General features: G+C 62.9%; 84 protein-coding genes and 1 pseudogene (1 of these 85 running past the window's edge). 22 read left to right on the plus strand and 63 right to left on the minus strand.

What is annotated here, in order from left to right; all coding sequences use genetic code 11:
• The 11 genes and pseudogenes from KO538_RS19175 to KO538_RS19220 form a co-directional block, all read right to left on the minus strand.
• On the minus strand, positions 1-60 hold the start of the coding sequence (locus tag KO538_RS19175) for a zinc ribbon domain-containing protein (protein WP_219329331.1). It extends 1,017 nt beyond the left edge of the window; the window shows 60 of its 1,077 coding nt (coding positions 1-60); its start codon is at positions 58-60; its stop codon lies beyond the left edge, outside the window.
• Positions 61-68: 8 nt separating this feature from the next.
• On the minus strand, positions 69-1,184 hold the full coding sequence (locus KO538_RS19180) for a zinc ribbon domain-containing protein (RefSeq protein WP_219329332.1): 1,116 nt from the start codon (positions 1,182-1,184) through the stop codon (positions 69-71).
• A gap of 65 nt (positions 1,185-1,249) precedes the next feature.
• A complete protein-coding gene (locus KO538_RS19185; RefSeq protein ID WP_219329333.1) occupies positions 1,250-1,975 on the minus strand; it encodes a hypothetical protein in 726 nt (241 codons plus the stop codon).
• Positions 1,976-2,022: 47 nt separating this feature from the next.
• On the minus strand, positions 2,023-2,577 hold the full coding sequence (locus tag KO538_RS29440; RefSeq protein ID WP_257620450.1) for a hypothetical protein: 555 nt from the start codon (positions 2,575-2,577) through the stop codon (positions 2,023-2,025).
• A 363-nt stretch (positions 2,578-2,940) separates the two neighbouring features.
• Positions 2,941-3,048: pseudogene (locus tag KO538_RS29770) on the minus strand (zinc-ribbon domain-containing protein); the annotation flags it as partial.
• 280 nt (positions 3,049-3,328) lie between these two features.
• Positions 3,329-5,590, minus strand: coding sequence for a YgiQ family radical SAM protein (locus KO538_RS19195; RefSeq protein WP_219329375.1), 2,262 nt, complete (start codon positions 5,588-5,590; stop codon positions 3,329-3,331).
• A 244-nt stretch (positions 5,591-5,834) separates the two neighbouring features.
• Positions 5,835-6,113 (minus strand): DUF4404 family protein, encoded by a 279-nt coding sequence (locus tag KO538_RS19200; protein WP_034753883.1) that lies wholly within the window; start codon positions 6,111-6,113, stop codon positions 5,835-5,837.
• An 11-nt stretch (positions 6,114-6,124) separates the two neighbouring features.
• Positions 6,125-6,337 (minus strand): VF530 family DNA-binding protein, encoded by a 213-nt coding sequence (locus tag KO538_RS19205; RefSeq protein WP_070219603.1) that lies wholly within the window; start codon positions 6,335-6,337, stop codon positions 6,125-6,127.
• A 109-nt stretch (positions 6,338-6,446) separates the two neighbouring features.
• Positions 6,447-8,600, minus strand: coding sequence for a M3 family metallopeptidase (locus KO538_RS19210; RefSeq protein ID WP_219329335.1), 2,154 nt, complete (start codon positions 8,598-8,600; stop codon positions 6,447-6,449).
• A gap of 229 nt (positions 8,601-8,829) precedes the next feature.
• Positions 8,830-10,989 (minus strand): M3 family metallopeptidase, encoded by a 2,160-nt coding sequence (locus KO538_RS19215; RefSeq protein WP_257620451.1) that lies wholly within the window; start codon positions 10,987-10,989, stop codon positions 8,830-8,832.
• Positions 10,990-11,143: 154 nt separating this feature from the next.
• Positions 11,144-11,362, minus strand: a complete 219-nt coding sequence (locus KO538_RS19220) for a SlyX family protein (protein WP_034753936.1) — start codon at positions 11,360-11,362, stop codon at positions 11,144-11,146.
• Positions 11,363-11,522: 160 nt separating this feature from the next.
• Between KO538_RS19220 and KO538_RS19225 the strand changes: the two genes are divergently transcribed.
• Positions 11,523-11,909 carry a type II toxin-antitoxin system RelE/ParE family toxin gene (locus tag KO538_RS19225; protein ID WP_219329336.1) on the plus strand — a complete coding sequence of 129 codons (387 nt, stop codon included), beginning with the start codon at positions 11,523-11,525 and terminating at the stop codon, positions 11,907-11,909.
• Complete coding sequence (locus KO538_RS19230; RefSeq protein ID WP_219329337.1) at positions 11,906-12,262, plus strand: addiction module antidote protein; 357 nt, start codon at positions 11,906-11,908, stop codon at positions 12,260-12,262. The genes KO538_RS19225 and KO538_RS19230 overlap by 4 nt, the downstream gene beginning before the upstream one ends.
• Before the next feature lie 7 nt (positions 12,263-12,269).
• Here the strand turns inward: KO538_RS19230 and KO538_RS19235 are convergent, their stop codons facing one another.
• Positions 12,270-14,330: a UvrD-helicase domain-containing protein gene (locus KO538_RS19235; RefSeq protein ID WP_051991465.1), complete on the minus strand. Its 2,061-nt coding sequence runs from the start codon at positions 14,328-14,330 to the stop codon at positions 12,270-12,272.
• A gap of 209 nt (positions 14,331-14,539) precedes the next feature.
• Between KO538_RS19235 and KO538_RS19240 the strand changes: the two genes are divergently transcribed.
• A complete protein-coding gene (locus KO538_RS19240) occupies positions 14,540-15,025 on the plus strand; it encodes an SRPBCC family protein (protein ID WP_046683204.1) in 486 nt (161 codons plus the stop codon).
• A 1-nt stretch (position 15,026) separates the two neighbouring features.
• On the opposite strand, the gene KO538_RS19245 is transcribed toward KO538_RS19240, so the two are convergent.
• Positions 15,027-16,148: an HD-GYP domain-containing protein gene (locus KO538_RS19245; RefSeq protein ID WP_374106863.1), complete on the minus strand. Its 1,122-nt coding sequence runs from the start codon at positions 16,146-16,148 to the stop codon at positions 15,027-15,029.
• Between the two features lie 166 nt (positions 16,149-16,314).
• On the minus strand, positions 16,315-17,763 hold the full coding sequence (locus KO538_RS19250) for a dihydrolipoyl dehydrogenase (protein WP_219329338.1): 1,449 nt from the start codon (positions 17,761-17,763) through the stop codon (positions 16,315-16,317).
• A 128-nt stretch (positions 17,764-17,891) separates the two neighbouring features.
• On the opposite strand from KO538_RS19250, the gene KO538_RS19255 reads away from it, so the two are divergent.
• The gene (locus KO538_RS19255) at positions 17,892-18,782 is read left to right on the plus strand and encodes an ArgP/LysG family DNA-binding transcriptional regulator (protein WP_219329339.1); all 891 of its coding nucleotides are present in this window, start codon (positions 17,892-17,894) and stop codon (positions 18,780-18,782) included.
• Position 18,783: 1 nt separating this feature from the next.
• Here the strand turns inward: KO538_RS19255 and KO538_RS19260 are convergent, their stop codons facing one another.
• Positions 18,784-20,841 (minus strand): primosomal protein N', encoded by a 2,058-nt coding sequence (locus KO538_RS19260; protein ID WP_219329340.1) that lies wholly within the window; start codon positions 20,839-20,841, stop codon positions 18,784-18,786.
• 842 nt (positions 20,842-21,683) lie between these two features.
• Positions 21,684-22,769, minus strand: coding sequence for a uroporphyrinogen decarboxylase (gene hemE / locus KO538_RS19265; RefSeq protein WP_072457493.1), 1,086 nt, complete (start codon positions 22,767-22,769; stop codon positions 21,684-21,686).
• Between the two features lie 198 nt (positions 22,770-22,967).
• Between hemE and KO538_RS19270 the strand changes: the two genes are divergently transcribed.
• The 5 genes from KO538_RS19270 (at position 22,968) to KO538_RS19290 (ending at position 32,308) form a co-directional block, all read left to right on the plus strand.
• Positions 22,968-24,911 carry a S9 family peptidase gene (locus tag KO538_RS19270; RefSeq protein ID WP_219329341.1) on the plus strand — a complete coding sequence of 648 codons (1,944 nt, stop codon included), beginning with the start codon at positions 22,968-22,970 and terminating at the stop codon, positions 24,909-24,911.
• Complete coding sequence (locus tag KO538_RS19275) at positions 24,908-29,077, plus strand: DEAD/DEAH box helicase (RefSeq protein WP_219329342.1); 4,170 nt, start codon at positions 24,908-24,910, stop codon at positions 29,075-29,077. The genes KO538_RS19270 and KO538_RS19275 overlap by 4 nt, the downstream gene beginning before the upstream one ends.
• Positions 29,078-29,146: 69 nt before the next feature.
• Positions 29,147-29,635: a hypothetical protein gene (locus tag KO538_RS19280; RefSeq protein WP_070303742.1), complete on the plus strand. Its 489-nt coding sequence runs from the start codon at positions 29,147-29,149 to the stop codon at positions 29,633-29,635.
• A gap of 141 nt (positions 29,636-29,776) precedes the next feature.
• Positions 29,777-31,636 (plus strand): DUF885 domain-containing protein, encoded by a 1,860-nt coding sequence (locus KO538_RS19285; RefSeq protein WP_139092056.1) that lies wholly within the window; start codon positions 29,777-29,779, stop codon positions 31,634-31,636.
• Between the two features lie 171 nt (positions 31,637-31,807).
• Positions 31,808-32,308 (plus strand): hypothetical protein, encoded by a 501-nt coding sequence (locus tag KO538_RS19290; protein WP_219329343.1) that lies wholly within the window; start codon positions 31,808-31,810, stop codon positions 32,306-32,308.
• An 84-nt stretch (positions 32,309-32,392) separates the two neighbouring features.
• Here KO538_RS19290 and tatC read toward each other — a convergent pair whose 3' ends face one another.
• The 41 genes from tatC to KO538_RS19495 form a co-directional block, all read right to left on the minus strand.
• Positions 32,393-33,148, minus strand: coding sequence for a twin-arginine translocase subunit TatC (tatC, locus tag KO538_RS19295; RefSeq protein WP_219329344.1), 756 nt, complete (start codon positions 33,146-33,148; stop codon positions 32,393-32,395).
• Positions 33,145-33,678, minus strand: a complete 534-nt coding sequence (gene tatB / locus KO538_RS19300; protein WP_034753856.1) for a Sec-independent protein translocase protein TatB — start codon at positions 33,676-33,678, stop codon at positions 33,145-33,147. The genes tatC and tatB overlap by 4 nt, the downstream gene beginning before the upstream one ends.
• 48 nt (positions 33,679-33,726) lie before the next feature.
• Positions 33,727-33,963, minus strand: a complete 237-nt coding sequence (tatA, locus tag KO538_RS19305; RefSeq protein ID WP_034753854.1) for a Sec-independent protein translocase subunit TatA — start codon at positions 33,961-33,963, stop codon at positions 33,727-33,729.
• 80 nt (positions 33,964-34,043) lie between these two features.
• Entirely contained in the window at positions 34,044-34,415 is a 372-nt protein-coding gene (locus KO538_RS19310) for a histidine triad nucleotide-binding protein (RefSeq protein WP_034753851.1), read from the minus strand.
• A 15-nt stretch (positions 34,416-34,430) separates the two neighbouring features.
• A complete protein-coding gene (locus KO538_RS19315; RefSeq protein WP_034753849.1) occupies positions 34,431-34,802 on the minus strand; it encodes a phosphoribosyl-ATP diphosphatase in 372 nt (123 codons plus the stop codon).
• Positions 34,799-35,236: a phosphoribosyl-AMP cyclohydrolase gene (gene hisI / locus KO538_RS19320; RefSeq protein WP_034753847.1), complete on the minus strand. Its 438-nt coding sequence runs from the start codon at positions 35,234-35,236 to the stop codon at positions 34,799-34,801. Before hisI ends, KO538_RS19315 begins: the two co-directional genes overlap by 4 nt.
• A gap of 33 nt (positions 35,237-35,269) precedes the next feature.
• Positions 35,270-36,031, minus strand: coding sequence for an imidazole glycerol phosphate synthase subunit HisF (gene hisF / locus KO538_RS19325; protein ID WP_034753845.1), 762 nt, complete (start codon positions 36,029-36,031; stop codon positions 35,270-35,272).
• Positions 36,032-36,092: 61 nt separating this feature from the next.
• A complete protein-coding gene (hisA, locus tag KO538_RS19330) occupies positions 36,093-36,866 on the minus strand; it encodes a 1-(5-phosphoribosyl)-5-[(5-phosphoribosylamino)methylideneamino]imidazole-4-carboxamide isomerase (RefSeq protein WP_034753842.1) in 774 nt (257 codons plus the stop codon).
• Positions 36,867-36,921: 55 nt separating this feature from the next.
• Positions 36,922-37,560: an imidazole glycerol phosphate synthase subunit HisH gene (hisH, locus tag KO538_RS19335; RefSeq protein ID WP_219329345.1), complete on the minus strand. Its 639-nt coding sequence runs from the start codon at positions 37,558-37,560 to the stop codon at positions 36,922-36,924.
• A gap of 35 nt (positions 37,561-37,595) precedes the next feature.
• Entirely contained in the window at positions 37,596-38,186 is a 591-nt protein-coding gene (gene hisB / locus KO538_RS19340; protein WP_010402123.1) for an imidazoleglycerol-phosphate dehydratase HisB, read from the minus strand.
• Positions 38,187-38,205: 19 nt separating this feature from the next.
• On the minus strand, positions 38,206-39,300 hold the full coding sequence (gene hisC, locus KO538_RS19345; RefSeq protein WP_219329346.1) for a histidinol-phosphate transaminase: 1,095 nt from the start codon (positions 39,298-39,300) through the stop codon (positions 38,206-38,208).
• A gap of 22 nt (positions 39,301-39,322) precedes the next feature.
• The gene (locus KO538_RS19350) at positions 39,323-40,255 is read right to left on the minus strand and encodes a site-specific DNA-methyltransferase (protein ID WP_219329347.1); all 933 of its coding nucleotides are present in this window, start codon (positions 40,253-40,255) and stop codon (positions 39,323-39,325) included.
• Positions 40,252-41,577 carry a histidinol dehydrogenase gene (gene hisD, locus KO538_RS19355; RefSeq protein WP_219329348.1) on the minus strand — a complete coding sequence of 442 codons (1,326 nt, stop codon included), beginning with the start codon at positions 41,575-41,577 and terminating at the stop codon, positions 40,252-40,254. Before hisD ends, KO538_RS19350 begins: the two co-directional genes overlap by 4 nt.
• A 26-nt stretch (positions 41,578-41,603) precedes the next feature.
• Positions 41,604-42,272, minus strand: coding sequence for an ATP phosphoribosyltransferase (hisG, locus tag KO538_RS19360; protein ID WP_034753828.1), 669 nt, complete (start codon positions 42,270-42,272; stop codon positions 41,604-41,606).
• Positions 42,273-42,284: 12 nt separating this feature from the next.
• The gene (gene murA / locus KO538_RS19365) at positions 42,285-43,535 is read right to left on the minus strand and encodes a UDP-N-acetylglucosamine 1-carboxyvinyltransferase (RefSeq protein ID WP_034753826.1); all 1,251 of its coding nucleotides are present in this window, start codon (positions 43,533-43,535) and stop codon (positions 42,285-42,287) included.
• A gap of 4 nt (positions 43,536-43,539) precedes the next feature.
• Positions 43,540-43,776, minus strand: a complete 237-nt coding sequence (locus tag KO538_RS19370; protein WP_034753824.1) for a BolA family protein — start codon at positions 43,774-43,776, stop codon at positions 43,540-43,542.
• 58 nt (positions 43,777-43,834) lie between these two features.
• Positions 43,835-44,596: an ABC transporter permease gene (locus KO538_RS19375; RefSeq protein ID WP_034753822.1), complete on the minus strand. Its 762-nt coding sequence runs from the start codon at positions 44,594-44,596 to the stop codon at positions 43,835-43,837.
• On the minus strand, positions 44,593-45,510 hold the full coding sequence (locus KO538_RS19380) for an ABC transporter ATP-binding protein (protein WP_070303724.1): 918 nt from the start codon (positions 45,508-45,510) through the stop codon (positions 44,593-44,595). Before KO538_RS19380 ends, KO538_RS19375 begins: the two co-directional genes overlap by 4 nt.
• Positions 45,511-45,721: 211 nt before the next feature.
• Entirely contained in the window at positions 45,722-46,069 is a 348-nt protein-coding gene (locus tag KO538_RS19385; RefSeq protein WP_034753819.1) for a lipid asymmetry maintenance protein MlaB, read from the minus strand.
• 52 nt (positions 46,070-46,121) lie between these two features.
• Positions 46,122-46,757 (minus strand): phospholipid-binding protein MlaC, encoded by a 636-nt coding sequence (locus KO538_RS19390; RefSeq protein WP_034753816.1) that lies wholly within the window; start codon positions 46,755-46,757, stop codon positions 46,122-46,124.
• A gap of 71 nt (positions 46,758-46,828) precedes the next feature.
• Complete coding sequence (locus KO538_RS19395) at positions 46,829-47,710, minus strand: VacJ family lipoprotein (protein ID WP_070303723.1); 882 nt, start codon at positions 47,708-47,710, stop codon at positions 46,829-46,831.
• On the minus strand, positions 47,707-48,177 hold the full coding sequence (mlaD, locus tag KO538_RS19400) for an outer membrane lipid asymmetry maintenance protein MlaD (RefSeq protein ID WP_034753810.1): 471 nt from the start codon (positions 48,175-48,177) through the stop codon (positions 47,707-47,709). Before mlaD ends, KO538_RS19395 begins: the two co-directional genes overlap by 4 nt.
• 80 nt (positions 48,178-48,257) lie before the next feature.
• The gene (gene mlaE / locus KO538_RS19405; RefSeq protein ID WP_034753807.1) at positions 48,258-49,040 is read right to left on the minus strand and encodes a lipid asymmetry maintenance ABC transporter permease subunit MlaE; all 783 of its coding nucleotides are present in this window, start codon (positions 49,038-49,040) and stop codon (positions 48,258-48,260) included.
• Positions 49,037-49,846, minus strand: a complete 810-nt coding sequence (locus KO538_RS19410; RefSeq protein WP_034753922.1) for an ABC transporter ATP-binding protein — start codon at positions 49,844-49,846, stop codon at positions 49,037-49,039. The genes mlaE and KO538_RS19410 overlap by 4 nt, the downstream gene beginning before the upstream one ends.
• Positions 49,847-50,105: 259 nt before the next feature.
• Positions 50,106-51,569 (minus strand): glutamate synthase subunit beta, encoded by a 1,464-nt coding sequence (locus KO538_RS19415; RefSeq protein WP_072457449.1) that lies wholly within the window; start codon positions 51,567-51,569, stop codon positions 50,106-50,108.
• Between the two features lie 79 nt (positions 51,570-51,648).
• The gene (locus tag KO538_RS19420) at positions 51,649-56,349 is read right to left on the minus strand and encodes a glutamate synthase-related protein (RefSeq protein ID WP_219329349.1); all 4,701 of its coding nucleotides are present in this window, start codon (positions 56,347-56,349) and stop codon (positions 51,649-51,651) included.
• Between the two features lie 177 nt (positions 56,350-56,526).
• Positions 56,527-57,249, minus strand: a complete 723-nt coding sequence (locus KO538_RS19425; RefSeq protein WP_219329350.1) for a transposase — start codon at positions 57,247-57,249, stop codon at positions 56,527-56,529.
• A 154-nt stretch (positions 57,250-57,403) separates the two neighbouring features.
• A complete protein-coding gene (locus KO538_RS19430) occupies positions 57,404-58,084 on the minus strand; it encodes a response regulator transcription factor (RefSeq protein ID WP_034753797.1) in 681 nt (226 codons plus the stop codon).
• 136 nt (positions 58,085-58,220) lie between these two features.
• Positions 58,221-59,348 carry an ATP-binding protein gene (locus tag KO538_RS19435; RefSeq protein WP_219329351.1) on the minus strand — a complete coding sequence of 376 codons (1,128 nt, stop codon included), beginning with the start codon at positions 59,346-59,348 and terminating at the stop codon, positions 58,221-58,223.
• 49 nt (positions 59,349-59,397) lie between these two features.
• The gene (locus KO538_RS19440; RefSeq protein WP_219329352.1) at positions 59,398-62,502 is read right to left on the minus strand and encodes a DEAD/DEAH box helicase; all 3,105 of its coding nucleotides are present in this window, start codon (positions 62,500-62,502) and stop codon (positions 59,398-59,400) included.
• A 207-nt stretch (positions 62,503-62,709) separates the two neighbouring features.
• The gene (locus KO538_RS19445) at positions 62,710-63,198 is read right to left on the minus strand and encodes a YbjN domain-containing protein (RefSeq protein ID WP_257620453.1); all 489 of its coding nucleotides are present in this window, start codon (positions 63,196-63,198) and stop codon (positions 62,710-62,712) included.
• 25 nt (positions 63,199-63,223) lie between these two features.
• The gene (locus KO538_RS19450; RefSeq protein WP_219329354.1) at positions 63,224-63,901 is read right to left on the minus strand and encodes a hypothetical protein; all 678 of its coding nucleotides are present in this window, start codon (positions 63,899-63,901) and stop codon (positions 63,224-63,226) included.
• Positions 63,902-63,907: 6 nt separating this feature from the next.
• Positions 63,908-65,611, minus strand: coding sequence for a putative porin (locus KO538_RS19455; RefSeq protein WP_257620454.1), 1,704 nt, complete (start codon positions 65,609-65,611; stop codon positions 63,908-63,910).
• 68 nt (positions 65,612-65,679) lie between these two features.
• Complete coding sequence (locus KO538_RS19460) at positions 65,680-66,396, minus strand: energy transducer TonB (protein WP_235194266.1); 717 nt, start codon at positions 66,394-66,396, stop codon at positions 65,680-65,682.
• Between the two features lie 10 nt (positions 66,397-66,406).
• On the minus strand, positions 66,407-66,817 hold the full coding sequence (locus KO538_RS19465) for a biopolymer transporter ExbD (RefSeq protein WP_034753784.1): 411 nt from the start codon (positions 66,815-66,817) through the stop codon (positions 66,407-66,409).
• Between the two features lie 13 nt (positions 66,818-66,830).
• Positions 66,831-68,612, minus strand: coding sequence for a DUF2341 domain-containing protein (locus KO538_RS19470; protein WP_072457461.1), 1,782 nt, complete (start codon positions 68,610-68,612; stop codon positions 66,831-66,833).
• Between the two features lie 56 nt (positions 68,613-68,668).
• Positions 68,669-70,306, minus strand: a complete 1,638-nt coding sequence (locus KO538_RS19475) for a ShlB/FhaC/HecB family hemolysin secretion/activation protein (RefSeq protein ID WP_219329356.1) — start codon at positions 70,304-70,306, stop codon at positions 68,669-68,671.
• A 139-nt stretch (positions 70,307-70,445) separates the two neighbouring features.
• Positions 70,446-84,107: a filamentous haemagglutinin family protein gene (locus KO538_RS19480; protein ID WP_219329357.1), complete on the minus strand. Its 13,662-nt coding sequence runs from the start codon at positions 84,105-84,107 to the stop codon at positions 70,446-70,448.
• A gap of 173 nt (positions 84,108-84,280) precedes the next feature.
• Positions 84,281-85,228, minus strand: a complete 948-nt coding sequence (locus KO538_RS19485) for a FecR domain-containing protein (protein ID WP_219329358.1) — start codon at positions 85,226-85,228, stop codon at positions 84,281-84,283.
• Positions 85,221-85,778 carry an RNA polymerase sigma factor gene (locus tag KO538_RS19490; RefSeq protein WP_034753775.1) on the minus strand — a complete coding sequence of 186 codons (558 nt, stop codon included), beginning with the start codon at positions 85,776-85,778 and terminating at the stop codon, positions 85,221-85,223. Before KO538_RS19490 ends, KO538_RS19485 begins: the two co-directional genes overlap by 8 nt.
• A 2-nt stretch (positions 85,779-85,780) precedes the next feature.
• Positions 85,781-86,443 (minus strand): secretin and TonB N-terminal domain-containing protein, encoded by a 663-nt coding sequence (locus KO538_RS19495; RefSeq protein ID WP_219329359.1) that lies wholly within the window; start codon positions 86,441-86,443, stop codon positions 85,781-85,783.
• 260 nt (positions 86,444-86,703) lie between these two features.
• On the opposite strand from KO538_RS19495, the gene KO538_RS19500 reads away from it, so the two are divergent.
• The 5 genes from KO538_RS19500 to KO538_RS19520 all read left to right on the plus strand — a co-directional run bounded on the left by KO538_RS19500 (position 86,704) and on the right by KO538_RS19520 (position 91,023).
• Positions 86,704-87,081: a hypothetical protein gene (locus KO538_RS19500; RefSeq protein WP_219329360.1), complete on the plus strand. Its 378-nt coding sequence runs from the start codon at positions 86,704-86,706 to the stop codon at positions 87,079-87,081.
• Between the two features lie 94 nt (positions 87,082-87,175).
• Complete coding sequence (locus KO538_RS19505; RefSeq protein WP_046683175.1) at positions 87,176-89,524, plus strand: Tex family protein; 2,349 nt, start codon at positions 87,176-87,178, stop codon at positions 89,522-89,524.
• Positions 89,525-89,528: 4 nt separating this feature from the next.
• Positions 89,529-89,999: a GNAT family N-acetyltransferase gene (locus KO538_RS19510; RefSeq protein WP_034753769.1), complete on the plus strand. Its 471-nt coding sequence runs from the start codon at positions 89,529-89,531 to the stop codon at positions 89,997-89,999.
• Positions 90,000-90,104: 105 nt separating this feature from the next.
• Positions 90,105-90,416 carry a Grx4 family monothiol glutaredoxin gene (grxD, locus tag KO538_RS19515; protein ID WP_034753766.1) on the plus strand — a complete coding sequence of 104 codons (312 nt, stop codon included), beginning with the start codon at positions 90,105-90,107 and terminating at the stop codon, positions 90,414-90,416.
• Positions 90,409-91,023, plus strand: coding sequence for a UbiX family flavin prenyltransferase (locus KO538_RS19520; protein WP_219329361.1), 615 nt, complete (start codon positions 90,409-90,411; stop codon positions 91,021-91,023). The genes grxD and KO538_RS19520 overlap by 8 nt, the downstream gene beginning before the upstream one ends.
• Before the next feature lie 155 nt (positions 91,024-91,178).
• On the opposite strand, the gene KO538_RS19525 is transcribed toward KO538_RS19520, so the two are convergent.
• Complete coding sequence (locus KO538_RS19525; RefSeq protein ID WP_034753759.1) at positions 91,179-91,505, minus strand: hypothetical protein; 327 nt, start codon at positions 91,503-91,505, stop codon at positions 91,179-91,181.
• Positions 91,506-91,594: 89 nt separating this feature from the next.
• Positions 91,595-92,002: a hypothetical protein gene (locus KO538_RS19530; RefSeq protein ID WP_034753756.1), complete on the minus strand. Its 408-nt coding sequence runs from the start codon at positions 92,000-92,002 to the stop codon at positions 91,595-91,597.
• Between the two features lie 722 nt (positions 92,003-92,724).
• Between KO538_RS19530 and KO538_RS19535 the strand changes: the two genes are divergently transcribed.
• From KO538_RS19535 to KO538_RS19560, 6 genes are all read left to right on the plus strand, one after another.
• Complete coding sequence (locus KO538_RS19535) at positions 92,725-93,129, plus strand: MerR family DNA-binding transcriptional regulator (protein ID WP_034753754.1); 405 nt, start codon at positions 92,725-92,727, stop codon at positions 93,127-93,129.
• A 137-nt stretch (positions 93,130-93,266) separates the two neighbouring features.
• Positions 93,267-94,451 carry an isovaleryl-CoA dehydrogenase gene (locus KO538_RS19540; RefSeq protein ID WP_219329362.1) on the plus strand — a complete coding sequence of 395 codons (1,185 nt, stop codon included), beginning with the start codon at positions 93,267-93,269 and terminating at the stop codon, positions 94,449-94,451.
• Positions 94,452-94,504: 53 nt separating this feature from the next.
• Positions 94,505-96,304, plus strand: a complete 1,800-nt coding sequence (gene aceK / locus KO538_RS19545) for a bifunctional isocitrate dehydrogenase kinase/phosphatase (RefSeq protein ID WP_219329363.1) — start codon at positions 94,505-94,507, stop codon at positions 96,302-96,304.
• Entirely contained in the window at positions 96,301-97,497 is a 1,197-nt protein-coding gene (locus tag KO538_RS19550) for an acetyl-CoA C-acyltransferase (protein ID WP_219329364.1), read from the plus strand. Before aceK ends, KO538_RS19550 begins: the two co-directional genes overlap by 4 nt.
• A gap of 80 nt (positions 97,498-97,577) precedes the next feature.
• Positions 97,578-98,246, plus strand: a complete 669-nt coding sequence (locus KO538_RS19555; RefSeq protein ID WP_219329365.1) for an SDR family oxidoreductase — start codon at positions 97,578-97,580, stop codon at positions 98,244-98,246.
• A 39-nt stretch (positions 98,247-98,285) separates the two neighbouring features.
• Positions 98,286-99,413, plus strand: coding sequence for an acyl-CoA dehydrogenase family protein (locus KO538_RS19560; protein ID WP_219329366.1), 1,128 nt, complete (start codon positions 98,286-98,288; stop codon positions 99,411-99,413).
• 394 nt (positions 99,414-99,807) lie between these two features.
• On the opposite strand, the gene KO538_RS19565 is transcribed toward KO538_RS19560, so the two are convergent.
• The 4 genes from KO538_RS19565 to KO538_RS19580 all read right to left on the minus strand — a co-directional run bounded on the left by KO538_RS19565 (position 99,808) and on the right by KO538_RS19580 (position 106,732).
• Positions 99,808-100,701: a YihY/virulence factor BrkB family protein gene (locus tag KO538_RS19565; RefSeq protein WP_034753736.1), complete on the minus strand. Its 894-nt coding sequence runs from the start codon at positions 100,699-100,701 to the stop codon at positions 99,808-99,810.
• 87 nt (positions 100,702-100,788) lie between these two features.
• Entirely contained in the window at positions 100,789-101,868 is a 1,080-nt protein-coding gene (locus KO538_RS19570) for an LD-carboxypeptidase (RefSeq protein ID WP_219329367.1), read from the minus strand.
• 88 nt (positions 101,869-101,956) lie between these two features.
• The gene (locus KO538_RS19575) at positions 101,957-104,710 is read right to left on the minus strand and encodes a TonB-dependent receptor (protein WP_034753730.1); all 2,754 of its coding nucleotides are present in this window, start codon (positions 104,708-104,710) and stop codon (positions 101,957-101,959) included.
• A 216-nt stretch (positions 104,711-104,926) separates the two neighbouring features.
• Entirely contained in the window at positions 104,927-106,732 is a 1,806-nt protein-coding gene (locus tag KO538_RS19580) for an ABC transporter substrate-binding protein (protein WP_034753728.1), read from the minus strand.
• Between the two features lie 214 nt (positions 106,733-106,946).
• On the opposite strand from KO538_RS19580, the gene KO538_RS19585 reads away from it, so the two are divergent.
• On the plus strand, positions 106,947-108,185 hold the full coding sequence (locus KO538_RS19585; RefSeq protein WP_034753725.1) for a nucleoside recognition domain-containing protein: 1,239 nt from the start codon (positions 106,947-106,949) through the stop codon (positions 108,183-108,185).
• 8 nt (positions 108,186-108,193) lie between these two features.
• Positions 108,194-109,696 (plus strand): D-alanyl-D-alanine carboxypeptidase/D-alanyl-D-alanine-endopeptidase, encoded by a 1,503-nt coding sequence (gene dacB, locus KO538_RS19590; RefSeq protein WP_219329368.1) that lies wholly within the window; start codon positions 108,194-108,196, stop codon positions 109,694-109,696.
• Positions 109,697-109,945: the final 249 nt, after the last annotated feature.

Genomic DNA, 109,945 nt, shown 5'->3' on the forward strand with positions numbered 1-109,945 from the left:
ATCGCAGAAGCGCGCGCCGGGGACATGGGCGGTGCCACATTTGGTGCAGAAGTGAGCCATGGTGTGCCTTACTTGAGTTTATGCGCGCATTCGCCGCAGAACACGTCATCGGACGCGACCGGTGCCTTGCAGCTTGGGCAATGCAGGCTGTCAACGGGCGCGGCAGCCGGCGTGGCCGGTGCGGCCGGTGCAGCCGCCTGTTCGGCCAGGGCACGCGCGCGTTCACGCGCTTCCTCGGCCTTCTTCTTGACCGTGGCCAGGCCGTCGTTCAGGCTCGCTTCCGAGGCGCTGAAATCGACATTGCGCGTAGCGTTCAGGTAGATGATGCACACGCCCTTGGTGAAGATCAGGCCCGGTACCACGGCCGCGGCCGCCAGCAGCAAGCCGCCGCCCAGGCCCGCTGCGATGATGTAGCCGGAACCGCCATTCAGACCCGAAGCGAGGGTATACATATTCATCTGGCCGCCCAGGCCCAGGATGCCGGCCGACATGCCGCTGGTCAGCGACACGCCGGTCCCGACCACGCCAAAGATCAGCAGCGCCACAAACGTCGTGATCAGGAACAGCAGCACTTCCAGCAAGATCACGGACACCAGCTTGGTGCGCACGATCAGGTTCAGGCGGGCAATGATCTGGAACACGGTGGCGCCCGACCAAGCGGCAGGGCCGGCCAGCGGCAGCATCACGTAGAACAGCGCAAACACCAGCACGCCCAGCACGATGGCCGACAGCGGGAAGACGACCGTGTACAGCACGGGGCCGAGCACGGGAATCTTGCAGACAAACAAGATGATGGCGATGGTGATCATGGCCGCCAGCACGATCAAAAATTCAAGGAAGACGACCGCGATCAGGCGGTGGCTCGTGTACAGCGAAACGAGCATGGCATCAACCAGGCTCATGCCAGGCTGGCCTTGCGCGTCGCGCATCAGCATGATGCCGACGGCGTTGGAGCCGTAAAACATCACAAGGAAAGCCATCAGGCCAGCGACAAAGACCAGCAGCGGACTGCTCATGCCGCCGGCAAGCATCGTCAGCACGCCACCGACGAGCACGGCGCTGATGAAGGTCAGGGCCAGCAGCGCAATCGCGCGAAAGTTTCTGATGGCGTCGGTCGCTTCGATCAGCGAACCCACGGCGGAGGAAAAGGGAAGAGGTTGATGTGTTTGTGTGGAAATGGTCATGTCTGGCCTGGAAGGGGTGAATCGGGAGGGGACGGCCTGCCTGGCCGTCCCATGGTCATGCTGTGTCAGTAGGCGAGCGCCAGTTGCAGCTCGCTCGCAGGCGCCTGGCGCTGGACGATCTGCAGCTTGACGTCCTGGCCACCGACGCGCTTGCTATTCAGGTACAGGGCCGTGCGTACCGGGTAAATGCCCTGCGGCACACCTTCAGGCATGGGAATCGAGAAGCCGCCCTTGTAGGCGCCGCTGCCGTTATTGCTGCTGACCACCTTGCGCACGGTTTTGATCAGCTCGCCATTGGGCTTGTACAGGCTCAATTCTTCTTCCACCAGCGGGTTCGGATCGCGCGTGCCGGCCGCCACTTCGATGTACGAATTGGTCTGCGCCTTCTGGCCCGGACGCACGGACGACGGCGTAAAGCCCGTCTCGTATTTCACCAGGGTCGACTGCTCGGGCAGCTTGCCCTTGTTGGCCACCTTGTAATCGGCCTGCACCTGCTGCGACGTCTTGACTTGCTGGCTTTGATAATTCAAGGCCACGCAGGCGAGCGCGCCCAGGCTGGCGCCCAGGGCCGCACCGCGCACGGTGTTGTTGCCGCCGCCCAGCAAGCCGCCGACGACGGCGCCGATGCCGGCCAGCATGGCCGTATTGCATTCGCCACTGGCCGCTTCCGTGCCTGCGGTGGTGGTATTGCCCGTGGCGCCAGGGCCGCCCGGCGCGGCGCAGCCGGCCAGCATCGACGACACGACCAGCATCGCCACCAGGGGCTTGGCCATTTGTTTCAAGTTTTTCACGTTATTCTCCGAAAGAATCAAAATAGGAATGGGAGGCAAGCTAGGGCTTACTCGATCTGGATTTGCGACAGCGCCTTGTCTTGCGCTTCCTTCGCCTTGCGCTTGATGTCCTGCGCATGGCGGTTGCCCTTGTCCATGCGCAACACGGCATTCGCATTGGCAATGGCACAGTCGTATTTGCGCTGGCTCATGCAGTGGCTCGCTTCCGACAGGCTGTCCGTGATCACGCTTTCCAGGCCCGTCGTCTGTTTGACAGGCGCCGGTGGCGGGGTCACCTTGACGGGCTTGGCCGGTTTTTCCACGACAGGGGCCGGGGGCGCTGCTGGAGCCGGCTCGGGTGCCGGAGCAGGCGCTGCCGCTGGCTCAGGCTCAGGCTCAGGCTCGGCAGCAGGTGTCGCGGCAAGGTCGCCCGCCGTGCCGCCATCGAGCGCAGCGTCATCGATGGCCAGCGGCTGCTCGGCGGCCGGCGCAGGGTCTTCCTGCACCGGCAAGGCTGCCTCCGGTTCAGGCACGGAGACAGGCGGCTTGCCTGACAAGAAATAGTAAGCGCCCGCACCGCCCAGCAGCACCACCGCTGCGACGGCCGCGGCGATCAGTTTCATGCGCTTGCCAGCCGGTGGGCTGTCAGCCGGCGTGTCGGGAACGCTGTCTGTCACTGCTGCGGGAGCGGTTTCTGGTTCCCGTGCAGGGGCGGGCGCAGGGACCGGATCGGCACGGCGCTTTTCCAGCACGGGCGGTGGCGCAGGTGGCGCGACCGGTTCCGCCACCGGTGCCGGGGCAGGCTCAGGCACGGACACGGGTTCAATGACGGGTTCAATGACGGGCGCAATCTCCGGCGCGATGACCGGCTCTGGCAGCGGCGGCGGCATCGCTGCGGCCACCGGCGCCACGGCAAAGCTGAACGCGCACTTGGGACAGAACCGGGCGTCCGGCTTGCAGTCATGGCCGCACTGGCCACAGGATTTTCCCGGCACCGGGGCGGCAACGGTCGTGGCAACGGCAAACGTCGTGCCGCAGGAAGAACAGAATTTGGCGCCCGGCTTATTCTCGGCCTGGCAGGAAAGGCATTTCAATTGGCATCTCTTTTCATATCAACGCTGGGAGCCGCGTACGCCGGCGCTTGCCAGAATGGCAGTATTGTTGACGTACGGCTAAATGTTCAACGAGTATATTTTCAAATACCAAGTTGCCACAAGGGAAAATTGCCTTTTGCTCTATTCAATTTTTAAATATTGGTAAAAATCCTGCCAGCATGGCGTGCTGCGCCCCATGTTGGTGCGCAGATGGCAAAAAACCCGGCAACGCTGTATGCGTTGCCGGGTTTCAGCCGATGCCGGGGGCCGTGACGCTGGCTTACTTGCGTCCGCCCCGTGCCGGTGCGGCATGGCCGCCCTTGGCTGGCGGCTTGCCGCCACGGCCCATCGGCACGGCGGCCGGCTTGGCCTTGGTCTTGATGGTCGACAAGATCGATGGACGCACTTTCGATTCGACGGCTGTCGCCTTCGGCGCGGCGGCCGTGCCGCCCAGGGCGATGCGGTTCTTGCCCGGCGTGACCTTGAACTTGTCCGGCGTGCCGGCGCCATGCGTCTGGCGGCTGCGTTCGCCTGCGGCCAGTCCGCCCGACTCGGACGAGGTCCAGGCCGGAATCAGATGCTTGTCGCCATTGCCGATCAAGTCGCCCCGGCCCATGTTGACCAGCGCTTCGCGCAGGATCGGCCAGTTGGCCGGATCCTGATAGCGCAGGAAGGCCTTGTGCGTGCGGCGGATCTTGCCGCTGCGGGCCGTTTCCACCACTTCCGAATCCGCCGTGACCTTGCGCAAGGGATTCTTGCGCGTGTGATACATCGTCGTGGCCATGGCCATCGGCGTGGGCATGAAGGTTTGCACCTGGTCCAGCTTGAAATTATTTTTCTTCAACCACAGGGCCAGGTTCAGCATGTCCACGTCCGTCGTGCCCGGATGGGCGGCGATGAAATACGGGATCAGATACTGCTTCTTGCCTGCTTCCAGCGAGAAACGGTCGAACATTTCCTTGAACTCGTCATACGCGCCGATGCCGGGCTTCATCATCTTCGACAAAGTCCCCTCTTCCGTGTGCTCAGGGGCAATCTTCAGCAAGCCGCCGACGTGGTGCGTGACCAGTTCCTTGACGTATTCAGGCGAACGTACGGCCAGGTCGTAGCGCAGACCTGAGCTGATCAGCACTTTCTTGATGCCGGGAATGGCGCGCGCCTTGCGGTACAGGGAAATAAGCTTGCTGTGGTCCGTGCCCAGGTTCACGCAGATGGAAGGGTACACGCACGACAGGCGGCGGCACGACACTTCGATCTCTTTTTCCTTGCAGGCCAGGCGGTACATATTCGCCGTCGGGCCACCCATATCGGAAATGGTGCCCGTAAAGCCTTTGGTTTTATCGCGGATATGCTCGATTTCACGCAGGATCGATGGCTCCGAACGGCTCTGGATGATGCGGCCTTCATGCTCGGTAATCGAGCAGAAGGTGCAGCCGCCGAAGCAGCCGCGCATGATGTTGACGGAAAAGCGGATCATTTCCCAGGCCGGGATATGCGCCTTGCCATAGCTCGGGTGGGGCGCACGCGCGTAGTTCATGTCGTACACGCCATCCATCTCGTCCATGGCCAGGGGCAGCGGCGGCGGGTTGAGCCACACGTCGCGTTCGCCATGCGCCTGCACCATGGCACGGGCATTGCCGGGATTCGATTCCAGGTGGAACACGCGCGACGCGTGCGCATACATGACGGGGTCATCCTTGACGACGTCGTAGGCGGGCAGGCGCACGACCGTCTTGTCGTGCTTTTCCTTGGCCATGGCCAGGCGCTCTTCGCGGCTCATGATGCGGATCGGCTTGATGACTTCGGCCGATTTCGACGCATTTTCCGTGGCGCAGGCGGTCTTGTCTTCCTGCACCATCTCATACGGGCTGTAGTGCGGATCGATCTTGCCGGGCACGTCGACGCGGGTGGAGTTGTGCACGCCCCAGTCGTCGCCGGGCAGCCAGCCGGATGGCACCATGAAGGCCGTGCCGCGCAAGTTGCGGATATCCTTGATCGATTCGCCAGCGGACAGACGGTGCGTCAGGTCGACCAGCGCCCGCTCGGCATTGCCGAAGATTAGCAGATCGGCCTTGGAATCGGGCAAGACGGAACGGCGGACCTTGTCCGACCAGTAATCGTAATGGGCGATGCGGCGCAACGATGCTTCGATGCTGCCGATGACGATGGGCACGTCGGGATACGCTTCGCGCGCGCGCTGCGCGTACACGGTGACGGCGCGGTCCGGGCGCTTGTTCGGTTCCGCATTCGCCGTGTAGGCATCGTCGGAGCGGATCTTGCGGTCGGCCGTATACTGGTTGACCATGGAATCCATGTTGCCGGCGGTAATGCCGTAGTACAAACGCGGCTTGCCGAGGATGCGGAACGCGTCGGCCGACAGCCAGTCCGGCTGGCTGATGATGCCGACGCGGTAGCCTTGCGCTTCGAGCAGGCGGCCAACGAGGGCCATGCCGAAACTCGGATGGTCGATGTAGGCGTCGCCCGTGACGAGGATGACGTCGCACTGGTCCCAGCCCAGCGCGTCCATCTCGGCACGCGACATCGGCAGGAAAGGCGCCACGGCAGCGCGGGCAGACCGCTTGGGAACGGTCGCAAATAAATTGGTAGGGGAGCTCATAGGGTACGGATTGTACCGGAATTGGCCATTTCCAACCTGATGGCCTGCTTTTTACTGTTGGATTTCAGTACAAAAAACGTTTATTTTTCAATCACTTGGGGTCAGACCCGTTGGGTCTGACCCCAGAATTTTTGACTGCTGGGGTACGACCCGGCGGGTCGGACCCCGATCAAATCCCCATATTCGCCAGAATCTCACCAAGTTCCCGCAACGCCGGCTCCAATTTCGGGTGCTTGACGGCAAACTTGGCCGACAATTCCTGGCTGCGCTCGGCCAGGCCATAGGTGGTCGACTCTTCTTCCTGCTCTTGCGCGGCGCGCTTTTCCATCAGCAACTTGATGTCGACATCGAGTTTTTGCAGCAAACCATGCAGTTCTTCATCGACGGGGCCGCTGGTTTCCAGTGTCGAATGCAGTTGTTGCAGCGATTCCTTGAGTTTGCTATCCATGTTTTTTCCTGTCAGTCAGTAAATTGCGTGTCCAGGAACAATTGTTCCACCTTGCTCCTGGCCCACGGGGTCTTGCGCAAAAACTTCAGGCTCGACTTGATGCTGGGATCGCTGATGAAGCAATTGATATCGATGTGCTTGGCCAGGCCGTCCCAACCGTAGTGGGCGTGCAGGCGCGTCACGATACCTTCCAGGGTGATGCCATTCAAATCTTGCTGACTCATATACTCTTTCGACTGCCTTCTTGTTTACATCTTACTCAATTCTACGCCGCCGGCACGGAAAGCTTGCGTGCGCCATGTCAACGCAACGCAAGCTTCTGACGAGGACGTCTTACTTCGCGTTCAAGCCGCGGCGTTCCAGCAGCGGTTCCACGGTGGCATCGCGGCCGCGGAAGTCACGGAACAGTTGCAGCGCATCGACGCTGCCGCCGCGCGACAGCAATTTGCTGCGGAACCAGTCGCCATTCTTGCGCGTCAGGCCGCCGTTTTCCTTGAACCAGTTAACCGATTCCGCATCCAGCTTTTCCGACCACAGGTAGGCGTAATACGCGGCCGAATAGCCGCCCGAGAAGCTGTGCGAGAAGTAGCTGGTGCGGTAGCGCGGCGGCACGGGCGCGTAATCGACGCCAGCGTCTTTCAGCGACGCCGCTTCAAAGGCCAGCACGTCGGTCGGGATCTGGCTCGGCGCCAGCTGGTGCCAGCGCTGGTCCAGCAACGCTGCCGACAGGTATTCCGTCGTCATGAAACCCTGGTTGAATTTCTTCGCCGCCGTCACCTTGTCGAGCAATTCCTGCGGCATGGCCGCGCCGCTCTGGTAGTGCTTGGCATAGTTTTGCAGCACTTCCGGCCAGACGGCCCACATTTCATTGACTTGCGATGGATATTCGACGAAGTCGCTCGGCACGCTGGTGCCGGCAAAGCGCGGATATTTCACGTTCGAAAACATGCCGTGCAACGCATGGCCGAATTCGTGGAACATGGTCGTCACTTCATCGAACGTCAAGAGCGTCGGCTGGCCGGCCGGCGGCTTCGGAATGTTCAATTGGTTGGCCACCACTGGATGCGTACCCATCAGCATTGACTGCGACACGTATTCATTCATCCACGCGCCGCCATGCTTGTTGCCGCGTGCATAAAAGTCGGCGATGAACAGGGCCAGCGGCTTGCCGTTGGCGTCCGTCACATCGTAGACGCGCACGTCCGGGTTGTACACCGGTAGATCAGTGCGTTGCTTGAAGCTGATGCCGTACAGTTTATTGGCGGCAAAGAAGACGCCGTTGTTCAGCACGCTGTTCAATTCCAGGTACGGTTTCAGCTCGTTTTCATCGAAGTTGAAACGCTGCTTGCGCAGCTTGTCCGTGTAGATGGCCCAGTCGGCCGCCGCCACCTGGAAACCGCCTTTTTCCGCATCGACCACTTGCTGCAGGTCGGCCGCTTCGCGGCGCGCGTTGGCGACGGCCGGTTTCGCCAGTTCCGACAGCAGCGTGTTGACGGCCGTCGTGGTCTTGGCCGTCTGGTCTTCCAGCGAGTACGCGGCGTAGTTGGCGTAACCGAGCAAGGTGGCCCGTTCGGCGCGCAGTTTCGCCAGTTTCAAGACGATGGCGCGGTTGTCGAACTCGCCGCCCTGGCTGCCGCGGTTCAGCGACGCATCCATCAGGCGCTGGCGCGTCTTGCGATCCGTCAATACGGCCAATGGCGGCTGGCCGCTGGTGTTGACCAGGGCGATGAGGAACTTGCCGCTCAAGCCCCGCTCCTTGGCGGCTGCGGCGGCCGTATCGATATCGCTGTCCGTCATGCCGGCCAGCTCAAGACGCGTGTCGACGACGATGCTCTTGGCATTCGTTTCCTTCAGCACGTTTTGCGCGAAGGCCGTTTCCAGGCCAGCCTGCTCGGCGTTGTAGGCTTTCAATTTTTCCTTGTCCGCATCGGACAGCTTGGCGCCGGCGCGCACGAAGTCCGTGTGATAGCGTTCCAGCAAGCGCAAGGATTCGGCATCGAGGCCCAGCTTGTCGCGCTTGGCGTACAGGGTGTCGATGCGGATAAACAGTTTTGGATTCAGGGTAATCGCATCGCCATGCGCGGCCAGTTTCGGCGACACGTCCACTTCCACCGCTTCCAGCACGCTGTTCGTGTTGGTCGACGTCATGTTGCTGAAGATGCTTTGCACGCGGTGCAGCAGCTGCCCCGTGCGCTCGAGGGCCACGATGGTGTTCTCGAACGTAGGCGCCTGGCGGTTGTTGGCAATCGCGTTCACTTCGGCCAACTGGCGTTTCATGCCTTCGGCAAACGCCGGCGCGTAATGCGCATCCTTGATCAGGCCGAACTGCGGCATCTGGAATGGCAGCGGGCTCGCTTTCAGCAGAGGGTTCTGGGCGCTGACGGCGGCGGCGGGCGCGGATTTTGCAGTGGCGGCAGCCATGGCGGATGGGGCGGCGTGGGCCAGCATGACGCTGGCGGCGATGACGAGCAGTTGTGGACGGATCATGACATCTTTCTGAAAGCGCGGGGAAGAGCCGCGATCGCGTCGCGGGCCAGTGACAGATCATAGCAGCCTGTCACACAGGCGTCATCCAACATGGGCAATCCTGTGGTGCATCGCGCCAACTGCGCGGTTTACCACGGTTTGCGTGGCGATTCGCCAAATAAAAATGGCCGCCCATTGCATGGCGGCCACTGATGTTCATCACCGGCCAGGCCGGTGACGGGTACGAGGATTACTTGCCGTTCAAGCCACGGCGTTGCAGCAGCGGCTCGATCTTCGCATCGCGGCCGCGGAAGTTGCGGTAGATATCGAGCGCATCGGCACTGCCGCCGCGCGACAACAGTTTGTTACGGAACCAGTCGCCGTTCTTGCGCGTCAGGCCGCCATTTTCCTTGAACCACTCGACCGTGTCGGCGTCGAGCTTTTCCGACCACAGATAGGCGTAGTAGCCGGCCGAGTAGCCGCCCGCGAACGCGTGCGAAAAATACGTGGTGCGGTAGCGCGGCGGCGCCGGGGCGAAATCGACGCCGGCGTCGCTCAAGGCAGTTTTTTCAAAGGCCAGCACGTCGGTCGGGATTTGCGCCGGGGTCAGCTGGTGCCAGCGCTGGTCCAGCAGGGCCGACGCCAGGTATTCCGTGGTTTTATAACCCTGGTTGAAATTGTCGGCCGCCGTCACTTTCGCCAGCAGCTCGGCTGGAATCGCCGCGCCCGTCTGGTAGTGCTTGGCATAGTTTTGCAGCACTTCCGGCCACAGCGCCCACATTTCATTGACTTGCGACGGGTATTCGACGAAGTCGCGCGGCACGCTGGTGCCGGCAAAGCGCGGGTATGTCACGTTCGAAAACATGCCGTGCAGCGCATGGCCGAATTCGTGGAACATGGTGTTGACTTCGTCAAACGTCATCAGCGTCGGCTGGCCCGCTTCCGGCTTCGGAATGTTCAGGTTATTCGCGATCACCGGCTTGCGGCCCAGCAAGGTCGATTGGCCCACGTAGGCATTCGCCCAGGCGCCGCCGCGCTTGTTGCTGCGCGCGTAAGGATCCAGAGTAAAGATGGCCAGCTGCGTACCGTCTTCATTGAAGACGTCGTAGACCAGCATGTCGGACGTGTAGACGGGCAAGTCGGTGCGCTGCTTGAAGGTCAAGCCGTACAACTTGCCGGCGGCAAAGAACACGCCCTTGGTCAGCACGCTGTGCATTTCAAAGTACGGTTTCAACTGCGTTTCATCGAAGTTGTAGCGTTCGGCGCGCACCTTGTCGCTATAGAAGGCCCAGTCGGCGGCGCCCACCTTGAAGCCGCCTTTTCCTGCATCGATGACTTTCTGGATATCGTCCGCTTCACGGCGCGCATTGACGACGGCCGGCTTCGCCAGCTCGCCCAGCAGGGCGTTCACGGCGGTCGTGTCGTGCGCCGTCTGGTCTTCCAGCGAATATGCCGCGTAGTTCGGGTAGCCCATCAGCGCGGCACGTTCGGCGCGCAGTTTCGCCAGTTCCAGCACTTCCTGGGTATTGTCGAACTCGCCGCCACGGCTGCCGCGCGCTTGCGAGGCGGCCATGATGCGTTCGCGCAAGGCACGGTTGGTCAGCAGCGACAGCGGCGCCTGGCCCGTCGTGTTGACGAGGGCGATCACGTATTTGCCGTCCAGGCCGCGCTTCTTGGCCAGGCCGGCAGCCACTTCGATGGCGGCCGGCGACAGGCCGTCCAGTTCCTCGCGCGTGTCGACGACGACGGCCGACGCGTTCAATTCCTTCAGCACGTTCTGCGCGAACTTGGTCGACAGGGCAGCGAGCTGGCCGTTGTAGGCGCGCAGCTTTTCCTTGTCAGCCGCCGACAGCTTGGCGCCGGCGCGCACAAAGTCCGTGTGATAGCGCTCGAGCAAGCGTTTCGATTCGGCATCGAGGCCCAGCTTGTCGCGCTTGGCGTACAAGGTATCGATGCGCTTGAACAATTTGTCATTGAGCATGATCGCATCGCTATGGGCCGCCATTTTCGGCGCCAGTTCGCGTTCCAGGCCCTGGATCGTGTCATTCGTATTCGAGCCGGACATCACGGAAAACACGGTGCGTACACGGCTCAGCAACTGGCCCGAGCGCTCCATGGCCACGATGGTGTTGTCGAACGTGGCTGGTTTCTTGTTGTTCGCAATCGCACTGATTTCCGCAAGGTTGGCGGCCATGCCTGCCGTAAAGGCGGGCGCGTAGTCGGCGTCCTGCACCTTGTCGAACGGCGGATAGTTGAATGGCAGGCTGCTCGCTTGCGCAAACGGGTTAGAGGCAGGCAAGGCTACCGCCGCGGTAGCGGTGGTGGTTGGCGCCGCGGTGGCGGCAAAAACAGCGGCGGCTGGCGCCAGCATCAGGCTGGCGGCGATGACGAGCATTGTTGGACGGGTCATGTCTTCTTTCAAGAAACGCAAGAGAGCCGCGATTGTGTCGCGGGCCAGCCTGAAATAATAACAGCCTGAAACACTTGCGTCACCAGCAACTACCGATGGTAACGCGCCCGCCTTTGATGAACGGTTTTCATGTGTCCCGCGTCACGATGCTGATTTAATAATGCGGCGGGCGTTCGTTGACCAGTCCGCCATTTGCCTGCTGCGCGCCGTCGCGCACGTGTTCGCCCAGCTTGTGCAGCATCGCCTCGAGCTGGTCGATGCGCTTGCCCTGCTGGTACACCATCTGGTTCAGCGATTCGACCAGGTCTTCCTGCTGCGCCAGCTTGATTTCGATATCGACGAAACGTACTTCCATCTGTTCTGCATTGTCCATGGTGCTCACGATCATTTCTCACTGAAAGCGGCATTCTACCGCCGTCACGGCGTGAGCCAGGACAAACAAGCGGCATTCTTCCTGTAGCGGTGCCGATTTCTGCCTATTCTCCCCGTATGGCTGAATCAAACCGCTTGACGAATGAGAACAAACGATTACAATGGACGTATCCACTTTGCCTGACCTGATCGATACGCGCAAGACGGCTGAATACCGGCGCTGGGAAGACTCCCTGCACGACGTGGCTGCCGCAGCCATCGATGCACGCATCAAGCATTTGCAGCACGGAAAAAAGGGCGACTGGCGGCCCGTGGGCGAAGGCGTGTGCGAGCTGCGTTTTTTACAGACGGGGCCCGGCTGGCGCGTGTATTTTCACGAAACCAACCTGGGCACCCTGATCTTGCTGCTGCTCGGTGGCGACAAGTCGAGCCAGCGGCGCGACATCAAGCACGCGCAAGCGATACTGCAAACATTGAAGGCCCAACAGGCGGCCATCCGGAAACAAAAAGCGGTGGCCAGCCCATCGACAGGAGCACGAAAAAAATGAACGACCATACTGACGCTGACGGCTTTGACCTCGACGACCTGGACGCATTAGACCTGAGCAAATTTGATCCCACGCAACACCTGACCAGCAAGGAAGCCGTGGCTGCCTACATGAGCGAAATCGTCGCCACCGGCAACGCCGAACTATTCCAGTCCGCCATGAACGACGTGGTGCGCGCCTACGGTATGGGCAAGGTGGCGGCCAGGGCCGACATCACGCGTGAAGGCGCGTATAAAGCCTTGCGCGAAGGCAGCAAGCCGCGCTTTGAAACCATTTTAAAGATGCTCGATGCGCTGGGCATGCAACTGGCCATCGTGCCGAAAACCACGCCAGACGGCGCCGTGGAAGCGTGAACGCCGCTTAGCCCTTCGGCGCGGCCAGCAAGGCCTTCATGCGCGCCAACCGCTCCTTGGGCGAAATCACTTCCGCCTCCGTCGGCACGGCGTCGCCCACGTCGAGTTCCATTTCCTTGATGAAGCGCGACGGGTCGCAATGGACTTGCTCGCCAGCCCGCTTGCGCTTCTTGCACCACGTGATGTGCAAGGTGCGCTGGGCCCGCGTGATGCCCACGTACATCAGCCGCCGCTCTTCCTGGATGCGCGCGGCGATGGTTTCGGCCGGCGCGTCAGGGTCGCCCTTGTGCGGCAAGATGCCCTCTTCCACGCCCACCAGAAACACGTGCGGAAACTCGAGACCTTTCGACGCGTGCAGGGTCGACATGCGCACGGCGTCCTGCTCCTCGTCCTTGCCTTCGAGCATGGTCATCAGGGCCACCATCTGCGTCAGTTCCAGCACGTTCTTTTCTTCGCCGTCGCGGTCCTTGCCACCCCGGCCCCGTTCCTTGAGCCAGTTGACGAATTCCAGCACGTTCTGCCATTTGCTTTGCGCTTGGCGTTCCTCGAAAGCATCGTACAGATACGATTCGTAGTGGATTTCCTTCATCATGTCGTCCAGCACTTCGGCCGCGTTGTCGCCGCTGCCGGCCGCGCCGGGACGGCTGGCGCGCGATTCGAGGTCGTTGATGAAGTTGCAGAAGTCGCGCAGCGGCCCCAGCTGGCGGTCCGTCAGCTTGGCCTCGATGCCGCCTTTGAACACGGCCTGGAACAGCGAGCACTGCCACTGCCCCGAAAATGCGCCCAGCACCTCCAGCGTCGATTGCCCCACGCCACGGCGCGGCGTCGTCACGGCGCGGATGAAAGCCGGATCGTCATCTTCGTTGGCCAGCAAACGCAGATAGCTGATGATGTCCTTGATCTCGGCCTTGTCGAAGAAACTCTGGCCGCCCGAAATCGTGTACGGGATGCGTTCCTTGCGCAAGCATTGCTCGATGATGCGCGCCTGGTGGTTGCCCCGGTACAAAATCGCGTAGTCGGAAAATTTGTTCTTGCGCTCGAAATGGTCGGCCGAAATCATGATGGCGACCTGCTCCGCCTCCTGCTCGTCCGTCTGCATGCCCAGCACCTTGATCGGTTCGCCCAGGCCGTGCTCGGACCACAGCGACTTTTCAAACAGTTTCGGGTTGTTGCCGATGACGGCATTGGCCGCGTTGAGCACGCGCATGGTGGAGCGGTAATTCTGCTCGAGCTTGATCACGCGCAGATCGGGAAAATCCGTTTCCAGGGTCTTCAGGTTTTCCACGGTGGCGCCACGCCACGCGTAAATTGCCTGGTCGTCGTCGCCCACGGCCGTAAACATCGGCTTCTTGCCGATGCCCGTCACCATCAGTTTCACCAGCTCGTACTGGCAAGTGTTCGTATCCTGGTATTCGTCGACGAGCAGGTAGCGCAGGCGACGCTGCCACTTGTCGCGCACGGGGCCGTTGTTGCGGAACAGTTCCACCGGCAAGCGGATCAGATCGTCGAAATCGACGGCCTGGTAGGCGGACAAAGTCGCGACATAGCTGCGGTAGATGCGCGCCGCGTTGGCTTCGTCCTCATCCTTGGCTTGCGCCAGCGCCATGTCCGGATCGATCAGGCCATTTTTCCACAGGGACATGGCATTCTGGATGCCGCGAATGACCTGTTTATCGGTGGTAATGGCGAGGTCTTGCACGAGTGAAAAACAATCGTCGCTGTCCATGATGGAAAAGCGGTCCTTCAAGCCCACGCCATTGGCTTCCTGGCGCAGGATTTTCACGCCCAGCGAGTGGAAGGTCGACACTGTCAACTGCTTGGCCTGGCGCGGCTGTTTCAACAGCTTGGCGATGCGTTCCTGCATTTCCAGCGCCGCCTTGTTGGTGAAGGTCAGCGCGGCGATGGTGCGCGGGTCATAGCCCCGGTCTTCGATCAGGTGGGCGATCTTTTGCGTGATCACGCGCGTCTTGCCCGAACCGGCGCCCGCCAGCACGAGGCAAGGGCCGTCGAGGTAGGTAACCGCTTCACTTTGGGGCGCATTCAGACCGAACTGTGGTGCTTTGGACATCAGGGTATTTCCGCAGGGAACAGCAGCCCATTGTAACAGCGTCGCATGGGCTATTTGCATGGCGGACCCTGCCTGAAAAACAGGCATAGTCATTGATATATCGCCATATGCCGCCATCTTGGCCGATTCAATGCGTGCGGCGATGCCACGCCTGGAGTACCATTCCGCCTATATCGCCCGTGCGCGCCCACTTACCGAATGGCAGTCCCATGAAATTTGAACACCTGATTGAAATCAACGATCCCTTGAACCCGCTGATCGACACCTTGACTCTGGAACAGGTGTGGCGCGGCCTGGTCTTGCGCGCCGAGTCGCCGAAGCTGTTCGTGCCGCACCTCGACGAATGCCAGATCAGCGAACGCAGCGACGCCGGTTTCGCGCGCAGCCTGCGCTATGGCGAGCTGGTCATCAACGACAAGGTGGTGCTGATACCGCAACTGCAGGTGCGCTACGAAGTGCCGGCGCAACAGGATATCAGCGCGTCCTCGCTGGTGATGACCATCGAAATGCCCGACGAAGCGAGCATGTGGGTGCGCTTCCAGTACGACGACGGCCACGACGCGGCCACCGACGCGGCCAATGCCCTGTACGACGACTTCCGCCGCTCGGCCTACAAGGAGTCCGACATCGACACGGTGCGCATCATGCGCGAACTGGCGCTTGAAGGACGGCTCGATGCGGGCTTGCTGAACTAAATCAAATTCGCGCGCTGCGGCCCCACAACTGATCGGGGCGAAACTGGAGTCCCGCCTGCTCGGCGCTCAGCACTTCGCGAATCGCATGCAAGTCCACGCGCGTATCGCGCCGCAGCGGCACTTCCAGGCGCGCGCCGCGGGGGCCGACCAGCGACTGCACATGGGGCGTGGTGGCATTCAGCCCCTTGCGCGTGACGACGCCGACTTCCCCATTCAACAGTTTGACGAAGGTGCCGACCGGGTAGATGCCCAGCTCGCGCACCAGCAGCGAGGCCAGCGGCGCATCGAGGGTGGCCTTGTCGGCCATCAGCATTTCGCGCAGGGCCACGTTCGGCAGCAAAGGCTGGCGGTAGCTGCGCTTCGATACGCGCGCGCAATAGCGGTCGGCCAGCATGATCAGGCGCGCGCCGATGCCGATCGCCTCGCCTTGCGTGCCCAGCGGATAACCGCTGCCATCGATATTTTCATGGTGCTGCAGCACGGCTTGCAGCCAGACGGCATCCGTCACGCCAGCCGCGCGCAGCAAATCGACACCGGCTTGCGGATGGGCGCGCAAATAGGCGCGTTCCTGCGCGTCCAGCGGCCCCGCCTTGTGCTGGAAATCCGCATGGCGTTCCAGCATGCCCACATTCATGCTCAGCGCGGCCAGCAGCACGCTGCGGATCACGCCATCATCGAGTTTCAGGGCGCGCGCCAGCAAGGCCGTGATGACTGCCGTATCGACGCTGTGGCGCACGGCAAAGTCGCCCGCGCCCTGGTTGTGCAGGATGCAGGCCAGCGCCACGTCGGCATCCAGAACAACAGCCTCTTCCACCAGCTGCGCCAGCGGCGCGAGGGATGCATGGCTGCCCGCCTGCCCGGCGGCAATGGCCGGCAAGACGAGGGCCAGGCCCGCCGTGACGAGGTTGAGCATGCGCAGGGCCGACGGTGCTTCTGTGGCCGTGCGCGGCACGTCCGCGCTGGTATCGGCGATGACGCCGTGCGCCAGCAGCAATGCGATCTGGTTCTCGCTGCTGATGACATGGCCCAGCCTGGCCAGCAAGCTGCCCGTTTCGCCGTGCACGTCCCAGGGCAGGGCCACGCCCAGGGCGAGTTCTCCCGCGTAAATGCGCCGAATTTTCACATCGTCTCCGTGTCATCGCCAGCCGCCACCCTTTTTACCATTGCGGCATGGGCGGCATGTGCCAATTGAAATGTTTTTTGCTTTTAATCAATATTTCAATGTGGCAGCGATGATCGCGCAATCATGTGAGCTTGTCTACAAAATTATGTAAATCATAAAGTTGCCTTCAAGGTCCCGGTGTGCAGTCGGCGCAGCCGGGCGCGTGTTCCGGGTCTTTTTCCAGGTGCAGCGCCAGCTCGCGCAAGGCCGTGCGCACGCCTTCTTCGATGACGGGGTGGTAGAACGGCATGTCGAGCATGGCCGGCACCGTCAGCTGGGATTGGCATGCCCAGGCCAGCAGATGGCCCAGGTGTTCCGCCCGTGGGCCGATCAGCTCGGCGCCGAGAAAACGCTTGCTGCCGAACTCCGCATATACGCGCAGCAAGCCCTGGTTTTGCAGCATCACGCGGCTGCGGCCCTGGTTGCCGAACGACACGGCGCCGACGGCGAAGCGGCCCGCGTGGCTCACGCACAATTGCTGGTACGTCGCGCCCACAGTGGCGATCTGCGGTTCCGTGAAGGCGATCGTCAACGGCGTACGGCGCAAGCCCGGTTTGACGTCAGGAAAGCGCGCCGCGTTGTCGCCCGCGATGCGGCCCTCGTCGGCCGCTTCGGGCAGCAGCGGTAACTCGTTGTCGGCGTCGCCGGCGATGAAGATGGCGCTCTTGCCGCACTGCATGGTGTGCGGATCGTACAAGGGAATACCGTGACGGTCGAGCTCGATTTGCGCCGTTTCCAGGCCGATCTTGTCCACGTTCGGCGCGCGGCCGATGGCGGCCAGCACATACTCGAACTGCTCGGTTTTTTCCACGCCGGCGTCATCGCGGCTGGTCAGCACGATACCGCTGCCGTCCGGCGCTTTTGCCATGTGCGCGACCTTGGTCATGAAACGGATATCGAGTTCGCGCGCCAGCACGGCGTCCGCCTCGCGCAGCACCAGCGGATCCGTCAGCTGCGCGACTTTATTGCCGCGCGCAAACAGGGTCACGCGCACGCCCAGCCGTGCCAGCGCCTGGCCCAGCTCCAGGCCGATGACGCCGCTGCCAACCACGGCCACCGAGCTGGGCAAATCCGTCCACTCGAACACGGCGTCGCTGGTGATGACTCTTTCTCCCGCCGCCTGCCACTCGGGCGGCACGATGGGCGTGGAACCGGTGGCGATCACCACGCTGGTGGCCTCGACGATCGTATGCTCATCCACCTGCAGCTTGCCAGGGGCGATGAAGCGTGCATGGCCGCGCAGTTTTTCGTCGTCGGGAATGGCATTGACGCCGTCGAGCACGAAGCCGACAAAGCGGTCGCGTTCGCTCCGTACCCTGGCCATCACTTGCCGGCCATCGATGCGCACAGGCCCCGGATGCACGCCGAAAGCGGGCGCGGCAGCCACCGCATGGGCCGCCTCGGCCGCCGCGATCAGGAGTTTGCTGGGCATGCAGCCCACCCTGGCGCAGGTCGTGCCGTACGGTCCGCTTTCTATCATCAGCACACGCTTGTCATGCATGCGCGCCGCCCTGTGCGCCGTCATGCCGGCCGTGCCGCTGCCGATCACGGCCACATCCACTTGTATCGTCTTCATGGTGCTATCCATCCACTGAGGTTGCTCACAGCGTTCGATACTACCCGTTTGCCGAAAATAAGGTTTTACTTTGCAGCAATACATGCATTAGTATAACTAATAATTTTCAAAATTTATAAGCTGAGCTAATGGGATCACTCGATTATCGCGCGCTGGCCGTGCTGGACGCCGTGGCCAGCCATGGCAGTTTCGACAAGGCCGCCCTGGCGCTGGGCATCACCCAGTCGGCCGTCTCGCAGCGGATCAAGGCGCTGGAAGACGCCAGCGGGCGATTGCTGATCATCCGTGGCCAGCCAGCCGTGCCGACGGGCCTGGGCCAGCGCCTGATCGTGCATCACCGCAACGTCAAGCTGATGGAAGCATCGCTCGACATCGACCTGGGCAACAGCGTCAGCATGCCGGAAATCGCCATCGCCATCGATGCCGACAGCCTGGCCACGTGGTTCCCCGACACCTTGTCCGCCCTGCTGGCACCGCCGCGCTGCCAGCTCGACGTACGCCTGGCCGACAGCGACAGCGCCCTGCAAATGGTGCGCGACGGCTCCGTGTTTGGCTGCGTGGCGGCCGGGTCCGGCACAGCGATCGACGCGGCGGCGGCCACCAGCGTCACGCCGCTGGGCACCTTGCGCTATGTCTGCGTGGCAACACCCGTGTTTGCGGGCCATTGGTTTGGCGACGGTTTTATTGCCGAAGCGGTGCAACTGGCACCAGCTGTCGTAGGCCAGCACAGCTTGCTGGCGCGTTTCCTCGCTGAACAATTGAGCATGCGTGAACCATTCCCCCACCACACCTTGCCGGTGGAAGCGGCGCGCCGCGGCTGCGTCCAGGATGGCCTCGCCTACGGCCTGATGCCGCAGCGCCTGGCCGCGCCAGCGCTGGCGGCGGACCGTCTCGTGGATCTGATGCCGGGCAGCACCCTGGACGTGCCGCTGAGCTGGCATGCCTGGACCCTGGACACGCCGTTTACCAAGCTGCTGTCGGAACAGATCGTCAAGTCGGCACGCGATTACCTGCAGTAATTCAGATATCGAGCGGGTCCACTTCCAGCGACCATTTCACGCGCGTCTTCATGGCGCGCAGCTCCGCTAACCATTCCTTCAGGAACGCTTGCAGCGCGGGCCGCGAGGGCGATTCCAGCAGCAGCTGGGCGCGGTCCACGTTGTACACACGCGTCATGCTCATGGGAATCGGGTCATTGATGGTCACCTGCGGGTGTTCCATGCACTCTTTCGCCGCCTGCAGGAATTCGATGGCCGTCGCCAGCTCGGGCGCCTCGGCGCGCAGCAGGGCCTGGAACAGGTAGGGCGGCAGCGCCGCCTGGGCCCGCTCTTCCAGCAAGGTGGTGGCGAAGTGGTCGTAATCGTGGTTGACGACGGCGTCGTACAGCGGATGGCGCGCATAGCGCGTCTGGATCAGCACTTCACTGACGCTGCCCCCTTCCGTCTGCGCGGCACGCCCGGCGCGGCCCGCCACCTGCATCAATTGCGCGAACAGCCGTTCGCTGGCCCGGTAATCCTGCGAAAACAGGGCCGTGTCCGGATTCAAGATGCCGACCAGGGTCAGTTTTTTGAAATCGTGGCCCTTGGCCACCATCTGCGTGCCGATCAGAATATCGACTTCGCCCCGGTGCACAGTGTCGAACGCTTCCTGCGCGCTGCCTTTCTTGCGCGTGGAATCGGCGTCGATGCGCAAAATCCGCGCCTCGGGAAACAATTGCTGCAAGCCCTCTTCCACCCTTTGCGTGCCGCGTCCCAGCGGCTGCAAGTCGACGTTGCCGCACGTGGGGCAATGGCGGGGGATGCGCAGTTCCAGGCTGCAATGGTGGCAACGCAAGCGGTGTTCTGGCTTGTGCAGCACCATGAACGAGGTGCAACGCGTGCAATTGCTGATCCAGCCGCACGATTCGCAGCAGATGACGGGCGAATAGCCGCGCCGGTTCAGGAACAGCAGCGACTGCTCACCGCGCTCCATGCGCAGTTTCAAGGCGGCTACCAGATGCGAAGTCAGGCCATCTTTCGGCTTGTCGCGCTCCATGTCCAGGATCTTGACGCGCGGCAACACCGCATTCCTGACGGCCCGTTCGCGCAATTCCAGCTTGCGATAGCGCCCCGTCTGTGCGTGGTGCCAGCTTTCCAGCGAGGGCGTGGCCGAACCGAGTACGATGGGAATTCGCAATTGCCAGGCGCGCCACACGGCCAGGTCGCGCGCCGAATAGCGCAAGCCTTCCTGCTGCTTGTAGGAAGGATCGTGTTCTTCGTCGATGACGATCAGTTTGAGCTTAGGCAACGACGCCAGGATGGCCAGCCGCGTGCCGAGCACGATGCGCGCCTGGCCCTGGTGGCCAGCCAGCCAGTGCAGCATGCGCTCGCCCTCGGACAGGCTGCTGTGCAAGGTCGCCAGCATGACGCCGGGAAAGCGCGCACGGATATTGCCTTCCAGCTGGGGCGTGAGGTTGATTTCTGGCACCAGAATCAGGATTTGCGCATCGTCCTCGCGCGCCAGCACCTGGGCGCAGGCTTGCAGATACACTTCCGTCTTGCCGCTGCCCGTCACGCCGTACAGCAGGGTGGGCTTGAAACCCTGGGCGCCGCCGATGGCGTCCGCCGCTTCCTGCTGCGCCGGGTTGAGCGCCGGCATGTTCAGCGGCGTGCCGTCGTGCGCGTCGGCCAGCTTGCCCAGCTTCTTGATGGCGCGGTCCAGCGCCACGGTGGTGAGCACGCGCAAATTCTTCGGCAAACCGGGCAGCGCCACTTCACCGAGCGGGCGCTGGTAGTAATCGGCGGCAAAGGCGGCCAGCGCCAGCCACTGTTCCGACAGCGGCGCCAGCTGGCTGCGCACGGCCAGCACGTCCTTCAATTTCGCGGCGGGCACGTCGGTGCTGTCGGAGACGCCGACGATCAGCCCCATCACTTCGCGCCGGCCGAACGGCACCAGCGCCAACTGTCCCACTTGCGGCTGCGGTGCGGCAGCGTCCGCACCGGCATCGGCCGCCGCGTTCCAGCGGTAGTCGAACAGGGCGTTCAAGGGCGTGTCGAGCGCGATTTTCAGGATGCACGACGTCAAAATGCACTGCGACATGGGAGGTGGGCCTATCTCAATAAAAAAGCGCGCCGCAGGGTCGGTGGCGCGCGGGATGTCCGGCATCAAGCCAGCGGGCCATGATACTTGTTTCGCCCATCAAACACCTAACGGCAGGCAGGACAGCGTGTCATCGTGCCTGAAGAAAATTCTGTGGATAACTTTGTGGACAAAGCAAAATTAACTTTCAGAAAAATGTGGACAGAAAATTTCGATCGCCGTCAAGAGCGGCACGCAAGAAAAATTACCCTTTTAAAATCAATGGCTTAAAAATTGATGCCCGGGAAGCCATAAATCCACAGGGCATTTCCGCCGCTGTGCATAACTGAACCATTTGTAATGTATTTATACAGAAATCAGCACCGTTTTGATGCATGCGATCCGCAAAAATACGGGAGGAATGAAGCAAAGTTGACAATTGCCGGGCAAGCGTTCGTTTTTAGCTGACGAGCGGCGAAACATTGTTCAATTATCATGCACTGCAACATGCACTTCAGGTGAAACCTGAACATCGGCGCTAAGTATCGGTTAACAAAATACTTTTCAATTTTATCCACAGAATCTGTTGATAACTTTGTGGACAATGAAGGAATAAGGCAAGCGAACGAAAGAATAACCTTATCAATAGCAACAAAGTCCGCCGAACAATGGATTTTTTATGTCTTAATAATCAAGCACTTGCAGAGCATCCCCGGGCATGGCTTTTAGGGTGCCTCTTATTTCCGCAGCAAAAAAAATTGTGCATAAGTCGGTATTTCTTGCTAGGGCGCAGCAAAGAAAAAGGCAGGCTTCCGCTGGAAAGCCTGCCTTTTCTTGTCCCTGAACCAGGGGGAAGCGAATACTTACTGGCCGCTGCGCATGGCGCGGCTCATGCTGTGCACGGCTTCCACCATGGCTTCCACGGATTCCGGCGGCGTGAACTGGGAAATACCATGGCCCAGGTTGAATACGTGACCCGTGCCGGCCGATGGCGCGCCAAAGGCGTTGAGCACTTTCGCCACTTCGGCGCGGATCTGCTCGGGGCTGGCGAACAGGATGGCCGGGTCGAGATTGCCCTGCAAGCCCACTTTATGACCGACCAGCTGGCGCGCGCGCGTCAGGTTGACGGTCCAGTCCAGGCCCACGGCATCGGCGCCGATGTCGGCGATCTGCTCGATCCACTGGCCGCCGCCCTTGGTAAACACGATGGCGGGAATCTTGACGCCATCCTTGTCGCGTTTCAGCTGTGCCACCACTTGCTGCATGTAGGCCAGCGAGAATTCCTGGTAGGCGCCGTCGGCCAGCGCACCGCCCCAGGAATCGAAAATCATCACGGCTTGCGCGCCGGCATCGATTTGCGCATTCAGGTATTGCGCCACGGAGGTGGCGTTGATGGCCAGGATGTGGTGCATCAGGTCCGGGCGGTTGTACAGCATCTTCTTGATGGTGTGGAATTCTTTCGAGCCGCCGCCTTCCACCATGTAGCACGCCAGGGTCCACGGGCTGCCGGAAAAACCGATCAGCGGCACGCGGCCATTGAGTTCCGTGCGGATTTGCGTGACGGCCTTGAAAACATAGTCGAGCGACTCCAGGTCCGGCACTTGCAGCGCCTTCACGTCCTGCTCCGTGCGCAGCGGACGCTCGAACTTCGGCCCTTCGCCATCGGCAAAATACAGGCCCAGGCCCATGGCGTCGGGCACCGTCAGGATGTCGGAAAACAGAATGGCCGCATCGAGCGGGAAGCGCTCCAGCGGCTGCAAGGTCACTTCCGTGGCGTAATCGGGATTCTTTGCCAGGCCCAGGAAGGAGCCGGCCCGCTCGCGCGTGGCGCGGTATTCGGGCAAATAGCGGCCCGCCTGGCGCATCAGCCAGACAGGGGTGTGCTCGGTTGGCTGGCGCAGCAGGGCACGCAGGAAAGTATCATTCTGGAGCGGAGCAAATTGTGGCATGGCAGGCAATCGAGCTTGAAGAAGCGGTATTATCGCATCCAATCGCCGCCAAATCATTGATTCCGGTGCCGCTTTGCAGCATTTGCCACGCACACCGATGACTTTCGTTGTGCCAGCCCTTCCATTATGATGATGCACGCCGCCGCGCGCCCTGACCCTGCCTGGCGACCCTTGATCCCCTCACTACACGGAGCCCGCATGACCTCGACCGCATCCAGCACCCCTTATGGCATCTGGCCATCGCCGATCAGCGCGGCCATCGTCGCCGCCGGCGCCTCGCCGCTGACGCAGCTGGCCCTGGGCGGTGCGGATGGGGCCGACGTGTTCTGGCTGGCCGGGCGCGCCAGCGAGGCGGGCCGCAATACCCTGCTGCGCCAGCGCGGCGCGCGTGTCGATGAACTGACGCCGGCGCCGTTCAATGTGCGCACCCGCGTGCATGAATACGGCGGCGGCGCGTATGCCGTGGCCGGCGATACCGTGTATTTTTCGCATTTCGCCGACAATTGCCTGTACCGCGTGAGCGGCGACGGCGCGCCTGAAGCGTTCACCACGGGCGGCAACACGCGCCATGCGGACTTCGTCGTCGATGCGGCCCGTTCCCGCTTGATCGCCGTGCGCGAACAGCACCCGGCGGAAGGCCATGCGCATCCGGAAAACAGCCTGGCGGCCGTCGGCTTCGACGGGCGTGAAACGGTGCTGGCGCGCGGTCACGATTTTTATGCGGCGCCGCGTTTGTCGCCGGACGGCAGCCAGCTGGCCTGGATCAGCTGGGATCACCCGCGCCTGCCGTGGCAAGGCACGGAACTGTGGCTGGCCGACGTGCAGGCGGACGGCAGCCTCGGGTCGCCACGCCTGATCGCCGGCGGCGCGCGCGAGTCGATTTGCCAGCCGGAATGGTCGCCGAACGGCTTGCTGCACTTCGTTTCCGACAGCAGCGGCTGGTGGAATTTGTACCGTCTGCACGGCGCCGACATCGAGGCGCTGTGCCCGATGGAAGCGGAATTTGCCACGCCGCACTGGACCTTCGGCGGCAGCATGTACGGTTTCCTTTCCGACGACGAGATCGTCTGCACGTATATCCAGGCCGGCGTCAGCTACCTGGCGCAATTGAACGTGGCGGCGGCCAAGCTCGAGCCGATACCGCACCCATACCAGGAAATCCGCGAACTGCGCGTGGGCCCCGGCTTCGTCGCGCTGCTGGGCGGCAGCCCGACCATCGCGCTGGAACTGGCGCGCATCGATTTGTCCAACCATGAGCTGGAAGTGCTGGCGCAATCGATCGCACACTTGCCCGCGCTTGAGTATTTGTCCGTGCCGCGCAGCTTGAGTTTCCCTAGTAGCAATGGCCGCACGGCCTACGCCTTCTTCTATGCGCCGCACAACACCGACGTGCAGGCGCCGGCGGGAACCTTGCCGCCCGTCATTGTCATCAGCCACGGCGGACCCACCAGCATGGCCAGCAATACATTAAAGCTGGCGACGCAGTACTGGACCAGCCGCGGCATCGGCGTGCTCGACGTCAACTATGGCGGCAGCAGCGGCTTCGGCCGCGAATACCGCGACGCGCTGCGCGGCCAGTGGGGTATCGTCGACGTGGAAGACTGCATCGCCGGCGCGCGCTACCTGGCCGCCAACGGCCTGGCCGACCCGGAACGCCTGATCATCCGCGGCGGCAGCGCGGGCGGCCTGACGACCCTGTGCGCACTGACGTTCCACGACGTCTTCAAGGCGGGCGCCAGCTACTATGGCGTGTCCGACCTGAAGGGCCTGGATGACGATTCGCACAAGTTCGAATCGCGCTACACCGATTACCTGATCGCTTCGCAGCCGCAAGCCGAGGCGCTGTACCTTGAGCGCTCGCCCATCCACCACACGGATAAACTGTCGCGCCCGATGATCTTCTTCCAGGGCCTCGACGACAAGGTGGTGCCGCCGCAGCAGTCGCAGCTGATGGTCGACGCCCTGCAGGCGCGCGGCGTGCCTGTCGCGTATGTGCCGCTCGAAGGCGAGGGCCACGGCTTCCGCAAGGCGGAAAACATCGTGCGCACCCTGGACGCGGAACTGTATTTCTACCAGCGCGTGTTCGGCCTGCCAGTGGCGGCCGGCACAGCCCCTGTCCACATCGCCAATTTGCCCGCATGACAGACCAGCTCTTGCTTGACGAATTTGCCGCACTGGAGCAGCACGAACAGATGATCCTGGCCCTGCTGGCCATCGCGGGCGAACCGGTGGGCAAGCATGCCGTGTATGAACACTTGCAGCGCGCCAATGTCGTCGAGCCGGATGGCACGCCGTTCGCCCTGCTCACCGTCACGAACATGCTGCAGCATTTGACGCGGCACGCGCTGGCGTCCGAAGTGGTGGGACGGGGCTTTGCCTGCGAAGCGAAATTGCGCTGGCCCGCCATGCGCGCCGCCATCGAGCACCTGGTGTTTCGCGACCTGTGCCAGGCCATCGAGCTGATCAACCCCGTGCGCCGCAACTGGGATGGCTATGTGGAATTGCGCAGCTACCGGCAAGGCGTGGCGCGCTTGCGCATCGCCCTGCTGCGCAACGACGAGGTGCGCCACGTGGCCGCCATCCTGGCCGCCTGCATGGCCTGCTATGAAGCGCAGCAGCTGCATCCGCTGATCGAGATTTTCGGCCGCCCGTTCGAACCGGAAATGCTGTCTTTCGTCATGCCGCAGCTGCAGGACGACATCCTCGCCGTGCTGCTGGGCAACGCTCCGCGCGAACCGGCCACGGCGCACGCCATCCGCACGTATGCGCGCGCCCACCATGCGCGCCAGGCGGCCGCCGGCGACCATATCGGCGCCGCCCTGCCGTTGGCCCTGGCAGAAGACGCCCTGCTGTGCGGCGAACTCGACGCGACCGCCCGTTACCTGGCGGGCCAGCAGGGGCCGCAGGCGCTGTTTGTCGACAGCAGCATCGCCCTGTTGCGCGGCGAACATGCGCACGCCGTGGCCGGCTTTGAAACGGCCTTGAAAGGGCTGCGCAAGGAGGCGGGCAAGCGCAAGCTGTGCTTCACCGGCATCGGCGGCCATTTGTACGTGCTGGCGCTATTGCGCGGCAACGATGCCAAGCTGCTGAAAAACGCGGAAACCTATCTCGATATCGCGCTGCACGCGCAGCCGAACCACGACAGCATCGTCTACCAGCAACTGAACACCTTGCGCCTCGTGCGCGCCGGCGTGCAGCAGGCGGAAAGCATTTCCACGCGCAGTTGGGAAACGGGACTGCAGCCGCAGCTGTTCCAGGCCTTGCTGTACTACTGGCTGGCGCTACCACAACTGGCCGAACGCAAGGACCAGTTGCGAGCCCTGGTGCAGCAAGCGGACGCCGCCGGCTACGATTTGATCGCCGCGCAGGCGGCCGGCTTGCTGGGCTTGATGGGCGAGCCGCAGCAGGAGCGCTATGCCACGGCCAAGCGGGCGCAACATGGATTGACGGACATGGCGCCGTGGTTCGAACGCCAGGAAGCGTGGCAGCGCCAGCTGAGTGCGCTCATCAACCTGCAGCAGAACGCGCCCGCCGAAGCGCTGGGCGGCGTGTCGCGGCTCGTATGGCTGGTGGCGTTCGATCCTCGCTTTGGTCTCACTGCAGTGGAAGTGCGCGAGCAGAAACGCGACGCACGCGGCGGCTGGAGCAAGGGCCGCGCCATGGGCCTGAAACGCCTGGCCGAGGAAGCGGGCGACATCGATTTCCTCACGCCGCAAGACGCGCGCGCGGCCGGCAGCATCGCGCCGTTCAAACAATACTATTCATCGGCGCCGCGCTATGAAGTCGAGCTCGACAAGGCCGCCGTCCTGCTCGTCGGCCACCCGCTCGTGTTCTGGCTCGATAATCCCGACACGAGAGTGGAACTGATCGCCGGCGCGCCGGAGCTGCTGATCAAGTCGCACGAGGGGCAGCTGTGGCTGGGCATGCAACCACCACTGCCCGACAGCGGCAGCAATGTCGTGGTGCAAAGGGAAACGCCGACGCGCCTGCGCGTGGTGCACATCCTCGACGAGCACCGGCGCATCGGCGCCATCGTGGGCCTGGGCCTGTCCGTGCCCCTGCATGCGGAAAAACAAGTGATGCAGGCGATCGGCGCCATCTCGTCCATGGTCACCGTGCAATCGGACATCGGCGGCGGCGCCGGCGACGCGGAAGCGATCACGGCCGACCACCGCCTGCACGTGCATTTGCTGCCCTACCAGCAGGGCCTGAAAATGCAGATTTTAGTCCGCCCACTGCTCGACAACGGCGCCTACTATGCGCCCGGCAGCGGCGCCGAAAGCGTGTTTGCCGATGTGGCAGGCCGTGCCGTGCAAGCGCGGCGCGACCTGAACGCGGAACGCGAAGCGCAGCGCCAGCTGATCGGGAAATGCCTGGTGCTGGAAGAGGCGGAAGAAGAGCATGGCGAGTGGCTGCTGGGCCAGCCAGCGCTGGGCCTGCAATTGCTGGTCGAGCTGCAAGCGCTCGACCCGAATGGCATGGTATTGGCGTGGCCCGAGGGCGAAACCATGCGCGTGTCGAAACGCATCGACAGCGGCCAGATGCGCCTGAATATCAAGAGTGAAAAAGATTGGTTTGCCGCCAGCGGCGAGGTGCAGATCGATGAAGACAAGGTGATGGATTTGCGCGCCCTGCTCGACTTGATGCAGAACAATAAAAGCCGCTTCGTGGCCTTGGGCGACAACCAGTTCCTGGCCCTCAGCGACGAGCTGCACCGGCGCCTGTCGGAACTGGCCGCGTATGGCGAGGCGCATGCCGACGGCGTGCACATCCACCCGCTGGCCGCGTTTGCGCTGGAAGAGCTGGCCAACGATGCGGGCGGCGTGAACGCCGACAAATTGTGGCGCGAACACTTGCTGCGCCTGCGCGCCCTCGACGACTATCAACCGCAACTGCCCAGCACACTGCAGGCGGACTTGCGCGACTATCAGCTGGCCGGCTACGAATGGCTGGCGCGCCTGGCGCACTGGGGCGTGGGCGCCTGCCTGGCCGACGACATGGGACTCGGCAAGACGTTACAAGCGCTGGCGCTGATCCTGGCGCGCGCGCCGAACGGCCCCACCCTCGTCGTCGCCCCCACGTCCGTGTGCATGAACTGGATCAGCGAAGCGCAGCGCTTCGCGCCCACCTTGAACATCAAACTGTTCGGCAGCGGCGACCGCGCCGACATGCTGGAAACATTGCAGCCGTTCGACGTGGTGGTGGCCAGCTATGGCTTGCTGCAGCAGGAAGCGGCCATGTTTGCCGGCGTGCACTGGCATACGATCGTGCTCGACGAAGCGCAGGCGATCAAGAATGGCGCGACCAAGCGCTCGCAAGCCGTGATGGCCCTGCAAGGCGACTTCCGCATGGTGGCCAGCGGCACGCCGCTGGAAAACCACCTGGGCGAATTGTGGAACCTGTTCCGCTTCATCAACCCCGGCTTGCTGGGCACCCTCGACCAGTTCAACCTGCGCTTCGCCGGGCCGATCGAGAAGGATCAGGACAAGCGGGCGGCGGCCGGTGCGCGCTTGCGGCTGCGCCGTTTGATCGCGCCGTTCATCCTGCGCCGGACAAAGACGCAAGTGCTGTCGGAATTGCCGTCGCGCACGGAAATCGTGCTGGAAGTGGAATTGTCGCCGCAGGAAACGGCGCTGTACGAATCGTTGCGCCGCGAAGCGCTGGAAAAGCTGGCCATGGTGGAAGGGCCGGCATCCAAGAAAGCCATCCAGATCCTGGCCGAGATCATGAGGCTGCGCCGCGCCTGCTGCAATCCGCAACTGGTGGCGCCGGAATTGGGCCTGGCCAGCAGCAAGCTGGCGGCGTTCGCCCAACTGCTGTCGGGCTTGCTAGAAAACCGCCACAAGGTGCTCGTCTTCAGCCAGTTCGTCGACCATTTGACCCTGATCCGCCAGCATCTGGAACAGCATGGCGTGCGCTACCAGTATCTCGACGGCAGTACGCCGATGCAGGAGCGCAAGCGCCGCGTCGACGCCTTCCAGGCGGGCGACGGCGATGTTTTCCTCATCAGCCTGAAGGCGGGCGGCATGGGCATCAATTTGACGGCGGCCGATTACGTGATCCACATGGATCCGTGGTGGAACCCGGCCGTGGAAGACCAGGCCTCGGACCGCGCCCACCGCATGGGGCAATTGCGCCCCGTCACCATCTACCGCCTGGTGGCGAAACATACGATCGAGGAAGGCATCGTCGAATTGCACCAGCACAAGCGCGACCTGGCCGACAGTCTGTTGGAAGGCAGCGATGCGGCCGCGCGCATGTCGGCCAATGACATGCTGGGCATGCTGCAGGAAGGGTTGAAGCGATGAGATTGAAAAAATGAGCGGGGCCACCGCGTTCCATGCGATGATCCATTTTCCCTGTTGCCCTCCCACGCCATGACCGACTACATCGCCACCAGCGCCGGCCAGCGCGCCACCTTTTTGTGCGGCAAATCCTGGACCGCCTATGTCAGCACCTTCCTCATTGCCGTGCTGCTATTTTTTGCCGCCCTGCCGCTGGCCTTCAAGTACAACACGCGCGCCGCCTTCATCGTGCTGGTCGGCTCGGCCCTGATCGTCGGCTACCGCCTGCTGACGATACGCAGCTACCAGCTGTACTACGATGAGGCGGGCGTGTGGCTGGCATCCGGCATCTTGCCGTGGAAAAAGAAACTCACGGGCGTCAAATGGCGCGACATGGATGAAGCCGTCTATGAAACGAACTTCTGGAGCTGGCTGTTCCAGTCCTACACGGTGCGCGTCAGCCAGCGCTACACGCAGGAAACGGAAATCCACGCCACCGGCATGGCGCGCGGCAAGGATGCCGTGGCGGCCATCAATGCGCGCCACCAGGAACTGCTGCACGGCAGCGCCATCGTCGTCTAGCGCCGCAGGGGCAATTAGTGCTAATCTTTGGGCCGCCCAGGCAAGCAAGGCCAACCTTTCAATAGTTGTTTGTTACTTATATTATCAGTTTATTATTTCCTGATGATGGCAAACGACAAAATATTCAAGAGATAAACTATGCTGATAAAAAATAAAGTTGCGCTCGCCGCATTGATGATGGCCTTTACCCTGACACCGGCCAGCGCCGCCAAGAAGCCGCAGAAAAACGGCAAGGCCAGCACCAGCAGCAGCAAGAAGAAAACCGTCGCCAAGAAAGCGGCCGTCGTCACGGCGGCCACGGCAGCCACGGTCGCGGCCGTCGCCAGCGAGAACAGCAGCGACCGCTCAATGAATAACCTGAGCGGCCAGTTCCTCACGGCCCTGTGGCGCCTGGACCCGGAAAGCGCGATTTCCGTCGGCAAGTACGATGGTGCCGCCAACCTGAGCATTCCCGACGCGGCCAGCCGCCAGAAGCAACTGGCCTTCATCGAAGAATGGCTGGGCAAGTTCGGCAAGCTCAATGCCGGCAAAATGTCGGACAAGCAACGTACTGACCTGGCCTTGCTGACCAATAAACTGCAATCGGACCGCTGGTATCTGACCACCTTCCGCGAATTCGAATGGAATCCCGCCCAGTACAACGTGGCCGGTTCCATCGACTTCATCCTGAACACGGAATACGCGGCCCAGCCGCAGCGCCTGCGCACCTTGCTCAAGCGCATCGCCACCGTGCCGCAATACTATGCGGCCGCGCGCGCCAGCATCGTCAATCCCACGCGCGAACACACGCAGCTGGCCATTGCCCAGAGCGCAGGCGTGCTCAGCGTGCTTGACGACCTGAACAAGACGGCACAGGGTTCCATCCTGACGCCGGCGGAAAAGCAGCTGTACAACGCGCGCATCGCTGCGGCCCGCACGGCCGTGCAAGGCTATGCGGCCTGGCTGACGGAACAGGATGCGGCGCTGGCGCAGAACGGCAATGCGCGCTCCTTCCGCATCGGCAAGGATTTGTACGAACAGAAATTCGCCTACGATATCCAGGCCAGCGTAAGCGCCGAGCAGATGTACCAGAAAGCCCTGGCCGCGCGCGAAAAGCTGCTCGAGCACATGGATAGCCTGTCCGACGAGCTGTGGGTGAAAACCATGGGCGCCACGGCCAAGCCGGCGGACCGCACGGCAAAGATCGGCATGGTGATCGACAAGCTGTCGAGCAACCACGTGGCGGCCGCCGATTTCGTGCCGGAAATCCGCCGCCAGATCCCGGAATTGCAGGAATGGGTGACCAGCCACAACCTGCTGACGATGGACCCGAAAAAGCCCCTCGTCGTGCGTGAAACGCCCGCTTACCAGCGCGGCGTGGCCGGCGCCAGCATCGAGGCGCCCGGCCCGTACCGCCCGCAAGACCGTACCTATTACAACGTGACGCCGCTCGATGGCGAAACGCCGGAACAGGCGGAAAGCAGCTTGCGCGAATACAACCACTGGATCTTGCAGATCCTGAACATCCATGAAGCCATCCCCGGCCATTACACGCAGCTCGTGTATGCCAACAAATCGCCGTCCCTGGTCAAGTCCATCTTCGGCAACGGCGCCATGATCGAAGGCTGGGCCGTGTATGGCGAGCGCATGATGCTCGAATCGGGTTATGGCAACAACGCGCCGGAAATGTGGCTGATGTATTCGAAGTGGAACTTGCGCAGCGTCACCAACACCATCCTCGACTACAGCGTGCACGTGCTGGGCATGACGGAAGCGCAAGCGCTCGACCTGCTGACGCGCCAGGCTTTCCAGACCCAGCGTGAAGCGAAGGAAAAATGGCGCCGTGTGCAGCTGAGCTCGGTGCAACTGACCAGCTATTTCAGCGGCTACAGCGAAATCATGGACTTGCGCGAACAGCGCAAGCAAGCGCTGGGCAGCAAATTCGTGCTGAAGGATTTCCACGAGCAATTCCTCAGCTACGGCAGCGCGCCCGTGAAAGTCATCAAGGAACTGATGAATTAACTTGTACGCATCCTCTCCTTGCAAAGGGCGCCCCGGCGCCCTTTTTGCATGCGTTTGCGCCACCGCAAACCGCCGGCGTGCCTGTCCATTACGCTGACGGGAAGGCAGGCGCCACCGCACTCCTCACTGGCAATTGCCGATTTTCCTGCTAGGCTGGATACAGGAGCGTCCATGCATATGCCCATCCAGTTCGACACCCTCGATTACGCCAAACGCCTTGCCTCGGCCGGCGTGCCCACGCAGCAGGCGGAAGCCCATGCGACGGCGCTGGGCGACGTACTGGGTTCGGCCGTCGTCGTGCATGGCGAACTGGCGGCGCTCGAGCGCAATCTGCTGGGGGAAATCAAGCTGGTGTCGCACAACGTCGATACCAAGGTGGGCGCGCTGGAGTTGAAGATCGATGCACTGGAGCTCAGACTCGATACCCGGATCGATGCACTGGACCTGAAACTCGATACGAGGATCGATGCGCTGGAGCACAAAGTCGATACCAAATTAGACGCCTTGGAACACAAATTCGACGCCAAATTTGACGCATTCGAGCACAAATTCGACGCCCGCCTGGAACGCCTGGACTTGCGCCATGGCGCGGACATGAAACACGTGTACTGGATGATGAGCACCCTGATCCTGCTCAATCTGGGCATCCTCAGCAAACTGATGCTGCAGTAAGCACCCACCAACTTTCCGGACGATAAAAAAGCCGCTGCTCCCGAAGGAGGTCAGCGGCTTTTGCCTGTACGTGTAGTCAATCGTCTAGGACACTTCTTCCGGCGCTTGCGTGGCCTTGACGAAGATGGGCGCTACCAGCAGGCCCAGCTCGAACAGCAGGCACATCGGGATGGCCAGCGAGAACTGGCTGACGACGTCCGGCGGCGTGACGATGGCGGCAATCACGAAGGCGCCGACGATGATGTAGGGACGCACTTCCTTGAGTTTCGCGATGCTAACCAGCCCCATGCGCACGAGGATCACCACCACCACGGGCACTTCGAACGTGGCGCCAAAGGCCAGGCACATCGACATGACGAAATCGAGGTAATTTTCGATATCGGGCGTCACCGCGATCGACGATGGCGAAAAGTCGCTGATGAAGTGGAAGACGCGGCCAAACACAAAGAAATAACAGAAGGCCACGCCGGCCATGAACAGCAGGGAAGACGAGATGACCAGCGGTGCGATCAGGCGCTTTTCATGCGTGTACAGGCCGGGGGCGATAAACGCCCACATCTGGTACAGCACCCAGGGCAAGGCGACGATGAAGGCGATCACCAGGGTCACTTTCATCGGTACGAGGAACGGTGAAATGACGCCGGTGGCGATCATTTTCGAGCCGGCCGGCAGCGAGGCGATCATCGGCGCCGCGATAAAATCGTAGATCTGCGAGGGGCCGGGCCAATAGAACAGCACGGCGCAGACGACGGCGATGCCGATCGACGCCTTGACCAGGCGGTTGCGCAGCTCGACCAGATGCGAGATAAAAGTTTCTTCCACCGGGGATTTGCTACTCATGAGTAAAAGGAGGAGGAACTGGTGCGCGGACGGAAGCGCGCCACGCGAGCGGCGGCCGACTGCACGTGCAGCTTGCCGCCATGGCGCTGCTTGTACCAGCCAGGGATGGCGGAATTGCGCACCAGCTTCTTGCGACGGAATTCGCGCGCCTTGCGAGCCAGGTCTTCATTGGTGGCGCGCAGCATGGCTTCATGGGCATCGTGATGCTCATCATACGAACTCGAATCGCCACGCCAGGCGTTTTCCACCTCGGCCAGGTTGCCGGAGATCGAATTTTCCACGCCATGCATGGATTTCTCCACGCTTTGCTTGACGGAATGGGCCGCATCCTGCACTTCCTTCTGCAGGTTTTTCAGCTCTTCCATTTCAATTTCGCGCGAGACTTCGGATTTCACCTGGTTCAGGTAGCGTTGCGCGCGGCCATACAGGGTACCGGCCATGCGCGCCACTCTCGGCAACTTTTCAGGGCCGATAACTATCAACGCAACCACGCCGATGATGGCGATTTTAGAGAGACCGAGATCGATCATAAGCGGACAAGGGCCGTTACCGGACGAGGCAAGCGCCCCGCCACGCTATCAGGACTTGCTTTTCTCTTTCGTCTCGACGTCGATGGTGCTTTTGTCGGCCACTTGCGATGGCGCAGCAGGAGGGGTATTGGCTGCCGGGGCGTCATCTTCGCCCTTGACGCCATCCTTGAAGCCTTTGACGGCCTTGCCGATATCACCGCCGATATTGCCCAGTTTCTTGGTGCCGAAGACCAGCATCACAATGACCAGAACGATCACCCAGTGCCAAATACTCAATGAACCCATCACATTCTCCTTGCGGGACGGTGCCCGAATAGCGTCAACCAATGCCGGTAGTATACACGTGAACCCGGCGCGCAGCGAAATCAGTGTTGACCGCGCCAGGGACGGGGACCGCCGTACACATGCATGTGCAGGTGATACACCTCTTGCCCGCCGTTCGGGCCGCTGTTGATCATGGTCTTGAAGCCGCCGGCGGGCGCGCCATCGGCTTCATACGTGACGGCGCAACCGAACTCGGCAGCAAGTTTCGGCGCCAGGCGCAGCAGCTTGCCCAGCATGTCCGTATGGCTGTCGTCGCAATCGGACAGGCTGGCCACGTGGCGCTTCGGGATCAGCAGCAGATGCACGGGGGCGGCCGGATTGATATCCTTGAAGGCCAGCAAGTCCTCGTCTTCATACACGATGCTCGAGGGAATTTGTTTTGCGGCAATCTTGCAGAAAATACAGTTATCCACGCATGCTCCAGTAGGTCAGTGTTTGTCTGTTTCGCCGGCGTCGCGCAGCTCATCCTTGCGTGCCGCCTTTTCTTCCAGGCCGGACAGGCCTTCGCGGCGCGCCAGCTCGTCGAGTACCTGCTGCGGCGTCAGGTCGAACTGCGCCAGCATCACCAGCGAGTGGAACCACAGGTCGGCGCATTCATACAGCACCTTCGACGGGTCGTTGTCGCGGCGCGCATCTTTGGCGGCCATCACGGTTTCCGTGGCCTCTTCGCCGATTTTTTTCAAAATCGCGTCATCGCCCTTGGCAAACAGGCGCGCGACATACGACGTGGCCGGGTCGCCGCCATTGGCCAGCTTGCGCGATTCGATCACGGCGGCCAGGCGCTTCAGGGTTTCGCTCATTTGCTCTTGCTTTCCGCGTAAATCGTCTCAGGGTCTTTCAGGACGGGGTCGGTGACTTGCCATTCGCCCGTTTTTTCGTCGCCTTCGAATTTCTGGAAGAAACACGAATGGCGGCCCGTATGGCAGGCGATGCCGCCCGCCTGCTCGATTTTCAGCAAGACCACGTCTTCGTCGCAATCGAGGCGGATTTCCAGCACCTTTTGCGTGTGGCCCGACTCTTCGCCCTTGTGCCACAGTTTCTTGCGCGAACGGCTCCAGTATACGGCTTCGCCCAGCTCCACCGTGCGCGCCAGCGCATCGCGGTTCATCCAGGCGAACATCAGCACGTCGTTGCTGCCCGCTTCCTGCGCGATCACGGGCACGAGGCCGTGCTCGTCCCATTTGACCTTTTTCAGCCACTTGGCATTGCTTGCTACGATGGTTCCGTTTTGCATGTTCTTCTATCCTGCTGATTTTATTGCTTGTATTTACGCCAGGCGCATGGGGATGCCCTGCTGCGCCATGAAACGCTTGGCTTCCTGCACCGTGTGCTGGCCATAGTGGAAGATGCTGGCGGCCAGCACGGCGTCCGCGCGGCCCACCTTGATGCCGTCGACCAGGTCCTGCAAGCCGCCCACGCCGCCCGAGGCGATGACGGGGATGCTGACGGCGTCGGACACGCCGCGCGTCAGGCCCAGGTCGAAGCCGACTTTGGTGCCGTCGCGGTCCATGCTGGTGAGCAAGATTTCACCGGCGCCCAAGCTTTCCATTTTACGCGCCCATTCGAACGCGTCCAGGCCCGTGGCAGTGCGCCCGCCATGGGTAAACACTTCCCACTTGCCGGGCGACACCTGCTTGGCGTCGATGGCGACGACGATGCATTGCGAACCGTGCTTTTGCGAGGCCTCGTACACGAGCTGGGGATTCGTCACGGCCGAGGTGTTGATGCTGACCTTGTCGGCGCCCGCATTGAGCAGCCGGCGCACGTCTTCCACCACGCGCACGCCGCCGCCCACCGTCAGCGGAATGAACACTTGCGACGCCACGGCTTCGATGATGTCGAAGATCAGGCCGCGGTTGTCGCTGGACGCGGTAATGTCGAGGAAAGTGATTTCATCGGCGCCCTGCTCGTCATAGCGGCGGGCGATTTCCACCGGATCGCCGGCGTCGCGCAATTCCGTGAAATTGACGCCTTTGACGACGCGGCCATTGGTCACGTCGAGGCAGGGGATGATACGTTTTGCAAGCATGATGGTATCCAGATTGTCGCCAGGCCAGGGCGTGCGCAGGCACGCTCCCGGCCGGGCAGGCTTAAACGGCGGCGTCGGTCAGTTCGTCGGCGCGTTCTTGCGCCTGCGCCAGGTCGATCGTGCCTTCATAGATGGAACGGCCGCAGATCACGCCTTCGATGCCTTCGGCCTGAACCGCGCACAGCGCTTCCACGTCGCCGATATTGTGCAGGCCGCCCGAGGCGATGACGGGGATCTTGACGGCTTGCGCCAGCTTGACGGTGGCGTCGATATTGATGCCGCCCATCATGCCGTCGCGGCCGATGTCCGTGTAGATGATCGATTCGACGCCGTAGGCTTCGAATTTTTTCGCCAGGTCGATCACTTCGTGGCCCGACATCTTGCTCCAGCCATCCGTTGCCACTTTACCATCCTTGGCATCGAGGCCGACGATGATGTGGCCGGGGAAAGCGCTGCAGGCGTCATGCAGGAAGCCGGGGCTTTTCACGGCCGCCGTGCCGATGATGATGTAGGTGATGCCGGCGTCGAGGTAGCGCTCGATGGTGTCGAGGTCGCGGATGCCGCCGCCCAGCTGCACGGGGATTTCCTCGATGTCGTTTTCCACGGCGAAATCTTGCACGGCCTTCAGGATGGCTTTGACGGCGCCCTCGTTCTTCGGCTTACCGGCAAAGGCGCCGTTCAGGTCGACCAGGTGCAGCCGGCGCGCGCCTTGCATCAGCCAATGGCGGGCCATGTCGGCCGGGTCTTCGGAAAATACGGTGGCAAGTTCCATATCGCCTTGTTTCAGGCGTACGCAGTGACCGTCTTTCAGGTCGATGGCGGGAATGAGCAGCATGGTCAGTGTGATTTAAAAGTGAGTGAGAGGCGGAAAAAAAGCCGGAGAGCTAACGTTAAGGTTGCCAGTGAACGAAGTTCTTGTACAGCTGCAAGCCAGCGGCAGCACTTTTTTCAGGGTGGAACTGTGTGGCGAAAATATTATCACGGGCGACGGCGCAAGCGAACGGCGCACCATAGACAGTCTCGCCCACCGTGTGCAACGCCTCTTGAGGTTGAGCAAAATAGCTGTGCACAAAGTAAAAATAGGCGTTGTCGGCGATACCATCCCACATGACATGGGACGCCGTTTGCCGCACTTGGTTCCAGCCCATTTGCGGCACCTTGAAGCGCGAGCCATCTTCCTGCATTTGGCCGTCGAGCTGGAAACGCACGACTTTGCCGGGCAGCAAGCCCAGACCGGCCGCGTCGCCCTCTTCGCTGCCGTCGAACAGCATTTGCTCGCCGATGCACACGCCCAGCACGGGCTTGCTATCGGCGGCGCGCAGCAGCGCTTCGAGCACGCCCGATTCGCGCAGGCTGCGCATGCAGTCGGGCATGGCGCCCTGGCCCGGCAAGACGATGCGGTCGGCGCTGTCGATGTCTTGCGCCAATCCGGAAATGCGCACATCGGCTTCGGGCGCCACGGCACGCAGCGCTTGCGCCACCGAGCGCAAATTGCCCATGCCGTAATCCACCACCACAATTTTATTCATGTTTGATCTCGGAATCTACAGTGGTTCGCGGGCGCTTACAGGCTACCCTTGGTCGATGGAATGATGCCGGCCGCGCGCTCGTCGAGCTCGGCAGCCATGCGCAGCGCGCGGCCAAAGGCCTTGAACACGGTTTCGCATTGATGGTGGGCATTCGTACCGCGCAGGTTGTCGATATGCAAGGTCACGCCCGCATGGTTGACGAAGCCGCGGAAAAATTCCAGGGTCAGGTCGACATCGAAGCCGGCGATCATGGCGCGCGTAAACGGGATGTGGTATTCGATGCCAGGGCGGCCCGAGAAATCGAGCACCACGCGCGACAGCGCCTCGTCCAGCGGCACGTACGCATGGCCGTAGCGGCGGATACCCTTCTTGTCGCCAATGGCCTTGGCCACGGCCATGCCCAAGGTGATGCCAACGTCTTCCACCGTATGGTGGTTGTCGATATGCACGTCGCCCGTCGCTTCGATATCGAGGTCGATCAAGCCGTGGCGGGCGATCTGATCCAGCATATGGTCGAGGAAGGGCACGCCAGTGTTCAGCTTTTGCTGGCCGGTGCCATCGAGGTTGAGGGCGACGCGAACTTGCGTCTCATTGGTGTTGCGCGTGATTTCTGCGGTGCGGTTCATGGGAGGCTCTGGCGGTAGGCTAAACGAGGGATGCCTTGAAGGCATCGTAAAAAAGGGAATTTTCTTCCGGGGTGCTGACGCTGATGCGCAGGCAATTGGCCAACGCAGCATGCATTTTACTCATATTTTTAATTAAAACCCGGCGGGCAAGCAGTTTTGCGCAAACATCGTCGGAATCAGCCACACGAATCAGAAGAAAATTTGCCTTCGAGGGAAATACCGTCACGCCGGGCAGCTGCGCCAGGCGCAGTGCCAGGTCGTCGCGCGCGCTGTTGAGCAGGGCCGCCTGGGCATTGAGCACGTCGAGGTGATCGAGCGCGAATTCGGCCGCCGCCTGCGTCAGCACGTTCACATTGTACGGCGGGCGCACTTTCTCGAATTGCGCCAGCAGGGCCGGCGCGGCCGACATGTAGCCGAGGCGGATGCCGGCCAGGCCCAGTTTCGACACGGTGCGCATCACCACCAGGTTCTCGAACTCGGGCAAACGGCCCATGAAGCTGTGCTGCGCGAACGGTTCATACGCTTCGTCGACGACGGCGATGCCCGTGTCGCCGAGCGCCGCGAGGATGCGCTCGATGTCGGCGCTGGCAAACAGGTTGCCCGTCGGGTTGTTCGGATAGGCGAGGAAGACCAGCGCCGGGCGGTGTTCTTCGATGGCCGCCAGCATGGCCGGCATGTCCAGGCTGAAATCGGCCTGCAAAGGCACGCCGACGAAATCCATGCCGGCAAACTGCGCCGAGCGTGCATACATGACGAAGGCGGGAACGGGCGCCAGCAGCACGGCGCGCTTGCCCGGCTCCTGATGCGCGCACGCCATGGCCAGGATGGAAATCAGTTCATCGGAGCCGTTGCCCAGCATGACGTCGTAGCCGGCGGGCACGCCGAGCTTGGCGCAGATAGCCGCTTGCAGGCTGGCGTACGACGGCGGATAGCGGTTCAATACCACGCCGGCCAGGCGCGCGCCCAGTTCCTCGCGCAGATGCGGCGGCAGCGGATACGGGTTTTCCATCGCATCGAGTTTGATGTAACCGCTGGCATCGGCTACCTGGTAGCTTTTGACGGCCCGCACATCGGCGCGCACGGTGTTGCTGATTAACTGATCGAGGAAAGACATGCTGCAAACACTCCTGATGGAATTAAATGGATACGTCTTCCGGCACGGCGGCGCTGCGCGCCTTGCGGGCCGGCGCTTTTTTCACGGCGGGCGGTTTCTTCACGGCGGCCGGCTTTTTGGCCGCCGCCGGTTTCTTCGCTGCCGCCTTGGCGGGCTTGGTCGCGGGCGGTGCTGCCAGCTCCTGCGTCAGCGCCGCCAATCGCTGTTCGATGATGGCGCAGTAGTCGGGATTCAATTCGAAGCCGACGAAATCGCGCCCGCAGCGCTTCGCCGCCAGGGCCGTGGTGCCGCTGCCCATGAACAGGTCGAGCACCACGCCGCCGGGCGGGCACGACGCCTTGACCATGCGCTCGATGATTTCGAGCGGCTTTTGCGTCGGGTGGTCGGCCCGTTCCGGGTGTTCCTTGTGCAGGCGCGATACGCTCCACAAGTCTTTCGGGTTGTAGCCCACTTCCAGCCATTTGGCGCCGATGAAGATCGAGCGCGAACGGGCTTTCTTGGTGGCCGCGTCGTAGGCGATGCGCACCGCGTCAAGGTCGAAGTAGTAATCCTTGCGCTTGACGAAGAAGCCGATGGTGTCGTGCACCGATGAAAAGCTGCGCACGCTGCCGCCCATGGACGGCACGCGGCGGTCCCAGATGATTTCATTCATCATCGCCATGCGCTGTTTCAGCATGACGAAGATCTCCGGCGAATAGCGCCAGGTGAGGAAGATATACAGGCTGCCGTTGGCTTTCAGCTTGGGCAGCGCCGCATCGATCCACTGTTCCGTCCAGCGCAGGTAGTCGGCCACCGACTGCTGGTCCGAGGCATTGCCGTAATCCTTGCCCAGGTTGTACGGCGGATCCGTCAGGATCAGGTCCACCGAGCCATCGGGAATGCGCGCCAGCCCCGCCAGCGCATCTTCGCAATAGACCCGGTTGACCCAGTCCGGCTGCTCCGCCAACTTCGTCATGGCTGCGGCTTCAGGCGCAGTTCGGCGCTGCGCGCGTGCGCCTGCAAGCCTTCGCCATACGCCAGGGTGGCGGCGACACGGCCCAGGGTTTGCGCGCCCGCTTCACTGACGTGAATGATGGACGAGCGCTTCTGGAAGTCGTACACGCCCAGCGGCGACGAAAAGCGCGCCGTGCGCGACGTCGGCAGCACGTGATTGGGACCGCAGCAATAGTCGCCCAGCGATTCGGACGAGAAGCGGCCGAGGAACATGGCGCCCGCGTGGCGGATCTGCTCGGCCCACTGCTGCGGGTTTTCCGCCGAGATTTCCAGGTGTTCCGCGGCGATGGCATTGGCTATTTCACAGGCCTCTGCCATGCTGCGCACCTTGATCAGCGCGCCGCGGTCCGCCAGCGAGGTGCTGATGGTGGCCTGGCGCGGCATCGTCGGCAGCAGCTTGGCGATGCTCTCTTCGACTTGCGCGATGTAAGCGGCGTCCGGGCACAGCAGAATCGCCTGCGCCAGTTCGTCGTGCTCGGCCTGGGAAAACAGGTCCATGGCCACCCAGTCCGGGTCCGTCGTGCCATCGCATAGCACGAGGATTTCGGAAGGCCCGGCGATCATGTCGATGCCGACGATGCCGAATACGCGGCGCTTGGCGGCGGCCACGTAGGCGTTGCCGGGGCCGACGATTTTATCGACGGCGGTGATGCTCTGTGTTCCATACGCCAGCGCGCCGACGGCTTGCGCACCGCCGATGGTGATCACGCGCGTCACGCCGGCGATCGCGGCGGCGGCCAGCACCATCTGGTTCTTCACGCCATCAGGCGTCGGCACCACCATGATGATTTCGCCCACGCCCGCCACGTGCGCGGGAATGGCGTTCATCAGCACGGACGACGGATACGCGGCCTTGCCGCCCGGGACGTAGATGCCGACCCGGTCCAGCGGCGTGATTTTCTGCCCCAGCACCGTGCCATCAGGCTCGGTGTAGGTAAAGCCGCGCAGTTCTTCGCGCTGGCGTTCGTGGAAGGCGCGGATGCGCTGGGCGGCGATCTGCAGCGCTTCGCGCTGCGCCGACGGCAAGCCGTTCAGGGCCGCCTGCAATTCGGCTTGCGAAATATCGAAGGCCGCCATTTCCGCCGCGCCGCCATGCGGGATGCGGTCGAAACGGTTCGTGTATTCCAGTACGGCGGCGTCGCCGCGCGTTTTCACGTCGGCCAGGATTTTTGCGACCGACGTTTCAATCGCTGCATCGGTACCCGCCTCGAACGCCAGCAAGGTGTCGAGCGATTGTTGGAAACCATCCTGGCTTGAATCGAGCTTGCGTATCTGTATCGGCATAATCGGCTTTCTGCTACTGAATAAGTCTAGGCTTGCGAGGCGCGTTCAAACGCCTCGATAATCGGCTGCAAGCGCTCGCGCTTGAGCTTGAGCGCAGCCTGGTTGACCACCAGGCGCGACGAAATTTCCATGATGTGCTCGACTTCGACGAGGTTGTTCGCGCGCAGGGTGCTGCCCGTGCTGACCAGGTCGACGATGGCGTCGGACAAACCGACCAAAGGCGCCAGCTCCATCGAGCCATACAGCTTGATCAGGTCGACGTGCACGCCCTTGGCGGCGAAGTGCTCGCGCGCCGTGTGCACGAACTTGGTGGCCACGCGCAATCGCGCGCCCTGGTGCACGGCCTTTTCGTAGTCAAAACCGGCCTGCACCGCCACCGACATGCGGCAGGCGGCGATATTCAGGTCGATCGGCTGGTACAGGCCTTCGCCGCCATGTTCGAGCAAGACATCCTTGCCCGCCACGCCGAAATCGGCCGCGCCGTACTGCACGTAGGTCGGCACGTCGCTGGCGCGCACGATGATGACGCGCACGTTCGGATCGTTGGTGGCCAAGATCAGCTTGCGCGAGGTCTCCGGGTTTTCCAGCACCTTGATGCCGGCCGCTTCCAGCAGCGGCATGGTGTCCTCAAAAATGCGGCCTTTCGACAGCGCCAGGATCAGCTGGGAGCTGTCACCGTTGTTCGATCCGTTCATGCTCGTTCCTTGTTATTTGATGCGTACGATATTCGCGCCGACGGCCGACAGCTTCACTTCCATGCGGTCGTAACCGCGGTCGAGGTGATAGATGCGGTCGATCAGCGTTTCGCCATCGGCGGCCAGGGCCGCGATCACCAGCGACGCCGACGCGCGCAGGTCGGTCGCCATCACGGGCGCGCCGCGCAGCTGCTTGACGCCCGCGATGATGGCCGTGTTGCCTTCGATGGTGATGTCGGCGCCCAAACGGTTCATTTCCTGCACGTGCATGAAGCGGTTCTCGAAGATCGTCTCGGTGACGCGGCTGGCGCCGTTCGCGATCGTGTTCACGGCCATGAACTGCGCCTGCATGTCGGTCGGGAAGCCCGGGTATTCCGTCGTGCGGAAGCTGACGGGATTCGGGCGGGCCGACATCTCGGCGCGGATCCAGTCGGCGCCGAAGGTCATCGTCAGGCCCATGGCGCGCAGCTTGTCGAGCGCCGAGTCGAGGATATCGGTGCGCACGTTGCGCAGGGTGATATCGCCGCCGGTGGCCGCCACGGCGCACAGGAAGGTACCCGTTTCGATACGGTCGGCGATCACCGCGTGCGAGGCGCCGTGCAGGGCGTCCACGCCCTGGATCACCAGGCGGCTGGTGCCGATGCCGTCGATCTTCGCGCCCATGGCCACCAGCAGGTGGGCCAGGTCGGTCACTTCCGGTTCGCAGGCAGCGTTTTCCAGGATGGTCTCGCCTTCGGCCAGGGTCGCGGCCATCAGCAAATTCTCGGTGCCGGTGACGGTGATCATGTCGGTGACGATGCGCGCGCCTTTGAGCTTGGCGCACTTGGCGTAGATGTAGCCCGCCTCGATGCGGATCTCGGCGCCCAGCGCTTCCAGGCCCTTGATGTGCTGGTCGACGGGGCGCGAACCGATGGCGCAGCCGCCCGGCAGCGACACCTTGGCTTCGCCGAAGCGCGCCAGCATGGGACCGAGCACGAGGATCGAGGCGCGCATGGTTTTCACCAGTTCATACGGCGCTTCCAGGGTGTCGATAGCGCTGCCGTTGAGCACCACGCGGTCGCCGTCCTGCCGCACTTTCAGGCCCGTCTGGCCCAGCAGTTTCAACATCGTGGCCACGTCGTGCAGGTGCGGCACGTTGGTCAGGTCCAGGTCGCCCGCGGTCAGGAGACCCGCGCACAGGATGGGCAGGGCGGCGTTTTTCGCGCCGGAGATGGCGATGTCGCCGTTCAGGCGGTTGCCGCCGTTGATGAGGAGCTTGTCCATGTGCTTATCCTTGGAATTCTTCAGGTGTCAGGGTTTTCATCGACAGCGCGTGGATTTCCTCGCGCATGCGGTCGCCCAGCGCCGCGTAGACGATCTGGTGGCGCTGGATCAGACGCTTGCCGGCAAACGCGGGCGAGACGATCACGGCCTGGAAGTGCTGGCCATCGCCCTCCACTTCGAGGTGCGTGCATTCGAGGCCGGCCGACAGATAGCCGTGGATCAGTTCTGGAGTGGTGGTCACGATAAGTCCTTGATATTGAATAATGTAGTGATGTGATATGCCGCAATCAACGGCGCAATTAGTGTCGCAGTCGGTAGCCGCTTTTCAGCAGGCGGATCGACGCCAGCGCCAGGATCACGAGGAAGCCGGCGACGATGGAAAGACTGAGCCACGGGCTGACGTCGGACACGCCGAAGAAGCCGTAGCGGAAGCCGTCGATCATGTAGAAGAAGGGGTTCAAATGCGATACCGTCTGCCAGAAGGCGGGCAGCGAGTGGATCGAATAGAACACGCCCGACAAGAAGGTGGCCGGCATGATCAGGAAGTTCTGGAAGGCGGCCAGCTGGTCGAATTTCTCGGCCCAGATGCCGGCGATCAGGCCCATGGTGCCCAGCATGGCGGCGCCGAGGAACGCGAAGACGACGATCCACAGCGGCGCGACGAACGACAGGTCGGCGAACCAGCACGTGATGGCGAACACGCCAAAGCCCACGGCCAGGCCGCGCGCGACGGAAGCGAGTACATACGCCGAGAAGATTTCCCAGTGCGACAGGGGAGTGAGCAGCACGAACACCAGGTTGCCCGTGATCTTGGACTGGATCAGCGAGGACGAGGAATTGGCGAACGCGTTTTGCAGCACGCTCATCATCACCAGGCCGGGAATCAGAAAGGCCGTGTAGCTGACGCCGGGACTCGGCTCGACGCGGCCGTCGAGCACATGGCCGAACACCAGCAGGTACAGCATCGACGTGAGCACGGGCGCGGCCACGGTTTGCGTCGCCACTTTCCAGAAGCGCAGCGTCTCTTTGTAGACGAGGGTGCGAAATCCTGTCGAAATCATACGGTACCTTTATCCATGATCTGCAAGAAGATATCTTCCAGGTCGGCTTGTTGCAATTGCATTTCATCGATCTCGGCGCCCGCTTCGCGCAGGCGGGCGAGGATTTTTTCAACTTCGCTGTATTCGTTGACGCGCAGGCTGAACTTGTTCGGCGCCTGCTGTTCTTCCGCATGCAGCACCAGGTGCCGCAGGTCGTCCGGCAGGCTGCCGTTTTTGAGGTGCAGCTGCAGCTGCGAGCCGGCGATGCGGCGGATCAGGGCCGACATGGTGTCGAGCGCCACCACCTTGCCCGTCTTCAGCATGGCCACGCGCTGGCACATGGCTTGCGCCTCTTCCAGGTAGTGGGTGGTCAAGACGACCGTGTGGCCGCCTTCGCGGTTCAGGCGCGAGATGAACTTCCACAAGGTCTGGCGCAGTTCCACGTCGACGCCGGCCGTCGGCTCGTCGAGCACGATGACGGGCGGCTTGTGCACCAGCGCCTGCGCCACGAGCACGCGGCGCTTCATGCCGCCGGACAGCGCGCGCATATTCGTGTCGGCCTTGCCGGTCAGGTCGAGGTTTTCCATGACCTCATCGATCCACTTGTCGTTGTTCGGCAGGCCGAAATAGCCGGACTGCAGGCGCAGGGTTTCGCGCACGGTGAAAAACGGATCGAACACCAGTTCCTGCGGCACCACGCCCAGGTTGCGGCGCGCGTTGCGGAAGTCCTTGACCACGTCGTGGCCATGGATCTTGACGGTGCCCGCGTCGGGGCGTATCAGGCCGGCGATGATGGAAATGAGGGTGGTCTTGCCGGCGCCGTTGGGACCGAGCAGGCCGAAAAACTCGCCTTCTTCGATGGCCAGCGACACGCCGCCCAGCGCCTTGAGCGATTTATAGCTCTTTTCTACATTCGTTATTTGAATTGCGGTCATGTGCTTGTTTCAAGTGTAATGCGTCTGGTGTGATGCGCCAGTTGCCGGAGACATCGAGGCCGGCAGGCCGGTGCAGGGCGCCACCTTCAGGCGAGGACGGCGCAACAGTCAATTATAGTTGGAAAATTCGTGGAACACTTGGAGATCAATCCGGCGGCGCTGCTGGCCTGCCGGCTTGAAAGCTACTGCTGATGCGGGGAGTGGGACAGGATCAATGATGATGCAGGTCGGACGGGCTGCGTTCGGCGTGGCCGCCGGCGCTGGCGCAGTCGTCAGCCGTCAACGTGCTCGAGACGAGCGAGCAGACGCCATACAGCTTGGTGAGGTTTTTCAGGTTGTTCGGCAGATTTTTCAGCTCCAGCACGGCGCCGGCATCCTGCGCGGCGCGCTGCCACGTCAGCATGACGGAAACGGCGGCCGAATCGACAGCCTTGACGTTGCGCAAGTCGAACTTCGTCTGACCCGAGCGGATGGCGTCCAGACCCTGCTCCAATGCCGAAGTGGCATTGTGCACGGTCAGGGAAGTCAGGGACTGCAAGGTGTCGAGAGAGTCGGGCATGGCGTCGGGCTGCGCTGGTCTGGAGCTGGGTCAGGAGCTATATGATAGCCGATTATTTGGCTTTGGCAGCGGGACGGCTGGCCAGGGCCTTGTTTTTTGCCTGCAAGGTCTTGATCAGGCCATCGATGCCGCCCTTGCTGATCTCGCTGGCAAAGCTGCTTTTGTACGTTTCCACCAGCCACGCGCCCAGCACGTTGATGTCATAGATCTTCCAGCCGGACGGGGTTTTCGCCACGCGGTAGTTCAGGGGCACGGGTTCGCCGCGCGCCACGTTCACTTGCGAACGTACTTCCACTTCCGTGTCGGCCGGGTCGGCGCGCAGCGGCTTGAATTCCACGGTTTCGTTCTTGATCTGCGACAGGGCGCCCGAGTACGTGTAGATCAGCAAGGTGCGGAATTCCGCGGCCAGCTGCTTTTGCTGGTCGGGCGTGGCGTCGCGCCAGTGGCGGCCGGCGGCCAGCGACGTCATGCGCTGGAAATCCACGTACGGCAGGATCTTGCTTTCCACCAATTCGGTGACGCGCTTGATATCGCCAGCCTGGATGGCCTTGTCGGCCTTGGCCGTGTCGATCACGTCCTGGCTGATGCGTTTGACGAGGACGTCCGGCGCTTCGACAGCGGGGGCGGCCTGGGCGGCGGTGGCAAAGGCGATGGTGGCCATCGCCAGCAGTTGTTTCATCAATTTCATGGTTTTACCTTTCATGGTGTTGCTATGCACCGGCTGGCGTTGATCGCAGCCGTGGTGTTCTTGCGTCCAGTTTACTCCTGCGGCCTGGCCTGGGAAGCAACGGTATTGCTACCAGATGTTACGAGGTCCGCTGGCGCCACATCGGCGGCGGCCGTGGCCGCAGGCGCGTCATTGGCAGGCTGCGGCTTTGCCTCGTACTCCGGCTCGTAATCGCTGGTGTCGTTTTTTGGCACTTTGCGGTCGCGGCGGTCCGTATCGCCATCGAACACCTTGCTTTCGCGCGCCTGCAGGAAGCCGTCGCGGATGAACTCATAACGGTCCAGCGCGGCCGCTTCCATCAGGTTGGTCGCGTCGAGCAGCGCGGCGCGCTTGTCAACCACGCGCGTCACCGTGCCGATATTGCGCACATAAGCCGGATCCTTGTAGCGCCATGGGTCGCCCGCGATATCGAGCGGCAGGGCCGCCGTGTCGCGCACGGTCGATGGGCCCAGCAGCGGCAGCATCACGTACGGACCGGACTGGACGCCATACCAGCCCAGGGTCTGGCCAAAGTCTTCGTTATGCTTGGGAATGCCTGCCTGCGAGGCGATGTCGATCAGGCCGAAGATACCGAAAGTCGAGTTCATGCTGACGCGCACGACGTCTTGCAAGCCCGCTTCGCCCTTGCCTTGCAGCAAGTTGTTCATGGCGCTCCACACATCGGACAAGTTGCCGAAGAAGTTGCCCACGCCCGTTTGCACGAACGATGGCGTGACCTTCTTGTAGGCCGTGGCGACCGGCTTCAGGGCTACCTGGTCGACCGTGTCGTTGAACTTGAACATGGCGCGGTTGTACCCTTCCAGCGGGTCGCGCGGATTGGTGCCGGTGGCGCACGCGCTCACGCTGGCGGCGATGGCCAGGGCCAGGCCGATACGCGCCAGGCTGCCTTGGGATTGTTTGGTCGACTCGCTCATTTGCTGTCCTTTCCTTCCGCTGCCTTGCTGTAGATGAACTGATTGATCAGGTCTTCCAGCACTGTGGCCGATTGAGTACGGGCGATCTTGTCGCCCTCCGCCAGGTTCGCCAGATCGCCGCCTGCTTCCAGGCCGATATATTGCTCACCCAGCAAACCGGCCGTCAAAATCTTGGCCGAGCTGTCTTTCGGAAATTTGTAGCCATCTTCGATGTCGAGTTTCACCAGCGCCTGGTAGGTCTTGTCGTCAAAGACGATTTCCGAGACCCGGCCCACCACCACGCCAGCGCCCTTGACGGGCGCCTGCGGCTTGAGGCCGCCAATATTGTCGAACTTCGCACTAATGGTATACGTCTTGCTGAAAGACAGCGAGCTCATATTGCCGGCCTTGAGCGCCAGAAACATCAATGCCGCCACACCGAGCAAGACGAACAAGCCGACCCAGACATCCAAAGATTTACGTTGCATAAACAATCCTAAATAATTTTTACTTGCCGCCACCTGCGCAGAACACTGCCCAGGCCGATAATTTTGTCGCCTATCGGCAATTACTTGCTAAACATCAAAGCCGTCATCATGAAATCGAGCCACCACACCATCAACGACGAAATAACCACCGTGCGCGTGGTGGCGCCGGACACGTCTTCCGGCGTCGGCTGTGCCTGGTAACCCTGGAACAGCGCGATGAAGGTCACCGCGATGCCGAACACCAGGCTCTTGATGGTGCCATTGCCCACTTCTTTCCACACATCCACGCCGCCTTGCATCTGCGACCAGAACGAACCTTCATCGACGCCGATCAGCACCACGCCGACCAGGTAGCTGCCGATGATGCCGACGGCCGTGAAGATGGCGCCCAGGATCGGCATGGCGATCACACCGGCCCAGAAACGGGGCGCCAGCACGCGCTGGATCGGGTTGACGGCCATCATTTCCATGGCCGACAGTTGCTCGCCCGCCTTCATCAGGCCGATTTCCGCCGTCAGCGACGTGCCGGCGCGGCCGGCGAACAGCAGCGCTGTCACGACGGGGCCCAGTTCGCGCGTCAGGGACAGCGCCACCAGCAAGCCCAGCGACTGCTCGGCGCCATACGTGGTCAAGGTGTAATAGCCTTGCAAACCCAGCACCATGCCGACAAACAGGCCGGAAACGGCGGTAATCACCAGCGAGCGGTTACCGATAAAAAACAGTTGCTCAATCACCAGGCGCGGACGGCGCCACAGGCCGCCCGACGAGGCGATGATGATGAAAAACGACCGCACGGCAAAGCCGAGGTCTTGTACCGAACGACGCAACCACGCTCCGATCGCCGCCAGGAAACGCGCGATCATCGGCCGCCCCCCGCCTGCAGACCCAGGTCGTCGGCCAGCGACTTGCCCGGATAATGGAACGGGACGGGGCCATCGGCCTCGGCATTGACGAACTGCTTGACGTACGGATGCGTCGACACGGCCATCTCGGCCGGCGTGCCGTGCGCCACGATCTTGCCCGATGACAGAAAATAGACGTAATCAGCGATGGCGAAACACTCCTTCACATCGTGCGATACCAGGATAGACGTGGAACCCAGCGCATCGTTCAGATTGCGGATCAAATTGGCCGTCACGCCCATGGAAATCGGATCCAGGCCGGCGAACGGCTCGTCGTACATGATCAGTTCGGGGTCGAGCGCGATGGCGCGCGCCAGCGCGACGCGGCGGCCCATGCCGCCCGAGATCTCGGCCGGCTTCAATTGCGCCGCATTGCGCAGTCCCACGGCGTGCAGCTTCATCAGCACCAGGGTGCGGATCAGCTCTTCATTCAAGTCCGTGTGTTCGCGCAGCGGGAACGCCACATTCTCGAACGCCGTCAAGTCGGTAAACAGCGCGCCGTGCTGGAACAGCATGCCCATCTTGCGGCGCAGCTGGTATAACTCGTCGGTTCCCAGCGTATGCACGATCTGGCCGTCCACATTCACGGAACCGGAACTGGGGCGCAGCTGTCCGCCGATCAGGCGCAGTACGGTCGTCTTGCCACTGCCGGAGCCACCCATGACGGCCACAACTTTTCCACGTGGGAAATCCATTTGAAGGCCCGATAAAATCGAACGTTCTCCATAGGCAAAGTGTAAATCACGGATCTCAACAAGATTTGGCACGACGAAGCTCACTATTTTAATGGCGTATTGTAGTGCAGAAACGCCAACCTCTGCTGAGACACCCCTGCTTACAGCCCGGGACAGGGGAAGAATACAACACTAATGAATCGAAAGTCAGATATTGTAGTGGAAATTCAGCCGCCACATCGCGTCCCTGCCCGATGACGTTCACGCCTGTTGACTTGACCAGTAAAAATAACAAAAGCCACGTCGCGATCCGCGCCGTGGCCCTGGCAAAAAACGAACAATTGCTCGTTTTTTAGCGCGGCAGCAGCGATGCCCCCATCAGGAACTCATCGACGGCGCGCGCGCACTGGCGCCCTTCGCGGATGGCCCACACCACCAGCGACTGGCCACGGCGCATGTCGCCGGCCGCAAAGACTTTCGGCACCGAGGTCTGGTAGCAACCGGCGCCATCCGTTGTCGCCTTGACATTGCCGCGCGCGTCCGTATCGACGCCGAACGCTTCCAGCACTTGTTGTACTGGTGAAACAAAACCCATGGCCAGGAAGACCAGGTCGGCCTTCATCTCGAATTCCGAGTTCGGCACTTCGCTCATCTTGCCGTCTTTCCACTCGACTCGGCAGGCGATCAGCTTTTCCACCTTGCCGCCCTTGCCTTCGAAACGCTTGGTGGCCACGGCCCAGTCGCGCTCGCAGCCTTCCTCGTGCGAGGACGAGGTACGCAGCTTGGTCGGCCAGTACGGCCAGACGAGCGGCTTGTTTTCCTGTTCCGGCGGCTGCGGCATCAGTTCGAACTGGGCCACCGAGGCGGCGCCATGGCGGTTCGACGTGCCGACGCAGTCGGAACCCGTGTCGCCGCCGCCGATCACCACCACGTGCTTGCCCGTCGCCTTGATCTGGTCCTTGAGCTTGTCGCCCGCGTTGACCTTGTTTTGCAGCGGCAGGAAATCCATGGCGAAATGCACGCCTTTCAGTTCGCGGCCCGGTACGGGCAAGTCGCGCGGCTGCTCGGCGCCGCCGGCCATGATGACGGCGTCAAATTCTTTTTCCAGGTCTTCGGGGAAAATGGTTTCCTTGGCCCAGTTATTCACGTGGGCAGGGAAATCCTTGCCCACCAGCACACTGGTACGGAAGACGACACCTTCGGCTTCCATCTGTTTCACGCGCAGGTCGATGTGCGACTTTTCCATCTTGAAGTCGGGGATGCCGTAACGCAGCAAGCCACCGACCCGGTCGCTCTTTTCAAACACGGTGACGGCATGGCCGGCGCGCGCCAGCTGCTGCGCGGCCGCCAGGCCGGCAGGACCGGAACCGACGATGGCCACTTTCTTGCCCGTGCTGAATCCCGCCGGCTGCGGCGTGACCCAGCCGTGCTCCCAGCCCATGTCGATGATTTTATGCTCGATCGACTTGATGCCGACCGGATCTTCGTGGATGCCCAGGGTACAGGCCGATTCGCACGGCGCCGGGCAGATGCGGCCCGTAAATTCCGGGAAGTTATTCGTCGAATGCAAGACGTCGAGCGCTTCGCGGTAGTTACCGCGGTACACGAGGTCATTCCAGTCGGGAATGATGTTATTCACGGGGCAGCCCGTGGTGCAGAAGGGAATGCCGCAATCCATGCAGCGCGCGCCCTGCACCGTCGCTTGCGCGTCCGACAGGTGCAGCACGAATTCCTTGTAGTTCTTCAGGCGCGCGGCAGGCTCCAGATAGTGTTCGTCCTGGCGCTTGAATTCCATGAAGCCGGTAATTTTACCCACGATAGTTCCTTTGTATTTGGCTGGCGGGGAGCGGCCGGGCCGCTCCCTGGTCATTCATTCGGCAATGAGCTTGGCTGGCTCAGGCGGCGACGGCTTGGACTTCCATGGCGGCGTCGGCTGCCATTTCAATCAGCGCGCGCTTGTATTCGTTCGGGAAGACTTTCACGAACTTGCCGCGCGCCGCGGCCCAGTCGTCGAGCAAGACGCGGGCGCGGGTGCTGCCCGTGTGCTTGAAGTGACGCTCGATCAGGCGCTTGAGGATCACCTCGTCCGCTTCCGGCACACCATCGCGGTGCTGGGTATGCCAGGCATCGCGGTCGACATGCTGTTCCGCTGCCGACACGACCTTGTCCAGGCTGACCATGGCCGTGTTGCACTTGCTGGCAAAGTCGCCGGCCGGGTCATACACATAGGCGATGCCGCCCGACATGCCGGCCGCGAAGTTGCGTCCCGTGTTGCCCAGCACCACCACCGTGCCGCCCGTCATGTATTCGCAGCCATGGTCGCCCAGGCCCTCGACCACCGTGGTGGCGCCCGAGTTGCGCACGGCAAAGCGTTCGCCTGCCACGCCATTGAAGAACGCTTCGCCGGCGATGGCGCCGTACAGCACCGTGTTGCCGATGATGATGTTGTCCACGGCCCAGCCGCGGAACTCGGTATTGGGCCGCACGATGATGCGTCCGCCCGACAAGCCTTTACCGACGTAATCGTTGCCTTCACCCACCAGGTCGATGGTGATGCCGTGCGCCAGGAAGGCGCAGGCCGACTGGCCCGCCGTGCCTTGCAGCTGGATGTGGATGGTGTCGTCCGGCAAGCCGGCGTGGCCATATTTCTTCGCCACTTCGCCGGACAGCATGGTGCCCACCGTGCGGTTCAGGTTGCGTACGGGCGAGATGAACGAGACGCGCTCGCCCTTTTCCAGCGCCGCGCGCGCTTGCGCGATCAGCTTGTGGTCGAGCGCCTTTTCCAGCGCATGGTCCTGGAACTCCACGTGCCGGCAAGCTTGGCCATCTGGCGTTTCCGGCTTGTGGAAGATGGCCGAGAAGTCCAGGCCCTGCGCCTTCCAGTGCGAGATCGCCTTCGATTTATCGAGCAGATCGACACGGCCGATCAGTTCGTCATACGTACGGATGCCCAGCTGCGCCATCAATTGACGGGCTTCTTCGGCAACGAAGAAGAAGTAATTGACGACATACTCGGGCTTGCCCGAGAACTTGGCGCGCAGCACCGGATCTTGCGTGGCCACGCCCACCGGACAGGTATTCAAGTGGCATTTGCGCATCATGATGCAGCCTTCGACCACCAGCGGCGCCGTGGCGAAACCGATCTCGTCGGCACCCAGCAGGGCGGCGATGACCACGTCGCGGCCCGTTTTCATCTGGCCGTCGGCCTGTACGCGGATGCGGCTGCGCAAGCCGTTCAAGACCAGCGTTTGTTGCGTTTCAGCCAGACCCAGCTCCCATGGCGTGCCCGCATGTTTCACGGACGACAATGGCGACGCGCCCGTGCCGCCGTCATGGCCGGCAACGACCACATGGTCGGCTTTCGCCTTGGTCACGCCGGCGGCGACCGTGCCGATACCCACTTCCGACACCAGCTTCACGGAAATCGACGCGCGCGGATTGGCGTTCTTCAAGTCATGGATCAGCTGCGCCAGATCCTCGATCGAATAGATGTCATGGTGCGGCGGCGGCGAAATCAGGCCCACGCCCGGCACGGAGAAGCGCAGGCTGGCGATGTATTCCGACACTTTATGCCCTGGCAACTGGCCACCTTCGCCCGGTTTCGCGCCCTGCGCCATCTTGATCTGGATCTGGTCGGCCGAGTTCAGGTAGGCGGCCGTGACGCCGAAACGTCCGGACGCCACCTGCTTGATGCGCGAACGCATGGAATCGCCTTCCTGCAGCGGAATATCGACGACGATCTGCTCGGCGCCCACGATGGACGCCATGGTGTCGCCCTGGCGGATCGGGATGCCCTTCAATTCCTGCGTGTAGCGGTTCGGATCTTCGCCGCCCTCGCCCGTGTTCGACTTGCCGCCGATACGGTTCATGGCGACCGCAAGCGTTGCGTGCGCTTCCGTGCTGATGGAACCGAGCGACATGGCGCCCGTGGCGAAACGCTTGACGATTTCCTTGGCCGGTTCCACTTCATCGAGCGGGATCGCCTTGGTCGGGTCGAGCTTGAACTCGAACAGGCCACGCAGGGTCAGGTGGCGACGGCTCTGGTCGTTGATGATTTGCGCGTACTCTTTATAGCTGGAGAAATTGTTGCTGCGCGTGGAATGCTGCAGCTTGGCAATCGCGTCCGGCGTCCACATATGGTCTTCGCCGCGCACGCGGAACGCGTACTCGCCGCCCGCGTCGAGCTTGTCGGACAGTACGGGATCGTTGCCGAAGGCCAGCGCGTGCAGGCGCAGCGCTTCTTCCGCCACTTCAAACACGCCGATGCCTTCCACGTTCGAGGCCGTGCCCTTGAAGTATTTGTCGACCAGCGACTTGTTCAAGCCGATGGCTTCGAAGATTTGCGCGCCGCAGTAGGACATGTAGGTCGAAATGCCCATCTTCGACATGACCTTCATCAAGCCTTTACCCACCGCCTTGGTGTAGTTATAGATGGCTTTATCGCCCGACAAATCGCCCGGCAAGCCATGCGCCATGTCGGCCAGGGTTTCCATGGCCAGGTACGGGTGGACGGCTTCCGCGCCGTAGCCGGCCAGCAAGGCGAAGTGGTGGGTTTCGCGGGCCGAGCCCGTTTCCACGACGAGGCCCGTGGAGGCGCGCAAGCCCTTGCTCACCAGGTGCTGGTGCACGGTGGACGTGGCCAAGAGCGCAGGGATCGCCACCTGGTCGGCGCAAATGGCGCGGTCCGAGACGATCAGGATGTTGTGGCCGGATTTCACGGCGTCGACGGCTTCCGCGCACAGCGAGGCCAGGCATGCTTCCACGCCTTCCTTGCCCCAGGCCAGCGGGTAGCAGATGTCCAGTTCATACGACTTGAACTTGCCGCCCGTGTGGGCGCTGATGTTGCGCAGACGGGCCATGTCGTCAAAGCCCAGCACGGGCTGCGCCACTTCCAGGCGCATCGGCGGGTTGACGTTGTTCGTATCGAGCAAGTTCGGTTTCGGGCCGATGAAGGACACGAGCGACATCACCATCGCTTCGCGGATCGGGTCGATCGGCGGATTCGTCACTTGCGCGAACAGCTGCTTGAAGTAGTTATACAAAGGCTTCAGTTTGTTCGACATGACGGCCAGCGGCGAGTCATTGCCCATCGAGCCCGTCGCCTCTTCGCCGGCCACGGCCATCGGCGCCATGAGGAACTTCAAATCTTCCTGCGTATAGCCGAACGCCTGCTGGCGGTCGAGCAAGGACGGCTGGGCTTTTTCGCCCTGCGCGCGGTCCAGCTTTGCCTGGCCTTCGGCCAGCTTGATCTCGTCGAGCTTGATGCGCACCGAGTTGATCCACGCTTTATAGGGCTTGGCGTTGGCGTAGGTGTTTTTCAATTCCTGGTCGTCGATGATGCGGCCCGCTTCCAGGTCGATCAGGAACATTTTGCCAGGCTGCAAGCGCCATTTCTGGATGATTTTCGACTCGGGAATCGGCAGCACGCCCGATTCCGACGCCATCACCACCAGGTCGTCATCCGTGACGATGTAGCGGGCTGGACGCAAGCCGTTGCGGTCCAGGGTGCCGCCGATGTGGCGGCCGTCCGTAAACGCCATGGCAGCCGGGCCGTCCCACGGTTCCATCATGGCGGCGTGGTATTCATAGAAGGCGCGGCGGTTGTCATCCATCGTCGTGTGGTTTTCCCACGCTTCCGGAATCATCATCATCATCGCCTGGGCGATCGGATAGCCGGCCATCAGCAGCAATTCGAGCGCATTGTCGAAACACGCCGTGTCGGACTGGCCTTCATAGATCAGGGGGAACAGCTTTTGCAGGTCGTCGCCCAGCACGGCCGACTTCATCACGCCTTCGCGCGCGCGCATCCAGTTGAAGTTGCCTTTGACGGTGTTGATCTCGCCGTTGTGCGCGATCAAGCGGTACGGGTGGGCCAGCGGCCATTCCGGGAAGGTATTCGTCGAGAAACGCTGGTGCACGAGGGCCAGGGCCGAGATGCAGCGCGCGTCCTGCAAGTCCTTGTAGTACACGCCCACCTGGTCGGCCAGCAGCAAGCCTTTATAGACGATGGTGCGCGCCGACATCGACGGCACGAAGAATTCCTTGCCGTGCAGCAGTTTCAAGGCCTGGATGGCGTGGCCCGACGATTTGCGGATCACATACAGTTTGCGCTCGAGCGCGTCGGTGACCATGATGTCCGGGCCGCGGCCGATGAAGATCTGGCGAATGACGGGCTCTTTGGCGCGCACGGTGGGCGACATCGGCATGTCCGTATCGATGGGCACGTTACGCCAGCCCAGTACGACTTGCCCCTCGATACGCACGGCGCGTTCGATTTCCTGTTCGCAAGCGATGCGCGATGCGTGTTCCTTCGGCAGGAAGACCATGCCCACGCCGTATTCGCCAGGCGGCGGCAATTCCACGCCCTGCTTGGCCATTTCTTCGCGGTAGTACTGGTCGGGAATCTGGATCAGGATGCCGGCACCATCGCCCATCAGCGCATCGGCGCCCACGGCGCCCCGGTGATCGAGGTTTTTCAGTATCAGCAAACCCTGTTCGACGATCGAATGGGTCTTGTTGCCCTTGATATGGGCGACGAAACCGACGCCGCAGGCATCGTGTTCATTGGCTGGGTCGTACAGGCCTTGCGCTTTCATGGGCTTCTCCGCTGCATATGACTATCGAAAAACTAGAGTAGTGCAACGCAACAAAAAACTCAACCAGAACAATTAGGGTCGGAGTCGAATTAAATCTGATTCTGTCTCCCCGAAAATTTAATAGGGACATAGTCAAGGGCATTTCAATAAAACGTCAGAAAGGAATCATTTTTTGTTTTAAATGCGAATGTGTTTCACGGCGTCCGCTTCGGCCACGATTTTGCGGGGACGGCCGCGCTTGGCAGGCAGCACTTGCCGCTGCATTTTCTGCTCCAGCGCCTGCTTGAAAGCGTCGGACCCGAGCGGCCAGCCCTTCAATACAGCCTGTTCCAGGGTTTTGACCTGGCTGCTACCGAGGCCTTGCTCGAACAAGCGCAGATACGCCGCCTCGCGGTCGAACGGCGTGTTGCCCAGCGCCCAGTACAGCGCGTGGTCGGTGATGACGGGATCGGGTCGCACACCGGCATGGTGGGCATAGCTCGACCACGTATGGTCGAGGGCATGTGCCACCAGCCCCGTTTGCACGGGCACGCATTCGAGGTAGCGGCAGCACAGGAGGAAGAAATTGTCGGGATCGATGACGGAAGTTTTGTAGCGTCCCTGCCACAATGCCCCTACACGGTCGTATTTTTGGTTGAAATAGGGCACGTAATAGCGTCCCAGCCACTGCATCAGCTGCCCCAGACCCGTCGCATCGCCGGGAGTGGCCAGTAAATGTAGCTGATCAGGCAATAAAACGTAGGCGTGGATGGCCACCTTGAACATTTTCGCGCCTGTTTTCAGCCAGGAGAGGAATTGCGCGTAATCTGCCGCGTCCTCGAACACGGGCTGGCGGTTGCTGCCGCGCTGGATCACGTAATGGGGCAGTGCTGGAATGATAAGGCGGGGCAAACGGGCCATGGCAAGAGTCGGCAAAGATAGGCTAAGGCCTTGATTTTACACACTTGCGAGCACAAGACGTGACTCTGACCCTGTTTTATTTGACATGCTGAAAAAAACGGATGACTCTGTCCCTTTTATGCCGCCACCTCGTGCGGGCGGCTGGCATCAGGTGTCAGGAAAGGTTGAAACTGGCCGACAGGCTGTAGCCCTCGCCATACGCGCTGCGCAGCGGCAAGTCCTGGCCCAGACCTGTCTTGGCTTTCTTGCGCAGGCGGTACACGAGCATGTCGACCCGGCGCCCCGCGTCGGGATCTTCGCCGCCCATGCCGGCCACGATGACATCGCGCGGCACGGGGCGGGTATTGATGGTCAACAGGTGCAGGAAGTTGAATTCCTTTTCCGTCAGGGCGATGACGGCCCCCATCAGCTCAAGTTGGCGAGCGCTTACTTTCAAGGTCCACTTGCCCGGCTCGGGCACGGGATCTTGCGGACCGACGCGGCGGTCGAGCGCCTCGATGTGGGCGGCCAGTTCGGGGAATTTGATCGGCTTGGTCAGATAGTGGTCGGCACCCAGGCGCAAGCCGAGGATGCGGCTGTCGAAAGCGACGCGCCCCGTCAGCACCAGCACGCCGATTTGCGGATACAGCTGGCGCATGCGGGGGATGACGTTGAAGCCATCCTCATCGGGCAAGCCCAGGTCCAGCACGACCACGCCAACATTGCCATGGCTCAACGCCGTCCACATCCCGCCAGCAGAGCTGGTGATATGAACTTCGTGTTCGAGCTCAACGAGAAACTCCGCCATGTCCTCGGCGTAGTCCAGATTGTCTTCGACGATCAGTATTTTCGTCATTGCAACGCCATTCTTCCGTTAGTGAGCTACCGTGGGCAAACCATGCCATTCACTTCTACACCATGATGGACGGCACAATAGGTTTACGTCAAGGAATTATCACGGTTGCCTTCAGCGGAAGCAACTTTTTTCTAGTCTAGCCAGGAAGCGGCAGCCAAATCCGGAAAAGTGCCCCGCCTTCGGGCAGATTATGCCCCTGCAAACTCCCGCCATGCACGTCGACGACGGCGCGCGCCATGTACAGGCCCAGGCCCGCGCCCGGATGCGTGGCATCGCTTCCACGGCTTCCTTTGTCGAACAGCTGCGCCAGCTCTTCTTCCCGCAAGCCGGGCCCCGCATCGCGCACGCACAGCGCCACGCCGCCTTCGGGCACCAGCCTGGCCGACAAGGTGATGCTGCTGCCCGGCGGACTGAACTTGACGGCGTTATCTAACAAGATTTTCAGGCACAGGGCCATGCCGGGCACGTCGCAGCGCAGCCGGGCCGGCAAGTCTTCGTCGAGTTCCAGCTGCACCGGGTGGCTGGCAGGCACGGTGGCGGCCGCCTGCTGCAGCAAGGCCAGCGGCGCGATGCCGTCGGCGGCCCGCTCGCGGCCGATGGCCGCCATGCGTTCGGGCGACAGATAGTCGTCGATCATGGCCAGCAGGCGGTCGACGGCCGTCTGGATTTTTACGTAGCGCTTGCGCGTGGCCTCGTCGGCATCTTTCGATGTCGAGACGAGGCGCTGGATGGCGCCGTCGATGGTGGCCAGCGGCGTACGGAATTCATGCGACAGCATCGAGGCGAAGCGCTTTTGCTCCTTTTCCCGTTCCGCTTCCTGCGCCTGGAGCTCGCTGACGTCGCGCACCGTGCCCGCCAAGGTCACGCCCTTCCCTGCCGCCGCGGGCACGATGGTCGAACTGATTTCCAGCGCCAGCAGGTGGCCGTCTGCGTGCGGCAATTCCACTTCGCGCAGCAGGGTCAAACGGCTGGTGTCGCCATCGCGCCAGCGCTGCAGACGGGCCGGCACATCGGCCGCCAAACGCGCCGCATGCTCGCGCAAGGCAGGCATGTCATGGCCCGTCAGGCGCTGCGCGGCGGGGCTGATGTAGAGCAATTCCAGGGTAGTGGCGTCGAGCAGGAAGGCCGCGTCGCGCCCGTGCTCGGCCAGCAGGCGGAACTGCGCTTCGCCCGCCCGCGCGCGCAGCAGGGCGCGGCGCAACTGGACGAAACGCAGCGCCATGAGGATGGCGCCGGCAAGCAGCAGTAAGAAAATGGGCAGCATGCGTTATACCTGGCAAGAAAGAATCGCCAAGTATAAGCGTGCGGCAGCGTTAATCTTCCAGCGGGGCGAAAATCTGCTGCAAGTCTTCCTGCGTGAGGGCCATCTTCTGCGATTCGCCTTCGGCCAGGATCGATTGCGCCAGTTCCGATTTCTTTTGCTGCAGCAGCTGGATTTTCTCTTCCAGCGTGCCCTTCGCGATCAGCTTGTAGACGAACACGGGCTTGTCCTGACCGATGCGCCAGGCGCGGTCCGTGGCCTGGTTTTCCGCCGCCGGATTCCACCACGGATCGTAGTGGATGACCGTGTCGGCCGCCGTCAGGTTCAGGCCCACGCCACCCGCTTTCAGGCTGATCAGGAAAATCGGCACGGCGCCCTGCTGGAAGGCCGCCACTTGCGCACCCCGGTCCTTCGTTTCGCCTGTTAAAAGCGCATAAGGGATGTCGCGCGATTCGAGCTCTTCCTCGATCAATTCCAGCATGCTGGTAAATTGCGAGAAGACAAGAATCTTACGCCCTTCGTCGAGCAAGTCTTCCACCATCTGCATCAGGTCGAGCAGCTTGGCCGAACCGGCAGATTGCTTCTTCGCCGGCAGGGATTTCACCAGGCGCGGGTCGCAGCACACTTGCCGCAGTTTCAGCAGCGCTTCGAGGATGACGATCTGGCTGCGCGCCACGCCCTTCTTGTCGATTTCTTCGCGCACTTTTTGATCCATCGCCAGACGCACGGTTTCATACAGGTCGCGCTGCGGCCCCGTCAATTCCACCTTGCGCACCATTTCCGTTTTCGGTGGCAGCTCCTTGGCCACATTGTCCTTCGTGCGGCGCAGCAGGAAGGGCTTGATGCGGCGGTTTAGCAGCATGCGACGCAGCGGGTCGTCCTGGCGTTCGATCGGATGGCGGAACTGGGTGTTGAACGTCTTCTCGTCGCCCAGCAAGCCCGGCAACAGGAAGTGGAATTGCGACCACAGTTCGCCCAGATGGTTTTCCAGCGGCGTGCCGGACAAGCACAGGCGGTGGCGCGCGCGCAGCAGGCCCGCGCTTTGCGCCGCCTTGCTGCGCGTATTCTTGATGTAGTGCGATTCGTCGAGGATGACCAGGTGGAAATCATGCTCGCGCAAGGTTTCCTCGTCGCGCGGCAACAGCGCGTAGGTCGTCAGCACCAGGTCGCATTGGTCGATCTGGTCGAACTGCTGGGCGCGGTCTTTGCCTTGCAGCAGCAGCACTTTCAGGGAAGGCGCGAACTTGGCCGCCTCATCCTGCCAGTTGCCCATCAAACTTGTCGGTGCAATCACCAGGGCCGGATGCGTGAGACGGCCCGCTTCCTTTTCCACCAGGATATGCGCCAGGGTTTGCACGGTTTTACCTAAGCCCATGTCATCGGCCAGGATGCCCGCCAGGTCGTGGTCGCGCAGGAATTGCATCCACGCCAGGCCATCGGCCTGGTAATCGCGCAAGGTCGCCTGCAAGCCGGTTGGCGCCGCCACTTTTTGCACGGAACCGAACTGGCTCAGCTTGCGGCCCATGGCGCGCAGCTGCTCGCCGCCCGTCCATTGCATATCCAGGCCCCGTGCCAGCTCTTCCAGGCGCGCCGCGTCCAGGGTCGACATGCGCACGGCATGTTTGATCTTGTCGCTGAAATACAGTTCGCCCAGGGTGTTCAGGATGGGGCGCACGCGGCCCCACGGTAGGGCCACGCGCGTGCCGTCCGGCAAGGTCGCCAGCATCTGGTCATCGTCCGCGTGCGCTTCGATGACTTTCGGATTGAAATCGTTGGGCGCGTTGCGGATCAGCTGCACCAGCACGGGCAGCAGCGGCACGCGCTCGTGGTTGACGACGATGCCCAGTTCCAGCTCGAACCAGGCGTTGCCGCTGTCCGGGTCCTGGTCGTCGATTTCCGCGTACCAGTCGCCCACGTCGCTCACGTCGTAGCGGTACTTGGCCGTCTTTTCCACGATCCAGCCCTGCTCCAGCAAGGCGTCGATGCCGGACTCGGCAAAACGCAGCCATTCCGCCTGGGAAGGCAGTTGCAAGGCACCCTTCAAGCCGCTCAAGGGGGCCGAGCCCGGCTTCTTGAATTGCAGCTCGGCCAGGGTGGCCAGCGCGCGCGCTTCGTCGACCGTGTTTCTCTGGATGATTTCCGTCACGTCGCCCACTTGCCGCACCACGCGCTGCGACGGGTCGAACGAGACGCGCTCGCCATCGTAGTCGTAGGACAACACGGCAAAATCGCTCCAGCGCTGGATGCTGCCATCGGCCAGCATGGCGCTATCGAGCAGCAAGACCGGTTGCGCCGGCACGTCCTTGCGCAAGCGCTGCGGCAACGGCTGCGGCAGCGGCATCAAATGCTGCAAGCCCTGCGCCAGCAACAGTTGCGACACGCGCACCTTGTCGTTCGCGTTCAGGGGCGGCGCCTGCGCCACCAATGCCTGCAAGTCGGCCAGGGAAATGTCGGAGCCGCCCTGGTTCAGTTCCAGCACGCCGCACGACAGGTTGTCGATGTACCACGGCGGATCGGTGGGCAGCATGTAGTCGATCTGGTCGGCGCCATGGTGCTTCGCGCCTTCCGGCGGATCCACTTGCCAGCCCAGGCGCATGGTTTTTCCCTCGTCGCGCCAGAACAGGCGGGCGGGACGCACGGGACCTTCCTTCAACGGGTACACGAGGCCATTGCCGACGTCGGCCCAGGAATTGGCCCACAACAGTTTATCCTGCTCGGCCAGCATTTTCAGCAGGGCCGCGCCCACCTTGCCCTTTGGCTCCGTGGCGCTGCCCGTCTGCGAATTCTGTCCGCTGCGCATGGCCACGAAGAAACGCACGAGGTCTTCATCGGCCGGCGTCAAAAACGTGGGGGGCGCCGACAGCAGCGAGAAGATTTCGCTGATGGGCGACGCCGCCGCCACGTCGCCATTCGGCCGCAGCCGCGCCTTGTACAGGCACAGGGCCACGTGGCGGCCACCGCTGGTGGGTGCCAGCACGTAGATCAATCGGTGCTGGTTGAGTTTGGGATCAGGCTCGGCAATCGTCAGCACGGCCTTCGGATGGGCGGCAGCCTCCACCCGCTGCAGCCAGGTGGCGACGGCATACGGCAAAGGCGCTCCCGGCGCGCTGGCCGGGGCAACTGGGGTTTCACTGGTTTCGTCGCGGGTAAAATCCATGGGGCGCATTTTTGTGTAAAGGTCGTATCCAAATCGGCAACAGGCAATATTATCCGCCATACAGCCGTTGCTGGCTTGATTCACACACGCTCTTTGAGCAGTTTTAATGCGCGATGCCTAAAAAATAAGTATTTAATACGACACTTGAGGCCCGCAGACGGCAAAAATGGCCCGTCGCGGGCCATTTTTCCTCCACTGGACGGCTTATCAGGCCGGCACAGTTTCTTCTTCTGCCACGCTGGCGGCCTCGACTATCGGTGCCGTGCTCGTATCGGCCGGCGTAAAGTTGCGTAAAAACAAGAAGAACTGGCCCATCATCTGCGTCCACAGTTGCAGATTGATATTCAGGTACTCCGTGCTGACGCCACCGGCAACCAGCACATCCATCTCCAGCACGACGAAATCGCCATGCTGGGCCACGCGGGCGAAGCGCTTGCTGCGGTGCCATTCGGCCAGCAAGCCGGCAGGCAAGTCACCGCCCTGCACGCGCAGCGGGCAGCTCAGGGTCAGATCCGCGTACTGGCCAGGCGCGGCTTCATTGCCCCACAGCACCTGAAAGCCGATGCCATGGCTGGCGCTGTGCAGGCGCACGACGCCGTCGTGTTCGATACTGGTCACGGCGCAGCCGGCCGCCTTGATGGCGTTGGCCGTTTGTTCCGCATTCAGGGTAGTCAGCAAGTTGTTGGTGTTTTCCATCGTCATTCCATTCATTTCAAAAAAATTATTGGGGGGCCGGCGTTTCTGTTTGACGTGCATCAAAGCGGCCCTGGTACAGCTGGTCGCCGTACTGCTGCGCGATTTGCTCGAGTTTCACCCGGCTTTGTGCGGCGAACGGCTGGCGCGCCTTCATGACGTCCAGCACGCCGAGACCTTCATACGCTTGCAGGATGTCCTGCCCGGCCGCATACAGCTGGGCATTCTTGCTTTCGCAGCGCGCCAGGGCGCCCCGCTGGGCCGTCACTTCGCCGTCCAGGCGCGCACGCTCCGCCTCCAGCCGCTTGCCCGTGGCAGTCAATTTCTCGCTGGCCTGGCGGTACTGCGCCAGGCTGGCGGCCGCCTCTTGCGCGGCGGCCGTGCTGCGCTGTTGCTGCTCGCCCAGCTTTTCCCGCTGCGCGCGCTCGTGCGCCAGTTGCGACTGGCTGCGCGCCAGCTCCTTTTTCAAGCCATCGCTGGCAGGTTCGGCCGCAGCGGGCGCCGCCTTGGGGACAGGGGCACCCTTGGCTTTGAGCATTTCCAGCTCGCCGCGCGTCTGCTGCAATTGCGCCGTCACGTTGCGCAGTTCGGCGCGCAAGCGCTCTTCCATGCTTTGCCCCTTTTGCGCCTGCGCCTGGACCGTGCTGGCGGCCAGCAAGCTCAGTAACAGCAAAGGCAGGCACATTTTGTTGGATATCAACATCATGGCTCCTTAGAAACGCGCGTTCAATTCGATTTGCAAGGTATCGATCGACAGTGCCGAACCGAACACTTCGCGGCTCGACGTCCAGCGGCCGTTCAGCCAGGTATTCTTGTCGAGCGCATACGCGCCGCCCAGGTAGTAGCCGCGCGCATTCGTGCCACCCAGGTGGAAAGTCGAATCGTTGTAGGCGTCAGGCAAGGCATCGGGTTCGATGCGCTTGTAGCCAAGCAAGACGTTCCAGTCGCCGCGCGCGGCCGGGCTGGCCTTGCCCAGGGTCGCTTGCAGCATGTAGGCATTGCCGCCGCTCTTGAAATCGGCTTGCGAGACGCCGCCCGTGCCGCCGAAGTTGTTCATGATGCCGCCCTTGGCGCGCGCCCACATTTCGTTCTTGTCGTAGGCCATGTTGCGCACATAGTCGCCTTCGATGCGCAAGTCCGTGCCGCCAGCTACCTTGCTATCCCAGCGCGCATTCAGGTTGGCCAGGCGGAACTTCGACGCCAGGCCCACGAATTGCGGCTGCGGCGTATTGGCCGGGTCCAGCGGGTTCAGGGCGATATTGCGCAGCAGCATCAAGCTATTGCCTTTTTGCATGCTCGATGGACGCGACCAGTCCGTGCTGCAGCCATCTGCGCCCGCGTACAACGCGCACGGCTGCGAGTATTCTCCGCTGATGTTGCGGAAGTTGTAGTAGGCCAAGGCGCCGCGCAGCTGATGGTCGCTATTGATCTTCCACGACGCGCCCACTTGCGCGCCCAGCAGCCATTTGTTTTCGCTGGCCATTTTTGCCTGGCTGCGGCTAGGCGCATTGTCGGACGAATATTCGAGCGGAATCAGGCCCAGGGTACCGAAGACGGTGACGTCTTTGCTGGCACCCACCGGCTGCTGCACCTTGGCGGCGATGCCGTCGAAATTGAGTTCGCTGGAAAACAGTTCGTCGCCGGAGACGAAGGGATTGTCGAAGCGGCCCGCCGTCAGTTTCAGCCAGGAAGCGGGCTGGTAGGACAACCAGGCCTGGTCCAGCCAGATGTTTTTCTTGCCCAAGCCGCCACCGAGGGTTTGCGTGGTGGACACGGGGCTGTCGTCATTGCCGCTGGCCAGGCGGATGCCGGCCTGCGTGGTCTCGGAAATATCGGCCAGGATGCCCAGGCGGGCGCGCGCGCGCAGCAAGTGCTTGCGGTCTTCGCGCGTGTTCAGCAACGCCGGCAGGGCCAGGTTGGTGTTCGAATTGACGTCGTAGCCGCTGCCGCTGTTGAGCGAGCGCCAGTCGATCTCGATATTGCTGTTGGCCATGTCGTAATAGCGCGACTCGTAGCGCGCACGCACATCGCCTTCCAGGCGGATGCGCTTGGTCCAGGCCGGTGTTTCATTCGGCGCCGCCCAGCCGCCCGCTTTTGCCTCGGCCATGACCTGGCCCTTGATCTCGTCGCGGATCTGCTCGCGCACGGTTTGCGAAATATACGGCACGCGCACGTCGCCCGGCTGCACCTGCGCCAGGGCGGCCGGCGCGGCTGCCGGACGGGCCTGCGCTTGTGCCAGCGCTTCGCTCTGCGCCTGCGCCAGCAGCGCTTCGCCGGCATCCTTGTTCAGGGCGCCGCTCTGGATCAGGCCGCGGATCAGCTTGACCATGGTGCTGTCGGCCGGTGCTTGCGCTTGTACCGCGCCTGCCGCCACGCTCAGGGCCAGGGCGGCCAGCGCCAGCGGAAGGCGGCGCATGCGCTGTGAGGGAGAGAATAAGGAATTCATTGTTTCTTTCGGAAAAAATTAATATGAATTTGGGGACGCTATGGCCGGCGGCCCTTAATGGAAACGCGGGCCGGGAAACGCAGGGACGCCGGTGGCCGTTCATCGGCACGGAAATCGCGCACCATGGCCAGCACTTGTTCATCCGTCTGCGCATTGCCCGTGCCCTGCACCAGCTGCACTTTCGTCGTCCTGCCTTCCGCATCGAGCCACAGGTCAACGCGGATATCGCTAAACGCCAGCTGGCGCGTGCGCGGATCGCGGGCAAAGGCGAGCTGCAGCGCGTTGGCCACATAGCGGCCATACGATCCCGCGCCGAGTCCGCCGCCACCGCCGCCGCCCGTCATGCCGCCGCCGCGTCCGGCCTGGATGCCGAAGGCATCGCTGCCGGCCTGCGCCGCACCGTCGATCGTGACGGGGTCGCCCTTGTCCGGCGACGGACTTTCCGGCGCGTCATCCATGGGCTTGTCGGCCGGCGTCGGTTCCGGCTCCGACACTTCCGGCACCACCTTGTCCGGTGTCGGTTCCGGCAGTTTTTCCGGTTCCGGCGGCGGTGGCGGCGGAGGGGGCAGCATCAGCATCGGCGGGGCCGCCACTTCGCGCTTGGTGGCGGCCGTGTCCGACAGCAAATACCAGACCAGCGCGGCCAGCGCAGCGGCCAGCAGCACGCCGCCGGCCACGCCGCCCCAGCGGCGCCACCACTGCGCCGCGCCCGACGATTCCGGCGCGGCCATCTTCATCATGTCGTCACGCTTCACCTTGCGCTCCTCATGCCGGCTTGCCGGTCACCAGGCCCACCTGGTTCAGGTCGATGCGGCGCAGCAAATCGAGCACTTCGACCACTTTCGCGTACTGCACGGCGGCATCGCCGCGCACGATCACGGGAAAGTCGGGCGTCAGGGCCTTTTCCGTGCGCAAGCGCTCTTCCAGCTCGGGCAGGGTGACGGGATAGGCGTCGAGAAAGACCTGGCCCGCGTTGTCGATGGTGATGGCCTTGGTCTTCGGTTTTTCCAGCGCCATGGCCGAGCTGGCCTTGGGCAGGTCGACCTTGATGCCGGGAATGCTGGCGTTGCTGGTCAAGATGAAGATCACCAGCACCACCAGCAGCACGTCGACGAAGGGCGTGATGTTGATGCCGCCGCTACGCTTGCGGGGGGTAAACTTGGCGGAGGTGGCCATGGTTATGCGCCCCTCACGCCTGCTGCAGCACGGGACGCATCTGGCGTCCGTCGCCCTGCTCTTCAGCCAGGCGCGTGGCGAATTCATCGACGAAGACGGCCATGTCGGCAACGATGGCGTCCGAACGCGAGGACAGCCAGTTGTAGCCGAACAGGGCGGGAATCGCCACGCCCAGGCCGGCGGCCGTACACAGCAGCGCGGCAGCCATGCCCGGCGCCACGGAGTTGATGTCCACGGCGCCGGCCATGGCCGCCACGACGAACACCAGCATGATGCCGATCACGGTGCCGAACAGACCGACGTACGGCGCACCTTCGATGGTGGTCGACAGCCAGATCATGCGTTTCGACATGCGTTCGCTTTCGCGCACCATCACGCCATCCATGGCGGCGCGGATGGCGCCGATGGTCGCGTTCGAGACGGCGTTCAGGTCGTAGCCGCGGTCGTGGCGGCGGCGCATCTCGTCGATGGCCACGTCATACAGACGCCACAGCGAGGAATCGGCCTTCACGGAAGCGCTGAGCTTGCCGTTGCGCGACAAGTGGTCGAGCGGCGCGCCGGCCGCTTCGTGGAACGACTGCATGAATTGCGCATTGGCGCGCGAGATGGCGCCATAGCTGCGGCCCTTGCCGATCATGATGATCCACGACAAGACCATCATCAGGCCCAGCACGCCGACGACGATCCAGGCGTCGAGCGGCATGGCGGCGATGATGAAACCGAAATGGCTTTTACCCGCTTGCTGTTCGTCTGCGCCAAACACGGCCAGGCGCGATTCGGAACCTTGCGAGACGGCGTCGGCCAGCAGCAGGGCGTCGGGACGGGCCGTGCGCGACAGGCGCAGCTCGTCGATGGCGCCCGTGAAGTTGGCCAGGGTGGCGGTACCGGAAGCGACCGGCGGCGCATCGGCGCCGACCGAGGCTGCCGTGCTGAACGCTGGCAGCGCGGTGGCCAGCGACACGGCCGGACGGCCGCCCACGTACAGGGCCACGTTGGCTTTGTCGGCCTTGACGGCCAGGTGCGACCATTGCGCGGCCTGGATCGGCTGGCCAGGCTTGCTGCGCTGGCCATTCACCTGCACGAAGGGCACGCCCTGGTCTATGCCGATCAGCAATTCATTGGCGCCGTCGCGGCGCGCATACAGCACTTGCTGCGCGCCCAGGCTGTCGGGACGCACCCAGGCGGAAAACGTGAACGGCGCACCGGCGGCCAGCGCCAGCGATGGCGAGGCGGGCAGCATCAACGGCATGGAGCCCAGGCGGGCGCCGGCGCCGATGACGGAACCGTCGAGCGCCGGCACTGCCGTCTGCGCATGGTTGCCATAGGCGGTGCTGTCGCGCGAGGGCACGCCAGGCTCGGTGAAGTGGTACACGAGGCTGTAGTCGGGATCAAAAGTACGCTGGCCATTGCCGGAAGCGGGCGCCTTTGGATTGCCGTAGTACATCCACAGTTGCTGCGGCGTACCAGCCGTCAGGGCCGGCACGTCGACCCAGATCAGGGCGATGCCCAAGAGCGGATTGAATTGCTCGATCTGGTGGTTCAGCACCGTTTTATCGTCGCCCGCCACGAAGCGCAGGTCGGCGCCGTTGTCGCTGACGCCTTCGAAATTGAAGTTACCCGAATGCAAGCGCAGCAGCACGGGAATGCGGCCGGGATCGCCGCCCACGGCGCCCGCCTTCGGGCCGGCGTCGACGGTGACGGGTTTGCGGTAAGCCCAGTCGGGCTGCCACCAGGCATGCGCCAGGCCGGGAACGAGCGTGCCCAGGATCGTGAGCAGGAAAAAAAGACGTTGCATGACAGTGATTCTCCGAAGAAAAGTCTAAAAAAGTGCGGTGCTGGTGAGCTGGCCCGTCAGTAGCTGGCCGACAGGTTGAAATTGATGCGGCGCACGTGCTTGTGCGTGCGCGGGCCATCGCGCAGCGGGTAGGCGAAATCGATGCGGCCATTCAGGTAGCGCAGGAACTGGAAGCTGCTGCCCACGCCCACCGAAGCCAGGCCGAACAGGTCTTTCTGTTCCGGCAGCGGGTCGCGCAGACGCAGGCGCGCGCCATCGGCAAAGGCAAACAGACGCCAGTTTTCCAGGCGGCTGAAATACGTCAGCTGGGGCGTGCGCCATTCGACGGTGCCCGAGACGCCGTAGTCGCCCGTCGCTTCGGCCGACAGGTAGCCGCGCACGGAATTGGCGCCGCCGGCGGCCATCTGCTCGCCCGACACAAGCGCCGCGTCGGCCAGCTGGCCCGCCAGCTTGCCGTACAGCTGCGCGCCGCTGCCCAGGGTGGTGGTGGCGTTGGCATCGCCCTTCAGGACGAGAAAGCTGGGCGAAGCCTTGTAGCGTTTGTTGTCGTAGGCGGCGCTGTTGCTGCCATAGCCGAACGCGGCGCGCGTGCCGGCCACCAGCGACAGGCCCAGGCCATACGTCGCCGTCTCCGTCTGCGCAAAGCCGTTGTAGGCCACGCTGAGCGGCACGTACTTCAGGGGAACGCTGGAGCCGGCGCCATTCAGCTGCAGCGCTTCCTGGTTATCCTTGAAATCGATGCCGCCGCTAAAGCTGTGCCACCAGATGCCGCTGTTGGGTACCGTGTAATTGAGCTTCATGCCCAGCGCATGGCCCTTGCCCAGCACGCTGGTGCCGCCCGTGCTGGCCACGTTGCTGTTCGACTGGTAGCCGGTCGCTTCCACGCTCCAGCCCTGCGTGCCGATCGGCGCCACGTACGAGGCCGACCACACCTTGGTCTGGTTCAAGTCGCCCGGCGTGCCGAAAAAGCTGATGGTGGCGCTATGCCCCATCTGCCACAGGTTGTCGTGGCCGAGCGAGATGCTGCTGCGCAGCTTCTTGGTATCGGCGCTGTAATCGTTGTTCAAGCCGACGCTGGCGCGCCACGGGCTGCTGTCTTCCACTTTCAAGTCCACGTCCATGGTGCCGGGCAGGCTGCCCTGCTTGACCAAGGGCATCACCTGACGCTTGGGGCCCCGGTTCAGGGCCGTCAATTCCACTTGCGCCTGCGTAAAATCAGGCACCTTGCCTTCCGTCAGGGCCGGCACTTGCTGGCGCACGTCGAGCGGCGAGTTGTATTGCGCGCCGACCACGCGCAAGCGTCCCACCTTCGTTTCGCTCACCTGCAGCACCACCACGCCCTGCTCCACCTGCTGCTCCGGCAAGTCCACGTAGACTGACTGATAGCCCCTGGCTTGATATGCAGCAACGAGGGCGTCGCGCGCCCCTTCCACGTCCTTCAGGGTGCGGCCCGGCCCCAGGAAGGGCGTGACCGCTTCTTCGATGGCACGCGCGTCGAGCACGGTATTGCCGCGCACCAGGTATTCCTCGATCGTCACCTGCCGTTCCAGCGCGGCCACGGGGGCGGCGGCCGGCACAGCGTCCTGCGCGCGCGCCATGCCGGGCAGCGCCAGCATGGCCAGGCACAGCATCGTCAAGGCCCTTGCAGGCGCCGCTGGCGGCATGCCCCTGCCCTTGGTTGTCATTTCACGCATCTTCCATTCACCTTAAAATCAAACGGTTGCCCTGTGTTGCGGCGCTGGGCCGGCGTTTTTTCTGTTAATGCTGATCTACTGATGCCTAGACAGCCGCCGCGCGCGACGACTGCCGAATGTCATCAAATGTTCATAAAACTCATGGCTGCAGGCCGCGCCGCTCGTTCGGCGTGAGCGCCTGCAACTGCGGCGCCGTCAACGGCCCCGCGCCCAGCACCTGCACCACGCCGGCCGGCTGGTAGCTGGACGCCTGCGGCTCGCCGCCCTGGTGCTTGCCGGCACCGGCTTCGTCCGCCTGCTCGTTGCCAAAGCCCAGCACCTTTACTGTGAACAGCGACGGTTGCGCCTGGCGCGTGGCGGCCCGTTCCCGTTGCAGCACGTCTTGCGCCGCCGTGACGGCTTGCGTGGCGGCCGCGCTGGCATTGCTGAGCGCGCCCACGTTCACGGTAGCGATCACGGGCAGGCCCGCCGACTTGCCCTGCACCTGGACGTTTTCCGCATTGATCACCTGCAAGGCCGCCAGGTTGACGTTGCCCGAGACGCGGATGCCCGCCTCGCCCGCGTCGATGCTGCCCAGCGGGGCGATCAGGTCGATGTCGCCGGGCGGCACCTCCGGGATCGGGTTCAGGGTGGCGATGCCGGCGCCCGTGGCCGGCGTGCTCGGCGACAGGCTGACGAGGCCGATGCTGTCGTAGCTGCGGCGCTGCGGCGTGTAGACGACGGTGGACTTGGTGCCGCGGCCCGCATTGATGTCGCCCGTGGCCGACCAGGCCAGGATGTTGCCGCCGAAGGTGGTAAAGATGCGGCTCTGGCCCAGCAGGATGCTGTCCTTTGCATACATCTGGATCTCGCCCGCGCCCTGCGTCAGCACGCCCGAGCCTTCGCCCGGCGCATAGCCGCCATCGACGCCGATCAGCGCCCTTCCGCCCGGCACCGTAATGCCGATATCGCCGCCGACATCCGTGTGGATGCCCGCGTCGTTGACGATCACGTGCGGCACATTGACGGTCGGACGGCCCGCTTCGGCCCACTCCTGCGGGCTCAGGTAGCGCACGCCCGCGACCGGCCGCTTCGTGTAAACGCCGTCGTAGTCGTTGACCGTGTACAGCGCGCTGCTGAACATCGTCAGGTCGCCCTGGTACTCGATCTTCTGGCCCGCCTTGTCCTGCGCCGGGAACAGGGTGGCGATGGCTTCGCGGCCGCGCAGGTAGCTGCCGCGGCGCATGCCGTCCGGATCGTTGTACTCGCGCCCGGCAGCCTTCAGTTCGGCAAAGTAGACATTGCTCAGGTAGACCTGCTGCTGTTCCTTCGGCAAGGCGGCAAAGAAGCTGCGCGCATCGGTGGCCGGGTCGTAGCGGATGCCCAGGCCGCTGTCGCCGCCAAAGCGCGTCGTCAGCCAGTTCACCAGGTGCAGCTGGCTGACCTGCGCATACTCGCGCGCCAGGTCGCGCCGCACGGCGCCCGATGCCTGGCCGGCCTTTTCCAGTTCCGCCTGCTTCGTGCCGAGGAAGGCGGACGCGCCCGCCTCGTCGCCGCTGTAGGCGAACTGGCCGCGCAGCCAGTCGGCCAGGGTCAGCTTGCCGCCGTAGACGTACACGGCGCTGCCGGCCTGGTCGGCCAGCGGCTTGGCCGGATCGGCCAGCTTGGCCGGGTCCAGGTAGCGCGCCGCGAAAGCCGCATAGTCGGGACCATTGCGGCCCACGCCGGCCGCCACGCTGATGCCGGCGCCATTGCCGCGCTCGCCGGGGCCGGTGCTGATGATGGAGCCGATGCTGCGCAATTCCGCCTTGTCGGCCATGTACAGGTCGCGCCCGGCGCTCACGTTCAGCTGGCCCGGTCCCGCCACATAGAAGGTGCTGTAGCGGATGTCGCGCCCGGCGCTGACGACGGAAACGTCGTCGGCATGGCGGTGCACGAACAGATTGCCGCGCGCGGACGAGACGCCGGAGACCACCGGCTTGTCCGGAAAATCGGGCCGGCCGACAAAGCCCTGGCTGGTCCATCCGGCCGCGCCTTCCGGCACGCCTTCGACGCTGCCGAGCGGCGTGCCGGAATTGACGATGTCGCGTCCGGCCCGCACGGCCACGGCGCCGCCGCCTTCGTACCACACGCCCAGCGGACCCGTTTCGCCCTTCAGTGTTCCCCGGTACACGATGCCGCCCGTGCGCAAGCCAACGATGTCGCCGCTGTTGGCATAGAAATGCGCGGGCTGCTGACCCACCGGCACGTAATCCGACACCGTCGGCGCCGTCATGCTGAACAGCGGATACAGTTGCTGCGAGGCATCGCTTGCGCCATTCGACGACGAACCGAACCATTTCAGCGCGCCGGGCGCCAGCCCGTTGGCGCTGACGTTATGCAAGGGCAGCAGGCCGAACCAGACCGGGTCCAGGGCGCCGACGAAGCCCGGGTTGAATGGACTTGGCAACAGGCGCGGATCGGCGCCCGATGCGGTGATCGGATAGCCGGCCGCATGGATGGAGTCGGCCGCCAGCATTTCCAGCTGGCCCGTGCCCGTCTTGACAAATTGCGGCGCCACCGGCGACGGCGCCAGGATCACGCCGTTTTGCGGCATGTCGACCTTGCCGCCCTCGCCCAGCCTGCCCAGGCTGGCATTGCCGTAATACAAGCTGCCGCTGGCGGCCACGGCGCGCAACACGGATGGCATGACGAAACGTGCATCCGTTGGCGCGTGGTTATCGCCCATGTCCGATTGTATCCAGGCGGACGTCGGCGTCAGATTGCCGCCCGCGCTGAACAGATCGATGGCGGTGGCTGGCGTCCACAGCGAGAACCAGCTCCAGCCCTCGCCCTGGCGCTCGACGCCCTGGTAGTTGAACGGCGAACCATTGCCCAACTGCTTGACGCGGCCCGCATCGGCCGTACCGCCCAGCACCAGGTCGCCGCGCGCATCGATGCGCACGCCGCTGTCGCCCGGCACGAGGATGGGCCCGCCGCTGGCAATGGCCGTGCCCGCCGCATAGGTTTCATACGGCCGCGATTCCTTCGGATCGGCGCGGTCGAAGCGCAGTTCGACGCCGCCCACGGCGCCCGCCTCCATGCGCAGCGCGCCGCGCAGATTGGTGAAGGTGCTGTTGAGCGTCGGATACTGGCGCTCGAAGCGCGTGTCGGCATTCGGGGCATCGCTGTTGGCATCGAAGCTGCGCACCTCGGCAACAGGGTTGAGCCCGCCGCCGATGCGGATATCGAGGTCGCCACCGCCCGTCAGCAGCAGCTTGCCGTCCGGCGTCACCCTGCCCGTGCTGCCCACGGCCACGTTCAGGCCCTGGCTGCGCGGCGCGAACACGCCGCCCGGATCGGCGCGCGAGGTCAGCATGCCGGCGTTGCCGCCCGCCTGCAGCAGCACATTGCCGCCGCCGAGGGTGCCGATGCCCGTAAAGCCCGACACGACCGGCAGACCCGCAAACAGGTCGCCGCCTTCGGGACGCGCGACATAGGTGCCGAAATTGATCCACCATGCCGTCGGCACGCCCGCCCCCGTGCTGCCGCTGCCCTGGCGCCACAACCAGGCGCCGATGTCGCTGGTATCCTGCTGCGCGCTCAGGGTGCCGATGGCATCCTCGCGGCGCTGCAGGGCGGTGCCCACGGTGTCGCCCTTGACGTCGCCCTGGGCGCGCAGCAGCAGGTTGCCGCCGTGCTCGGGATACCAGGCGCGGTACAGGCTCTCGCTGCCGCCATCGACGAAACGCGTCAACTTGTCGTCGCCCAGCGCGCCGAGCAGCTTGCCCTTGGCGTTCAGGCCGCGCGGCAGGTTGAACAGATCCTTGCCATCGACCAGCGGCGAGGCCGACTGCGTGCCCGCCGTGTAGACGCCATACAGCGAACGCATGTCGAAATCGCCGGCGGCGAGCAAATCGAGGTCGCCCATGCCCGTGCGCAGCACGCTGAACAGAAGCTGGCGCGCCGGCTCATCCTTGGTCACCATTTCGGGCGGCGTGCCGTCGGCAATCTTGGTCACCAGATCCGCATAACTCTCCAGCATGTTCGCTTCGGTACCAAACCACATTGTGATATCGACCTCGCCTTCCGGGAACCCCAACATGGTGGCGTACTCGTTGAAAATATAGGTGCCTGGCAAGCCCGTGCCCGGCTTGACCGACGTCCGTTCCTCCATGCCGTAATGCGTATCGGCCAGCATCAGATGGGCGTCCTTCGCATGCGGGCGCAGCGCGCGCGTATCGGCGGCGGCCGTATCGGCGCCGCCCACCAGGCGCAGCGACCACGCTTGCGAACCCTGGGCCAGCATGGGCGCCAGCGCCAGGTTGCGGCCCTGGCGGCCCGCGCCATCCTCGGCGCGCAGCGCCACCATGGTCGCGTCGCCAGGCAGCTTGACCAGCGTGCCGGCCGGCAGCACGCTGCCCTTGTCCAGCGCCAGCGCCGCCGCCAGCACCACGCCGTTGACGGGATTGACGCTATCGCCCGTGTCCCGCGGCTTGCCTTCGGGGAAAGGCAAAGCCACATTCGCCGGCCACAGCATGGCCGCCACGCTGGCCGCGCCGGGCAGGCGCAGGCCGGGATCGAGCTGCATGCCGCTCGATAAGGCCAGCGCCTTCGGCAAGACCGTGCCGGCCGCGTACAGCACCTTGCCGGCGGCATCGCGCACGGCGCCGCCCAGCACACTACCGGCAGGCAGGTTCAACTCCGCCGTCAGGGTGGCGCGCGCCGCCAGCAAGGTGCCGCCGCGCAGCTGCATGGCCTTCATCGGCACGGCGAAATTGACGCTCGTGCCCGATTGGAAATACGTGTCTTCGGCCAGGGTCACCAGACCCGCTTGCGGCACAACGACCTCGCCACCCCATGGCAGGCGGCCCTTCACCAGTTGCCAGCCCTTGTCGTCCGACGTGACGGGCAAGGTGCGGGTATCGAAGCCATCCGTGATACTGCCAAAGACGCTGAGCTTGCCGCCAGCGCGCACGACCAGCGCGCCCGCCTCGCCCGAGCCGTACACGCCGCTCAGGCGCGCCAGCGGATTGACGCCGTCGTAGCGGTGGCCGGACAGGTCGATGTCGCCATCGATGTGCAAGTCGCCGCCCGGCGTGGCGCTGACGATCTCGACGCCAGGGCGCAGGTGGAAAGCGTTGGCATCGCCGCGCAAGCCGCGCAATTTGTTGTTCATCAAGTTGCCGTTGGCCAGCGCGTGGGCCATGAAGAGCTGGCTGTCCCCGTGTTTCTCGTCCAGATAGGCCTGGTTGATGCCCTGGTAGCTGCGGCCGTCCGCATCCTTGCCGGTACCGGCCGGGGCATCCTTGTATTGCCAGAAAGCGTTGACGTTGATGGTGCGCGCGCCGGCGATGTTCAGCGCGCCAGCCGCATCGATGTCGATATCGTCGCCCGTGGCGCCACCGAGGCGCCGCGCGTTCAGGTCGATGCTGCCGTAGTTGCCGCCCTTGTCTCCGCTGCGCAAGTCGAACCGCGCGCCATTTTCCAGGCTCAGGCGTCCACCAGGCGCGGCCAGTTCGATGACGGCGCGGTTCGGCGCCTCGATCGCTTGCCCGTAGCTGTCCGTGCGCAGCACCGTGCCATGCGCGTCGAGCACGGCGCCGGACTGGATGGTGACGCCGTCGCGGCCGGCCAGGCGGATGCTGCCCACCTGCTCGCCGCTGGCATCGATGCGGCCGCTCACCGTCAAGCTACCGCCATCGACGGAGACGCTCACTTCGCGCGCCTTGACCTCGTCGCCGATGGTCAAATTGCCCTGCTTGAGCTGGAAGCTGCGGCTGCCAAACACCTTGCCCGTGTTCAGGCGCTGGTTCAGGCCGGCGAAGTCGCCGATCTGCTGGGCGCGCACCTCCACGCCGCCGGCCGCGTACGGCACGAGAGTGCCGCCCGCGTCATAATGGCCGCTGGCGCCGCCCAGCAAGGCGCCGCGCAAATCGGCCGTACCCGCTGCGTCGCCCGTGGCGATCACGCTCAGCTTGCCGGCGCGGTTATTCACGGCCGACAGGTCGATCACGGAAGCGGCCGCCTGGCGCACGTCGCCTGCGCGGCTGTCGAGGATCACGTCACCGCCCCAGCTGTACTTGCTGGTGTCGTAGAAATCGATCTTGCGGCCCGCCAGGTCCAGCTTGGCCTTGTCGCCCAGCAGCACATCGCGCTCGGCCGACAGGGTCAGTTTTCCGCTTGGTAGAACCACGGACGTATCCACGCTGACACTATTGCCGTTCAGCGCCACTTCCGCGCCCAGGGCACCAGCCAGCGCCGCGTTCGTCGGCGTGGCGGCGGCCGCGCCGGCCGGCGCGCTCACCTTGAGGTCGCCGCCCGCCGTGATGCGGTTGACGGAACCGGCCGCGCCCGTCAGCAGCGGCGTGTTGATCAGCAGATCGCCGCCGCTGTAGCGGTAGCCATTGGTGGCCGTATCCCACGCGCTTTGCGACTGGTAGACGGACAGGCTGCCCTTGTTGTTGGCGGTCAGCTGCTCGCTGGCATTGAGCGCCACCTGGCCGAAGCCCAGTATCAAACGGTCGAGGTTGTGGATGGTATCGGGACGGCTGTCCGGCGTGAAGCCGAACTCGATGCGCTTGGCGTCGATCTGCAAGCGGCCGGTGCCCGTGCCGGGGCCGTTGGCAACGACGGCGCCGGGCGCATTCGTCGCGCCCTGCCACACGAGGGTGTCCGTGTGGATGCGCGCCAGCGCGTCCGTGCCGCCATAGCCGTAGATGGCGGGCGTGTTGAGCACCAGGCGCGACAGCGACGACTTGCCCGTCGCCGCATCGATGGTCGACAGCTGCGACGAATCGTAGAAGTTGAAGGAATTGCGCGCCGTCAAGCCCAGGCTTTCCAGTGCCGGTGCGCCCGTGCTCGTATCGCCGCGCAGCAGGCGGTCGAGCACGTCCTGGTTCAGCGCCAAGCCGTCCGGCAGGGCGCCGCGGGCGCTGGCATCGGCCAGCGAGGCTGTGCTGCCGATATTGATCGAACCCATCCCCAGCACCAGATTGCGCGTGCCGTAGCGCACGTTGTCGCGCAGGGTAAACGCGCGCTCCGTGACGGCGGCGATGGTGCCTTCCGAATACAGCGAGGTGGTGCCCGCGCAGGCGCCGCCCGCCTTGGCGCACGTACCGATGTCGATGATGCCGGGGCCACCCGAATCGGACGGCGTGCGCACGGCCGGCAGCATGTCCAGCCAGCCGTTCGAGACGGCCAGCACGCTGCCCATCGGCTGGTACACAAAGCCGTCGCGCGAATCCCAGGCCGCCTTGCCGCGGCCCAGCGTATTGATGCCGGAACCTTGCTCAAGGAAGATGCCGTCGTCGGTTTTCGTGGTCACCAGGAACACTTCGGCCGCCTTCAGCACGGCACCGTCGCGCAGCACGATGCCGCCCGCCGATTCGTTGATGGCGGCGATATTGGCGCGCTGATTGGTACCCGTGGCGAAATCGCTGTAGGTGACGCGCGGCAAGCCGCCGATGCCCAGGCGCTGGGCGCCGAAGGCGTTGATCTGCGAAGCGTGCACGGAGACGCCATCGAAGTCCGCCTGCGCTGCCGTGCCGTCGGCCAGCACTTGATAGCGGGTACCCGCATGGCCACCCGTGCCCAGCAGCAGCGAGCCGCCGAAGCCGCCCTCGGCCGGCGTGTACAGGGCGCTGCCATCCATCATCAATGGCGTGTGGTTATTTTCGACGCTGTGCAGGGACGGGGCGATCAGTTGCACCCGCACGCCCTTGGCGTCGCGTTCCAGCGTGGCGCGCGGCACGCCGTCGCGCGTGGCTTGCGCCACGGCAAAGGCGGCATAGCCCGTTTCATTGTATTGCGAGTAGGTACGCAGCACGTCGGCCGGCGTCAGGATGGCCTGGCTCGGCACGGCGTCGCGGATGGCCGTGCCGGCGATGCCCGTCTGCGCCGCCGTCGCGTACGAACCATTGCGCATGGCCACCGTGCCGCCCGCCTCGACGGCGCCGGCCAGGCCATTCAATTCCACGCGGAAGGCGCCCGGCAGCAAAGCGAAATTCGATGGCAGCAAGGTGTAGGTACCGGCCGCCAGGCCGGGCACGCCCGCGGCGATGGTGATCTGGCGTCCCACGGCCGGCTTGCCCGCGCCCTGCTCGGCCGTCAAAGGCGCCACGTCCGGCTGCACGCCGGGAATGATGGCGTACACGGGGTTGGTATTCAGGCCGGGCAAGGTAAAGCCGCCATTCGGCTTCATCTGCACCAGCGGATTGAGGCGCGCATCGGTGGAGCCGCCCCGTCCGGCCAGGAAGGCCGCGCCCGTCAAGGTGCCGCCGCCCGACAGGTCGAGCACGGCGCCGGCTTGCACGTCGACGGCGGCGCCGACCAAGGCGATCTCGGGACCGTTGCCCACGCCCTTGAACACGACGTCGTTGCCGTCATACAGGTAGCTGAGGCCATCGAGCGTGCCGCCGTACGGCATCGTCAAGCCTTTCGCGCTGACGGACGTCAGGCTGCCCGGCAACAGATTGACATGGCCCGTATTGGCTTCAAAGCCTTCGGCCCCCAGGGTGATCTGGCCCAGCGGCGCGCGCAGCACGCCATGCTGATTGATGGTGGGCGCTACCAGGCTCAGGCTGCCGAACACGGAAAACGGCTGATTCGGCGTGGCGCTGCCGGCGCTGCGCTCGACAGTGAGCGTGCGCAGCGGATCGAGCGTGACGCGGATATTGCCGTATTCATCGACCCGGCTGCTCTGGCCCACCGTGACCATGCCGCTGTCGCCCGTGGCCGGGTAGATTTGCGCGGCGACCAGGGTCGCGTTGCCCGGCTGGTACAGGGCGGCGTTGTTCGACATGCGCAAGTCGCCGCGGCTGTTCAGGGTCAGCTGCTCGAAGGCATCGCGTTCGACGGCCAGCGGCGTGCCGCTGCTCTGCACGATCTCGCCGCGCGTGCCCATGTTGACCTCGCCCGCGAGATCGAGCATGCCCGCATCGATCTGCAGCAGCGAGCCATCGGCCACCAGCGGCACGCCCAGCATGCCGCGCCCCTTGCCCGAGTTTTTCGAGCCCTTGACGGCATTGGGCACGATGTAATTGTCTTTCTGCGCGCGCGCGGCCGTTCCCAAGCGCACATACGGCGCCGCCAGGTGCACCTGGCTGGCAAGGCTAGGCACATTGTCCTGGCCGTCCGCATCGGGCGGCGGCGTCTGCGGCGGCTGCTGCGCCAGCCCCAGCGAACTGGCGCTCAGGCGCAGGCTCTGGCCCAGCGCCAGGCTGACGTCGCCATCGACGCTGAGCATGCCGTTCACATGCATGGCCAGGTTATCGAAGCCGCCGGCCTTCACGCGGTCGGCGCCCAGGCGCGCACTGCCGTAGCGCAAAGCCTCATCCTGCTGGCCGGCGCGCAAATCAACCGGCAAGACGCTGTCGCCCTGCACTTGCGCCAGCACGAATTCGCGCGGTACCCGCACCGCATTGTCGACGCTATCGCCTTCCAGCGTCTGGCGGTTCACCTGGCCGTAATTGGGCGTGTCGAGCGCCATCGCCAGGGTGCCGCCGGCCGCCCCGGCGCCACCGGCCACCGCGCGCAGCGTGCCGTCGGCAAAGATGCCGTTGTACGAACTGAGCGAAATCAAGCCGCCGCTGCCGGCCACGTTGACGGCGCCCTGGTTCGGCAAGTCCAAGGTGGCTTGCGCGCCGCTGGCGTCGAGCAGGGCGCCCGGGCGCACGACGACAAAGGCGTCGGCCGCGTCGACGCTGGCCGCATCGGCCTTGTAGCGGGCGCCGATTTCGATGCTGCCGCCCTTGTCGGCGCGGCCATAACGGCCGCCGCGCATGTCGGTGGCGACGGTGGCGCGGCCGGCGACGTCAAGCACCGCGTGTTCGCCGATCCAGATCGACGTGGCTTGTCCCTTGCCGTTCGGCACATCGGCATCGCTGCCCGTACCCAAGGTGCCGGGCAGGATGGCGATCTTGCCGCCCCAGGCGTCAAGGCGGCCGTCGATGCTGACCTGGCCATTGCTCGTCATGCTGATCTGGCGGCCAGGATCGACCGTGACGACGGCGCCTTGCGCCACCGCCAGGGCGCCCTTCACGTACGGGCTGCCGGCCGTCAGCGTCAGGTCGGCACCGGCGCGCTGCGTCAAGCGGCCCTTGCGCGCATCTTCCTGGTACAGCTCCGGCGTCCACACTTCCAGCGCGGCGCCAGGATCGGTACCGCTCGCCACCGTGTGGCCGGTGGCGGGATTGAAGCGCAGCACGGGCATCTTCACATCGATCCGCGCATCCTTGACCACCACGACGCCGTCGCGGCCCGTGACGGCGTAGTCGGCAAAGCCGCTCTGGAACAGGCTGGCGTCCAGCGCCAGCATGGGCTGGACGGCAACGTCGCGCCCCAGCATGGTGCCGGTCGGCAGCAGCGCGCCGCGTGGCGCGCGCACGTCGTCGGCGGCGATGCTGCCGGCCGCATACTGGGTCGTCATCGGCACGATGGGCAAGCCATTCGGAAAAGCCGCCGCCGAAACCTCGAAGCCTGTAGCGAGGCCATTGATGGCCGTCACCACGCTGCCTGCGGGAACGATGGAACCGCCCCAGACATACGTCGTGCCGTCGATGAAGAAGCTCGCGCCCGGCGGCACCAGCAAATCACTCTCCAGCACCAACGGTTTCTGCGCCGACACGTCCACCGTCACGGGCATGCTCAAGGTCTGGCCCGGCTTGATCACGCTGGTGCTGAGCGCGAAATCGAAGGGAATCTTCTCGCCCTTGGCAATCAAAAATTCATCGGCCAGGCGCAGGCCGACGGGAGCGCTGCTTCCTCCTGGCAGCACGTCGCCGTCCTGCAGCTTGCCGCCGATGCTGACGGCCGTGCCGCTGTCGATCGTCAGGCGTCCGCCGCCCTTCACGCCGTGGCCGCGCAACTCGCCGTCAAGCTTGAGCAAGGCGCCCGTCGGCGTTTTTTCGCGCGGCAAGTCGACGGCCAGGGCGATGTCGCCGCCGCGCCCGCCCTGCAGGCTGCCATTGCTCATCAAAGCCGCGCCCGATGAAACGTCGATGACGCTGCCGCCGGCCAGCTCGATGCCGCCCGAACTCTTCACCGTGACCTTGCCGCCATTCACGTACGGCAGGCCGGCGACCGCGCCCGGGTCCAGTTCCAGGTTGCTCCACAGGCCCCGCGTATCGAGACGCACGCCCGGCGCCACGCGCACGCCGGCCGGGCCCGTGGCGCGCCCTTCCGGCGACACGGTCCCTTCCACCCACACGGCGCCCGCGTTCGCCAGGTAGCGCGAGATGATGTCACCGGCGGCGATGCTGCCGCTGCGCGCGCTCACGTTCGCCTTGATGGCCACGTCGGTGGCGTGCAGGGCGATGTCGCCGCCATCGGCCACGCGCACGTCCGCGTTGACGTCGAGCTTGTCGTAGGCGTAGATATTCAGGGCCCCCAGTTCCAGCCCATTGAGCCAGTCGGCATCGAGCTGCAAGGTCTTGCTGCGCGCGGCCGGCAAGGCTTCACTGAGCAGCTGGCCATCGGCGACGGGCGCCACCTTGCCGATCTCGACGTTTTCCAGCACGGCTTGCGGGCTGTCGCGCAGCTGGCCCGCCTTCGTATCGAAGACGGGCGTCATTTTGCCGACGATCAATTGACCGGCGCGCGCGGCCGACGTCTGCGCCTGCTTGTAGCTATCGACGCCGTCATCGCGCTTGCGCTGCTGGCGCTCGCCCTGGAATACGGACGTGTCGATATCACCTTCCAGCACGGCGGCGCCCGTGGAAACGATCAGGCGTCCCGCATCGCGGCCCACCGTGTAGCCGTTTTCCAGGCGCTCGCGCGGACCGATCAAGGCATTCGCATGGGTTTCCGTCGTGTTCGCGCCCCAGCGCGCATGCGTGCTTTCATAGCCGCGGTACAAGCCCGTGTACAGATTGTCGCCAGGGGCCGTGCTGAGCTTGTACATCGCGCCATCGGCGCCCTTCAGCCAGGTCTGCTTGACCATACCCGTCTGCACGTCGAGCGAACCGCCGGCGATGTTGATGCGCGAACCGGCCTGCGTCACCACTTCGCCGCCGCCAAAGCCGACGGTGCCGCCCTGGGCCGCCCATTCGCCGATGCCATGGCCACTGGTATTGAGGTAGCCGCTCACTTCCAGCAAGCCGCCCGCCGTGTACCAGCGGTCCGTGGCGTAGCCGTTGGTGCCGGCCGGCACCAGCACCAGGTCGCGGCGGTCGACCCACACGTCGCTGTTGTTCAGGTATTTGGCGTCGCGGCTGCCCGGTGCGTCGCGCTGTTCGTTGCCCTGCACGTTGATCAGCACATTGTTGCTGCTCATGTCGACCTTCACGCCGACGGCGCCGGACACGTCGATGGCGGCGCCGCGCGCCACGTGGCTGCGGCGGGCCGCATCGGCCAGCACCTGGCCACCCGTGGCCAGGGTCAGCGAATCGCCTTCGAACTCGATGTTGCCGGCGGAAACAATGCGCACCAGCGACTGGTCGCGCCGATCCTGCGGCGTGTCCGTGCCCTTGCCCGTATCTTTCAGCAAGGTGTCGCGCTGCACGTCGAGCGCCGTGGCGCCGTTGTCATCGATGACAATGGCGCTGACGCTGCCGCGCGCCAGGGTCACGCCGGCATTCTCGCCCGCCGCCGCCAGGTGGATCGTGCCGCGGCCATTGACGGTCGTGCTCGACAACAGCACGCCATCCTGGCGCACGCTATTGCCGCTGAGCGTGATGTCGCCCGTGGCCGCCTGGATCAGGCCATTGTTGACGACGCTGCCGGCGCCGCTGTCGGCCACGCGCAGCATCTCGACTTCATTGCCGCGCGTGCTCGAATACTGGTTCTTGTCCGTGCCCATGCCCTGGCGCACGACGATGGCATCGCCGGCCGCCAGGGTGGTCTGGCCGTTCGGCGTGGTGATGGCGCCCGCATTCTCGACGGCGCGGCCGGCCAGCAGCACGTAGCCGCCGCCTTCCGTCACCGTCTGCGGCTTGCGCGTGTCGATGCGCGCGCCGGCGGCGACGACGACGTCCGCCTCGGCCGCCGCATGCGTAAAGATATTCTGGTCCAGCAACAAATCATTCGCGAAGGTCGGCACGGCGCCCGTGCCCTGCGCCTTGCCGTACAAGCCGCTCTTGAACTGGCTGTCGCTCATGCCCATGGCGGCCGCCGCCAGGCTGCGCGTATCGACCTGGCTGCTGCCCGTAAATACGATGCCGTTGCGGTTGACGATCATCACCGTGCCATCGGCCTTGATCTGGCCCTGGATCTGGCTGGGGCGCGCCAGCGGATCGTTGACGCGGTTCAACACGGACCAGTGCGATTTCTGGTCGAACTGCAAGGTGGTGTTCTTGCCGACGTTAAAACTTTCCCAGTTCAGGATGGCCTTGTCGTCCGTCTGCACGACCTTCACGACGGTCTTGCCGTCGGCCTGGCTCTGCACGGGGCCCTGGGCGTTGAGCCAGCCCGCCGTCAGGCTGTTGCTGTCGACCTGCAAGCCGCCCTTGACGAGGCCATCGGGCGCGCCACCGGCCGCCAGCGCCGCCTGGCGCGCGGCCGCCTGCACCGCCTGTTCGGCGGCGATGCCGCGCGCGGCCAGCAAAAGATTGTTCAGCGATTGCTGCAGCTTGCCTTCGGCCTTTTGCTGCTGCAGCAAAGGATTGTTCAGCGCTGTGGCCGGCTGGCCATTCGGCAAGCGTCCCGTGGCGGCCGCCGTGCCCTGCTGCGCGCCCTTGCCCGCGAACCAGGCGCCGCTGAACGGCTGCTGCGCCTGCGCGCCGCCCGCCTGCAGCAGCATGGCGATGGCCAGCGCCAGCGGTTTCAAGCGCACCGGGCGCCCGTTGTGGCTGCCCGCCATGGCGGAGGAGGATGCGTGTTTCGTGACCGACTTGCTTCGCTGCATGGCGACATTCCCTTTTCATGTTCCGTTGCTGACCGATATCGCGAGGCGGCGCGCGGCACGCACGGGGCGGGCGGCAGGCACTGATTCGCGGCTTCCAGCAGCATTGACAGGGAACAAGGTCCGGGACTGCAAAAGGTCATGAAAATGTCATAATTGGCGCCAGGCCTTTGCGCTCAACCAAACAGCACGATACCGCCAGGCAAACGCGTCACGCGTGCGCCATACGCGTCCTGGATCAGGGCGATCACGTCGTCGAGGCGGTCGAGCGAAAAGCTCGCTTGCACACGCGTGTGTTTCAATGTGTCGCCATTAAGGATCAGCTTGCCGGGACGGTAGCGGTTCACCTCGTCCACCACCTCGGCCAGGGTGCTTTGTTTGAAGACCAGCAGGCGCTGGCGCCACGCGCTGACGTCGCCCCTGGCCACGGCGCGGGCGATGCCGAAATGCTCGGGCCGGTAACGCAGCTGCTGGCCGGCGGCCAGTTCCGCATCGTTGCCGGCCTGCGCCACGCGCAGGCGGCCCGCCAGACACGTCACGCACACTTCCTGGCCGAACAGGCGGATATTGAAACGCGCGCTGCCGGCCGACACGGTGCCGTCGCCCGCCTGCACGCGCACGCTGGCCGCGCCGCGCAAGCCGGCCTGGAACTCCGCCTCGCCCGCCAGCAGCACCAGCGACGCGGCGCCGTCCTGCACGGGCGCCGCATCGAGCCGCGTCTGCGTATTCATCTGCACCAGCACGCCGCCATCGAGCGCCACTTCACGCTGCTCGCCCGTGCCCGTGGCATAGTCGGCGGCCAGACCCGCCACGGCCGGCCACAGGTCCGTGGGCGGGCGCAATACCAGCAAGCCCAGCGAGGCAGCGACGGCGCCGCCGAGCCAGGCGCGCCGAGCCACGTTGACAGGCGCCTGCGCCCGCTTGACGGCGCGCGCGGCCGGCGCCATGGCGCCCCACACGGCGCGCGCCTCGGCAAAGGCCGTCGCATGCCTGCGGCTGCGCGCGCACCAGTGACGGAACACTTGCGCGTCGCGCTCGCTGACCTGGCCCGAGGCCAGGCGCACGACCCACGCCTGCGCTTCCTTCTGGATGACACCCATGTCGTCTTCCGTTTGTTCAATCATGATGTTTAGACGTTTTTCCCGCGCCGGGACCGAAGCGCTGGATGAAATCGCGTCCCATGCGTTCGCAGCAATGTTCGAGTCCCGCGCGCAATTCCTTCTCCACGGTGCGGGCGGAAATACCAAAGCGCTCGGCGATGTCGCGGTGGGGCAACTGGTCGACGCGGGCGGCGATGACGATGGCGCGCCGGCGTTTCGGCAACTCCTGCAAGGCCCGTTCCAATTCCTCGAGTTCGGCGCGCGCGCTGAAGGTGCGGGCCGGGTCGGCCAGCTCATCGGCCATCTCGTACAGATCGTCGATATCGGGCAGGCTGAGCAGGCGCGCATTGTCGCGGCGCTGATCTTCCGCAATGTTGATGGCGATGCGCATCAGGTAGGCGGACGGGTAGCTGATCGCCTCGGGCGCCGTCATCCGCTCCACCCGCAAATACGTTTCATGCAGCGCGTCATTGGCCAGGTCTTCCGAGCCCAGGCGGCGCTGCAAATGGCGGCGAAACTGTCCGTAGCGTTCCAGGAACAGCTTCCGCAAGGTGGCTTTCAGCAAATCCGACATGGTCAGGGCGCCCCAAGCAAAAGGTAGGGCGCGCAATCGGCATCGGGATCGGGCCGCGGCGTCAGTAAGATCGTCAGCGGCTGCGGCAAGCCCGCCGGCGGCGCGCCATCGATCAGCAGGCTGCGCAGGCGCTGCAGCACGGCGCGGTCGCGCTGTTCCACGCCGCTCGGTTCGAGCACGTGCACGGCGCGCACCTTGCCCCGCTCGTCGAGCCACAGCTGAAAGGCCAGGCGGTAGCGGCCGAAGGCGTCCGGATGCAGACGGCACAGGGCGCGCGTGAGCGAGCGCTGCAGGATGGCCGCATAGCCTTGCAATGGTGCGGTGGCGGGGGCAGCTCCGGCCGGCATGGGCGCCGGCGCCACAGGTGCATCGGCCAGCGCCAGCAAGGTGAACGCATTGCTGCCGCTGAAGCGCGCGCCCAGCTGGGTGCCCGCCAGCAAACGCTGCAGCGCTTCGGCAGGCGTGTAGTCGCCGCGCACGGGCGAGGCCACCCTGCCGGCCGCCAGCTGGCTGCTGACGAGCACGGAATACCCGGTCACTTCGCCAAACGCCACCAGGGCCGCGTCGAGCGGCTGGGCGGGCAAGTCGAAGCGCAGGGTTGCGTGCGCGGCGGCGTCAGCACCGTCCGCGCCCGCAGCCGGCCGCACGAATGTCATGAATGTCATCAATGTCATCAGCAAGCAGGCGGACAGGGCATTGCCCTTTGCGGCGCGGCGGTGGCTTAGTGTCATTTTCCAGGGGACGCAACGAAAAGTCCTGCTCATGAAGTGTCTTGACTGCAATAGATCAAGCAGAATGGCAAGATGGTAGCTTCGTAAAATGACAACTGCATGACATGGCATCAGCCCGCACCCCGGCCTGTGTCATCGCCGCGACACATGACCTTGCTATGCTGGACGCTGATTCCACCGTTCCGGGAGCCGCCATGGCACGCCTGTTCTTGACTGTTTTATTCGCTTGCTTATTCGCTTGCGCCGCCCTGCCCGCGCAGGCGGACGAACACACCGTTGTCGTGAAGGCTCCCGCGCCGGAGAAGGGCTGCGTGGAGGTGGAAGTCAGTGGCCAGCGCGCGCAGTCGATGTCTTGCTTGAATGAAAAATTATTGCCGAATAGCAACACCATGAACCGGCAGCCACCCGCCCTGTCCGGCGCGGAAGCGGTCATGCAGCGCCCGTCGAACCAGCTGGGCCTGTACAACCGCGCCGCCCTCGAACACCGCATGGGCAATGCCTTTGGCAAGTCCGTCACGCCGCAGAGGCCGCCAGCTCCCGCGCCCGCCAGCCCGCTGCTGCCGGCGCGCTAGGCCGCTTGTCAACGCACAGTCCATTTGCGCTGTCAAGATTGCGCAATCGCGCCGATTGCGTATCATTCCAGGCTTGATCGCTCTGGAAACAACCATGCTGCCCACTATCGAACAACGCCTTGCCCTTGAACTTGCCGCCAAACCGGTGCAAGTTGCCGCCGCCATCGAACTGCTCGACGAAGGCGCCACCGTGCCCTTCATCGCCCGTTACCGCAAGGAAGCGACCGGCGGCCTCGACGATATCCAGCTGCGCCTGCTCGAAGAGCGCTTGCGCTATCTGCGCGAACTGGAAGAGCGGCGCGCCGCCATCGTGGCGTCGATCACGGAACAGAACAAGATGACACCCGAGTTGCTCGACGCCGTCATGCACGCGGAAGACAAGACGCGCCTGGAAGATTTGTATTTGCCGTACAAACAGAAGCGCCGCACGAAGGCGCAGATCGCCATCGAAGCGGGCCTGATGCCGCTGGCCGACGGCTTGCTGGAGAACCCGGAACTGACGCCGGAAACGGAAGCGGGCAAGTTCCTGCGCGACGCGTTTACGAGTGCCGACGGCAATAACCCGGGCGTGCTTGACACCAAGGCGGCCCTCGACGGCGCGCGCCAGATTTTGATGGAACGTTTCGCCGAAGATGCGACCCTGCTGCAAACCTTGCGCGAATACGTGCAGGAACACGGCATCGTCGAATCGAAAGTGGTGGAAGGCAAGCAGGACGAAGGCGAAAAATTCGCCGATTACTTCGATTACTCGGAAACCATCTCGACCGTCCCTTCGCACCGCGCGCTGGCGCTGTTGCGCGGCCGCCGCGAAGGCATCCTCGACGTCACCCTGCGCCTGGATACGGAAGCGGAAAAACCGAAATGGGATGCGCCGCACAATCCGTGCGAAGGCCGCATCGCCGCCCGTTTCGGCATCAAGCAACAAGGCCGCCCGGCCGACAAGTGGCTGGCGGACACGGCGCGCTGGACTTGGCGCGTGAAAAGCTTCATGCACTTGGAAACGGAACTGATGGGCGCGCTGCGCGAACGCTCGGAACTCGATGCGATCAATGTGTTTGCCACCAATCTGAAGGCGCTGCTGCTGGCCGCGCCGGCTGGCCAGCGCGCCACCATGGGTCTCGATCCGGGCTTGCGCACAGGCGTCAAGGTCGCTGTCGTCGATGCCACCGGTAAAGTCGTCGACACGGCCGTGATCTACCCGCACCAGCCGAAGAACGACTGGGACGGCTCGCTGCATACCCTGGGCCGCCTGGCCGCCAAGCACAATGTGTCCTTGATTTCGATTGGCAACGGCACGGCCTCGCGCGAGACCGATAAACTGGCGCAGGACTTGATCAAGCAGCATCCGGAAGCGAAGATGACGAAGATCGTCGTCTCGGAAGCGGGCGCGTCGGTGTATTCGGCGTCCGAATTCGCCTCGAAAGAATTGCCGGACATGGATGTGTCGCTGCGCGGTGCCGTGTCGATCGCGCGCCGCCTGCAAGACCCGCTGGCCGAACTGGTCAAGATTGACCCGAAATCAATCGGCGTGGGCCAGTACCAGCATGACGTGAGCCAAAGCCAGCTGGCTCGCTCGCTCGATGCCGTGGTGGAAGATTGCGTGAATGCCGTCGGCGTGGACGTCAATACGGCGTCGGCGCCCCTGCTGGCGCGCGTGTCCGGCCTGTCGGCCAGCGTGGCGCAAAGCATCGTCACCTACCGCGACATGAAGGGCGCATTCACTTCGCGCGCAGCCTTGAAAGCCGTGCCGCGCCTGGGCGATAAAACGTATGAGCAGGCAGCCGGCTTCCTGCGCGTGATGGGCGGTGAGAATCCGCTGGACGCCTCGGCCGTCCACCCGGAATCGTACCCGCTGGTGGAAAAAATCCTGGCGGACATCAAGAAGGATATCAAGGCCGTCATCGGCGAAACGGCCTTGCTGAAAACCTTGAGCCCGGCAAAGTACGCGGATGAAACGTTTGGCGTGCCGACCATTTCCGACATCTTGAAGGAACTGGAAAAGCCGGGCCGCGACCCGCGTCCGGAGTTCACCACCGCCACCTTCAAGGAAGGCGTGGAAGAAATCCGCGACTTGCGCCCGGACATGATTCTCGAAGGCGTGGTCACCAACGTGGCCGCCTTTGGCGCGTTTGTCGACATCGGCGTGCACCAGGATGGCCTCGTGCACATCTCGGCCCTGTCGAACACGTTCGTGAAAGATCCGCACACGGTGGTCAAGGCTGGCCAGGTCGTGCGCGTGAAAGTGCTGGAAGTCGATGAAAAGCGCAAGCGCATCGCGCTGACCATGCGTTTGACGGACAGTGCGCCGCAAGCGGGCAGCAAGCCCGAGCAACGTGGCGACCGCAACGACCGCCGCAGCATGGCGCAGCATCAGTCGCAATCGCGCAACGCGCCCGAGCCTGCCGGCAGCATGGCTGCCGCGTTCGCCAAGCTGCGCGGCTAAGTCCATGGCCGCCAGGCATGATTTCGTCATCCTGGCGGTGGACGCCGCCAGCGTGGAGGCGCAGCTGCTGCTCGACGCGTTGTCGGACGCGCTGCTGCGCATCAATGGCGACAGTGGCCGTTCTTCCTTCGATGTCGAAGCGGCAACGCCGCGCGGCGGCTTTTACCTGGCCCGCGATGCGGCTGGAGAACTGCTGGGCTGCGCCGCCCTGCGTCCGCTGGACGAAGCGGACAGCGCCATAGGCGAACTCAAGCGTATGTATGCGCGCCCGGGTTCCGCTGGCGTGGGCGCGGCCCTGCTGGCCCATGTGGAGGCGCAGGCGCGCCGGCACGGCTACCAGGCCCTGCACCTGTCCACCCGCGTGGCGAATACCCGCGCCGTGGCGTTTTATGCGAAACACGGCTATGCACCCATCATTGCCTGGGGCAAATACGTGGGTGCGGCACAATCGACCTGCCTGGGCAAGACCTTATAAGCGTCAACGTGGCTGACTTGCCCAATTTATGACTTGAGCGCATACCCGTGCCGGCGTTTTCTTATAAAATGACGGCATCTATTTATTTACCCATCAGAGGCAGCTATGAGCGACGTACAAACCTGGATCAAAGAAACCGTGACGAACACGCCAGTCGTGCTGTTCATGAAGGGCACCGCCCAGTTCCCGCAGTGCGGCTTTTCCGGCCGCGCCATCCAGATCCTGAAAGCGTGCGGCGTGGAAAACATCGCCACTGTCAACGTGCTGGATGACCCGGAAGTTCGCCAGGGCATCAAGGATTACTCGAACTGGCCAACCATTCCACAGCTGTATGTCAAAGGCGAGTTCATCGGTGGTTCCGATATCATGAATGAAATGTTTGAATCGGGCGAACTGAAGTCCCTGCTGGATGCCTGATAGCCAAACGCAGCGGCCGCGCCGTATCGTCGTGGCCATCACGGGCGCCACGGGCGCCGTGTATGGCTTGCGGCTGCTGCAATTGCTGGGCGCCACTCCCGGCGTCGAAACGCATCTGGTCTTGTCGGATGCGGCCGTATTGACCCTGCACCAGGAAACAGGCGTGGGGCGCAAGGAAATCGAAGCGCAGGCGCACGTGGTGCACAAGCTGCGCGACATCGGCGCCTCTATCGCCAGCGGCTCGTTTCAATCGGATGGCATGGTCGTCGCACCGTGCTCGATGAAGACGCTGGCGGCCGTCGCGCATGGCTTGTCGGATAATTTGATCACGCGGGCAGCCGATGTCGTGCTCAAGGAGCGCCGCCGCCTGATCCTGATGGTGCGCGAAACGCCGTTCAACCTGGCGCACCTGCGCAATATGACGGCCGTGACGGAAATGGGCGGCATCATCTTCCCGCCCTTACCGAGCTTTTATCACCACCCGCAGAGCATCGCGGAGATGGTCGACCATACGGTGGCGCGCGTCATCGACCTGCTCGGCATCGAGCACGCCCTGGCGCCGCGGTGGAATGGTTTGAAAACGCCAGACCAGCCAGCAACAAACTAACAGGCTACATCACCAACTACGCACGTCACGATGCCTGACAAAAGCGTAGCGAGCGGAAGGAAGAGGTGGTCGAGAAGCGCAACCGTACTCTAGTACGGTGAGCATCGCAGGCCGCCTATGCCGACGCGCAGTAGCTTTGGTCAGGCATCCACCGTTCAGCGTTTTTCGAACTGCGTGGCACTTGCCTGCTTCAAATCCCTGGCTTCTTCAACCATCCTGCGGTGGGCGATCCGTTTGCGCATCACTTCCGCATGTTGCGCGGCAGTCATGGGGGGCACGGTCATCAAGTCCTTCAGCTGCGCGGTATTGCTGTAGTTACTTTTCATAAGACGGCTCAAATGCTCGGCTCCGTAGTGGATGAACTGGCTGCTTCTGATGTGATTATGCGCTGGTATTGGCCGCTGCGCCGCCGCACGCAGGATTATTGTCAAATAATTCCGCTGCAGCGCAACATGCGAGGTCTTATTGTGCGGCAAAATCATGTCTCCAGTATGACCTTGCGCAAATAAAAGGACAGGGGGAGCACCGCCAGCGAAAGGCGGACGGCGCTGGCCGGGGATGGCCTGGATGCTTACTTTTGGTAGTTGACTCGTACCAGCATGCGAATAAATTCTCGCGCGATTTGACGATGATGTTCATCCAATCTTTGCAAATCGGCAATCAATTTCACATCAGCGGACTCAAAACGCGACAAAGCGCTGCCCGCTTCGCCATTCGGCGTGGCGCTTTCCGGGCCGCCAAAACGCAACCATTCCGCCGGAACGCCCAACCATTGGGCAATCATGCGCAATTTCTCTTGCGTCGGAATTGCTTCACCTACTAACCATTTCCTAGCTGCATGCACGGTAATCGGGCGCCCGTCGAAACGGATATTGAATTCCCGGGCCAGTCTGGTCGGGCTGTCTGGAGAATAATGGGCGTTTTTGAGAGCCAACTGAAGTCGCTGGCTGAAGCTTTCGCGTTCGTTAGAAGAATTCATAGGTGTACTATTTCATGTTGTAACATGAAAGTCAGTTTCTTGAATGACCATACAGATTGTTACATTTGAAAAGAGTATCAATTAACAATTAACACTCAAGCCGGGCTTTTCAGGTCAAAAAGTGGGCCGAATTTTCTCTTGCGATTCTGCGTGGCTTCGGTTCAAATTCGCGGTTAGCCTTGATTTTCGCACTGCAGCACGATTCAAAGCCTCGGTTTGGCATTACAACGTACGGTATCGGATAATGCCCTCCTCTACCGATACATGCAATGCCGATGTCATACAATTTCTTGTAGACAAAGTTTTCAGAAGGGCCATTTTGTTTCCAATATAGAAACGACATGAACAACGTGCTCATAGTGAAACGTTGTTTTTCGATCGTGCCTATTGGAAAGAGTCTGCGCCTAAAAATTTTACTGCCATCGCAGCGAAAAGAATGTCGCCGTTATGCCAGGAAAGCTCTTTTTGGTGTCATCTTGGCCACCAACTCTCGATCTTAAGCGCGTTTGTGCAAGAAGAATCAATTTATTTTCAGTAATTGTTGTCTGATTCGCCAAATTCTCCCGTTCACGCCCTCTCTTTTCTTTGTTGCAGCACGGGCAGGGCACGCTACAATAGTATTGACGTTGACGTAAACGGCACCTTGCCACCCATTGCCTCGCAGCACCCATCCACACCCATCCAGTGACCGACCACCCATGCAACCGATACCGCCCGCATCCATGACGACCTATACGATTACCGAACTGGCGCGGGAATTCGACATCACGGCGCGCGCCATCCGTTTCTATGAAGACCAGGGCTTGCTCAGCCCGAAACGCGAAGGCGCTGGCGGACGCAGCCGCGTCTACACGCCGCGCGACCGCACCCGCTTGAAACTGACCCTGCGCGGCAAGCGCCTGGGCCTGGCGTTGTCGGAGATCAAGAGCCTGGTCGACATGTACGAGTCGCCGAAGGACACGCGCGCGCAGATGGACCGCTTCCTGGGCGTGCTGGCGCAGCACCGGCAGACCCTGGAGCAGCAGCGCATCGATATCGAAATGGCGCTGGCGGAAATCAGCGCGCATGAAGATGCGTGCGCGCGCATGCTGGCGGACTTGAACCTTGATAAGGCGCAAACAAACTAAATCGATGCGGCGGCGCTTACCACGCACAGCGCTTTACACGCCTCACTTTACGTTTACGTAAACGTCACAACTGAGTATCATAGCTTCACTGACCCGGCACCCATGACCGCCACACTTATAACGACGACGAGGACGACATGCTCCATCTCCCAGGCTTGACCTTTGACCACGGCGACGACATCGCCTCGCTGCGCGAAGCGATCCAACAATTCGCCGCCGCCGAAATCGCGCCGCGCGCGACCGAAATCGACCGTACGGACCAGTTCCCCATGGACCTGTGGCGCAAGATGGGCGACATGGGCTTGCTCGGCATCACCGTCAGCGAAGAATACGGCGGCGCCGGCATGGGCTACCTGGCGCACATCATCGCCATGGAAGAGATCTCGCGCGCCTCGGCTTCCGTCGGCCTGTCCTACGGCGCCCATTCGAACCTGTGCGTCAACCAGATCAAACGCAACGGCACGGCCGAGCAAAAAGCGAAATACCTGCCGAAACTGATCACGGGCGAACACATCGGCGCCCTGGCCATGTCGGAACCGAACGCGGGCTCGGACGTCGTCAGCATGAAGCTGCGCGCCGACTTCAAGGGCGACCGCTGGGTCTTGAACGGCACCAAGATGTGGATCACCAACGGCCCCGACGCGGACGTGCTGGTGGTGTATGCGAAAAACGACCTGGAAGCGGGTCCGCGCGGCATGACGGCTTTCCTGATCGAAAAGAATTTCAAGGGCTTTTCCATCGCACAAAAGCTCGACAAGCTGGGCATGCGCGGCTCGCACACGGGCGAACTGGTGTTCCAGGACTGCGAAGTGCCGGCCGAAAACGTGCTGGGCGGCTTGGGCAAGGGCGTCAATGTGCTGATGTCGGGCCTCGATTTCGAGCGCACCGTGCTGTCCGGCGGCCCGCTGGGCATCATGCAGGCTTGCATGGACCTGGTCGTACCCTACGTACATGACCGCAAGCAATTCGGCCAGGCCATCGGTGAATTCCAGTTGATGCAAGGTAAGCTGGCCGATATGTATTCGACCATGATGGCGTGCAAGGCCTATGTCTACGCCGTGGGCCAGGCCTGCGACCGCGCCACCACGCCGGAAGCCGTGCGCCAGTTGCGCAAGGATGCGGCCGGCGCCATTCTGTATAGTGCGGAGAAGGCGACCTGGATGGCGGGTGAAGCGATCCAGGCCCTGGGCGGCAACGGCTACATCAACGAGTATCCGGCCGGCCGCCTGTGGCGCGATGCCAAGCTGTACGAGATCGGCGCCGGGACCAGCGAAATCCGCCGCATGCTGATAGGCCGCGAACTGTTTGCGGAAACCAAGTAAGCACGGGCGCGCGACGATCGACTGGGTGATGAGCCATTTATGCGAGCACAGACATGACGCACATTGCCTTCCCCAAATTGCTCTCTTCCCAGATTGCATTCGATATCGCGCGCACCATCCGCGACGGCTTCGACAAGCATTACCGTTTGTTCCGTGAAACGAGCCAGCAAGCCAAGCGGTATTTCGAGCAAGGCGCCTGGGTCGCGGCGCAGACGGCGGCCCGCGAACGCATCGACTTTTATGACAAGCGCGTGCAGGAATGCGTGCAGATGCTCGAAGATGAGTACGAAGAGTCGGAGTTGAGCGACGAAGTGTGGCGCGAACTCAAGTTGCACTACATCGGCATGCTGACGGAACACAAGCAGCCGGAACTGGCCGAAACCTTCTTCAATTCCGTCTGCTGCAACATCCTGCACCGCACGTATTTCAATAACGACTATATTTTCGTGCGCCCTGTCGTTTCCACGGAATACATCGAAACGCAGGATCCCGTCCCCACCTACCGCGTGTATTACCCGGGCAAGGATGGCTTGCGCCATACCCTGACGCGCATGGTGAGCAACTTCCAGCTCGACTGCGCATTTGCCAACCTCGAGCGTGACGTGGCCCAGGTGGAAGCGCGGCTGCAGCAGCTGTTCGGCGGCGAGCGGCTCGAGCCGAACCACCAGATCCAGGTCTTGACCAGCTTGTTCTACCGCAACAAGGGCGCCTATCTGGTCGGCAAGGGTATCAACGGCAACCGCGAATATCCATTCGTCGTGCCCATCCTGCACAACCGCCACGGCAAGCTGGTGCTCGACACGGTGCTGTTCGAGCACCAGCAGATCGCCGTGCTGTTTTCGTTTACGCGCGCGTATTTCCTGGTCGATATGGAAGTGCCGTCGGCCTATGTGCAATTTCTCCGAAGTTTGCTGCCGCGCAAACCGCGCAGCGAAATCTATACGATATTGGGTTTGCAAAAACAGGGCAAGACCTTGTTTTACCGCGACTACCTGCAGCACTTGAAACACTCGTCGGACCACTTCGAAAGCGCGCCCGGCATCCGCGGCCTGGTGATGCTGGTGTTTGCCCTGCCCTCGTTTCCCTATGTCTTCAAGGTGATCAAGGACTTTTTCCCGCCGCCCAAGGAAACCACGCGCGCGCAAGTCCAGCAAAAGTATTTGCTGGTGAAACACCACGACCGGGTGGGCCGCATGGCCGACACGCTCGAGTATTCCAACGTGGCCTTTCCCCGCGCCCGTTTTGCCGAGGAATTGCTGGCCGAGCTGAAACAGTTCGCCCCCTCGCTGATCGAAGAAGACCACGAGCAGATCATCATCCGCCACCTGTACATCGAACGGCGCATGGTGCCGCTGAACATGTGGCTGAGCAATGCTGAAAAGGACGGCCGCGACGACCTGGTCGAACACGCCATCGTCGAGTACGGCAACGCCATCAAGGAACTCGTGGCGGCAAATATTTTCCCGGGCGACATGCTGTATAAAAACTTTGGCGTGACCCGTCATCAACGCGTCGTTTTTTACGATTACGATGAAATCGAGTACATCACCGATTGCCAGTTCCGCGTCATCCCCGAGGCGCGCACGGAGGAGGAAGAAATGTCGGCCGAACCGTGGTATCCCATCGGCAAGCACGATGTGTTTCCCGAACAATTCGGCACCTTCCTGCTGGGCAATCCCCGCATCCGCCGCTATTTCATGCAGCACCATGCCGACCTGCTGACGGCGCAATACTGGCAGGCGCGCAAGCAGCGCATTGAAGACGGCCATATCGAGGACGTCTTCCCGTATCCGCAGCACCTGCGTTTTTGTATGCAGTCACCCTCCCCACCCTTAACCGGAGATCCAACATGAATGATCCAGTCGTAATCGTCGGTGCCGCGCGCACCCCCATGGGCGCCTTCCAGGGCGACTTTGCCAACGTCACCGCCAGCGACCTGGGCGCCGTGGCCATCCGCGCCGCCGTCGAACGGGCCGGCGTGGCGCCGGACGCCGTTGAACACGTGTATTTCGGCAATTGCCTGATGGCAGGCCAAGGCCAGGCGCCCGCGCGCCAGGCCTTGCGCAAGGCGGGCTTGCCCGATTCCACGGGCGCCGTGACCCTGTCGAAAATGTGCGGCTCGGCCATGCAGACGACCATGTTCGCGCATGACACCTTGCTCGCCGGCAGCGCCGACGTGGTGGTGGCGGGCGGCATGGAATCGATGACCAACGCCCCCTATCTGGTGCCGAAGGCGCGCGGCGGCTACCGCATCGGCCATGGCATGATCTATGACCACATGATGATGGATGGCCTGGAAGACGCCTACAGCCGCGATGAAAAGGGCAATGCCCGCTCGATGGGCACGTTTGCCGAAGAGTGCGCCAGCCAATACCACTTCACGCGCGAAGCGCAGGATGCGTTCGCCATCGAATCCGTGAAGCGCGCGCAAGCGGCCACCAAGGATGGCAGTTTTGAATGGGAAATCGCCCCCGTGACCGTTTCCGGCCGCGGCGGCGACACCGTCGTCAGCATCGATGAAGGCCCGCAAAAAGCCCGCCTGGAAAAAATCCCGACCTTGAAAGCGGCGTTCAAGAAAGATGGCACGATCACGGCCGCCTCGTCTTCGTCGATCAACGATGGCGCGGCAGCCCTGGTGCTGATGCGCGAATCGACGGCGAAAAAACTCGGCTGCACCGTCATCGCGAAAATCCACGGCCACGCCACGCACGCGCAGGCGCCGAACGAATTCACCACGGCCCCTATCGGCGCGGTGAAAAAGCTGTACGCCAAGACGGGCTGGAGCAGCAGCAATGTGGATTTGTTCGAGATCAATGAAGCGTTCGCGGCCGTACCGATGGCCGCCATGCACGACCTCGACATTCCGCACAGCAAGATCAACATCCACGGCGGCGCGTGCGCGCTGGGCCACCCGATCGGCGCCTCGGGCGCGCGCATCATCGTCACCCTGCTGGGCGCCTTGAAAAAAACCGGCGGCAAGCGCGGCGTGGCGGCCTTGTGCATCGGCGGCGGCGAAGCGACGGCGATGGCAATCGAACTGGTATAAGCTGCTCTGTTGACGACAGGCGCGCGCGGCGTGGATACGTTCGCTGCGCGCCTTTTCATTGATTACTCAGGGAGAAAGACATGCCTACCGCATTGATTATCGGCGCCTCGCGCGGCATCGGCCACGAAATCGTCCGTCAATACCGCCACGACGGCTGGCGAGTGATTGCTACGGCGCGCACGCAAGACGCTTGCGACGCCCTCACGCAACTGGGTGCGGAAGCGCACCGGCTCGACGTGACGGACGTGGACGGCTGTGCCGGCCTGGGCTGGAAACTCGACGATGAAAAGCTCGACGTGGCCATCCTCAATGCGGGCGTGTATGGCCCGCGCCACGATGGTACGCCCACGCAAGAAGATTTCGATGCCGTCATGCACACGAACGTGCTGGCGGCCATGCGGCTGCTGCCGATCTTGGCGCCGCTGGTAGGCAATGCCAAAGGGAAACTGGCCGTGCTGTCCTCGCACATGGGCTCCTTGAGCGAACGGGGCAACCCCAGCGGTTCGCTGTACCGCGCCAGCAAGGCCGCCTTGAATTCCGTGCTGATCGACACGTCCCTCGTGTACGGCCCGCAAGGCGTCAGCTGCGTCGCTTTCCACCCGGGCTGGGTGCGCACGGACATGGGCGGCGCCGGCGCCGACCTTTCCACAGAGCAAAGCGCTGCCGGCATCCGCGCCACCCTGGCCAGCTTGCCGGCCACGGACAAGGCCGTGTTCCGCAATTACGATGGCAAGCCCATCAGCTGGTAATTCCACCACACACCATAAAAACAAACGAGACGACGTCCCATGATACTCAATGAAGAACAGACCATGATCCAGGAAGCGCTGCGCAGTTTTTCGCGCGAGCGCCTGGCGCCCAACGCGGCCCGCTGGGACAAGGAACATCATTTCCCGAAAGAAGAATTGCAGGAACTGGCCGCGCTGGGCGCCTTTGGCGTGGCCGTGCCGGAAGCGCTCGGTGGCGCCGGCCTCGACTACGTGTCGCTGGCCCTGGTGCTGGAAGAAATCGCCGCCGGCGATGGCGGCACGTCGACCATCATTTCCGTCAACAATTGCCCCGTGTGCAGCATCGCCATGATGTACGCCAACGACGCGCAAAAGGAACAATGGCTGCGTCCGCTGGCGCAAGGCACGATGCTCGGCGCATTTTGCCTGACGGAACCGCACACGGGCAGCGATGCCTCGGCCCTGCGCACGACGGCCACGCGCAACGGCAATGAGTATGTAATCAACGGCACCAAGCAGTTCATTACCAGCGGCAAGTATGCGAACGTGGCCATCGTCATGGCCGTCACCGACAAGGCGGCCGGCAAGCGCGGCATCAGCGCCTTCTGGGTGCCGACGAACACGCCTGGCTACATCGTGGCGGGACTGGAACAGAAGATGGGCCAGCACTCGTCGGACACGGCGCAAATCCTGTTCGAGAATTGCCGCATCCCGGCGGAAAATCTGATCGGCGAAGAAGGACAAGGCTACAAGATCGCCCTGTCCGGCCTGGAAGGCGGACGCATCGGCATCGCCTCGCAAGCCGTGGGCATGGCGCGCGCTGCGTATGAGGCGGCCCTGAGCTATGCGCGCGACCGGGAAAGTTTCGGCAAGCCCATCTATGAACACCAGGCCGTGCAGTTCCGCCTGGCCGACATGGCGACACAGATCGAAGCGGCGCGACAGCTGATACGCCACGCGGCAGCCATGAAGGATGCGGGCCTGCCCTGCCTGAAGGAAGCGGCCATGGCCAAGCTGTTTGCGTCGGAAATGGCGGAAAAAGTGTGCTCGGACGCCATTCAGGTGCACGGCGGCTACGGTTATGTGTCCGACTTCCCCGTCGAGCGCATCTACCGCGACGTGCGCGTGTGCCAGATTTATGAGGGAACCAGCGATATTCAGAAGATTTTGATTGCGCGGGCTTTGTAAACCCCACGGCAAAGACCGGGGTCGTACCCTGCAGGGTACGACCCCAGCTTCTGCCTTTGGGTTTCTCCTGCCAACTATGGACGAAAAAAAGCCCGCTAAAACGCGGGCTTGTTCCAATGTATTACCAATGCTTTAATCGTGTCATGGACGCCAGTGCTATCTGCAAAGTGCCTCCTGATTTTCGGACTCCCATGCTATCTGCATGGTGACTCCAAGTGTAAATCGACCATCGTATCCGGAATTACAAAATCCATTTCTTCGCACTGTCACGCCATCGACATTACACCTGTCGGTCGCCGCGCTGAAACTGGATGGTGAGATAATTTGCTGCCAAATCTCAATCACTGAACGGAGTATAGCACAGCCTTTTGTGCAATGCAACAACCTTTTTAAATCAAGTCCTTAGCGCCAGCGGCTTGTCTTCTTCGCCGCCACGGGCCACTCTTTCGTATTCGGAAATCACTTGCGCGCCCAGCAACAGCAAGGTGGCGCCGATTTCCAGGCTGAACATGACGACGATAGCCGTCGTCATCGAGCCGTAGACAATATTCACTTGCGACAAGGTAGAGAAATACCAGACCAGCACGTGACGCGCAATTTCCCACAGCAGGGCCGCCGTCACGCCGCCGATCAGCGCATGCGTGATCGACAGGCGCCCCACCGGCATGACCAGGTAGATCGAGCTGAGCACGAGGATTTCGCCCGCCAGCCCCAGCAAATACAGCAGCACGCCGGACACGCCTTCCAGGCCCCAGTCGTGGCGCAAGAAACGCACGCTTTCCTCCCCCATCACTTGCAGGCTGCCCGCCACCAGGGTGATCAGCAAAATACCGATACCCAGGCACAGGATGTAGCAATACGGCAGCACGGCGGAAATGAGGAAATGGCGGCGTCGGATGGCGACGCGGTGGATGAAGATCACGCTCATGGCGTTTTCCAGCACGGTAAACGCCAAGGAACTGAAAAACAGCATGGTCAGCAGCAAGAGCCAGCCGATCACGCCCCGGTTGTTGAGGAAATGCGCCACTTCCGCCACGATGGCCTTCGATTGCCCCGGCACCAGCCATTCCAGGTAATGGCCTATGGTTTGCAGCAATTCGTCCTGCGCGATCACGTGCGACAGGGCCACCACCACCAGCATCAGCAGGGGCACGATGGAGAGCAACGAGTAATACGCGACGGCGCCCGCCAGCAGCAAGCCCTGGTTGGCGCGGAAACCCTTCAGCACCTGCAGCACGAAGGCCAGCGGGTGGCTGAGGATGTAGGTACTGGCGTGGCGGTTGATCATGTCGGGTACGGTGAAGAAGGCGGCGCGGCCTCGTGCCACGCCTGCATTCACACTAGCATACTGACAAGCGCCCCGCTGCACCGTACGCTAACAGACGGCCGGCTCCAATAAGGTCAAGGTTTGCCGGTCCGCATCGAGAGTGGCGAGGATGCCCATCGGTATCGTGAACTGGTGGCGGATGTGGCCAAACGAGTAGCCGCTGACGGCCGGCACGCGCAAGGGCTGCAAATGCTGGTCCACGGTGGCATCGAGGGTCAGCGCGGTGTCGCCCTCGGCCGCCTCGCAATGCTCGAAGATACCCAGCATCAAGGCCGCGGCCTTGTTGAACCCTACAGACAGGTCGAGCTGGCACAACATCCTGTCGATGCGGTACGGCACTTCATTGATTTCTTCGAGGAACAAAATATGCTCGCGGAAATCGGCCGCATACGGCGTGCCGGCCAGCGCGCTGACCATGCACAGATTGCCGCCCGTCAAGCGCCCCGACGCCTGGCCGCCGTGCACGGTGCGGATGGCAAAGTTCGGCTGCGTCTGCGCGCGGCGGTGATTGTCGAGCGCCATCGGGATCGTGTACTGCTCTTGCGGCGTCATCAGCACGTTTTGCAGCTGCGTCACCGTGTACTCGGAAAACGTGGACGAGGCCACGGGACCGTGGAAGGTCACCAGACCCGTCTGGCGGGCGATGGCCAGGTGCAGGGCCGTGATGTCGGAATAGCCGATCAGCACTTTCGGGTTGGCGCGGATCAAGGCATAGTCGAGCAGCGCCAGCAGCGAAATGCAGCCGGAGCCGCCGCGTATCGCCCACACGACCTTGACGTCCGGGTCGCGGAACGCCGCGTGCAAGTCGTCGAGGCGTTGCTGCACCGTGCCCGCATAGTTGCCGTGCACGGCGCGGATATTGGCGCCCAGGCTGGCGCGCAAACCCAGCGATTCGATATTGCGTACGGCCTTGGCAATGGCGTCTTCGTCCGTAAAACCACCCGGCGCGATGATGGCGACCAGGTCGCCCTGGCGCAAACGCGCCGGCTTGATCAATGCGTGTTGCTGTTGCATGCGTTTGCCCTTCCCTTGCGCGGCCGCCGCCAACACCGGTGTGCCTGCCGCCCCCAAGGTGGCGGCCAGCAGGCCGCCGAAGCGGCGCCGGCTGAGATTGGTCTGACTGGACATGCGGCCCTTTCCTGGAATAAAAACGGCGACGCCAGGCGCCGCCGCACGAGGTTAACACGCCAGCGGGATCGCCGCCGGCATGACCACCTTACATGAACTTGTACTTCAGCTGGAACGACAGCGAACGGCCGCGCGGGTCGGCCACGCGCGGGTCCCAGCCGGCGCCCACCACTTCATCCACGTTGTGCGCGGTGAATGGCGGATCGCGGTCGAACAGGTTCTGGATGCCCACGGTAATCGTCGTGTTTTTGAAGCCCGTGTAGGTGCCCGACAGGTTATACGTGGTGTAGCTGGACACGTCCGGCTTGAAGCCCGGTGGCGGTGCGCCCTTGCCGCCATTCGGCAGCTGGTCCTTGTAGCCCGACGAAAAACTCTGGATCAGCAAGCCGCTCCAGTCGCCGCGCGACACGCCAAAGCTGGCATTGTGTTTCCAGCGCAGGTACAGATCGCGCGTATAGAACTTGCCGACCAGTTCCTGGTATTCCTGGCCCTGGTATTCCGCAAACTTGAAGCTGTCCATATACGTGCCGTCCAGGGTCGCCGTCCATTTCGCGTCCTGAATCTTGCCTTCGCCACGCAAGCCCACGTCGAGGCCGCGCACGCGGCTGCCTGCCGCATTGATCCAGCCAGCCTGCACGTACTCGATGGTGCCGTCCGGATTGCGGTGGATGTACTGGTTCAGCGCCTGGTAGTTGGCCAGCACGATTTGCGGCGTGCGGTTCAGGATGCGGTCCTTGGTATTGATGGCCCAGTAATCGAACGAGGCCGAATAGCCCTTGAATGGCTCGATGACAAAACCGACGCTGCCCTGCTTCGACGTTTCCGGCTTCAGGTTCGTGTTGCCGCCCGTCCTGTAGTCGAGGCGGTCGATGGCGCAATACTCGGGCACGCCCGGATGCTTGGCGCAGCCTTCCTGATCGATCACGCCGTTCGGCAATTCCTGGCTCAACGAACCCGAATACAGCTGCTGGAAGCTTGGTGCGAGGAAACCCTTGCTGGCCGAACCACGGAACAGCAGGAAGTCGGTCGGCTGGTAGCGGAAGGCCACTTTCGGATTCGTCGTCGCGCCGACCAGGCTGTAATCGTCGCGGCGGATGGCCAGTTGCATTTCCAGATCCTTCGTGACCGGCACCAGCAGCTCGGCATACACGGCCTTGACGGTACGGCTGGCATCTTTTAGTGCGGCATTGCCTGGTGACAGCAAAATCTGCGTGGCATCGACGTCTTGCGCAAAGCTGTAACCTTCGCGGCGCAAGTCAAAACCGGCCGCCATGGCCAAGGCACCGGCCGGCAGCTGGAACAGCTCGCCCGAAACGGAACCGTCGATCTGCGTCAGGGTCGTCTTGCCGTGCTGGAAGTCACCACGGAACTTGGTCGATTCGATCAATTGCTTGGCCGCTTCCGTCTGGCTCTGGCCGGCGCCCACCCATGGATTGATGATGCCGCTGGCCAGGGCCGCGTACAGCTTGTCCGTGTAGGAATAGCCATCCGTCAGCTTGGTCTTGGTGCTGCTTTCGGCGCGCGAAATGCCGGCCTTGTAATCCCACTTGCCAAAGTTGCCTTCAAAGCCCACCAGCACGCGGGCATTGTCTGTCGTGTTTTCCTGCGTGCGGTTGCCCACGTCATTGGCGCGCCATTTGTAGGAAATCGGCTTGGTCCTGTCGAAAGAAGGGATGTAGGCCGACAGATCCTGGTAATACGCGCCACCGACCGGATACAAATTCTTGTTGGCAACGGTCGCCTGCACCTGCATCGGCGTCAAAATGGCCGTGGCCTTGGTGCGCGAACCGAGCACTTCGACAAACATGCGGTGGTCGGGCGCCAGCTGGAAGGTGCCGCGCGACAACAGATTGGCACGTTCAACGGGGAATTGCAGCACATAGTCGGCGCCATAGTCATACGCGCAGGAATACGTGGTGCGCAGCGGCGAGGTCACGTCTTTCCACAGTGCCGTCTGGTACTGCGACATGCCGGCGATGCTGTCGCACTTGCCCTGGAAACTCAAGGGATTGGCTTGCAGGTATTTATTCGCATCGCCTGGCAGCTGGAACGAGGCGCCCAGCGCCGTGCCGGCACCCGCCATCTGGTTGGCAAACGGCGTGCCCGTCGTATCGGGCGACAGGCCGCGGCCCGGCTGGAAGCCGTTGACGAAGGAGCGGTCGCGGCCATTGAGCTGCTGCGCCTTGTCGACGGTCAGGCTGGCCATGATGTTGTAGCGGTCGCTTTCGAGCGAACCCGTGCCGGCCAGCAGCGAGGCGCGGCGCGTGGCGCCGCCGCCTGCCTGCGTGTCGTTGGTGGAGACGGACGCTTCCACGCCGCTGTAATTGGTTTTCAAAATGAAATTGATCACGCCGCCGATGGCGTCCGTGCCGTAGATGGCCGAGGCGCCATCCTTGAGGATTTCCACGCGCGAAATCGCACCCAGCGGGATCGAGTTCAGGTCGACCGACTTGCCGCTGGCGCCGTGCGTGGCGATGCGGCGGCCGTTCAACAGCACCAGGGTGCTCGACGGTCCCAGGCCGCGCAGCGAGGCGAACGAAGCGCCGCCGCTGACCCTGTCCGCATCGGCGCCAAACACGTTATTGCCCGAAGTCATGTTATCGGCGCCCGTGCCATTCGCCGACAGGGTGCGCACCAGTTGCTCGGTCGTCGTGATGCCCTGTTTTTCGATCTGGTCAAAGGTGATGACTTGCACCGGCAGCGCGCCTTCCTTGGCCACGCGTTTGATGCTGCTGCCCGTCACTTCGACCCGTTGCATTGCTGGCGGCGTCGCTTCCTGTGCGACGACCGGTCCCACCACCCCCATCAATGCCACCAACTGCGCTAGCTTTTTCAATTTCACAGGTCTTCTCCTTGTTGGGCAATCGAAACTTGAGTCATCAAGTCAGGCTGTTAGATATGTCGCAACGTCTGTCTCGCAGTACATTTTTTTATGACAATTGCGCATGACTTTATTTGTTTTCATTTTCAGAGTAGCGCGATGCATCCGCGGCCAGCCAATGAAAAATGCTTTCCTAACCATAACTTTTTGGAATGAATGCCCTTTTCAGTGACATGGTCACTTGCCTGCGGGGCTACCCTTGGCTTTATCCACGTCCAGATAGCGCCAGGACGTGAATTCCACGGGGTGGCGCCTGTAGTTTTTTAGCCACGGTTGTTGCAGATCGGCAGAGATGGGATGCGTCAGCAGCACCCACGGCGTGTAAGCGTGGATCAGCTGAAACAGGTCGAAGTACAGACTGCGTCGGCGCGGCGTATCGGATAGCAGGCGCGCCTCCTCATAGCGTTTATTGTAATCGGGCAAGTTGAAGCGGGCATAGTTGGCGCGGCCACTGTTGGGACCGTACAACAATTGCATAAAGTTATCACCATCGGGGAAGTCGGCGATCCAGTTGGTCTCGAACATCTGCACCTTGCCCAGGCGCGAGGCCTTGATGATTTCCGTCTTCTTGTCGCTTTTAAACTCCACGCGCACGCCGATGGCGTTCAGGTTGCGGCGCCACAATTCGTCGCGCAAACGCCCCACCGTGCTCGGTTCCGTATGCATGGTGAGGATCAAGGGCGTGCCGTCCGGCTGGGTGCGGAAACCGTCTGGGCCCGCCTTGTAGCCGAAACGGTCGAGCAGGGCGCGCGCCAGGGCCGGATCATAGCCGACGGGGCTGCGGTAGCTCTTGTCGTAGCCGAGCACATTGGGCGGCAGCGGCGACTGGGCCGGCAAGGCCAATCCCTTTTTCAGCAGCGCGATGTCTTCGCGGCTGTTGTAGCTGAGGGCGATGGCGCGCCGCAGGGCCAGCTTGTCCTTGCTCGTGCCGCCCAGCACGGGGTCGTCCATGTTCATCCACATGTAATACGTCTGCAGCACGGGAAAGCGCGTCAGCTGCATGCCCTTGGCGGCCAGCGCCGGTTTCAGCGCGCCGTTTTCCAGCACCATGTCCGTCATCGATTCCGGCACTTGCTCCAGGTAATCGAACTCGCCTTTCAGGAAACCCAGCATGCGCGATTGATATTCCTCGACGATGCGCACCTCGATGCGCTCGACCAGCGGTAGTTGCTTGCCTTCCAGTGCCGTCGCGATGGCGCGCGCGTCGACCGGCAAGGCGGCCAGCGCCTTGGTTTCCGTATGGAACACGGTGGCACGGAAAGTCGGATTGGCTTGCAGCACGATCTTGTCGCTGCGCTTCCACTCCTTCACCAGGAACGGCCCCGTGCCCACGGGATGGTTGCCGATCTGTCCTGCCGCCGGGTACGCTTCGGCCACTTCGCGCGCCACCACAGCTGTCGCAGGCATGGCCAGGTAAAACAGGAAGTTCGGGTCGACGCCGTTCAGGCGGATGCGCAGGGTGTATTTGTCCAGCGCCTGCAAGCCGGCGATCGGCGTGTCGTAGCTGAATTTTGTTTTCAGCGCCGCATCGCCCACCAGCTTGTCTTCCAGAAGGAACAGCCACGGCGACTTCAGGCTGGGGTCATACAGCCGCGTCAGGCTGTACACATAATCCTGCGCCGTCACTTCGCGCGGCTTGCCCTTGAAGGCGGGATCGGGCGTAAAGAATATGCCGGGCTGTAAGTGAAAAGTATACGTGCGCCCGCCATCTTCCACGGTCGGCATGGCGCGCGCCGTATTGCCCTGCAGTTGCACGGGGCGCGCCAGGTAGTCATAGCGCAGCAAGGGATCGAAAATGTTTTCCATCAAATTCAGGCTGGCCAGGTCCGACGCCACGGCCGGGTCCAGGCCTGTCTCGCTGGTGCTGAGGAACAGGTGCAAGGTCTTGTTCGCGCGGGCATCGGCGGCGGCGTGGGCCTGTACGGTAAAAAGCGTCAACAGGGCCAAGCCGGCGGCGCAGGCGGTTTTGCGTAAAAACATCATCAGTAATCCAGTGCAGACAAAGGTAAGGAACAGCAGTAAGCGACAGGCATCCCCCACACTACGCGGGCACGCTGCGGGGCGCCAATGAAAACAGGCTGCCAGCTTATAACTTTTTGGCATGCGATTGCTGCATTCTTTCATCAACTCGTATCGGGCTGCCCCTATACTTTGTTTGCAGACATTTTTCACTCCCGACACACAGAACTGATCGCATATGGCACTTAATTACATCTGGTCCGGCTTTTTCCTCGTAGGCTTCCTGGCCGCAGTGCTGCAGTGGCTGTTTCTCGGCGATACCGATATCTTCAAGCGCATCATCGATGGCACGTTCGAGACGGCGCGCATGGGCGTGATGGATATCGCCCTGCCGCTGGCGGGCGTGATGACCTTGTGGCTCGGCATCATGAACATCGGTGAAAAGGCGGGCATCGTCGGCTGGCTGGCGAAAGTCATCGCACCGTTCTTTTCGCGCATCTTCCCGGAAATTCCGAAAGACCATCCAGCCACGGGCCACATGGTGATGAATTTCTCGGCCAACCTGCTGGGCCTGGACAATGCGGCCACGCCGTTCGGCTTGAAGGCCATGGAAAGCCTGCAAACCTTGAACCCGAACAAGGAAGAGGCGACGAATGCGCAAATCATGTTTCTGGTGCTGCACACTTCGGGCCTGACCCTGATTCCGCTGGCCATCATGGCGCAGCGCTCCATCCTCGGCGCGGCCGATCCGTCCGACATCTTTATTCCCTGCATGATCGCCACCTATGTGGCCACCATGGTCGGCATCATCACGGTGTCCATCAAGCAGCGCATCAACTTGCTCAACCGGGTCGTGCTGGGCTGGATGGGCGGCATGACGAGCGCCATCGTCGCCATGATCTGGTACTTCACGCAATACCTGACGAAGCAGGAGATCGAACTGGTTTCGAAGGTGGTCAGCAACCTGGTGTTGATCAGCGTCATCGCCATATTTATTATTGGCGCGCTGCGCAAGAAAGTGAACGTGTATGACGCCTTCATCGAGGGGGCAAAGGGCGGCATCCAGACGTCGATCACCGTGATTCCCTATCTGGTCGGCATGCTGGTGGCCATCAGCGTCATCCGCAACGCGGGCGTGTTCAATTTCCTGATGAGCGGCATGAACTGGTTCTTCGCCAACCTGGGCATCAATACGGACTTCGTGCCCGCGCTGCCGACGGCCATGATGAAGCCGCTCAGCGGCTCCGGCTCGAAAGCCATGATGATCGACGCCATGAACACCTACGGCGTCGACTCGTTTGTCGGCCGCCTGGCCTGCGTCTTCCAGGGCTCGGCCGACACCACCTTCTATATCGTGGCCCTGTACTTCGGCTCGGTGGGCATCCGCAAGACGCGCTATGCCATCACGGCCGGCCTGATCGCGGATCTGGCTGGCGTGATCACCGCCGTCTTTGTCGCCTACGTCTTTTTCCATTAAGGAGCACTATGTTACGTCCTGTCCTGATGGCTGCACTGTTGGCGGGTCTTGGCCTGTCGACTGCGCACGCGCAATTGCCCGAATCCGTCAGCCTGCTGCTGCGCAGCGCGAATATTCCCGAAGACGCCATGGGCGCCATCGTCCTGCGCGGCAACACGGTGGTGATGTCGCATGGCGCCGAGCGCAGCATGCAGCCGGCCTCCACCATGAAACTGGTGACGACGGCCGTGGGCCTGGAGCAGCTCGGGCCCATCTTCCGCGGCCGCACGGAACTGCGCACAAGCGCCGACGTCATCAATGGCGTACTGAAGGGCGACTTGATCCTGCGCGGCGGCGCCGACACGGATTTCAATGCGAACGTGCTCGAGCACATGCTGCAAACCTTGCGCACGCAAGGCATCGTGAAAATCAAGGGCGACCTGATCCTCGACCGACAGCTGTTCCAGCCGGCCCGGCCCGACATTGGTGCGCCGCCGTTCGACGAATCGGCCGAGTTCCGCTACAACGTCATTCCCGATGCCTTGCTGCTGAACACTAATCTGCTCGATATCAATATCAACTCGACGGACCGGCAATTGAGCATCCTGATGCAGCCGGCGCTCGAGAACGTCAGCGTCACGAGCGACATGAAGCTGATCAAGAGCAGTTGCGCCAGATGGGAAGACGGCTGGCGCCCGCCCGAATACCGGCGCGATGCGAGCGGCAAGCTGCAAGTGATCCTGCATGGCACCTTCCCGCAAAATTGCAGCAAGGCTACCAGCATCAATGTTCTTGATCGTAATGATTACGCGGACCGCTTGTTCCGTGCGACCTGGAAACGCCTGGGCGGCACGATCACGGGCACGGTGCGCGAAGCGCCGGCAACCGGCTTGCCGCCGACGGCCGAACCGGTCGGCACGCGCATGCTGGCCGACCACGTGGCGCGCGCCTTGCCGGAAGTCTTGCGCGATATCAACAAGACGTCCGACAATACCCTGGCCCGCACCCTGTTCATGAGCCTGGGCAGCTTGCAAAGCGATGGCTGGCTGGGCAGCCGCCCCGTCGCCATGGCGGTGCCGGAAGACACGGCCACGCGTGCGCGGCAAGTGATCCAAGAATGGTTCCAGCGGCATCAGATCGACACCCAGGGCATGCTGGTCGACAACGGTTCCGGCTTGTCGCGCACGGGACGCATTGCGCCTGCGCAAATGGCCGCTGTCCTGCAGGCCATGCAGCAAAGTCCGTGGGCACCCGAGTTCCAGTCCAGCCTGCCCATCGTCGCGCTGGACGGCACCATGCGCAAGCGCCTGTTGAACAGTCCAGCGGCCGCACGGGCCCGCATCAAGACGGGAACATTGAAGAATGTGGTGGCCATCGCCGGCTATGTCCCCGACGCCAACAACCAGCTGTGCGTGGTGGTCGCCATGATCAATAGCGACCTGGTCGGCAACGGCAACGGCCGCGCGGCGGTTGATGCGCTGATCGAGTGGGTCGCCAGGAGCGGCGTCGCATCGGCGGTTGCCGGTCAATAAACGGGAAGCAAAGACAGAAAGGCAGCGCTTAACGCTGCCTTTTTTTCGTTTGTCACTTCTACCCGCCATCCAATAAACGTAGGTCGGCTTAGCGCGCAGCGCGTAAGCCGACACCACCCGCGGCGCCCAACAAACTATCAGACGTAAAAAAACCCCAACCGGATCACCGGAAGGGGTTTTTTCGAATAACAAGCCTGACGATAACCTACTTTCACACTGGTTGCAGCACTATCATCGGCGCAAAGTTGT

Origin of the sequence: Janthinobacterium sp. NKUCC08_JDC (assembly GCF_019345575.1) — a bacterium.
GTDB classification, from domain to species: Bacteria; Pseudomonadota; Gammaproteobacteria; order Burkholderiales; family Burkholderiaceae_D; genus Janthinobacterium; species Janthinobacterium aestuarii.

What these genes read in the sequence shown, in the direction of transcription:
- KO538_RS19485 (WP_219329358.1), bottom strand. Translation starts at nt 85,228, where the DNA reads ATGATTGAACAAACGGAAGACGACATGGGTGTCATCCAGAAGGAAGCG.
- KO538_RS19465 (WP_034753784.1), bottom strand. Translation starts at nt 66,817, where the DNA reads ATGGCCACCTCCGCCAAGTTTACCCCCCGCAAGCGTAGCGGCGGCATC.
- KO538_RS19525 (WP_034753759.1), bottom strand. Translation starts at nt 91,505, where the DNA reads ATGATTTTGCCGCACAATAAGACCTCGCATGTTGCGCTGCAGCGGAAT.
- KO538_RS19220 (WP_034753936.1), bottom strand. Translation starts at nt 11,362, where the DNA reads ATGGACAATGCAGAACAGATGGAAGTACGTTTCGTCGATATCGAAATC.
- KO538_RS19425 (WP_219329350.1), bottom strand. Translation starts at nt 57,249, where the DNA reads ATGGCCCGTTTGCCCCGCCTTATCATTCCAGCACTGCCCCATTACGTG.
- KO538_RS19260 (WP_219329340.1), bottom strand. Translation starts at nt 20,841, where the DNA reads ATGTCGCAGTGCATTTTGACGTCGTGCATCCTGAAAATCGCGCTCGAC.
- KO538_RS19495 (WP_219329359.1), bottom strand. Translation starts at nt 86,443, where the DNA reads ATGACATTCATGACATTCGTGCGGCCGGCTGCGGGCGCGGACGGTGCT.
- KO538_RS19255 (WP_219329339.1), top strand. Translation starts at nt 17,892, where the DNA reads ATGGGATCACTCGATTATCGCGCGCTGGCCGTGCTGGACGCCGTGGCC.
- KO538_RS19450 (WP_219329354.1), bottom strand. Translation starts at nt 63,901, where the DNA reads ATGATGTTGATATCCAACAAAATGTGCCTGCCTTTGCTGTTACTGAGC.
- hisA (WP_034753842.1), bottom strand. Translation starts at nt 36,866, where the DNA reads ATGCTGCTCATTCCCGCCATCGACCTGAAAGACGGTCACTGCGTACGC.
- KO538_RS19480 (WP_219329357.1), bottom strand. Translation starts at nt 84,107, where the DNA reads ATGCAGCGAAGCAAGTCGGTCACGAAACACGCATCCTCCTCCGCCATG.
- KO538_RS19375 (WP_034753822.1), bottom strand. Translation starts at nt 44,596, where the DNA reads ATGATTTCGACAGGATTTCGCACCCTCGTCTACAAAGAGACGCTGCGC.
- aceK (WP_219329363.1), top strand. Translation starts at nt 94,505, where the DNA reads ATGACGCACATTGCCTTCCCCAAATTGCTCTCTTCCCAGATTGCATTC.
- KO538_RS19215 (WP_257620451.1), bottom strand. Translation starts at nt 10,989, where the DNA reads ATGACCCGTCCAACAATGCTCGTCATCGCCGCCAGCCTGATGCTGGCG.
- KO538_RS19290 (WP_219329343.1), top strand. Translation starts at nt 31,808, where the DNA reads ATGCATATGCCCATCCAGTTCGACACCCTCGATTACGCCAAACGCCTT.
- KO538_RS19280 (WP_070303742.1), top strand. Translation starts at nt 29,147, where the DNA reads ATGACCGACTACATCGCCACCAGCGCCGGCCAGCGCGCCACCTTTTTG.
- KO538_RS19225 (WP_219329336.1), top strand. Translation starts at nt 11,523, where the DNA reads ATGGACGTATCCACTTTGCCTGACCTGATCGATACGCGCAAGACGGCT.
- KO538_RS19565 (WP_034753736.1), bottom strand. Translation starts at nt 100,701, where the DNA reads ATGATCAACCGCCACGCCAGTACCTACATCCTCAGCCACCCGCTGGCC.
- KO538_RS19475 (WP_219329356.1), bottom strand. Translation starts at nt 70,306, where the DNA reads ATGCGTGAAATGACAACCAAGGGCAGGGGCATGCCGCCAGCGGCGCCT.
- KO538_RS19455 (WP_257620454.1), bottom strand. Translation starts at nt 65,611, where the DNA reads ATGCGCCGCCTTCCGCTGGCGCTGGCCGCCCTGGCCCTGAGCGTGGCG.
- KO538_RS19560 (WP_219329366.1), top strand. Translation starts at nt 98,286, where the DNA reads ATGATACTCAATGAAGAACAGACCATGATCCAGGAAGCGCTGCGCAGT.
- KO538_RS19230 (WP_219329337.1), top strand. Translation starts at nt 11,906, where the DNA reads ATGAACGACCATACTGACGCTGACGGCTTTGACCTCGACGACCTGGAC.
- KO538_RS19275 (WP_219329342.1), top strand. Translation starts at nt 24,908, where the DNA reads ATGACAGACCAGCTCTTGCTTGACGAATTTGCCGCACTGGAGCAGCAC.
- KO538_RS19435 (WP_219329351.1), bottom strand. Translation starts at nt 59,348, where the DNA reads ATGCTGCCCATTTTCTTACTGCTGCTTGCCGGCGCCATCCTCATGGCG.
- hisI (WP_034753847.1), bottom strand. Translation starts at nt 35,236, where the DNA reads ATGCAAAACGGAACCATCGTAGCAAGCAATGCCAAGTGGCTGAAAAAG.
- KO538_RS19445 (WP_257620453.1), bottom strand. Translation starts at nt 63,198, where the DNA reads ATGGAAAACACCAACAACTTGCTGACTACCCTGAATGCGGAACAAACG.
- KO538_RS19520 (WP_219329361.1), top strand. Translation starts at nt 90,409, where the DNA reads ATGCCTGATAGCCAAACGCAGCGGCCGCGCCGTATCGTCGTGGCCATC.
- KO538_RS19535 (WP_034753754.1), top strand. Translation starts at nt 92,725, where the DNA reads ATGACGACCTATACGATTACCGAACTGGCGCGGGAATTCGACATCACG.
- KO538_RS19540 (WP_219329362.1), top strand. Translation starts at nt 93,267, where the DNA reads ATGCTCCATCTCCCAGGCTTGACCTTTGACCACGGCGACGACATCGCC.
- grxD (WP_034753766.1), top strand. Translation starts at nt 90,105, where the DNA reads ATGAGCGACGTACAAACCTGGATCAAAGAAACCGTGACGAACACGCCA.
- KO538_RS19585 (WP_034753725.1), top strand. Translation starts at nt 106,947, where the DNA reads ATGGCACTTAATTACATCTGGTCCGGCTTTTTCCTCGTAGGCTTCCTG.
- hemE (WP_072457493.1), bottom strand. Translation starts at nt 22,769, where the DNA reads ATGCCACAATTTGCTCCGCTCCAGAATGATACTTTCCTGCGTGCCCTG.
- KO538_RS19350 (WP_219329347.1), bottom strand. Translation starts at nt 40,255, where the DNA reads ATGACGAAGTTGGCGGAGCAGCCGGACTGGGTCAACCGGGTCTATTGC.
- murA (WP_034753826.1), bottom strand. Translation starts at nt 43,535, where the DNA reads ATGGACAAGCTCCTCATCAACGGCGGCAACCGCCTGAACGGCGACATC.
- KO538_RS19205 (WP_070219603.1), bottom strand. Translation starts at nt 6,337, where the DNA reads ATGAGTCAGCAAGATTTGAATGGCATCACCCTGGAAGGTATCGTGACG.
- mlaD (WP_034753810.1), bottom strand. Translation starts at nt 48,177, where the DNA reads ATGCAACGTAAATCTTTGGATGTCTGGGTCGGCTTGTTCGTCTTGCTC.
- KO538_RS19250 (WP_219329338.1), bottom strand. Translation starts at nt 17,763, where the DNA reads ATGAAGACGATACAAGTGGATGTGGCCGTGATCGGCAGCGGCACGGCC.
- KO538_RS19420 (WP_219329349.1), bottom strand. Translation starts at nt 56,349, where the DNA reads ATGAAAGCGCAAGGCCTGTACGACCCAGCCAATGAACACGATGCCTGC.
- KO538_RS19235 (WP_051991465.1), bottom strand. Translation starts at nt 14,330, where the DNA reads ATGTCCAAAGCACCACAGTTCGGTCTGAATGCGCCCCAAAGTGAAGCG.
- hisD (WP_219329348.1), bottom strand. Translation starts at nt 41,577, where the DNA reads ATGCCGATACAGATACGCAAGCTCGATTCAAGCCAGGATGGTTTCCAA.
- KO538_RS19470 (WP_072457461.1), bottom strand. Translation starts at nt 68,612, where the DNA reads ATGCAACGTCTTTTTTTCCTGCTCACGATCCTGGGCACGCTCGTTCCC.
- hisC (WP_219329346.1), bottom strand. Translation starts at nt 39,300, where the DNA reads ATGTCTTTCCTCGATCAGTTAATCAGCAACACCGTGCGCGCCGATGTG.
- KO538_RS19550 (WP_219329364.1), top strand. Translation starts at nt 96,301, where the DNA reads ATGAATGATCCAGTCGTAATCGTCGGTGCCGCGCGCACCCCCATGGGC.
- KO538_RS19580 (WP_034753728.1), bottom strand. Translation starts at nt 106,732, where the DNA reads ATGATGTTTTTACGCAAAACCGCCTGCGCCGCCGGCTTGGCCCTGTTG.
- hisF (WP_034753845.1), bottom strand. Translation starts at nt 36,031, where the DNA reads ATGCTTGCAAAACGTATCATCCCCTGCCTCGACGTGACCAATGGCCGC.
- KO538_RS19555 (WP_219329365.1), top strand. Translation starts at nt 97,578, where the DNA reads ATGCCTACCGCATTGATTATCGGCGCCTCGCGCGGCATCGGCCACGAA.
- KO538_RS19385 (WP_034753819.1), bottom strand. Translation starts at nt 46,069, where the DNA reads ATGCCCGACTCTCTCGACACCTTGCAGTCCCTGACTTCCCTGACCGTG.
- KO538_RS19200 (WP_034753883.1), bottom strand. Translation starts at nt 6,113, where the DNA reads ATGGATAGCAAACTCAAGGAATCGCTGCAACAACTGCATTCGACACTG.
- KO538_RS19180 (WP_219329332.1), bottom strand. Translation starts at nt 1,184, where the DNA reads ATGACCATTTCCACACAAACACATCAACCTCTTCCCTTTTCCTCCGCC.
- KO538_RS19380 (WP_070303724.1), bottom strand. Translation starts at nt 45,510, where the DNA reads ATGACCGCAATTCAAATAACGAATGTAGAAAAGAGCTATAAATCGCTC.
- KO538_RS19240 (WP_046683204.1), top strand. Translation starts at nt 14,540, where the DNA reads ATGAAATTTGAACACCTGATTGAAATCAACGATCCCTTGAACCCGCTG.
- KO538_RS19315 (WP_034753849.1), bottom strand. Translation starts at nt 34,802, where the DNA reads ATGAGCGAAACCCTGAAGCGCCTGGCCGCCGTGATCGAATCGCGCAAG.
- hisB (WP_010402123.1), bottom strand. Translation starts at nt 38,186, where the DNA reads ATGAACCGCACCGCAGAAATCACGCGCAACACCAATGAGACGCAAGTT.
- KO538_RS29440 (WP_257620450.1), bottom strand. Translation starts at nt 2,577, where the DNA reads ATGAAACTGATCGCCGCGGCCGTCGCAGCGGTGGTGCTGCTGGGCGGT.
- KO538_RS19395 (WP_070303723.1), bottom strand. Translation starts at nt 47,710, where the DNA reads ATGAGCGAGTCGACCAAACAATCCCAAGGCAGCCTGGCGCGTATCGGC.
- KO538_RS19490 (WP_034753775.1), bottom strand. Translation starts at nt 85,778, where the DNA reads ATGTCGGATTTGCTGAAAGCCACCTTGCGGAAGCTGTTCCTGGAACGC.
- KO538_RS19270 (WP_219329341.1), top strand. Translation starts at nt 22,968, where the DNA reads ATGACCTCGACCGCATCCAGCACCCCTTATGGCATCTGGCCATCGCCG.
- KO538_RS19440 (WP_219329352.1), bottom strand. Translation starts at nt 62,502, where the DNA reads ATGGATTTTACCCGCGACGAAACCAGTGAAACCCCAGTTGCCCCGGCC.
- KO538_RS19530 (WP_034753756.1), bottom strand. Translation starts at nt 92,002, where the DNA reads ATGAATTCTTCTAACGAACGCGAAAGCTTCAGCCAGCGACTTCAGTTG.
- mlaE (WP_034753807.1), bottom strand. Translation starts at nt 49,040, where the DNA reads ATGATCGCGCGTTTCCTGGCGGCGATCGGAGCGTGGTTGCGTCGTTCG.
- hisH (WP_219329345.1), bottom strand. Translation starts at nt 37,560, where the DNA reads ATGAATAAAATTGTGGTGGTGGATTACGGCATGGGCAATTTGCGCTCG.
- KO538_RS19195 (WP_219329375.1), bottom strand. Translation starts at nt 5,590, where the DNA reads ATGTCGCGTGCCGAGATGGACGCGCTGGGCTGGGACCAGTGCGACGTC.
- KO538_RS19430 (WP_034753797.1), bottom strand. Translation starts at nt 58,084, where the DNA reads ATGACGAAAATACTGATCGTCGAAGACAATCTGGACTACGCCGAGGAC.
- tatB (WP_034753856.1), bottom strand. Translation starts at nt 33,678, where the DNA reads ATGATCGATCTCGGTCTCTCTAAAATCGCCATCATCGGCGTGGTTGCG.
- tatA (WP_034753854.1), bottom strand. Translation starts at nt 33,963, where the DNA reads ATGGGTTCATTGAGTATTTGGCACTGGGTGATCGTTCTGGTCATTGTG.
- dacB (WP_219329368.1), top strand. Translation starts at nt 108,194, where the DNA reads ATGTTACGTCCTGTCCTGATGGCTGCACTGTTGGCGGGTCTTGGCCTG.
- KO538_RS19390 (WP_034753816.1), bottom strand. Translation starts at nt 46,757, where the DNA reads ATGAAATTGATGAAACAACTGCTGGCGATGGCCACCATCGCCTTTGCC.
- KO538_RS19570 (WP_219329367.1), bottom strand. Translation starts at nt 101,868, where the DNA reads ATGTCCAGTCAGACCAATCTCAGCCGGCGCCGCTTCGGCGGCCTGCTG.
- tatC (WP_219329344.1), bottom strand. Translation starts at nt 33,148, where the DNA reads ATGAGTAGCAAATCCCCGGTGGAAGAAACTTTTATCTCGCATCTGGTC.
- KO538_RS19505 (WP_046683175.1), top strand. Translation starts at nt 87,176, where the DNA reads ATGCTGCCCACTATCGAACAACGCCTTGCCCTTGAACTTGCCGCCAAA.
- KO538_RS19510 (WP_034753769.1), top strand. Translation starts at nt 89,529, where the DNA reads ATGGCCGCCAGGCATGATTTCGTCATCCTGGCGGTGGACGCCGCCAGC.
- hisG (WP_034753828.1), bottom strand. Translation starts at nt 42,272, where the DNA reads ATGAACGGATCGAACAACGGTGACAGCTCCCAGCTGATCCTGGCGCTG.
- KO538_RS19210 (WP_219329335.1), bottom strand. Translation starts at nt 8,600, where the DNA reads ATGATCCGTCCACAACTGCTCGTCATCGCCGCCAGCGTCATGCTGGCC.
- KO538_RS19500 (WP_219329360.1), top strand. Translation starts at nt 86,704, where the DNA reads ATGGCACGCCTGTTCTTGACTGTTTTATTCGCTTGCTTATTCGCTTGC.